This window comes from Gaetbulibacter sp. M235, assembly GCF_043876835.1.
In the GTDB taxonomy this organism is placed as follows: domain Bacteria; phylum Bacteroidota; class Bacteroidia; order Flavobacteriales; family Flavobacteriaceae; genus Yeosuana.
In genome coordinates this window covers 230128-345470 of sequence record NZ_JBAWJZ010000001.1, presented here as the reverse complement: position 1 = coordinate 345470, position 115343 = coordinate 230128, and the positions used below count along the sequence as shown (strand labels likewise).

At 32.2% G+C, this 115343-nt stretch carries 94 protein-coding genes and 1 tRNA gene (2 of these 95 only partly in view); 47 read left to right on the top strand and 48 right to left on the bottom strand.

The genetic code is table 11. From position 1 onward, the window contains the following. The 10 genes from V8G69_RS01565 to V8G69_RS01520 form a co-directional block, all read right to left on the bottom strand. Positions 1-2825, bottom strand: partial view of an AAA family ATPase gene (locus V8G69_RS01565; RefSeq protein WP_394879945.1) — the 5' portion only. It extends 361 nt beyond the left edge of the window; the window shows 2825 of its 3186 coding nt (coding positions 1-2825); the start codon lies at positions 2823-2825; the stop codon falls past the left edge of the window. A gap of 3 nt (positions 2826-2828) precedes the next feature. Beyond that, positions 2829-4436 (bottom strand): DUF2075 domain-containing protein, encoded by a 1608-nt coding sequence (locus V8G69_RS01560; RefSeq protein ID WP_394879944.1) that lies wholly within the window; start codon positions 4434-4436, stop codon positions 2829-2831. Positions 4437-4723: 287 nt separating this feature from the next. Continuing rightward, positions 4724-5062 carry a nucleotide pyrophosphohydrolase gene (locus V8G69_RS01555; protein ID WP_394879943.1) on the bottom strand — a complete coding sequence of 113 codons (339 nt, stop codon included), beginning with the start codon at positions 5060-5062 and terminating at the stop codon, positions 4724-4726. Between the two features lie 153 nt (positions 5063-5215). Continuing rightward, positions 5216-5494, bottom strand: coding sequence for a helix-turn-helix domain-containing protein (locus V8G69_RS01550; RefSeq protein ID WP_394879942.1), 279 nt, complete (start codon positions 5492-5494; stop codon positions 5216-5218). Between the two features lie 25 nt (positions 5495-5519). After that, entirely contained in the window at positions 5520-5963 is a 444-nt protein-coding gene (locus V8G69_RS01545) for a JAB domain-containing protein (RefSeq protein ID WP_394879941.1), read from the bottom strand. A gap of 341 nt (positions 5964-6304) precedes the next feature. Then, the gene (locus V8G69_RS01540) at positions 6305-7417 is read right to left on the bottom strand and encodes an AAA family ATPase (RefSeq protein WP_394879940.1); all 1113 of its coding nucleotides are present in this window, start codon (positions 7415-7417) and stop codon (positions 6305-6307) included. After that, entirely contained in the window at positions 7417-7689 is a 273-nt protein-coding gene (locus tag V8G69_RS01535; RefSeq protein WP_394879939.1) for a helix-turn-helix transcriptional regulator, read from the bottom strand. Before V8G69_RS01535 ends, V8G69_RS01540 begins: the two co-directional genes overlap by 1 nt. Positions 7690-7792: 103 nt before the next feature. Continuing rightward, positions 7793-8512, bottom strand: coding sequence for a hypothetical protein (locus V8G69_RS01530; protein ID WP_394879938.1), 720 nt, complete (start codon positions 8510-8512; stop codon positions 7793-7795). Between the two features lie 11 nt (positions 8513-8523). Beyond that, a complete protein-coding gene (locus V8G69_RS01525) occupies positions 8524-9846 on the bottom strand; it encodes a tyrosine-type recombinase/integrase (protein ID WP_394879937.1) in 1323 nt (440 codons plus the stop codon). Positions 9847-10233: 387 nt separating this feature from the next. Then, positions 10234-11001, bottom strand: coding sequence for a hypothetical protein (locus tag V8G69_RS01520; RefSeq protein WP_394879936.1), 768 nt, complete (start codon positions 10999-11001; stop codon positions 10234-10236). 413 nt (positions 11002-11414) lie between these two features. On the opposite strand from V8G69_RS01520, the gene V8G69_RS01515 reads away from it, so the two are divergent. Further along, the gene (locus tag V8G69_RS01515) at positions 11415-12101 is read left to right on the top strand and encodes a GNAT family N-acetyltransferase (protein ID WP_394879935.1); all 687 of its coding nucleotides are present in this window, start codon (positions 11415-11417) and stop codon (positions 12099-12101) included. 342 nt (positions 12102-12443) lie between these two features. Here the strand turns inward: V8G69_RS01515 and V8G69_RS01510 are convergent, their stop codons facing one another. The 6 genes from V8G69_RS01510 to V8G69_RS01485 all read right to left on the bottom strand — a co-directional run bounded on the left by V8G69_RS01510 (position 12444) and on the right by V8G69_RS01485 (position 19089). After that, entirely contained in the window at positions 12444-13544 is a 1101-nt protein-coding gene (locus tag V8G69_RS01510) for an aldose epimerase family protein (RefSeq protein WP_394879934.1), read from the bottom strand. Between the two features lie 83 nt (positions 13545-13627). Beyond that, the gene (gene fsa / locus V8G69_RS01505) at positions 13628-14281 is read right to left on the bottom strand and encodes a fructose-6-phosphate aldolase (protein ID WP_394879933.1); all 654 of its coding nucleotides are present in this window, start codon (positions 14279-14281) and stop codon (positions 13628-13630) included. A 9-nt stretch (positions 14282-14290) separates the two neighbouring features. Beyond that, on the bottom strand, positions 14291-16327 hold the full coding sequence (locus V8G69_RS01500; protein ID WP_394879932.1) for a transketolase family protein: 2037 nt from the start codon (positions 16325-16327) through the stop codon (positions 14291-14293). A 92-nt stretch (positions 16328-16419) separates the two neighbouring features. Further along, a tRNA-Arg gene (locus V8G69_RS01495) sits at positions 16420-16491 on the bottom strand. Between the two features lie 16 nt (positions 16492-16507). Further along, the gene (locus V8G69_RS01490; protein ID WP_394879931.1) at positions 16508-18619 is read right to left on the bottom strand and encodes a glycoside hydrolase family 97 protein; all 2112 of its coding nucleotides are present in this window, start codon (positions 18617-18619) and stop codon (positions 16508-16510) included. Positions 18620-18726: 107 nt separating this feature from the next. After that, positions 18727-19089: an arsenate reductase family protein gene (locus V8G69_RS01485; RefSeq protein WP_394879930.1), complete on the bottom strand. Its 363-nt coding sequence runs from the start codon at positions 19087-19089 to the stop codon at positions 18727-18729. Between the two features lie 22 nt (positions 19090-19111). On the opposite strand from V8G69_RS01485, the gene V8G69_RS01480 reads away from it, so the two are divergent. Beyond that, positions 19112-19627 carry a DinB family protein gene (locus V8G69_RS01480; protein WP_394879929.1) on the top strand — a complete coding sequence of 172 codons (516 nt, stop codon included), beginning with the start codon at positions 19112-19114 and terminating at the stop codon, positions 19625-19627. Here V8G69_RS01480 and V8G69_RS01475 read toward each other — a convergent pair. Then, positions 19610-20332, bottom strand: a complete 723-nt coding sequence (locus V8G69_RS01475; RefSeq protein ID WP_394879928.1) for a DUF3298 and DUF4163 domain-containing protein — start codon at positions 20330-20332, stop codon at positions 19610-19612. The two genes, V8G69_RS01480 and V8G69_RS01475, sit on opposite strands and share 18 nt — an antisense overlap. 84 nt (positions 20333-20416) lie before the next feature. Here V8G69_RS01475 and V8G69_RS01470 point away from each other — a divergent pair, with 84 nt between their 5' ends. Then, on the top strand, positions 20417-21556 hold the full coding sequence (locus V8G69_RS01470) for a cystathionine gamma-synthase (protein ID WP_394879927.1): 1140 nt from the start codon (positions 20417-20419) through the stop codon (positions 21554-21556). A gap of 9 nt (positions 21557-21565) precedes the next feature. Here V8G69_RS01470 and V8G69_RS01465 read toward each other — a convergent pair whose 3' ends face one another. Beyond that, positions 21566-22396, bottom strand: a complete 831-nt coding sequence (locus V8G69_RS01465) for a glutamate dehydrogenase (protein ID WP_394879926.1) — start codon at positions 22394-22396, stop codon at positions 21566-21568. Positions 22397-22596: 200 nt separating this feature from the next. On the opposite strand from V8G69_RS01465, the gene gdhA (V8G69_RS01460) reads away from it, so the two are divergent. The 6 genes from gdhA (V8G69_RS01460) (at position 22597) to V8G69_RS01435 (ending at position 34107) form a co-directional block, all read left to right on the top strand. Then, positions 22597-23940, top strand: coding sequence for an NADP-specific glutamate dehydrogenase (gdhA, locus tag V8G69_RS01460; RefSeq protein WP_394879925.1), 1344 nt, complete (start codon positions 22597-22599; stop codon positions 23938-23940). Between the two features lie 28 nt (positions 23941-23968). Continuing rightward, positions 23969-27001 (top strand): PEP/pyruvate-binding domain-containing protein, encoded by a 3033-nt coding sequence (locus V8G69_RS01455; RefSeq protein ID WP_394879924.1) that lies wholly within the window; start codon positions 23969-23971, stop codon positions 26999-27001. 180 nt (positions 27002-27181) lie between these two features. Then, positions 27182-28519, top strand: coding sequence for an NADP-specific glutamate dehydrogenase (gene gdhA, locus V8G69_RS01450; RefSeq protein WP_394879923.1), 1338 nt, complete (start codon positions 27182-27184; stop codon positions 28517-28519). Positions 28520-28637: 118 nt separating this feature from the next. Then, entirely contained in the window at positions 28638-30983 is a 2346-nt protein-coding gene (locus V8G69_RS01445; protein ID WP_394879922.1) for a two-component regulator propeller domain-containing protein, read from the top strand. Continuing rightward, positions 30983-31702 carry a DNA repair protein RecO gene (gene recO / locus V8G69_RS01440; protein WP_394879921.1) on the top strand — a complete coding sequence of 240 codons (720 nt, stop codon included), beginning with the start codon at positions 30983-30985 and terminating at the stop codon, positions 31700-31702. Before V8G69_RS01445 ends, recO begins: the two co-directional genes overlap by 1 nt. Continuing rightward, positions 31702-34107, top strand: coding sequence for a TonB-dependent receptor plug domain-containing protein (locus V8G69_RS01435; protein ID WP_394879920.1), 2406 nt, complete (start codon positions 31702-31704; stop codon positions 34105-34107). The genes recO and V8G69_RS01435 overlap by 1 nt, the downstream gene beginning before the upstream one ends. Positions 34108-34116: 9 nt before the next feature. Here the strand turns inward: V8G69_RS01435 and V8G69_RS01430 are convergent, their stop codons facing one another. Continuing rightward, complete coding sequence (locus V8G69_RS01430; protein ID WP_394879919.1) at positions 34117-39534, bottom strand: lamin tail domain-containing protein; 5418 nt, start codon at positions 39532-39534, stop codon at positions 34117-34119. A 65-nt stretch (positions 39535-39599) separates the two neighbouring features. Between V8G69_RS01430 and V8G69_RS01425 the strand changes: the two genes are divergently transcribed. Beyond that, the gene (locus tag V8G69_RS01425) at positions 39600-40073 is read left to right on the top strand and encodes a regulatory protein RecX (protein ID WP_394879918.1); all 474 of its coding nucleotides are present in this window, start codon (positions 39600-39602) and stop codon (positions 40071-40073) included. A gap of 12 nt (positions 40074-40085) precedes the next feature. Here the strand turns inward: V8G69_RS01425 and V8G69_RS01420 are convergent, their stop codons facing one another. From V8G69_RS01420 to V8G69_RS01395, 6 genes are all read right to left on the bottom strand, one after another. Then, complete coding sequence (locus tag V8G69_RS01420; RefSeq protein WP_394879917.1) at positions 40086-40958, bottom strand: cupin-like domain-containing protein; 873 nt, start codon at positions 40956-40958, stop codon at positions 40086-40088. A gap of 188 nt (positions 40959-41146) precedes the next feature. Continuing rightward, entirely contained in the window at positions 41147-42115 is a 969-nt protein-coding gene (locus V8G69_RS01415; RefSeq protein ID WP_394879916.1) for an alpha/beta fold hydrolase, read from the bottom strand. A 72-nt stretch (positions 42116-42187) separates the two neighbouring features. After that, positions 42188-43291, bottom strand: a complete 1104-nt coding sequence (locus V8G69_RS01410) for a serine hydrolase (protein WP_394879915.1) — start codon at positions 43289-43291, stop codon at positions 42188-42190. A gap of 87 nt (positions 43292-43378) precedes the next feature. Then, positions 43379-44812: a flotillin family protein gene (locus V8G69_RS01405; protein WP_394879914.1), complete on the bottom strand. Its 1434-nt coding sequence runs from the start codon at positions 44810-44812 to the stop codon at positions 43379-43381. Between the two features lie 3 nt (positions 44813-44815). Beyond that, positions 44816-45388, bottom strand: a complete 573-nt coding sequence (locus tag V8G69_RS01400; protein WP_394879913.1) for a hypothetical protein — start codon at positions 45386-45388, stop codon at positions 44816-44818. 118 nt (positions 45389-45506) lie between these two features. Then, on the bottom strand, positions 45507-47345 hold the full coding sequence (locus V8G69_RS01395) for a TonB-dependent receptor plug domain-containing protein (RefSeq protein WP_394879912.1): 1839 nt from the start codon (positions 47343-47345) through the stop codon (positions 45507-45509). A gap of 77 nt (positions 47346-47422) precedes the next feature. On the opposite strand from V8G69_RS01395, the gene V8G69_RS01390 reads away from it, so the two are divergent. The 14 genes from V8G69_RS01390 to V8G69_RS01325 all read left to right on the top strand — a co-directional run bounded on the left by V8G69_RS01390 (position 47423) and on the right by V8G69_RS01325 (position 59226). Beyond that, positions 47423-48919: a PLP-dependent aminotransferase family protein gene (locus V8G69_RS01390; RefSeq protein WP_394879910.1), complete on the top strand. Its 1497-nt coding sequence runs from the start codon at positions 47423-47425 to the stop codon at positions 48917-48919. A 91-nt stretch (positions 48920-49010) separates the two neighbouring features. Next, positions 49011-50795, top strand: a complete 1785-nt coding sequence (locus V8G69_RS01385; RefSeq protein ID WP_394879908.1) for a M61 family metallopeptidase — start codon at positions 49011-49013, stop codon at positions 50793-50795. A 61-nt stretch (positions 50796-50856) separates the two neighbouring features. Further along, a complete protein-coding gene (locus tag V8G69_RS01380; protein WP_394879907.1) occupies positions 50857-51270 on the top strand; it encodes a DUF3157 family protein in 414 nt (137 codons plus the stop codon). 126 nt (positions 51271-51396) lie between these two features. Then, a complete protein-coding gene (locus V8G69_RS01375) occupies positions 51397-51849 on the top strand; it encodes a DUF2231 domain-containing protein (RefSeq protein WP_394879906.1) in 453 nt (150 codons plus the stop codon). Between the two features lie 58 nt (positions 51850-51907). Then, positions 51908-52582, top strand: coding sequence for a response regulator transcription factor (locus V8G69_RS01370; RefSeq protein WP_394879905.1), 675 nt, complete (start codon positions 51908-51910; stop codon positions 52580-52582). Positions 52583-52589: 7 nt separating this feature from the next. Further along, entirely contained in the window at positions 52590-53960 is a 1371-nt protein-coding gene (locus V8G69_RS01365; protein WP_394879904.1) for a sensor histidine kinase, read from the top strand. A gap of 102 nt (positions 53961-54062) precedes the next feature. Continuing rightward, positions 54063-54755, top strand: coding sequence for a rubrerythrin family protein (locus V8G69_RS01360; RefSeq protein WP_394879902.1), 693 nt, complete (start codon positions 54063-54065; stop codon positions 54753-54755). Between the two features lie 95 nt (positions 54756-54850). After that, positions 54851-55360, top strand: coding sequence for a hypothetical protein (locus V8G69_RS01355; RefSeq protein WP_394879901.1), 510 nt, complete (start codon positions 54851-54853; stop codon positions 55358-55360). A gap of 31 nt (positions 55361-55391) precedes the next feature. Continuing rightward, entirely contained in the window at positions 55392-55964 is a 573-nt protein-coding gene (locus V8G69_RS01350) for a hypothetical protein (protein ID WP_394879900.1), read from the top strand. Beyond that, a complete protein-coding gene (locus tag V8G69_RS01345; RefSeq protein WP_394879899.1) occupies positions 55961-56875 on the top strand; it encodes a cytochrome c3 family protein in 915 nt (304 codons plus the stop codon). The genes V8G69_RS01350 and V8G69_RS01345 overlap by 4 nt, the downstream gene beginning before the upstream one ends. Positions 56876-56985: 110 nt before the next feature. Then, positions 56986-58245, top strand: a complete 1260-nt coding sequence (locus V8G69_RS01340; RefSeq protein WP_394879898.1) for a Y-family DNA polymerase — start codon at positions 56986-56988, stop codon at positions 58243-58245. After that, positions 58239-58679, top strand: a complete 441-nt coding sequence (locus V8G69_RS01335) for a LexA family protein (protein ID WP_394879897.1) — start codon at positions 58239-58241, stop codon at positions 58677-58679. The genes V8G69_RS01340 and V8G69_RS01335 overlap by 7 nt, the downstream gene beginning before the upstream one ends. Positions 58680-58684: 5 nt before the next feature. Further along, positions 58685-58888 (top strand): hypothetical protein, encoded by a 204-nt coding sequence (locus V8G69_RS01330; protein WP_394879896.1) that lies wholly within the window; start codon positions 58685-58687, stop codon positions 58886-58888. Next, entirely contained in the window at positions 58852-59226 is a 375-nt protein-coding gene (locus tag V8G69_RS01325) for a GNAT family N-acetyltransferase (RefSeq protein WP_394879894.1), read from the top strand. The genes V8G69_RS01330 and V8G69_RS01325 overlap by 37 nt, the downstream gene beginning before the upstream one ends. A 57-nt stretch (positions 59227-59283) precedes the next feature. Here V8G69_RS01325 and V8G69_RS01320 read toward each other — a convergent pair whose 3' ends face one another. The 7 genes from V8G69_RS01320 to V8G69_RS01290 form a co-directional block, all read right to left on the bottom strand. Beyond that, positions 59284-59562 (bottom strand): F0F1 ATP synthase subunit epsilon, encoded by a 279-nt coding sequence (locus V8G69_RS01320; RefSeq protein WP_394879892.1) that lies wholly within the window; start codon positions 59560-59562, stop codon positions 59284-59286. Between the two features lie 22 nt (positions 59563-59584). Continuing rightward, complete coding sequence (gene atpD, locus V8G69_RS01315) at positions 59585-61093, bottom strand: F0F1 ATP synthase subunit beta (protein ID WP_394879890.1); 1509 nt, start codon at positions 61091-61093, stop codon at positions 59585-59587. Positions 61094-61259: 166 nt separating this feature from the next. Further along, positions 61260-62915 carry a G-D-S-L family lipolytic protein gene (locus V8G69_RS01310; RefSeq protein WP_394879889.1) on the bottom strand — a complete coding sequence of 552 codons (1656 nt, stop codon included), beginning with the start codon at positions 62913-62915 and terminating at the stop codon, positions 61260-61262. A gap of 1 nt (position 62916) precedes the next feature. Further along, on the bottom strand, positions 62917-65667 hold the full coding sequence (locus tag V8G69_RS01305; RefSeq protein ID WP_394879888.1) for a TonB-dependent receptor: 2751 nt from the start codon (positions 65665-65667) through the stop codon (positions 62917-62919). Between the two features lie 212 nt (positions 65668-65879). Further along, positions 65880-67727 carry a glutamine--fructose-6-phosphate transaminase (isomerizing) gene (glmS, locus tag V8G69_RS01300; RefSeq protein ID WP_394879887.1) on the bottom strand — a complete coding sequence of 616 codons (1848 nt, stop codon included), beginning with the start codon at positions 67725-67727 and terminating at the stop codon, positions 65880-65882. A 163-nt stretch (positions 67728-67890) separates the two neighbouring features. After that, the gene (locus tag V8G69_RS01295; protein ID WP_394879885.1) at positions 67891-69600 is read right to left on the bottom strand and encodes a DUF4270 domain-containing protein; all 1710 of its coding nucleotides are present in this window, start codon (positions 69598-69600) and stop codon (positions 67891-67893) included. Between the two features lie 25 nt (positions 69601-69625). Then, positions 69626-70435, bottom strand: a complete 810-nt coding sequence (locus tag V8G69_RS01290) for a glycogen/starch synthase (protein ID WP_394879883.1) — start codon at positions 70433-70435, stop codon at positions 69626-69628. Between the two features lie 197 nt (positions 70436-70632). On the opposite strand from V8G69_RS01290, the gene panC reads away from it, so the two are divergent. The 9 genes from panC (at position 70633) to V8G69_RS01245 (ending at position 80573) form a co-directional block, all read left to right on the top strand. Then, the gene (gene panC / locus V8G69_RS01285) at positions 70633-71481 is read left to right on the top strand and encodes a pantoate--beta-alanine ligase (RefSeq protein ID WP_394879881.1); all 849 of its coding nucleotides are present in this window, start codon (positions 70633-70635) and stop codon (positions 71479-71481) included. Between the two features lie 12 nt (positions 71482-71493). After that, entirely contained in the window at positions 71494-71844 is a 351-nt protein-coding gene (gene panD / locus V8G69_RS01280; protein ID WP_394879880.1) for an aspartate 1-decarboxylase, read from the top strand. Between the two features lie 4 nt (positions 71845-71848). Further along, on the top strand, positions 71849-72808 hold the full coding sequence (locus tag V8G69_RS01275; RefSeq protein ID WP_394879879.1) for a YbhN family protein: 960 nt from the start codon (positions 71849-71851) through the stop codon (positions 72806-72808). A gap of 95 nt (positions 72809-72903) precedes the next feature. Further along, positions 72904-74052 (top strand): alpha/beta hydrolase, encoded by a 1149-nt coding sequence (locus tag V8G69_RS01270; protein ID WP_394879878.1) that lies wholly within the window; start codon positions 72904-72906, stop codon positions 74050-74052. Next, positions 74053-75411 (top strand): DNA repair protein RadA, encoded by a 1359-nt coding sequence (gene radA, locus V8G69_RS01265; RefSeq protein WP_394879877.1) that lies wholly within the window; start codon positions 74053-74055, stop codon positions 75409-75411. A 110-nt stretch (positions 75412-75521) separates the two neighbouring features. Beyond that, positions 75522-75986 (top strand): hypothetical protein, encoded by a 465-nt coding sequence (locus V8G69_RS01260; protein ID WP_394879876.1) that lies wholly within the window; start codon positions 75522-75524, stop codon positions 75984-75986. A gap of 102 nt (positions 75987-76088) precedes the next feature. Continuing rightward, a complete protein-coding gene (gene ileS, locus V8G69_RS01255; protein WP_394880176.1) occupies positions 76089-79493 on the top strand; it encodes an isoleucine--tRNA ligase in 3405 nt (1134 codons plus the stop codon). A gap of 4 nt (positions 79494-79497) precedes the next feature. Further along, a complete protein-coding gene (locus V8G69_RS01250; RefSeq protein WP_394879875.1) occupies positions 79498-79881 on the top strand; it encodes a TraR/DksA family transcriptional regulator in 384 nt (127 codons plus the stop codon). A gap of 71 nt (positions 79882-79952) precedes the next feature. Continuing rightward, positions 79953-80573 (top strand): lipoprotein signal peptidase, encoded by a 621-nt coding sequence (locus tag V8G69_RS01245; protein WP_394879874.1) that lies wholly within the window; start codon positions 79953-79955, stop codon positions 80571-80573. Between the two features lie 3 nt (positions 80574-80576). Here V8G69_RS01245 and V8G69_RS01240 read toward each other — a convergent pair whose 3' ends face one another. From V8G69_RS01240 to V8G69_RS01225, 4 genes are read right to left on the bottom strand one after another with little or no spacing between them, the layout of a single operon-like run. Next, positions 80577-81140, bottom strand: coding sequence for a 5-formyltetrahydrofolate cyclo-ligase (locus V8G69_RS01240; RefSeq protein WP_394879872.1), 564 nt, complete (start codon positions 81138-81140; stop codon positions 80577-80579). A 10-nt stretch (positions 81141-81150) separates the two neighbouring features. Then, on the bottom strand, positions 81151-82125 hold the full coding sequence (locus V8G69_RS01235) for a succinylglutamate desuccinylase/aspartoacylase family protein (protein WP_394879871.1): 975 nt from the start codon (positions 82123-82125) through the stop codon (positions 81151-81153). 8 nt (positions 82126-82133) lie between these two features. Further along, positions 82134-83006: a 30S ribosomal protein S6--L-glutamate ligase gene (gene rimK, locus V8G69_RS01230; RefSeq protein ID WP_394879870.1), complete on the bottom strand. Its 873-nt coding sequence runs from the start codon at positions 83004-83006 to the stop codon at positions 82134-82136. Beyond that, the gene (locus V8G69_RS01225; RefSeq protein WP_394879869.1) at positions 83006-83440 is read right to left on the bottom strand and encodes an ATP-dependent zinc protease; all 435 of its coding nucleotides are present in this window, start codon (positions 83438-83440) and stop codon (positions 83006-83008) included. Before V8G69_RS01225 ends, rimK begins: the two co-directional genes overlap by 1 nt. Before the next feature lie 108 nt (positions 83441-83548). On the opposite strand from V8G69_RS01225, the gene uvrC reads away from it, so the two are divergent. From uvrC to V8G69_RS01170, 11 genes are all read left to right on the top strand, one after another. Further along, positions 83549-85342 carry an excinuclease ABC subunit UvrC gene (gene uvrC, locus V8G69_RS01220; RefSeq protein ID WP_394879868.1) on the top strand — a complete coding sequence of 598 codons (1794 nt, stop codon included), beginning with the start codon at positions 83549-83551 and terminating at the stop codon, positions 85340-85342. Next, a complete protein-coding gene (locus V8G69_RS01215) occupies positions 85339-87567 on the top strand; it encodes a patatin-like phospholipase family protein (RefSeq protein ID WP_394879867.1) in 2229 nt (742 codons plus the stop codon). The genes uvrC and V8G69_RS01215 overlap by 4 nt, the downstream gene beginning before the upstream one ends. 180 nt (positions 87568-87747) lie before the next feature. Then, positions 87748-88794: a glycosyltransferase family 9 protein gene (locus V8G69_RS01210; protein WP_394879865.1), complete on the top strand. Its 1047-nt coding sequence runs from the start codon at positions 87748-87750 to the stop codon at positions 88792-88794. Positions 88795-88975: 181 nt separating this feature from the next. Then, a complete protein-coding gene (locus V8G69_RS01205) occupies positions 88976-90133 on the top strand; it encodes a homogentisate 1,2-dioxygenase (protein WP_394879863.1) in 1158 nt (385 codons plus the stop codon). Positions 90134-90226: 93 nt separating this feature from the next. After that, complete coding sequence (gene hppD / locus V8G69_RS01200; RefSeq protein ID WP_394879862.1) at positions 90227-91387, top strand: 4-hydroxyphenylpyruvate dioxygenase; 1161 nt, start codon at positions 90227-90229, stop codon at positions 91385-91387. Between the two features lie 145 nt (positions 91388-91532). Next, the gene (locus V8G69_RS01195; protein WP_394879861.1) at positions 91533-92315 is read left to right on the top strand and encodes a DUF3108 domain-containing protein; all 783 of its coding nucleotides are present in this window, start codon (positions 91533-91535) and stop codon (positions 92313-92315) included. A gap of 5 nt (positions 92316-92320) precedes the next feature. Beyond that, positions 92321-93238, top strand: coding sequence for a tryptophan 2,3-dioxygenase family protein (locus V8G69_RS01190; RefSeq protein ID WP_394879860.1), 918 nt, complete (start codon positions 92321-92323; stop codon positions 93236-93238). Continuing rightward, positions 93196-94509, top strand: coding sequence for a peptidoglycan DD-metalloendopeptidase family protein (locus tag V8G69_RS01185; RefSeq protein ID WP_394880175.1), 1314 nt, complete (start codon positions 93196-93198; stop codon positions 94507-94509). The genes V8G69_RS01190 and V8G69_RS01185 overlap by 43 nt, the downstream gene beginning before the upstream one ends. Continuing rightward, complete coding sequence (gene pgi, locus V8G69_RS01180; protein ID WP_394879859.1) at positions 94509-96128, top strand: glucose-6-phosphate isomerase; 1620 nt, start codon at positions 94509-94511, stop codon at positions 96126-96128. Before V8G69_RS01185 ends, pgi begins: the two co-directional genes overlap by 1 nt. A gap of 168 nt (positions 96129-96296) precedes the next feature. Then, positions 96297-99086 (top strand): TonB-dependent receptor, encoded by a 2790-nt coding sequence (locus V8G69_RS01175; RefSeq protein ID WP_394879858.1) that lies wholly within the window; start codon positions 96297-96299, stop codon positions 99084-99086. Between the two features lie 138 nt (positions 99087-99224). Beyond that, the gene (locus V8G69_RS01170; RefSeq protein ID WP_394879857.1) at positions 99225-99665 is read left to right on the top strand and encodes a hypothetical protein; all 441 of its coding nucleotides are present in this window, start codon (positions 99225-99227) and stop codon (positions 99663-99665) included. Between the two features lie 51 nt (positions 99666-99716). Here the strand turns inward: V8G69_RS01170 and V8G69_RS01165 are convergent, their stop codons facing one another. After that, entirely contained in the window at positions 99717-100772 is a 1056-nt protein-coding gene (locus V8G69_RS01165) for an endonuclease/exonuclease/phosphatase family protein (RefSeq protein WP_394879856.1), read from the bottom strand. 138 nt (positions 100773-100910) lie between these two features. Between V8G69_RS01165 and V8G69_RS01160 the strand changes: the two genes are divergently transcribed. Continuing rightward, on the top strand, positions 100911-103682 hold the full coding sequence (locus V8G69_RS01160) for a carboxypeptidase regulatory-like domain-containing protein (protein ID WP_394879855.1): 2772 nt from the start codon (positions 100911-100913) through the stop codon (positions 103680-103682). Between the two features lie 37 nt (positions 103683-103719). Then, complete coding sequence (locus V8G69_RS01155) at positions 103720-105135, top strand: DUF5689 domain-containing protein (RefSeq protein WP_394879854.1); 1416 nt, start codon at positions 103720-103722, stop codon at positions 105133-105135. 47 nt (positions 105136-105182) lie between these two features. Here the strand turns inward: V8G69_RS01155 and V8G69_RS01150 are convergent, their stop codons facing one another. Then, positions 105183-106157 (bottom strand): endonuclease, encoded by a 975-nt coding sequence (locus V8G69_RS01150; RefSeq protein WP_394879853.1) that lies wholly within the window; start codon positions 106155-106157, stop codon positions 105183-105185. A gap of 75 nt (positions 106158-106232) precedes the next feature. Between V8G69_RS01150 and hflX the strand changes: the two genes are divergently transcribed. Then, a complete protein-coding gene (gene hflX, locus V8G69_RS01145) occupies positions 106233-107447 on the top strand; it encodes a GTPase HflX (RefSeq protein WP_394879852.1) in 1215 nt (404 codons plus the stop codon). A gap of 45 nt (positions 107448-107492) precedes the next feature. Here the strand turns inward: hflX and V8G69_RS01140 are convergent, their stop codons facing one another. From V8G69_RS01140 to sufB, 10 genes are all read right to left on the bottom strand, one after another. Further along, a complete protein-coding gene (locus V8G69_RS01140; RefSeq protein ID WP_394879851.1) occupies positions 107493-108434 on the bottom strand; it encodes a DUF3078 domain-containing protein in 942 nt (313 codons plus the stop codon). 69 nt (positions 108435-108503) lie between these two features. Then, positions 108504-109010, bottom strand: a complete 507-nt coding sequence (locus V8G69_RS01135; protein ID WP_394879850.1) for a DUF2480 family protein — start codon at positions 109008-109010, stop codon at positions 108504-108506. A gap of 18 nt (positions 109011-109028) precedes the next feature. Beyond that, positions 109029-109355 carry a DUF59 domain-containing protein gene (locus V8G69_RS01130; protein ID WP_394879849.1) on the bottom strand — a complete coding sequence of 109 codons (327 nt, stop codon included), beginning with the start codon at positions 109353-109355 and terminating at the stop codon, positions 109029-109031. Between the two features lies 1 nt (position 109356). Next, positions 109357-109779, bottom strand: coding sequence for a SufE family protein (locus V8G69_RS01125; protein ID WP_394879848.1), 423 nt, complete (start codon positions 109777-109779; stop codon positions 109357-109359). Positions 109780-109811: 32 nt separating this feature from the next. Then, complete coding sequence (locus V8G69_RS01120) at positions 109812-110246, bottom strand: hypothetical protein (protein WP_394879847.1); 435 nt, start codon at positions 110244-110246, stop codon at positions 109812-109814. 78 nt (positions 110247-110324) lie between these two features. Further along, a complete protein-coding gene (locus V8G69_RS01115) occupies positions 110325-111395 on the bottom strand; it encodes a zinc metalloprotease (protein WP_394879846.1) in 1071 nt (356 codons plus the stop codon). 166 nt (positions 111396-111561) lie between these two features. After that, positions 111562-112776, bottom strand: coding sequence for an aminotransferase class V-fold PLP-dependent enzyme (locus tag V8G69_RS01110; protein ID WP_394879845.1), 1215 nt, complete (start codon positions 112774-112776; stop codon positions 111562-111564). A gap of 93 nt (positions 112777-112869) precedes the next feature. Beyond that, positions 112870-114183, bottom strand: coding sequence for a Fe-S cluster assembly protein SufD (sufD, locus tag V8G69_RS01105; RefSeq protein WP_394879844.1), 1314 nt, complete (start codon positions 114181-114183; stop codon positions 112870-112872). Between the two features lie 50 nt (positions 114184-114233). Next, positions 114234-114986 (bottom strand): Fe-S cluster assembly ATPase SufC, encoded by a 753-nt coding sequence (gene sufC / locus V8G69_RS01100; protein WP_394879842.1) that lies wholly within the window; start codon positions 114984-114986, stop codon positions 114234-114236. A gap of 40 nt (positions 114987-115026) precedes the next feature. Next, positions 115027-115343, bottom strand: the end of a protein-coding gene (gene sufB / locus V8G69_RS01095; RefSeq protein ID WP_394879841.1) for a Fe-S cluster assembly protein SufB. The gene runs 1132 nt beyond the window's last position; 317 of the gene's 1449 nt are visible here — the last part of the coding sequence; its start codon lies beyond the right edge, outside the window — the gene reads right to left on this strand; it ends in the stop codon at positions 115027-115029.

Genomic DNA, 115343 nt, shown 5'->3' with positions numbered 1-115343 from the left:
GTTTTTCCTGAATTTCCTTCAGTTTCTATTAATTCTGGTTTAGGAGGCATTTCCCTAAAATAAAAACGCCTTCTTAAAGCCGTATCTAAAGCTTCTATGCTTCTATCGGCGGTATTCATTGTTCCAACAATATAAACGTTGTGAGGTACCTTAAATGGTTCTTTGGAGTATGGTAATGTCACTTCCAATTCCTCTTGGCCACCAGCACGTTTGTCTTTTTCAATTAATGTGATAAGCTCTCCAAAAATTGAAGATACATTACCACGGTTAATCTCATCTATTATTAAAACATAATCCTTTACTTTTTTTGACCCTGGTCCTATTAGTTGGCCATGATTTACAAAAAAATCTTTTTTTAACCCTTGTTCATCCAATTTGTATATGGTTTGTTGACTAAATCCCCTGTTGTACATCTCTTCAACAGGTATATTTTCGTCTTTAAAAAGCCATTCTACTTTTCTAAAATGATTATATCTAATTGGAGCATTCGCATCAAATTCATATTCACCAGTTACTTTACCCAGAGCTCTAACAAATTTATTACCGTTACTTATTATTACGTAATTACCAACTTTAAGGTAGTGTTTAAAATAGTTTAAAGGTTGTGCATGACTTTCTCCCAGCTCTTCTGTATCTAAACAAAATTCCTTTATTTCGGTTTCGCTCATCCCCGTAAAGTCAAGCCCTCCACCAAAACCAATAGCTATGTAATTGTTATCCCTACAATACTCATAAATCTCTTTGTCCTCAGATTTATTTGAATCTCCTAGTGACAACTTGTAAAAACTCGCATTGTCAAATTTTTCCTCGCTCCAAGACAACTTACCTTCCTTTTTCATTTTGACAGCACTTATACTACTATCTGCCAATTGACATATTTTCTTAAACACACCTCCTTCAATCTCATAATAAACATCCTTTTTATCATTGATTTTTGGTTTTATTCCTTCGACAAAATCTTCATAACTAAAGGATTGATGAAAGGTGCAAAATGCTATTTGCCCATTGGTATTGTCCCAATTTTTGATAAGGAGTTCCTTAAATCTTTTATTTAAGGCATCTCGGTTTTTTTCGTTTTCAGCATAAAAATCAGGATCTACAATTTTTAAAGCCTCATTAACCGTATTAAATGTTTTCCCAGTTCCAGGTGGGCCAAATAGAATTTTATTTAATGGCGTTTTTGAATGTTTAGGTGTATTATTCATACGCTGATTTTTAATAAATTGTGATCTAAATTGCACGTCAAAGACTGCTTTTTCAAAAGTAGGGTTGTTATGCCTAAGAAATCCCGATTTTTCGGTTCTGCCTAATTCTGCCCTAAAAGCCCTTAAAGATGAATCATTCATCTCCTTAGAGATATAGGGATCTTTAAAACGTCTAAAAAAATGACTAAAACTTCCATCAAAAGCTTCATAATCCTCATCTAATTTATCTGCCGTCATGAGCAAAAATTTATTTTGCTTTTTTTGTTCAAGACGCCAAGCAAATCGTTGCCCAATGGTGAAATTTAAAAACAAACCATTACAGCTGTAAACAACCCTTTCATCTCCTGGCTTTAAGCCCAAATGGTTTACTATTTCATCCAAGTTATTAAAGTAAAATAATAGCTCTTCATTACTATAATGCTTAACAGATTCTAAAAAAGTATTATCATCACTTTTTTCCTCATCGCCTGTTTGCCTAGTATTTAAAAAATCGATAAATAACTTTACTGCAGCAGAATAAAAGCCACCTTTTCCATAGGATTCAGCTTCAGGGTAAACGTATTTCCCATTTGGGTCTTTTTGATGCAATTTTAGGTCTTCGTAAAGTTCATTTAAAATGTCAATATCTTCTTCTTCATAAATGGGAATATTGAAGTGGTAGGTTAGAATGCTTATTGCCCTCAGATAGGAACCTGTTTTACCACTGAGATTTTTGTTATCAGACTTTAACCATTGTTCAAAATTTTTGGCTATTTCTGGTCTTTTCCCATAGGAACTCCAAATCAACTTGGAGTATTCAAAGTAATCATCTTCCTCCTTTTTTTGGGATAGGATTAACTGATTTAATTCTGAGATAGGGGCACTTTCATTTAATTTCAATCCTAAGCCAAGAACAGCCCTTTTTAATGAGGATTTGTTAAAGATATTAATGACATTAAAATCGCCATAAAGGAAAGCTAATTTCCATTTATAGGCATCGCCTAAATCAAGACTATCAATATCTTTCAAATTCTGATTTATTGATGCTTCAGCAATTTTTAAGATTATGTTTTTTACATTAATGAAGGCGTCTTCTTTAGTTGACCCACCATACTTATTATACCAGGCATATTCTCCATCAGTAACTTTACTATTTTCTTCTTTTGGTTCGCCAATTGCACCACGTTTAAAAATTCCAAATTTATAGGAACTTCCTCCACCTATACCTCCTATATCTTTGGTTTTCTGCTCGACCCAATAGCAAAAGGAATTTTTATCTAAGTTAGTATATTCCTCTAGGGTCATTTTCTTTAGTCTTTCCAGTGGCCATTCTTCTAAAAACAATTTTTTTAGGTTGTAAAGTTCTTGATTATTCATATTTGTTTTTAGTTCAATTTTAAACTCCAAGGACTCTAATAACTTAAAGGCAGGTGTGTCTTTGCCTCCTGAAAAAGAATCTCTCGGTAATATTTTATTATTTGCAAATTTATTCGCTAGACTAATTACTAATTTTGGGGGGTACCTTTTGTTATTATAAACAATATCATAAGTTGAAGAATGAGCCCCTTTTTCAATGCCATTTTCATCAATTTCTTTTATAGCTTGAATAATATGTTCTTTTAATATGTTGTCTGGAATCATAATTTAATTTGAAATCATCCTTTTGAAATATTCTTTTGTGTTTTCATCTGTACAATATAAATAGCAACCCTTAATTCCGCGGGTCATTAATACTCGATAAATATTGCGGACATATTCATCAAAATTCTCTTTGCCTCTTTTTAATGTAGGGTCTTCTGTTGCATTTATATCCGTTTCAAGTTTTCCAGTTGTTGGGTTATATTTCAAATCATCGCCTATGATGACACCGATGTAATCAAATTCAAATCCTTGCGCTGTGTAAATGCAACCAATCTGTTTTACCCCTTCGTCTTTATATGCCCATTCATACCATTTTACATAACCTGCGGGAGGTTTTGTGATTTCTCCATGTGTCTCCCATGGCAATGCAAAATCACCAATTTTTACATCAGGGATTAAATTTCCATTTTCATCTAAATTTTTAGACCATGGCCAACAGAAACCTGCAACTAATCTAGAAGACATCTTTGGAGTGTTATTAACCTCGATAATAGCCTCATAAAGTCTAGATGGATTATCAAAGACCTTAACTTCATAAGAGTCATCCAATTTTACTTCGTTGCTATGCTCTTCTTGTAAAACCATTTCTAGCCAATCCAAGTAATTATCGGAGCCGTTACAACGAAATTGAGAAACTAATTCAACTTCCTCAACAGAACAATCATATTTGTTAGCAAAGGACTTGATTAAGTCTGTACTGCCAATTTCAGCACTTCTTATAACTTGTTGGTCATCTATAAAAAAAACAGAGGTTTTAGCTGCTCTAATAAGCGTTTCCGTTTGAGACAGATCAGTTCGGTCGATTGCCTTTGTAAATCTATGATTAGGCGTTTTACCTATGCGATGTGCTTCATCAATTATTAATACATCTATTGCGTCTTCATCAACTCGAGAAGGTATGAATTGGTCAAGATTAGAAAATAATAATTTGGCGTCATTTCTTCTACCTAGTTTATTTTTAATTCCTTCCAATAAAGGTTTTGATTTCGTAGAAAAAAAGACGCTTCTAGTGTGGTTGGCTGCTGCTATTTCTGCTAAGATATGCAGTGCAATTACTGTTTTTCCCGTTCCAGGACCTCCCTTAATTATGACTACACTTTTTTCATTTTTTTTCCGAGCATTTCTAATTTTTGATAAAATTGTATTTCTAGCAACTATTTGGTCATTCAATAATGTGAAATCTGAGGAATCCGCAACTATGTTACTTGCGTTTTCCAATAACTTCTTAGAAGGGTTTACTGGACTAAGCATAAACCTATTAAAAACATCATATCCCCCTCCTTTTTGTAAAAAGGATTTAAGTTTATCTGCTAGATCTTCAATTTCATTGCCTGCGTAAATAGGGTGCTCATTTCTAATGTTATCATAAATGGGATCATATAAACCTTCACCTTCTTTTCTTTGATAATTATGACAATATGCACATCCAAATAATCCTAATTCCCTCTCTTCAAATACTTGAACAAATCCTAATAAATAATCATTATAGCCTTTGACTTGTTGGGAGGGGTGTGGAACACGATTTCCTGGCCTCCCTGTATAGGTTTCAACAAAGTTCCCTTCAATATTGGTTGACTCAACACTATCCCATTGCTTTAGTTCTATGTGCACGACGTACCCAAAGTCCTGAGAATTTTTTCCATATAATAGACAGTCTATTCTTTTTTGTGTATATGGTACTTGGTATTCAAATGTTACGAAAGTATCCTTGATACCACTTAACTCAATCAGGTTCTTAATAGCTAAAGGAGAGTTCTGCCATGATCTAAATTCCGAATTGCCAACTGAATAATTACTGGCTTGTTCGGAAGCTTGTTTCATTTTTAATGCAACTCTGTTTTTTAATATGTCATCGAAAAATACTTCTTGTGATTCAGAATAGATGATGTTTCTATTTGTCATAATTCATTATACTTTTTGGAAGTACCTTTAGCCTTTTCTACAGGATATTTTTCTCCGTTCAGTTTGATTTTATCCAGAACTATATCCTTAATGTTAAGCTTATGTTTTTCGGCAAGTAGAAAGCAAAAGGAAAAAATGTCAGCAAGTTCATTTTTGATTTTTGTAATATCAACCTTTTCAGAATCTTCTACTGACTTCCATAAAAATAATTCATTTAATTCTGCAGCTTCTATGGATATTGCAGTTGCCAAATTTTTTGAATCATGAAATTGTTCCCAATCTCTGTCATTCCTAAATTTTATCAATGCCTTTGTGATCTCTTGTATTTCTGTCATATACGCTATTTTTAATTTGACATCATGGATAAATGAGAATATATACATCCTATGATTACCTCAGCCAATATCAATTTATAAGGAGATTTAAATATATGAAAAGAAGTTAAAACTATTCTTACACCAGATTAGTTTTTTAATTATTTACAATGATCATCTCTTGTATTTTAAAGACTTAACCTCCTTTAAAGCCTTATCCAGTTCAATTTTCCTAATGACAAACCGGCGACCAATTCTAGAAGCTGGTAATAATCCTTTCTTTATATAATTGTAAACTGTTAATTTCGAGCAACCAATTATTTTAGAAACTTCCTCTACAGTATAATTTTCTTGTTCATCTGCTCGATTTAATAAAGCGCTTATTTCAACTTTTAAATCTGCAAGAATCATTTCTTTCAATTCATTTGGAGTGATGTAGTGTAGCAATATCATTCTATCATTTTTCATTTTTATTAGTTTAAAAATCATTTTCATCCTGAAAGCTATAATATCCTTCAGGAGTAATGACTAAATTATCAAGGTAATTTAACTCATGAAATTCCGCAATTTTTTTCACTTTCTTATGAAGTACAACGTCAGGGTTGCTCGGTGCCAACTTCCCACTTGGATGGTTGTGGGCCGATATAAAACCAGTAGCGCCGCTCTTTAAAAGCACCCCAAAAAGTATTTTAAGGTCAACTGGAGCAAATGATTGACCCCCACGGCTTAAAGTATAAAGCCCTAAGGGTTGATTACCGTGATTTAGAAGTAAAACTTTAAACTCTTCCTGATATTCTAACGTTCCTTTATCCCAGTGCTCTAAAATCACTTCGTAAGCTTTTTGACTGTTAGTAATCCTTGTTATTGGTTTTAATTTTTCAGGAACATAGTTTAATTTGATCTCCGCAATTGTGTGTTTCATGATCTAAGAAATTAAAAAAAGGTAACACATTGCTGTATTACCCTTTGAGTTAATAAAATATTTTAGGAGGATTAAGCCATGTAAGCAAGGATTAAATTTATTATTATAATTACTTATGAGGTAAGATTTATATGGCTACATGACCAAAGGTTAAAAACCCTTTTGGCTTACGGGATTGATCATATACTAGTAGTGGCTAACATATGACCACAATATGACCAAAGTGTGACTAAGCATTGCAATTAATTTGGTTATATATTGGCCATACATTGGTCATATAAAATTTGTCAAAATTATTACGAAATATGGGCATTCGATACGTATTAGTCATATGGTTACATTTATTCAGTTTTTGGAGAATGCAATTTTATTTGATTCATTAATTGCTCCTGGTTCATTTTGGTGATATTTTTATAGACATCGTAATGCTTTTCTTTAAGAGCATTGGCTCTTTGTTTTAAAGTACTGTTGGATATATTAACTTCACTGGCCGCCTTATTAAACGACCCATAATATAATTGACTTGCCAAAGCATGAATCTTATCACCAAGGTTTTGTTCACTAATCTTGTAATCACTTAATGCTAAATCTTCATGACAAGTTTTGTAACAAAAGTGCCTTACAAATCCATTTTCAGCTTCTTTAATTTGGGTACAAATCACATTATTTTTCCCATATAATTTAGCATTGTTTCTTGTTTTAATTTGTTTAATGTAAACCATTCCTCCTTCTCTAGAGTTTACCTCATTAATTCCAATCAAAGCATCAGCTAGTTGGCCTAATTTACTTGACCCACCCAAGCTATCTGCCGTTATTGGAAATCTTTTATCCATTTTTGCTGTATGCGCAATTACCAAGATTGTGTAACCTTCATGCCTTGCTAAATCCCAAAGAGGAGACATGAATTTCTTGGCACTATCACCTTTTTCCAAATCGCTTCCAATTTTTGAAATATTGTCCACTATAATAAACCTGGCATTAACATCTTCTGCTTCTTGTCTCAACAATTTGAAAATATATTCAGGAGATCCTTCTAATATTTTACCTCTTTCTATTTTAGAAATGTATAGATTATCCGGCGGGACCAAATTGCCCATTCTCTCAATCAATTGTGAGTTGGAAAGTTCAAAATCAAAAAGAAGAGTATTGACCTTACCGACTTCATTTTCGAGTACAACTCCATTGCCAAGATTTAAATCTTCCCCCGTGCAAGCGCACAATGCAATTTGAAATGCCAATAGCGATTTACCTAAACCCGTTGGAGAAAACAACATTGTCTGTTCATGTAAATAGACTAATCCTCCAATAAGCTTTTTTGGTTTAGGCTGCGATTTACTATGTTCAATCAAATCACCGAGAGATTTCGTATTGAATGGAGATTCTAAACGAGGGGGAGGTGGTGGCTTTGGTGGAGCAATTATCTCAATAGAATTTAGATGTTCCTCTACAGCCATTATTTTATATTTAATGATTGTAAAGCCTTCTCAACTGCCTCTTCTTTATAAAAAACTCGATTTCCTATATAAACAGCTTCTATCTGTCCTAATTTTGTAAGCTTCCAAAGTGTGGATAAGGCAATGCGGAGGTATTCAGCCGTTTCCTTTCTAGTGAGTAATCTTGATCCCTGATTGGGGTTATTCCTTGTTAAGGATAAATTTTTAACCACTTCAGAAACTAAATCATTTTTAAATTCTTCCGGGTCGAAGGTGAATATTATACGTTTCATATTGAATTGATTTAATGTTTAATAACACTAAATAAAAAGGTTTAAAAATCAATTCAAATTTCAACATCATTGAAACAAATGGATATTTTGTAGATTTATGTATCTAAAAAATATCTGATACTTTTTTGTCGTATCTAACATAATTTGGATCAGAAATATCCTTATAAACCCACCCATTGAGATTCTTGTCATTAAGATATTCATAAACATTGCCTTCAAAGGTAGTTTTGTATGGTATTTTAGTAAAATCGCAGTAAGCTCTTAAAATATCTAAAAGGTCATTTGGTGGGTCAATAATCTTATTTTGAAAAAGGGCTGCTAGTGAAATGGAAATTTCACTAAGAGTTGAATATTTATCTATATTGGATGTGTATTGCTTTATTTGAAATTTTGTGAATCTGGGATAAAAATATTCCTCTAAACTCCTATATGGTTTAACAACAGGACAATCGGGAAGGGCTTTTTTTAAAATGTATAGAGCTTCTAGTTTTTCTTTAAAAAAAACTTCTTGATTATTGATTTTTAATGAAATTTCATGGGAAGATAAGCCAGCCCATTTACCAGGATTTGTACTTCTGCTAAGTCCACCTCTCTTTGGTATATAACCATGCTTTAATTCATATTCTATTAGTCTATTTTTATATTCTTCTTCGGAGAATTTAGAAAGAATTTTAGCTTCTTCTTTTGTAAGATATTTATTTAAGGCTTTAATTAAACGGTTAAGCTTTTTTTCAGTTAGTATTGGCTCAAATTTTTTGAGCAGTTTAATGACTTGGCCCTCATTGATTTTTTTTTCTTTTAATGAGGTAAAAAACTTAATCATTTCATAATGTTTCATACTTTTCTTAATGGTGTTTTACTCTTACTGATAAGATCAGTTTCTTTCATTTTTTCAAAATTCTCAGCAGCCTTGATGCTAAGGTAGCAATTATCTTTGTCAATATATTTGAGGAAGTTCTTTTCAGTTACATGCCCTGTTATTTCCATTATCATAGGAGTGGTCCACCCTTCTAATCCGTAAAAGTTACTAGCGAATGATCTTCTGCAAGTATGATTCTGGATTAATTTATATTTGGGATATATACCTATTTTGCCATTGAATCGACCACGAACTTTTTCATTAACTCCAGATTCCTCACATACTTTTTTCATCAGAGATGAAAGAATGCTCCGATTGCTTTGTTCATTATCTGAAAAGTTCGGTGGGAACATGTTTTCATATTTTTTCAAAATAGAAACAACTTTATAGTGGACCGGTATTAAAACATTCTTCTTGGTTTTGAATTGTTTAAGAGAGATGAATATATGACCGTTATATTCGGTAATCATTTTTTCATTCATTCTAAACAAGTCCGAAATTCTTTGCGCTGTAAAGCAGCCTATGATTAACCAGTCTTTTGCTCTTTCTAATCTTTCATTTGGCATTTTGGTTTTGATAATTTGGTCAATTTCCTGAAAGGTTAAGAAAGTAACAACAGTTTCATCTTCAAACCCTTTAATATGTTTATACTTAATATCAACTTTGAGACCTGCTAGTTCAGCTTCTTTGATTATAGTTTTAAGACGTTTGACATACCTTCCGCGAGTGTTAATGGATCTTTTTTGAACATCCATTAGATAATTTAAAAATGAGTTTGCAAATTGATCATTTACTGTGTTTATTCTTATAGGCACCTTCAAGTGATTCTGATAATTTTCTAAAACTTTGACAAAATTTAAATATTTGTTTATCGTGTTTTTTGAATATTTGATTCTAATTCCATTTCTGATATAACTTTTGTGATATAATGTTTGTGCATATGATTTAGCAAAAGGAATTAATAAGTCTGAATCACTAATTGGTGATTCATTAAAATAATCAAGAATTAATTTTCTAAGCCATTTACTACTAACATCATTTGTGGTTTCCGTTTTACTGTGTTCAATTTCAGATAATATTTGATCAATGTAATTCTCTAGATCAATAAGTTCTTTAAACAATAATTTATTTTGGTCGTTTGTCTTCTTTGGGTATCCAGATTTAGCATCCCATTTAGATGATTCCTGAATACTTAAAGGTGTGGATAATCTAAAATCATATCCACGTTTGATCGTTATACGAACGTATATTTTAGACTTACCTTTTTTCTGATATGGGTAAAATTTAATCGTTGCCATAGTATAAATATTTTATCCAACCGTTTATCCAACGGATTAAAATTTGTATAGTTTTTGGGAAATCTCCTTGAATCTCAAAATTATTGAAGGCTAGTGTTTATGGTGCATTTAGCTTCATTGAGATTCATGGAAGTTTTGTAGAAACACTGCAAGAGGGGGAGCTTAACAACAGAAAGCCTTACTAGAAATAGTAGGGTTTTTTTATGCAACAACTCTTCATAATAGTTGCGTTATATGCATTTAAATTTTAAAAATTAAGGTAGTTAGAGTAAAGTTTTATAGAAGAAAATTAGAATGTATAGTTTTAGTGGGAGTGCTGAGTATCAAAAAAAAATAAGACGAGTATATTACTCGCCTTATTTCATTAAAAGTTAAAATATTAACTGGTTAATCATCTAACAGGTTAACATATTCTTTTATTTTATTTCTAATGGCTTCTGCTAATGCATTATTTCCATCAGTATCTTCTGGGCTAATTTCAATTGTACCATCTTGATTTCCATCAGTAGCTAAAGTCAAGTCTACCCCATTAATACTATCTAAAATTTGGCCTAAATCAAAATCAATTACAATTCCTTGCCCATTTTGGGTAACAGAAATATCAAATTGTGCATCCTCAAAATCAACTTCCAATTCATCATCAAAATTGTGCCAGAAAATAAATGGAGTACCGTTAATGGTTCCTTGGATAAGGATTGATTTATCAAGCAAATCACTTGAAGGGTCAGTACTTACTTCAAACTTAAATTTCAATTCATCATAATTTCCTACAGGGACAGGAATATTTAAGAAACTGATTTGACCAGACATTAAGTCAAGTTCAAACGGTCCAATTAGTTCAATTTCATCTTCAAAGTCATAGTAGCCGTCATCATCCCATTGTTCATTTTGGTCGTCTTGGTAATTTTCATCCTCAAGGTCTAATTCTAGCTCAAATTTACTTAAGTTCATTCGGAAATCTTCAATGACTATATCTCCATTCGTCCCTTTAATACTTGAACTTTTACCTGTCACATTGGTAAAGGAGCTTTTTGCACTAATGTTAAGCTTCCCTACGTTAGAATCAGTTTCATTGTTGGAACAACTCGAGCTTAATATTAAGGCTAATGTAAACACAAGAATGGTGATTCTTTTTAAATTCATTTTGTTTTTCATAATTGATTTGGTTTAATTTAATATTGTGTGTATATAACAGGTGAGAGTTAAAATGTCCTACCCAAAGAGCAGTATTTGTTTCATTTTATTTTGGATATGTCATTAAATAACTGGTATTTAATGAATTAAAAAGATTAATATATGCTACTATATTTAATTTTAACTACAGTGTTTTTATATTATTTATTACTTTCTGCCATTTGGAATATAGTTAAAAATATTTACTGTAAATATCAGAAAATGAAGCAAACCTCTCCAATTCTTCATTAAATTGGTTCGACAAAACTATATTAGGGAGAGCTCAACAAGAAAAAGGCTTACATGAAAATGTAGGTCTTTTTTAGTTTAAAACAATGAATGCGACAACTCTTTTTTATTCTAAATTTGATAGTCTTGATTAAAAAATTTATTTAATGTACTCAGTTCTTGATAATCCCATTTGGAATGCCCTTAATACTACTGATAATGATAAAAACATTGGGCATAAAAACTTTGCTTTTTTTGATGCTGAAATAGCCCCTTTTATTGGCATGCCTCTTTGGGATGAGGCTAACCAAAAAGAATTATTTAAGCATGTTCCCAATAATCGTTCATGGTTTTTGCTAATAGGAAGTGAAGTTGATTTTATTAACGAAATAGACATTGTTTTTTCATTACCTCTTTATCAATTAATATGTTTTAACCCAAGTAAAGCACCATTACCTAAAAAAGAAATTGATATTGTTCCGTTAAATAAAAGCCATGTTGATGAAATGATTGCTCTAACACAACTAACTAAGCCAGGACCATTTACCAAACGAACTATTGAATTTGGAGGGTATTATGGTATGTTTGAAAAAGGTAAATTAGTTGCAATGGGTGGAGAAAGACTTCATGTTGATAGATATACTGAGATAAGTGCTATTTGCACGCATCCTGACTATCAAGGTTTGGGCTATGCTGCAAAAATTACACATTATTTAGCATCTAATGTTATTAGAAAAGGGCACACCCCATTTTTACATGTTCGAACAGATAACGTTAAGGCTATAGATGTTTACAAAAGATTAGGTTTTGAAATTAGAACTAAAATCTATTTTTATATTCTTAAGAAGCTATAATGCTAATTAAATAAGTATTCAGTTATTAAATGGTGTTTAGGTTTTTGCCTTACAAGAATTGTTTTAAATGCACTATTTTTATTTTTGTAAGATAAATGTATATAGCAATCCAACTAGATCTATAAAGAAAACTTTGATTTAAACAAAGATAAAGCACCTTTTATAGAGTACCGTATAATAACAAAACAGCACTTGAATCATCTATTCTTCCTAGAAAGGAATCTGCTGAATCATTTTGTTTTTGTAGGACTACCCATACGATGATTCCGATAAGTATAAAGCCAAATATCACGATTACTATCCAGTCTAAATTGCCTAATCCTTGTTGCAGTTAAATACTATTTATTTAGTTGAAAATTTAAAGGTTGTTTTGGTATGATAAGTTTCACCGGGGTTCAAAATTACACTAGGGAAATCTTTTTGGTTTGGAGAGTCTGGATAATGTTGAGTTTCTAAACAAAATCCTGTTCTATGGCCATAAGTTTCACCTTGTTTACTAGGTAAAGTTCCATTTAAAAAATTACTTGTGTAAAACTGTATACCTGGTTCATCTGAAAAAACTTCAAGTAGTCTACCACTTATTGGTTCATAGGCTGTTGCCGCCAATCTCATTCCTTGATTTTGATTATTTAAGACCCAACAATGATCATATCCAAACCCTCTTTTAAGTTGTACATTGTCTACTTCGATGTCCTTCCCAACGGTTTTAGCCATTCTAAAATCAAAGGGTGTATTTGTTACATCTTCTAATTCTCCTGTTGGAATCAATGTTGCATCAATAGGAATAAATTTATCGGCATTAATAGTAACCTCATGATCCAAAATAGGTTTTGAATAATCACCAGATAAATTAAAATATGAATGTTGTGTTAAGTTTACTATCGTTTTTTTATCAGTTGTCGCCTCATAATCTACTTCTAAAACATTATCATTATTTAGAGTGTAAGTTACTTTTGTGTTTAGATTTCCAGGATAACCTTCTTCCAAATCTTTGCTTAAATAAGTTAGAACTAACGAAGCCGACCTATTATCAGATTTTGTTTTTGTAACAGTCCAAACAACTTTATCAAAACCTTTTACGCCACCATGTAAATGATTAGGGCCATTATTGGTTGCAAGCTTAAATTCTTCACCATCTAATGAAAATTTACCCTTTGCTATTCTGTTACCATACCTTCCTATTAATGCTCCAAAGAAAGGGCAGTTTTTAGTATATTTAGGATTTGTATAAGCTTCTAATGAATCAAAACCTAGTACGACATCTTCAATAACATTATTTTTATTTGGAACTTTTAATGATGTAATGATACCGCCATAAGTCATAATGCACACTTCCATGCCTTTTTCATTTTTTAAAGTATAACGGTTTATTTTTGTACTATTATTCATAATTCCAAAAGTGTCTTCTGAAATTGTTGCTGAGTTTGATTTCTCTGTTGTCATATCTTTATAAGTTTGATCAAGAAAAATACAACGGAAAACAAGTAAACAACTTCTATTTAAAGTTGTAATATCTTCATGTCTCTTTAATTTCCTTTTTGATAATCTGCTAAAAACTGAGCTAATCCACTATCTGTCAATGGATGTTTCAATAATCCAGTAATAGACGATAAAGGGCCTGTCATAACATCACTGCCTATTTTAGCACAATCTATAACATGCATCGTGTGACGAATTGACGCTGCTAAAATTTGAGTATCAAAAGCGTAATTGTCATAAATCTGTCTTATTTCAGCAATAAGATGTAAACCGTCAGTTGAAATATCATCTAATCTTCCTAAGAAAGGCGATACGTAAGTTGCCCCAGCTTTAGCAGCTAATAAAGCTTGTCCTGCAGAAAAAACCAAGGTTACATTTGTTCTTATTCCTTTATCAGAAAAGTATTTACAAGCTTTTACTCCGTTTGCTATCATTGGTAACTTTACAACAATTTGAGGATGTAAAGCAGCTAGTTCTTCCCCTTCTTTAATCATGCCTTCTAAGTCGATTGAAATAACTTCTGCAGAAACATCACCATCAACAATATTGCAGATATCTACATAATGTTTTAAGATATTCTCTTTACCAGTAATACCTTCTTTTGCCATTAAAGATGGATTGGTTGTTACACCATCCAAAACCCCTAAAGCCTGTGCTTCTTTAATTTGATCTAAATTTGCTGTGTCAATGAAAAATTTCATGCTATATTTTTATACTGTTTTTAAATATTCTAATACTTGTTTGCTTACTTTTTCTCCAGTAAAGCCAAACTTATCGTCTAATACATTTGCAGGAGCAGAATAACCAAAATGGTCAAGTCCGAAAACTTTACCTTTTTCACCAACAAGTCCTTCTAAATTGACTGGTAATCCAGCTGTTAAACCAAATAATGGTTTGTTTTTAGGAATAATACTATCTTGATAAGCTTTAGATTGAAGTTTAAATAAGCCTTCAGAAATAACTGAAGCTATATTTACTTTTAATCCGTTTTCTGATTCTAAAATCTCAGCGGCCGCTACTAAAGTTGCTACTTCAGATCCGTTTGCGATTAAAACCACATCTGGGTTCTCAACTTCTTTCACTAAATATCCACCTTTTTCAGCTGCAAGGGCTTCTTGATATCTTGAAGTTCCCATTGCCGGGATGTCTTTGATATTTTGTCTAGAAAGAATTAAACCTGTGGGCGTATTTTTGTTTTCTAAAGCCATTTTCCAAGCTACTGAAGTTTCAGCAGAATCTGCAGGGCGCAACGCTAAGAAACTAGGTTTACCGCTGTGGTTTTTAAGTTTTTCCAATAAACGAATTTGTGCTTCTTGTTCAATTGGTTGATGTGTTGGTCCATCTTCTCCAACGCGGAAAGCATCATGTGACCAAACATATTTCACTGCTAATTCTTGAATACCGCTTAAACGAATAGCTGGTTTCATATAATCTGAAAACACAAAGAAGGTTGCTACTACCGGAATAATACCACCATGTAAAGCTAATCCGTTAGCGATACATGCCATAGTTAATTCTGCAACACCTGCTTGTAAAAACGATCCGCTAAAATCACCTTTTTTAAGAGCATGGGTTTTCTTTAAAAAGCCGTCAGTTTTATCACTATTAGATAAATCGGCAGAAGACACAATCATGTTTTCTACGTTCTCAGCTAAATAAGCTAATACATCAGCAGATGCTGCTCTTGAAGCTATTCCCGATTTGTGTTCGATAGATTCAAAATCTAAAACAGGAAGTTCTCCTGATAAAAACTTATCTAATTTATTAGATAGTTCTTGGTTTTCTTTTTTCCAAGCGTTTATTTTTGCTTTCTTTTCAGCAGCTTGAGCAACTTTTTGTTTTAATAAGTCTTTATAAAAAGCACCTACATCTTCGTAAATATCGAATGGGTTTTCAGGATCTGCTCCTAAATTTAATAATGTTTTTGTGTAGTCTGCACCCGTATGTCCTATTGGTTGACCATGTAATTCACAATGTCCTTCATATATACTTCCATCGGCAGTTACACAACCTTTACCCATTATGGTTTTACCAATAATTAAGGTTGGTCTTTCAGTTTCATTATTAGCTTGGGTTAAAGCTTTTCTAATTTCATCGTGATTATGGCCATCTATTGAGATTACTTTCCAACCCCAAGCTTCATATTTCATAGCCGTATTTTCAGAAGTCACTTCATCTGTAGAAGTTGACAACTGGATATCGTTTGAATCGTAAAACATAATAAAATTGTTCAAACCTAAATGTCCTGCAATTCTTCCAGCTCCTTGAGAAATTTCTTCTTGAACACCACCATCAGAAATAAAACCATATATTTTATGATTCATCCAATTTCCAAATCGTGCAGCCAAAAATTTAGCAGCAATGGCTGCACCAATTCCCATAGTGTGTCCTTGACCTAAAGGACCAGATGTATTTTCAATACCTCTTTTAACATCTGCTTCTGGGTGACCAGGTGTTATAGAGCCCCATTGTCTAAAATTAGCAACATCATTCTTCTCATAGTTACCTAAAAGATAATACTGTGCATACATTAAGGTAGATAAATGTCCAGCATCCATAAAAAAGCGGTCTCTAAAAGGCCATGCCATATCTGTTGGGTCGAAATTGAAGAACTCAGAGTATAAAACGTGCATGAAATCTGCACCACCCATTGGACCACCAGGATGTCCAGAATTTGCTTTTTCTACCATTGCTACAGCTAATGCTCTAATATTATCTGCTGCTTGTTGATCTAATTTGTTGTTCATTTAAGTTTGTTTATTTGATATATTAAATACTTATAAAGTTGAAAATGAAATTCATACAATTACAACCAAAATTTGAATATGTTTTAAGTTTGTGACTCCACCAGGATTCGAACCTGAATCTAAAGTTTAGGAAACTTTTGTTCTATCCCTTGAACTATGGAGCCAGAGTTTGATTACTATTTATTTTTCTATAATACTAACTGCATAACCACCACCTGGTGCTGAATATTGAGTTAATTTCGATTTATTTGTTACGGTTATTTTACGAATGGTATAAGCTTGAGGATTTGTTTTATAATGTGCACCCTTAGCGTCAGCGTAAATTGTAGCTTCGTATTTTTTTTCTTTTTCTAAAAAGTCAAAAGTAATATTTGAGGTACGTGAATTTACACCATTAACATTTCCAATAAACCAATTGTTTGTTCCTTTTGCTTTTCTGGTCACTGTAATGTATTGGCCAGGTTCTACTTCTAAATATTTACTATCATCCCAGTCTACAGCAACATCTTTAATGAATTGGAAAGCATCTGTAAAACGGTTATAATTTTCGGGTAAATCTGCTGCCATTTGTAAAGGGCTATACATTGTTACATACAAAGCCAATTGATTTGCAAGCGTACTATTTACATGAGAATCATTGGTTGGACTAAATTTACTGATATTCATTTCAAAAATTCCAGGCGTATAGTCCATTGGCCCACCAATTAAACGCGTGAAAGGAAGTATAGTAACATGATTTGGTTTCGACCCACCAAAAGCTTGAAATTCTGTTCCTCTAGCAGCCTCATTTCCTATTAAATTTGGATATGTTCTGCAAATTCCTGTAGGTCTAACTGCCTCGTGACCATTTATCATTATTTTATAATCAACAGCTTTTTCTAAAACATATTGATAATGATTATTTGTCCATTGACTGTAGTGATGCTCTCCAACAGGAACTATGTTTCCAACATATCCGGTTTTAACAGCATCATATCCATTATCTTTCATAAACTGAAAGGCTTTATCTAAATGACGTTCATAATTTCTAATAGAGGCAGATGTTTCATGATGCATAATCATTTTTACGCCTTTAGATTTTGCATACTCATGAATGCCTTTTACATCAAAATCTGGGTAAGGTGTTACAAAATCAAACACAAAATCTTTTTCATGGCCAAACCAATCTTCCCAACCTTCATTCCAGCCTTCAACTAAAACAGCATCAAAACCATTTTCAGCAGCAAAATCTATATATTCTTTTACATGTTTTGTGTTAGCTGCATGAGTTCCGTTTGGCTTAGCTTTTGAATAATCTGTAATTCCTAATTGAACAGAAGGGTAATCGTTAGTATAAGACCAGGTACTTTTATCTGTAATCATTTCCCACCAAACACCAACGTATTTAATAGGTTTTATCCATGAAGTATCATCTATTTTGCAAGGGTCGTTTAAGTTTAAAGTTATTTTTGAGGCCAATATATCACGAGCATCATCACTTACCATAATGGTTCTCCAAGGAGATTGGCAAGCTGCTTGCATATTGCCTTTATCACCATTTGAATTTGGTGTAAGGCAAGACTCAAAAACCATATTTTTATCATCTAAATTTAAATGCATACACGCATAATTAATTAAAGCAGCTTCATGTAAATTAATATAAAGACCATCATCTGTTTTCATCATTAGGGCAGTTTGTACGCCGGTTGGTGAAAACTGCATTTGTGAAGCGTTTGAAGATATAGCCTCTTTGCTTAAACCTCTTATTTCAGATAGTTTTGATGTGGTGTAATCATATTCTTGTGTATCGTAATCTCCGGCAATCCAATAAGCAGTATGGTCGCCAGCCATTGCAAATTGTGTTCTTTCTTCTTTTATGGTAAAGTAAGTGAGATTTTTTTGTAATGGGAATTCATATCTAAACCCAAGCCCATCATTAAATAAACGGAAACGAATTACTATAATTCTATCAGTTTCATTTTGATTTATTGTAATAGCTAATTCATTATAATGATTTCTAATAGTTGCAACTTCTCCCCAAACAGGTTTCCAAGTTTCATCAAAAGTGGATGTTTGCGAATCAATAACTGTAAAATCATTTAAAAGAGATTTTTTGTCGTTTTTTAATTCTAAACCAAGCTTACTAGGCTTAATAACATCTTTTCCTTTATAGGTTAAGCTATAAGTTGGAGTTCCATCATTTAACAAAGCAAAAGTCATTGTTAAATTTTCATCTGGCGATTTTAATTGTTGTGCAAACCCAGTATTTAAAAAGCATACCAACAAAAGACATGTAAAAAAATTAGTTTTCATTTTATAATGAGATATTAATTAGGCCTATTAGAATCTTATTCAATTCAATAGAAGATAGTTTAAAATTAATTTTTTGTAAAAGTAAGGTGATTTAAACAATTAAAAAATCACTTTCTACTATTATTAATAACGTTTTTTGCTCTTTCAACGACTTGTTTGGAATTTCCTATAAAAATGGTGTCATTTATTATTACTACAGGACGACTTAAAAAGGTATAATATTCAAGTATATATTGTTTGTAATCGCGTTCTTCTAAGGTTTGATTTTTTAAATCCATTTCCTTATAAAGTTTCGATTTTTTACTGAACAAAGCTTCATAACTTCCGGCAAGACTTTTCATGTGTTCCAATTGTTTTACCGTTATTTCTTCTGTTTTTATATCTTGTAAAACAAAGTCTGAAGGCAGGTTTAGTTCTTTTAAAATCCTAATGCACGTACTGCAGGTTTTTAAATAATATACTTTTTTCATTTAGTTAACCTTTAATAAAAATTTGGAACAAAATAAGGGAATTATAACATTTAAAAGTATATTTATTGAAAAAAATAACATGCATTTTACTTTAGAAGTACTTACTAATACAAGAAAATTTTTCATTAAGATTTTAGAGAAAACATCTTTAGAAGATTTAAATAAAATCCCAGAAGGATTTAGCAATAATATTATTTGGAATATTGGACACGTTTTGGTTACCCAACAATTATTAGCCTATAAATTGTGTGGATTACCCATGATGATGAGTGACACGTTAATAGCTAAGTATATGAAAGAAACAAAACCAGATGGATTTGTGTCTCAAGAAGAGGTTGATGAAATTAAAGGATTGTTATCTTCAACCATTGAAAAAACAAAAGAGGACTTTACAAATAAGGTTTTTACAAACTTTAAAGAATACACAGTTTCTACAACCGGAAACACATTGACCAATATAGACGATGCCTTTCAATTTATATTATTTCATGAAGGCATACACTTAGGTTATGTTATGGCCTTAAATAGAGCTATCTAAAACTAAAACAGAATCTACTTCTTTATAAGGGATTGTAAATTCAATTGTTCCTGTTGAGTAAGGCGCAATTTCATAGACGTTATATAGTAAAATAAGTCCTTCTTCAGTATATCCAATATTTGCGGGAAGTGTAAAATTATCAGGTTCAAAAAGGGTGTTTTTGTCTTCAACAGCATTATCGAAATGTGTTTTAGCAATACTCTTAAATGCTTCTAAATTATTAAACAAATCTTTGTTTTCTATAGGTTTTCCAGTAAGTGTATTGAAGTTTAAAAACGGAATTTGTAATATTCCATGAGCACCGCCAGTATTTATATAAAAGGTTAGCGAAATACTAATCACTTTTTCAGATTGATACATAACCTCACCATCAATCTGAGCTTCCCAAGGTTGTGTGCTTTCAGGAAAATCAGAAACAAAAGACCTGTATTCATTGTTAAAAGCAGTAACACTTTCTTCAATTGATTTTGAAGAACTTGTTTCAGAATCGCCAATGTTCAATCGAGAAATTATGAGTTTACTAATTTCGGAGTTTATATTGCTAGAAATCGTAGAATCACCAAATGCTCTGGGGATATTAATCTCAACTAAAATATTATTATCTGTAGTGATATTAACTTCTGAAAATGTTAACATTGAATCTTCTTTACAGGCAAAAAACAACACAAAAGAGCATATCAAAAAGGAATATTTATTCTTGAACATGAGTAAAATTTTATATATCTAAAGATAGTTATTGCATTTGAATACACCGAATTTAAAACTACATTTGTATAAAACCATTTTATAATGAAATTCAACACGAAAACCATTCATGGCGGACAAGAGCACGATAAAGCGTATGGTGCTGTAATGCCACCTATTTATCAAACCAGCACTTATGCGCAAACAACTCCTGGTGGACATAAAGGATATGAATATTCTAGAACCCACAACCCTACACGCCATGCTTTAGAAAAGGCTTTTGCAAGTTTGGAAAATGGAAATTTTGGATTGGCCTTTGGTTCTGGACTCGCCGCTATTGATGCTATTATGAAACTATTAAAACCTGGTGATGAGGTAATTTCAACCAATGATTTATATGGAGGTTCTTTTAGGTTATTCACTAAAATTTTTCAAAACTTTGGAATAAAATTCCAATTTGTTAGTATGCAAAATGCTGCGGATATTGAAGCATATATAAATAAAAGCACCAAGCTTATTTGGGTTGAAACACCGACCAATCCGATGATGAATATTATTGACATTAAAACTGTAGCAGAGATTTCAAAAAAGCATAAAATTCTTTTAGCGGTTGATAATACATTTGCATCTCCATATTTACAACAACCACTTGATTTAGGAGCCGATATTATAATGCATTCTGCCACAAAATATTTAGGAGGACATAGTGATGTTGTTATGGGAGCATTGGTAGTTAAAGATGAAGAATTGGCAAATAAACTATACTTTATTCAAAATGCCAGTGGCGCTATTTGTGGTCCACAAGATAGTTTTTTGGTATTACGTGGTGTTAAAACATTGCATGTTAGAATGCAACGTCATTGTGAAAATGGAAGAGAAGTCGCTATGTTTTTAAAGAAGCACCCAAAAATAGAAAATGTGTATTGGCCAGGATTTGAAGACCACCCCAATCATCTAATTGCAAAATCTCAAATGAAAGATTTTGGAGGAATGCTCTCTTTTACAACAAAAGGGAATAACTATTCAGAAGCTATCAAAATTATTGAAAAATTAAAGATTTTCACTTTGGCAGAATCTTTAGGAGGTGTTGAATCACTTTGTGGTCATCCAGCAAGTATGACACATGCCAGTATTCCAAAAGAAGAACGTGAAAAAACAGGAGTGGTAGATTCTCTTATTAGATTGAGTGTAGGAATAGAAGATATTGATGATTTATTGGCAGATTTAAAACAGGCTTTAGATTGATGTAATATTTTAATCTAAATAATATACATAACCAAAATTTAGCCAAATCAGCCAATCATTAAATTTATTATAACTTAATCTGTGATTAAATCCATCAATCCAATCACTAAAATAGTATTGCCATCTTAAGTCAAGCATCAAATCAGAAAGTTTGGTAAGCTTATAGCGAACACCTACACTAGTTACCAAAGACCAATTACTTTGCTGTTGTAAATTGATAGGATATTCCCTTTGTTGACCACTAGGAACAGGAGGAAGGTAAGAATCATCCTTATACCAAAAAGAATAAATGTTATCTGGATTATAAATATCACCATCGCCATAAGTAGTGCTGGCTTGAGGAGATGATGTTGTGTAATGTGCCCCAAGACTAACAAAAGGAGCAAATCTGAAAGCAAAATCTTGAAAGGCACGAATACTTAAAGGGAAATACTCTAATTGCATCCCAATATCAAAATTTTCTGCAACACCATGATGTGCCCTTAGCTTATCTGCATTCGCACTAACTTTATCAGGTTGTACCCAAAAACCATGATGGTCTAAATTTGTTCTGTTCCAAGATAGTTCACTTCTTAGTTTAAAATGATCATTAAAATAGGTATCTGTAGTATAGCAGCTGCAATCCGCACTGTATGCAAAACTTATATAATGGATAATTCCAATACCAATACCTGAATTACCAAGGTTTGTTCGTTCTTCATTACGGCCTCCAAAATCGGATCTAAATTCAACAGGACCTGCAATAACACCTATTTCATGAGAAAAACCTAACTGCGAATAAGCAGCTTGTGTTAAAACAAACAAGCAAAAAGTAGCAGCTAAATATTTCAAGTTAAGCATAATAAGGTTTGTTTTTTTGAGGCACTTACTAGACAAATATATAAAAACGGAATTTAGAAACAAACAAATATAAAAACGCATGAAACAATGAAAAATTATTAATTGCGAAATTCAAAAAAAAACCAATTATTTTTTAAGGATATCTTATCTTTGTCAGATAAAATTACATAATCTATAATTAGTAACATAAAATTATATAAATGAAAACTAATATTGAAGCGTTTTTAGACATTGTAAAAGAAAGAAACGGCCAAGAGCCTGAGTTTTTACAAGCAGTTCAGGAAGTTGCAGAAACAGTAATTCCATACATCGTTGAACACGATATTTATTATGGGAGAAATATTCTATTAAGAATGGTAGAACCAGAAAGAGCCTTAACTTTTAGGGTTTGCTGGGTAGATGATTCTGGTGAAATTCAAGTAAATAGGGGATATAGAATTCAAATGAATTCAGCTATTGGGCCATTTAAAGGTGGTTTACGTTTTCACCCAACTGTAAACATGAGTATTTTAAAGTTTTTAGCTTTTGAACAAGTTTTTAAAAATGCTTTGACTACGCTTCCAATGGGTGGTGGAAAAGGTGGAAGTGATTTTGATCCTAAAGGTAAGTCAGATGATGAAATTATGCGTTTTTGCCATTCCTTTATGAGTGAATTATTTAGACACATTGGTGCAAATACAGATGTTCCTGCAGGAGACATTGGTGTTGGAGCTAGAGAAATTGGATTCCTTTTTGGAATGTACAAAAAACTAAAAAATGAATTTACAGGTGTTTTAACAGGCAAAGGATTATCTTGGGGTGGTTCTCTAATACGACCAGAAGCTACAGGCTATGGAACTGTTTATTTTGCTGAAAATATGTTAAAAACCAAAGGGCAAGATTTAAAAGGTAAAAATATTGTGGTATCTGGATCTGGAAATGTAGCTCAATATGCTGTTGAAAAATCACTTCAATTAGGTGCCAAGGTATTGACTATGTCAGATTCTTCGGGATATATTTATGATTCCGAAGGTATTGATGCAAAAAAATTAGCTTACGTTATGGAGTTGAAAAATGTTAAGAGAGGCAGAATAAGTGAGTATACAGAAAAATATCCAAATGCTAAGTTTGTAAAAGGAGAAACACCTTGGGCTGTTAAGTGCGATATTGCCTTACCTTGTGCAACACAAAATGAACTTAATGAAGCAGACGCTAAAATGCTTTTAAGTAATGGATGTATTTGTGTTAGCGAAGGTGCCAATATGCCTTCAACTATTGAGGCAGTCCATACTTTTCAAAAAGCTAAAATTTTATATGCGCCAGGAAAAGCTTCAAATGCTGGTGGTGTAGCAACTTCAGGTTTAGAAATGACTCAAAACTCTTTACGTTTTAACTGGACAAGAGATGAAGTAGATTTGAAACTGAAAAGCATCATGTCTAATATTCATGATTCATGTATAGAGTTTGGTACTGAAGAAGATGGTTATATTAACTATGTAAAAGGCGCAAATATAGCAGGTTTTGTTAAAGTGGCAGATGCCATGTTAGCTCAAGGAATTGTTTAAAGAAAGATTTTCTTATATTTAAACAAAAATGCATAAAAAACCCTTACCAGATTTAAGAAACTACGAATTCGAAGAAGTTGCATTTGGTGAATTAATGCAAAACAGAATTAATAAAATTCTTATAGTCTGTTCTAACTATGATTATTATATGTTAGAAGAGGATGGTAGAATTGATGAACGGATTTTTAATGAATATACAGATTTAAATTTAAGGTTTCCCCCCAATTTTATACATGCAAATTCTGCAAAAAGAGCAGTAAAATTAATGACCGAAGTTAAAATTGATTTGGTCATAACATGGTTAGATATAGGTAATTATAATGCTTTTGAAACTTCAAAAGAAATAAAAGGAGCTTTTCCTGAGGTTCCAATAGCAGCTTTAAGTTTTTATTCTTCTGAACTAAGAAGTAAATTACAAAAGGGCAATAAAGGCATTATTGATTTTGTTTTTCATTGGAATGGAAATGTCGATATTTTTTTGGCAATAATTAAATTGACAGAAGATAGAATGAACGCCAAAAGAGACATTAATCAAATTGGTGTAAAAGCTATCTTAATGGTAGAAGATTCTTTAAAATTCTATTCAAGGTATTTGCCTTTAATTTATAAAATTCTATTAAAGCAAACCCATTCTTTTATGTCTGAAGGGTTAAATGAGCACAGAAGTATGATGCTCATGAGAGGGCGCCCAAAAATGCTTTTGGCAACTACTTACGAAGAGGGTTTAGAACTTTTTGAAAAATATAAAAGCAATTTACTAGGCGTAATTTCTGATGTGAATTATTTTAAAGATGGTAAAAGAGACCCACAAGCAGGTTTTGAATTTTTAAAATATGTGCGAAGTTCACAACGTTATTTTCCATTTTTAATTCAATCATCAGACAGTAATAATGAAGCTAGGGCGCTGGAATTAAAAGGAAAATTTTTATACAAACACTCTGAAACTTTAGGTACAGATTTAAAAAACTATATCAATAAATATTTTTCATTTGGCGATTTTGAGTTCTGGGACCCTGAACAAATGAAAGTCTTAGAGGTTGTTAAAAATCTAAGTGAATTGCAAAAGGCTTTAAAAACGGTTACAAAAGAATCCATAGCCTATCATGCCAAACGAAGTGAATATTCTAAGTGGTTAAAATCCAGGGCTTTATTTCCGTTGGCAAATTTGTTTAGTAATGTTGAGTATGATGATTTTGAAGATGTTGAACAAATCAGAGATTTCTTAATCGAAGCGATAAGGGTTTACAGTATTTATAGGTCTAGAGGAGTTATTGTAAAATTTGATAAGGATAAGTATGATGAGTACTTAGGTTTTGCAAGAATAGGAGAAGGTTCTCTTGGTGGAAAGGGACGTGGATTAGCTTTTATAGATTCATTTTTAAAACGCCATAAACTATTTAAAAAATATGCAGATGTTAACATTTCAATACCAAGAACAGTTGTTATAAGTACAGAAGTTTTCGATGAATTTATAGAACAACATGACTTAATTAGGTTTGCAGCCAGTTCAAATGATGATGAAGAAATATTAAATAAGTTTATTTCTTACCCTTTGCCAAAATGGGTTTTAGATGATGTACAGGCATTTTTAAATATTGTAAAAAGACCAATAGCAGTTCGGTCTTCAAGTGTTTTGGAAGATTCTCATTTTCAGCCTTTTGCGGGTGTGTTTGCAACTTATATGATTCCAAACACGAACAATAGCAACATGCTTGAAATGTTGTCAAATACTATTAAATCGGTTATGGCATCGGCTTTTTTTCAAGCAAGTAAAGCATATTTAAAGGCAACGGCCCATACCATAGAAGAAGATAAAATGGCTGTCATTCTTCAGGAATTAACAGGTAAAAAATATGACGATATTTATTATCCAAATATTTCTGGAGTAGCCAGGTCCATTAATTTTTATCCCATAGGAAATGAAAAGCCAAATGAGGGAATAGCTAATATTGCCTTAGGGTTAGGTGAAATTATAGTTGGTGGCGGACATAGTTTACGTTTTTCTCCATACCATCCTAAAAAAGTGTTGCAATTATCATCGCCAGACTCTACCCAACGAGATACTCAACAGTATTTTTATGGGTTGGATCTAGATCCTAAAAGCTATAAAGTTTCAACAAGTGAATCGGTAAACAAAAAGAAGGTTACCATAAGGCAAGCTAAAAACCATCCTTCTTTAAAGTTTGTAGCTTCAACTTACGATTTGCAAAATAATATTATCAGACCAGGTGTTTTGCATGACGGAATACGAGTTGTAACTTTTGATAATGTTTTAAAGTACGATACATTTCCGTTACCAGAAATTTTAAAGGATTTATTGCACATTGGACAACGTGAAATGCGTAACCCTATTGAGATAGAGTTTGCAGTAAACTTAGATGTTCCAAAAGGACAACCCAGAATATTCAGTTTTTTACAAATAAGACCAATTATAGAAAGTGTTGTTACAAATAATGAATTGCCCAAGGATTTTAACATTAATGAAACAATTATTTATTCAGAATCTGCTTTAGGTAACGGTACTTATGACCATATAAGAAATTTTGTTTATGTAAAACCAGAAACATTCAACCCTGCAAATACAAGAGAAATAGCTGCAGCAGTCGAGAAAATAAATAAAAAGTTTTCTGAACAAGATCAGCAATACATTTTAGTTGGCCCAGGACGATGGGGTTCAAGCGATCCTTGGTTGGGTATTCCTGTAATTTGGCCTCAAATTTCTTCAGCAAAAATAATTGTTGAAGCAGGTTTAAACGATTTTAGGATAGACCCAAGTCAAGGCACACATTTTTTTCAAAATCTGACCTCTTTTAAAGTGGGATATTTTACAATTAATCCTTTTATGGACGACGGTTTTTTTGATTTAAATTATTTAAATCAACAAGAAGCTATTTATGAAGATGAATATTTAAGGCATATTTGTTTTAAAGAGCCATTAACCATTATTATTGAAGGAAAAAGCAATAAAGCTGCTATCTATAAATCAGGAATTAAAATTAATAAACATCAAGAGTCATTAGAAGATTCTATAGATGATTTACCTCCAGAAGGTTTTATGTAATTTAATTTAAGTCAAGTTTAAACTTATTAATTATTTTAAAATTCCCATAAAAAAGCACTCATTCTAAAATCACATATTAATTTATTGAATTAACAAAAAATACGGATTTAAATTATGAATTATTGATTTTAATATTGGTATTTTTGCACTATATTTTAAACACTTTTATATTTAAAGATTATGAATGTAAAAAACATTTTGACAAACCTTGAAACCAAGCATCCTGGTGAAAAGGAATACTTACAAGCGGTACATGAAGTATTAGAATCAATTGAAAGTATTTATAATGAAAATCCACAATATGAATCAGCAAAAATCATTGAAAGATTAGTTGAGCCAGATCGTGTTTTAACATTTAGAGTTTCTTGGCTCGATGATGAAGGTCAAGTTCATGTTAACTTAGGTTACAGAATACAGTTTAACAACGCTATAGGTCCATACAAAGGAGGTATTAGATTACATCCAAGTGTAAATTTAAGCATTCTTAAATTTTTAGGTTTTGAACAAACTTTTAAAAATGCACTAACAACTTTACCTTTAGGAGGAGCCAAAGGAGGTTCAGATTTTAATCCTAAAGGAAAATCAGACACCGAAATTATGCGTTTTTGTCAAGCTTTTATGCTTGAATTATGGCGAGTAATTGGCCCAAATACTGATGTGCCAGCTGGAGATATTGGAACTGGTGGAAGAGAAATAGGATACATGTATGGAATGTTTAAAAAGCTTCAACAAGAAAATACAGGTGTGTTTACAGGAAAAGGACTTAATTGGGGAGGAAGTTTAGTTAGACCCGAAGCTACAGGTTTTGGAGCTACATATTTCACCAATGAAATGTTAGCCACTAATAATGACTCATTTGAAGGCAAAACAGTAACTGTTTCTGGGTTTGGTAATGTAGCTTGGGGAGTTGCTTTAAAAGTAACTGAATTAGGAGGCAAAGTGGTTACTATCTCTGGCCCTGATGGTTATATTTATGATGAAAAAGGATTAGATGCAGAAAAAATTGACTATTTGTTAGCTCTTAGAGCTACTAATAATGATATTGTTTCTCCATATGCTGAAGAGTTTCCTGAAGCTAAATTTATTGCAGGTAAAAAACCTTGGGAAGTAAAATGTGATATTGCTATGCCAAGCGCAACTCAAAATGAATTAAATGGCGAAGATGCTGCAAAATTAATAGCTAATGGTGTTAAATATGTTGCAGAAGTTTCTAATATGGGATGTACTCCAGAAGCTATAGAAGCCTTACATAAAGCAAAAATTCCTTTCGGACCAGGAAAAGCTGTTAATGCCGGTGGTGTTGGCGTTTCTGGTTTAGAGATGTCACAAAATGCAATGAAATTGAATTGGACTGCCGAAGAGGTTGATGCTAAACTACATCAAATGATGTCATCAATACATACAGCTTGTATTAAATTTGGTACACAAGATGACGGATATATAAACTATGTAAAAGGAGCTAATGTTGCTGGATTTATTAAAGTAGCAGACGCTATGTTAGATCAAGGAATAGTATAAGCTAAACTTTTAATAAAACAAAAAAGCCTTCTTTTTTAGAAGGCTTTTTTGTTTTATTTATATCATTTTTAATTAAAACTCGTTAGATATAAATATATTTGAAAGTTAAAAAAATTCTATGTTTAAGAGAATAATTGTATTAATCATTTTTCTTACACCTTTTGTTCAATATGCTCAAGACTATTCAGCATTATGGAAAGGCTATTTTTCATACAATAATATTAAAGATGTTGTAAAAGGGAACAATAAAATTTATGCTGCTTCAGAAAATGCTGTTTTTAGTTATGATATTTTAACTAACGAAATAAAAGAAATTACAACCATTAATGGACTTTCTGGAGAGCAAATTTCAACAATATATTATGATGAGTCTTATCAACTTTTAATGATTGGATATGAAAATGGACTTATTGAAATTGCTTTTGATAACGATGATAGTATACTTACCATAGTTGATATTTTAGATAAAACCACAATTCCTCCTACAAGCAAAAGAATCAATCATTTTAACCCTAATGGGAACCTTGTTTATGTCGCTACAAATTTTGGAATTTCGGTTTATAACCTTGACAAGTTAGAATTTGGTGACACCTATTTTATTGGAAATTCTGGAGTTCAAACCAAAGTTTTGCAAACAGCCATTTTTGGAGATTATATTTATGCAGCTTGTCAAGACGGAAGTGGTTTAAGAAAAGCACTTCTTTCCAATCCAAACCTAATAGATTTTCAAAATTGGCAGGTAGTTATATCAGGTGATTTTTTGGCAGTTGAAGCAGTTGAAAATAATCTGTATGCCGTTAGAACAAACAACCGGATTTATCAGGTAAATAACGATATATTGAGCGAGCTATTTTTATATAATAGCCCACCATTAGACGTTAAGTCTGTAGATGCCAATTTGGTAATTACAACAAGAAGTAATGTGTATGTGTATAATTCAAGTTTTGCGCTTTTGTCTCAAGTTTCAATGAATAGTGAGTTTAGTACAAATTATACTTCTGCAGTTGTAAATGGTGAATATATTTATATTGGAACTAAAGATTATGGCGTTTTAAAAACAGCAATAATGCCCACGTCATTATTTGAAGAAATTCACCCAATAGGACCACTTTTAAACAAACCATTTTCAATTAAAGCGAAACCAAACAACCTTTGGGTAACGTTTGGAGATTATACTTACGACTTCAATCCTTATCCATTAAATAGTTATGGGGTTAGTCATTTAAAAAATGAAGATTGGATAAATACACCATACAGTGACGTTTTAACAGCTAAATGTCTAAACACTATATCTATAAATCCTAGCAATATTAATCAAGTATTTATCAGTTCTTTTTTTAGTGGTTTGTTGGAAGTTAATGAAGAAGTTCCAACGGTTTTGTATAATCAAACAAATAGTGGTTTAGAATCTTTAGTTCTACCTACCGACCCAAATTATATAGATATTAGAGTTGGCCCATCAGCTTTTGATAACAATGGATTGTTATGGACAGTGTCCAGTTTGGTTGATAAACCTTTGAAATCTTATGATCCTAGTAATGGACAATGGAAATCCTATACTTTAACGGGCGTTATTTCTGATGGTTTTGATGATAATGGTTATGGAGAACTAGTAATTGGGGATGATAACACCAAATGGGGGGGAAGTTTTTCGCACGGTGTTATTGGGTTTAATGAAAGCAATGGAAATCCTCAAATAAAAAGCATAAATGGGGAAGATAAAAATATGCCTAATAATCATGTAACAGCTTTGGCTATAGATAAAAGAAATCAGCTATGGATTGGTACACAAAAAGGATTGAGAGTTTTATATAATACGTCTGGTGTTTTTAATGATGAAAATGTAAAAGCTGAAGAAGTCATAATACTTGAAGACGGAATCGCCAAAGAACTTCTTTATCAGCAGTATGTTTCTGCCATTGAAGTAGATGGTTCAAACAACAAATGGATTGGAACGGTAGGTTCTGGCGTTTTTTATGTTTCGTCAGACGGACAAAAAACCATTTATCATTTTACAAAAACAAATTCACCATTACCTTCTGATAATATTGTAGATATTTCTATTGATGATACTTCTGGGGTTGTTTACATGGCAACCGATAATGGTCTGGTATCTTTTCTCTCAGGAAGTTCTGGCCCGCAAGAAGATTTATTAAGTGCTTATATGTATCCAAACCCTGTAAGGCCAAATTTTAATATTGTTGAAGAAAAGGTAAAAATTAAAGACATTTCGGAAAATGTTAATATTAAAATTACAGATATTGAGGGAAATTTGGTTGCCGAAGCACAATCAAGAACCAATTTGCGATACAGAGGCTATAACCTTGAGATAGATGGAGGTACAGCTTATTGGAATGGCAAAAATCTTGCTAATAATGTGGTAGCATCTGGAGTTTATTTGGTCATGCTTTCAGATTTAGATACTTTTGAAACAAGGGTTTTAAAGTTAATGGTAGTCAGATAATGGTTGTTACCACCAATGCAATAGTACTTTCAAAAATAAGATACCGTGATAACGATTTAATTGTAAAGTGTTACACAAAGCAATTTGGAGTCTTAAGTTTTTTGTTACGAGGTGTTTTAAAAAGTAAAAAAGGGCTCACTAAAACAGCATATTTTCAGTTGCTTTCACAGTTACAATTGGTTATTGATTACAATCCGAACAGGTCTTTACACACTATAAAAGAATCTAGAATAAATCATTTATACAGTAGCTTACATTCCAATATTCTAAAAAGCTCTATTGTTATGTTTTTATCTGAAGTGCTTACCAATACCTTAAAAGAAGAAGAACAAAACGAAACACTTTTTAGCTATTTAGAAACCACACTGCTTTGGTTAGATTCAAATTCCGAATGTTCTAACTTTCATTTGCTATTTGTACTTAACCTAACAAAATACTTAGGTTTTTATCCAGAAAGAATTCATTTGGAACATGATTATTTCAATTTACAGGATGGAAAATTTGAATCTAATCTTCAAGGAATTTATGCCATTTCAGGAGAAAATATAATATTATTAAAACAGTTTTTAGGCATTAAATTTGATGAATTATCTAACATAAAAATATCATCAAAACAGAGGCAATCATTCTTAAATGTTTTGTTACTTTACTATGAATTGCATATGGGTGATTTTAAAAAACTAAAGTCATTACAAGTATTAAATCAAGTTTTTAGTTAATGAAATTAAATTACTTTCTTTTTTTTATTACAATAACACTAAATGCACAACAGGTTAAAGTGCTTAACGTAATTACAGATGAACCCATTTATGGGGTTGCAATTTATAATGCTGATAAAACAAAAAGCACCATTACTAATTTACGCGGAGAAGCCTTTTTAGATGAGTTTTCTTCTAATGAAATTATTTATTTTCAACATGTAGTTTATTTAGTTAAAAAACTTGAAAAATCCCAAATAGAAAAAACAAATGTTGTTTACCTAGATATTCAAACACAAGATCTGAATGAAATTGTTGTTTCTGCATCTAATTTTGAACAAAATAAAAAAGATATTCCACAAAAAATTGCAAGTATTAATTCAAATAATATACAGTTTGTAAACCCTCAAACCAGTGCAGATTTGCTTGAAAACGTAGGTCAAGTTTATATACAAAAAAGCCAGTTTGGTGGCGGAAGTCCAATGATTAGAGGCTTCTCAACAAACAGGTTGCTTATTACGGTAGATGGTGTACGTATGAATAACGCTATTTTTAGAGGCGGAAATTTACAAAATGTAATTTCTATCGATCCGTTTTCAGTGCAAAACACAGAGGTCACTTTAGGTTCAGGATCCATAATTTATGGTAGTGATGCCATTGGTGGTGTTATGAGTTTTTATACTCAAAAGCCAAAACTTTCATATACAGATTCTCTTCAAGTTAAATCCAATGCTATTGTAAGGTATGCAACAGCAAGCAATGAAAAAACGGGGCATTTAGATTTTAATATTGGTTCAAAAAGATGGGCGTTTTTAACCAATGTAAGCTATACTTCTTTTAATGACTTAAGAATGGGAAGTCATGGACCAAATGATTATCTAAGACCCAATTTTGTTGCCAGAATAAATAATGAAGATGTTATGGTACAGAACAGCAATCCTTTGGTACAAAGGCAATCTGGGTATAATCAATATAACATCATGCAAAAAGTAAGATTTGAACCGTATAATAGTTTAAGTTTTGATTTAGGCCTTTATTATACCACAACATCCAACATGCCGCGTTATGATAGATTGATACGTTACAAAGGCAATGATTTGCGTTCTGCAGAATGGTATTATGGTCCACAACAATGGTTTATGGCAAATGCTCAAATTACTAAATACAGTAGTCTTTCAAACTTATATGATAAAGTTAAATTAACTTTAGCGTATCAAAATTTTCAAGAAAGCAGAGTAGATAGAAACTTTCAATCTGATATAAGAAACATTCGTGATGAGGCTTTAGATGCTTACACATTTAATTTAGATTTAGAAAAAAGACTTAGTTCAAAAACACAGCTTTACTATGGTTTTGAATATGTTTTTAATAACGTGATGTCTCTTGGAGATGAAGAAAACATTGCCACAAATATGATAGAACCAACCGTATCAAGATATCCTAATGGAGCCAACTGGCAATCTGCCGCTGTGTATTCCAGTATAAAATATAAACCAAATACCAAGTTTGTGTTTCAATCTGGCTTACGCTTTAATCATATCATGTCCAAAGCAAATTTTAAAGAAAATAATGAGTATTTAAATTTACCGTTTGAATCTTCAAAAAACACTTCAGGAGCACTTACTGGAACTGCAGGGATACGTTGGTCACCAAACCCAATATTACAATGGAAACTAAATGCATCTTCAGCTTTTAGAGCACCTAATATTGATGATATAGGTAAGATATTTGACTCTGAACCTGGATCGGTTGTGGTTCCAAATGAAAACCTAAAACCAGAATATGCTTATGGTGGTGACTTGGGATTAAAACTTAATTTCAATGACACTTTTATTATTAATTTAAACACCTATTACACCTATTTAGACAATGCATTGGTTAGAAGAGATTATAATTTAAATGGATCTACAGAAATTATATATGATGGTGAATTAAGTAAAGTTCAAGCCATACAAAATGCCGCAAAAGCTTGGGTTTATGGATTTGAAGCAGGTTTAGAATTACGTTTCAGCAAACAAGTAAAACTTACTTCACAATATAATGTTATAGGCGGAACAGAAGAAGATGATAACGGAGCCGAAACAGCATTACGTCATGCAGCACCAAATTTTGGAAATGCACATTTAGTTTGGGATACAAATGCCTTTAAAATAGATGTGTTTACAAATTACAATAATGAATTATCTTACAATCAATTGGCCCCTTCTGAAATTGAAAAAGATTACATCTATGCATCTGATAAAAATGGAAATCCATATGCGCCATCTTGGGTTACTTTAAATTTAAGAACACAATATAAATTAACTAAAGATGCGACAATTACTGCTAGTTTAGAGAATATTACTGACCAACGTTATAAAACGTATTCGTCTGGTATTGCTGCTGCAGGCAGAAATTTTATTTTGGCGTTAAAATATAGTTTATAGAAACAAACTTTATATTCTTTTTAAAGTTTTTTTGGTAACAATTTGCCCGTTAGAAAGTTCAACCTTTGTAATATAGGTCGACTGACTTAAATTAGAAAGATTATATATTTCTGAAGAGTTAGATCCTTTTAATTGATAAAGCGTTCTTCCTAAAACATCAAAGATTTTAACCGTTTTAATAATTAAATTACTATTGGTTTTAAATTCAACACTCCCGTCATTAAGCTCAATAACCGTAAGCTTATTTGAATTTAGTTGAGCTTCTATGTCTAATAATGTTTCAGATTGAAAGACAATTTCAAAACGATCTCTAAACTCTCCAATTTCTGAAGTAAACGTATAATTTGATTCAGATAAATTATGAACAGTATTCATTAAATTATCTTTTAAATAAATGGCATTCGTATTAAAAAAGTCGCCTTTAAATTGGGCTATTGATAGGTTATATAATGTAGCCCCAGTAATAGCAGTATAAAATCCTAAAGGGATAACTTCACTAAGATTTAAACTGTTTGGATTTTTCCCTTGAATAACATATTTTGATTGATTATCTGATATTAAAGAATATAAAGCTGCTGCTGTTTTTGGAGTTAAATTTCTAGGAGCATCATAATACATCCCGTCAAAATCATTTGTAGCACCATTAACATAACCCACTAATATTTGATTAAACACCCCAATATCTGAGGTTAAATTTACCCACAATTTATTGTAATCTTCATTTGATTTTGAGTGTTTAGAATTGGATGCTTTAAAAAACTGGTTGTTATTTCCGGTTACCCGCATAGCATTATTAAATATAACTTCACCTGTTACGATGTCTCCATTAACAGCTAATGCCCCACCATAATTTGAATAGTTTACAAAAAACCCTTGACCAGAAGGAATAAACCGATTTGGTATTACCTTATCTCCTCCAGCTGTTCCATCAATACCATTTATCACAGCGTAATCTAGCTCAGAAAAATTTAAACCTTGGTTACCATTTGCCGTTGCAGAAGGTTGGGTATTTTGAGACCATAAATAAATTACACCTTCCAAAGCTCCATCAGGGTTTGAACTGAAATTATACACATTCAAATCAAAAAAATCATCAGCACTAATGGCAGAAGGATAAGGGTTTCCAATAAGGTTTGAGTTGTTGTCATTAAATTCTGAGTCATTTCTATAAACAGGGACTGTAATGATTCCATTGTTGAAAGGTCCATTAAATGTATATTCGATGCTACATGAAGTACCTGGACAACCAGGGGTGCTTCCAAAAATTATAGCATCATGTGTAGATGCATAACCAATGCCAGGTTTCATAACCGTAGCTCCATTTACCCATTGCCAATCATTTCCATCATCATCAATATTGTCTTGAAAACCAGGTATGCAATTATTATCATTATTTGATTCAGCACAATGATCTAAATAGTTTTGTGCATTAAAAATATAACGTCTGTTGGTTGTCGATTCAAATAAGCCATCAGCAATAGTTTCACCTTCAACAGGAGAACTCCAATATGTGTATTCGTACCAATTATTTGCTGGAGAGGCCGTGTTTTTATTAACCACTATTTTCGTTTTATCACTTAAAACAGCACCACCAACAACGCTATCATCATTATTTTGTACAAAAGAGCCTTTAGGTTGCACAATAATATTGCCATTAACGGTTAGATCATTTTCCACTTCTACAAAATTACCGTCTGCAATATTTAAAGTAAAACCGTTATTTACAGTTAAGCCACATGCGCTAAAATCACCATTTGATGTGGTATCATAATCGTCATTTAATGTAGCAATAGTTCCTATGGTTGGTGCGCCGTTAGACCATGTTGATCCATCCCAAGTGGTACTATAGACGTTGAGTCTCACCGCACTTGACGCTTTATAACAGGTTGCTGTATTTTCTCTAACTTGGCAATAATATTGGTAACCATTTAATCCTATTGTGCTAGAAATATCCAGCACATTTGTTGTTTCTCCACTGTAAGGGGAACTATTAGGTACTATTGTCCAACTTACATCTCCAGGTTTAGAATAATACCATTTATATGCTAGAGGATTATTCCCAACAAAACCTTCATCTGCTTCAACTGTTAATGTTGCAGTTAAATCGCAAGTTGATGAGGAAGCTATAGGTTGTGTAGTAATGGATGGTGGCGTTCCTGTTGAAAAATCGTAAACACTAATATCAGAATAGTCATTAGTCCCACAAGATGCTAAACCAGTTCCTATCCAATCTATAATATCCCAATCATTATCATCAAAAGGGTCAGAAAATGAAGTAGCCGTATTTTTTCGTTTGAAATCAAAACCTCTATCGCCTGAAACAGTTGTATGTAAAGTATCCATCCAATCTGAATCTCCAAAAACACCAAATTCATCAACAAGATTACCAGAATTTAATAATGCAATGTAATCATGTTTGTTCGCTTCTTTATTAATACCTCCAAGAGTTGTAGAATTAAAATTACTATATGAGCTATCGCCCCCTGGCTGTCCATCACAATTATAGCTTCCTGAATATCCGGTTGATATTACAAAGGTTTGTCCTGCCAGAATGGTTCCGCTTAAAGCTTGTGTTTTATATTTTCCGGTATCTAAAGGATCTGTATTGCCATTAATATAAATGTCAATGGAATAATTAGATAAGTCAATATCTCCATTACTAGGATTATACAACTCAATATATGATAGACCTCCATATGTTGCATCGGTGATTTCACTAATAAAAATCTCTGTTAGTGAAGAACCTCCTTCGCAACTACTTACTTGATTGTCAATTACCGTAAATGGGATAATACTTGTACAGGGCTGATCATCAATAATTTCTAGATTGCCAGTGACAGCTCCATTTGGAACAACAACCTCCATTTCGGTTGAAGAGATATGATTAACGGTAGCTGATAAACCATTAAATGAAGCTGAAGCAGAAGTCAAATTTGTTCCTGTTACAGTAACAATAGTTCCTTCTGGACCAGAACTTGGCGTGATGGTATTGCTTCCAGCTACACACAATCCGGTTCCTCTTATGTTAAATGTATATGGATTTTCATCAGAATCATTATTGTTGATTGTTATAATTGCATTTTTAACTCCAGGTGACAGTGGAACAAAAGTAATTTCCAATATAGTAGGGCTTCCATAAATTATGGGACTTATCGGATTTAGAGTAATTGAAAAGTCATTTGGATTTGTACCATTAATAGATATACTAGATATGGTCAAATCAAGACCACCTAAATTCTGAATTCTATATGATTTTGATTGTGAGGAACCAATGAATTGAGTTGAAAACAAGGTGTTGTTTGTTCCATTGGGGATATTGCTATTTGTATTGTCATCAGGTATATTAGGGAATGTCCCTAAATTGCCCTCAACATTTATTTCTACAACTGAAGGTAAACAACTAGGCAATAAAGAGTTTAAACCAGATGAACCACCATAAGCTACTTCCTGCCAGTTTGTTGCAGTATCTGAGTTATCTTGGGTTACATCTATAACATGTAAAGAACTGCCATTGCCATTGCCTCCGTCACTATTATTATAAGTTACAGTGTCTGATATAGCTCCATTAGATGCTTTTAATGTAATTGTACCACTAGTATTGCCCAAAGTTCCAGTTCCTAAACTATTTGAATAGTCAGCAGTAAAGGGACAATCGAAATTAAATTCTGGTCCACCTCCATCACCAAGATTTATAGTAACACATGAACCATTTGCAATGGTTGTACCACATGGAAATGTAAATCTAGGAGTTCCCTCAACACTAATAATATAATTACTAATATCTTGTGAGCTTCCCGATAAGTTACAAATCTCTATCCATTCATCATCGGTTCCTGAGGAATTATACATAATCTCGGTAATCACAACATTAGCCAAAGGAGGATCTGTAATGGTTAGAGTTCCACTATTAATTGTATTTAAAGTCCAAAAATTGCCAACATTATCAGAAGTTATTCCTCCATAACTATAATTACTTCCATTAAGCTGAAAGCGACTAGCGTAATAATAGATTCCTGCAGGCAATCCACATCCAATTTCTGCTACATATTGATCATTGGCTATTGGATTGCCAAAGTCGTTGGATTCATCAGACCCATAAGTTGCCTCTATCCATATCCATCCAGAAGTTTGCCAAGGTTCGTAATCTTCATTAATAGTATTGTAGCCAATCCAAGCTTGGATACCAGAGCCTTGTCCGGCACTATCTGTTATACCTGGTTCGTAGGCTTGGGCATAAATATTAAATGTACTTCCGGTGGTAATACTTGCTGTTTTCGGATAATCTAAATTGCAAAAATCAACTTGGTCGGCTTCAACCGTAAGTACTCCAGACACATAATTCGTACCATTCCAAAAATTACCTCCATTTAACATTGCAGGTGTTTTTCCACCATATGTGTAAGGACCTCCATTCAATTGAAATCTGCTCACATAGTAGTAAGCTCCAGAAGAAAGCAAAGAACCAATTTCGGCTTCATATTGGTCGTTATTTCCCTGTTGAGAATTGAATGTTGCATCAACCCAGGTCCAATCAGGAGAGATAAAATCTGCAATAGTAGAAGCGTCTGTTAAACTATAACCAATCCAAGCATTTAAGCCTATAGCTTGACCTACTGCTTCTGTAACACCAGGCTCATAAGCTTGTCCATAAACAATAAAATTCCCTCCATCTATAATAGTTCCGTTTTCTGGAAAATCTACACTACAAAAATCTACTTTGTCGGTTAACCCCATTGCGTAAATAGAAAAATCATCAATACCTAAGCCATCATCACTACTTGTTGCATTAAAATCATTCCATTTTAACCAGAATACTGAACCATCACCAATTGCTAAACCTGTTATTGTAAATGTCATAAAAGTTCTATTGGCTACCGTATTACCATCAAGCGCTCCAATCGTTCCTATAGTAGTTGGCGCTATAAAATCTAAATTGTCTTCATTTGTCCATGTACCAGTAGTTAATGAAGTTGCATTTGTACTATATTGAAAATCTAATCTATCAACTCTTCCTGTTGCACCTAGTCTCCATTGTTCACCTGTAAAAGAAATAGTTAACTCTGAGACAAAAGAACCAGTATTATTTGTAAAACTAACACCAATGGTTGGAATCAAAGATCCTGATAGTAAACCACCAAAACTTCTGTCACTACTTGAAGGTGACCCAAAGCTATATGTATCACCATCTGCTCCACTACCTGTTCCTGCTGTATAAGTAGTGTTAGAATTTGTACCTGATTCTGAAAAACTCCATCCAACAGGTAAAGTGTTGGAAGTTCCTGTATTTGCTAACGTATTAAAATTTTGTGTGTAAGTGTTGCCGGCACCTAACCCAGTAATATTAATCTGCCCAAACCCAAAATTTATAACTCCTAAAAGAGTAACTAAAAAACATAATATTTTTATTGAAGTAATTTTTTTATTCATAAGTTAAATCCAAACTTTGGGGTTAAACTATTATTCTTATTGTTTCAATTGTTATTTTTGGGTCTATGCAAACCAAAAAAACATATACGGTACAAGAAGCTACTAAAAAATTAGAGCATTTTTGTGCATACCAAGAACGATGTCATCAAGAAGTTAGACAAAAGCTTAAGCAAATGCATATGATTCCTGAGGCAATTGACGTAATTATTGTACACCTCTTGAAACATAACTTTCTAAATGAAGAACGTTTTGCCAAAGCATTTGTAAGGGGTAAGTTTAAATATAAATATTGGGGTAAAGCGCGTCTTTCTTTTGAACTGAAAAGTAAAGATATAAACAAAATCAACATAAACAACGCACTTTCAGAAATTTCTGATGATGAATACATTAGGGTTTTGAATGAGTTAGCCGAGAAAGTGATTTTTTCTATTAAAGAACCTAATGTATTAAAGAAAAAGAAGAAGTTTGTTGATTACTTTTTATACCGCGGATGGGAATCACATTTGGTGTACGATAAAGCCAATGAGCTTATTAAATAAAGTGCTATTGTTCTATACACTAATTCCGTTTCTTTTATGGGTTCGTATAATAGCTTGGTTGTTTTTCCAATCAATCCATTGTTGCCCTTGAAGTCTTCTCATAGCATTATCAAAATTGCGCATGATCAATAAATTATAAACGGCCCTGCTAAAATTTATCGGATTTCTGGCAATAGCTCGCAAACTCATTGAAAATCCCGGTGTTATATAACGCATGTAATGCCAATAACCTTCTGGCATATATAATACTTCTCCATGATTAAGTTCGGTTTTATAACCTTCTGCTTTGGCTAATAAAGGCCATTTTTCAAAATCAGGATTAGTAAAATCAATATCTTCTCTGGTAATTAAAGAATGTGGCACTTTATATAAATAATCATTTTGTTTTTGGTCGAACAAAATAATTTGTTTGGTGCCCTCAAAATGAAAATGAAAAATATTTGCTAAATCAATATCATAATGCATAAAAGTATATGAATCCTGACCACCGAAAAATAACATGGGTATGTCTTTCATAAGGCGTATTCCAAAATCGGGAAATGTAAAATCTTTTTGAAGTTCAGGGATTTCCTTTAATGCATTCCATAAAAAAATACGATATCTGGTAGGTTCGCGTTTAAGCAAATCTATATAATCGCTCATTTTCATTTTAGCATGAGGCTCATTAAAACCGTCTTTATAGTCAACAGGTCTATCGTCATATAATGGAACGGTGATATGACCTGCAACGGCTTTCATATACTCTAAATTCCATTTCTTGTAAGCAGGCCAGTCTTCAATTTGCTGTTCAATAACCACAGGTTTTTGTGGCTTAAAGTAATGCTCAATAAAAGTTTTTTTATCAAGTTTTTTTACTCTAGGAATATCTTGCAGGTTCAATGCCATTAACTCAGTTTTGGTATTTCAAAGTTAAGAAAACGTTATTAAATTTGGAATAGTATTTGGGCATTCCTTTTCAAGTCGCGCTTTTCACTAAATCTTTTTTAATTTCTGATAGCCTTATGCTAATATCAAAAATTTAAAAAGGATACCCGTTGCAATCGATAATGCAAAATTTATTAATCAAAAGCACTTTATTTAATACCAAAAAAAGTATCAAAAAGGGGAAAGAATTTTTCAGGTTCTTCTAAATAAGGATTGTGCCCACTTTGTTCAAACATCACAAATTGTGCTTGCGACATAAAGGTTTTATATTGAATATTAAATTCTGGTGTTGATACACCATCATATCTGCCAGCAACAATTAAGGTTTTAGCTTTTACATTTTTTAATTGTTGTCTGTAGTCTTGGTTAATCATACTGCCACTAACATCAAAATCGCCATCTCTTCCAATAATGGTCGTGTAAACATCATTGTTCCAAACGCGATAAGGTTCTTTAGGCGAATTTCCTATGATTGAGGTATTGTGATAATATACATATTTTGTTGGAATGTTTGCATATAATGATTTTAAAGGCTCTTGACTAGACACGTAACCTAAAGCTCTTAAAGAATCAACTTGTTTCCATTTTTCGGGGAAATGTGTTTTTGCATAATGGTTATAACTATCGCAATTGGCTTGCCACATTTCACCACTATGAAAACCACTAATCAGCAATAACTTGTCTAAATGTTCTGGATATTTTATAGCATAGGCCTGAGCAGGAACTGTACCGTAAGAATGCCCTACAACAGATATTTTATCGAATTTTAATATGATTCGAAGTTTTTCAATAAGGTCTGTATCGTTTTCAACTGAATACTCAGATTTGTCTTTGGCATCATCACTTTTTCCTCTTCCTAAAAAATCAAAAAAAACAACCGTGTTGGTTTTGTAATATTGGCCAAAATTAGCTTGCATATAATCATGTGAATTGCCAGGGCCACCAGGCAAAAAGAAAATAGGATCGCCACTTCCTTTCACTTCTACATTAATTTTGTAGCCATCTATTTCATAAAATTTAGATTCAAATTTGCTGAAAATATCTGGATCTATTTGTGAAAAGGCACTAGATGATATAAAAAATAAGGCTAAATAAATTGCTGAAATAACGAGTTTCATATGAGAAGAGTTTTTGTAAATATACTTATTTTGATAGTAACTCAGTTACGGTATTTCCACACAAAATAGATATTAATATTTAATCAATTGTCTTCCTAATTCGGCTAAAAAAGGGAATCCAACAGTATCATATTCATATGTATTGTCATTGAAAATCTGATTTTTATTTACATGAATCGTTGCTGTTATAATGTATTCCTTCTTAGTTTTTTCGTTAATTATATAAGCACAATCGGTTAAGTAACCATAGGCATCGCCTACTTTATTATATATTTTTATATGTTTTGGAAGTGGTTGCTTTGAATCGCCAAACACTAAAAACTTGACATAGCTTTCATAATATTCATCTGATGTGTAACCAGCTTCTTGTGGCAATATATTCATGGTTTTTATTAAAAAAGCTCTATCATCTGCTGATAAGTGAAATTGCTTTTCATACGGAAATAAATCAGGAAACATAAGCTGTTTCATTATTTGGTGCAGGGATGTTATTGGCAAATAATTTTTTAGAGAAAAATCCATAGGATTATTGACTAAACTATCATTTATCATATAACCTTTTCCTTTTAAAGTATTATGTAATTGTAAGGGATCAATGGGTTTGTTAACTATAGAGTCTGTTTTTAAAATAATGGTGTCATTACCATAAAAAATCAAAGATTTTGTAGTGGTTACATCAGAATTTGGAACCGATAATCTGTGTGAAATTCTGGCATTTATACCTTTTTCTAAAAGTTTTGAATTGATATAGTCTTTTCCTAAATATTCAAATAATCTGTTATATGCTTCATTATCACTTACTGCAAATATTTTTTTAATTTCATCAGAAATGGTTGTTTTAATACTATCGCCCTCAACATTAAAAAGTGTGTTTATGTTAATTAATGGATCGGTATTCATTTTTTCCAAAGCCAGAATAGCAATAGGAAATTTTACAGTGCTTGCAGGATAAAAATAATTGCTATCATTTACTTGATAGCTGTAATCTTTAAAGGAAGCGGAGTCACCAATTCTTTCTATTTCAGTAAACAGAATCTGTACTTCATGATTTTGAATGTGGTCAACAACGGTTTTAATTTTTGGGTTACTTGAAGAAAGTACTTCTAAAATAGGGTCTTCATTTTTATGGGCACAACTTAAGGTAAAAAGAAACGTTATTAAAACAAGAAATTTCATGGAAATTAGGTTCAATGTGTTTATGGAAAAATTGACTCTGATAAATTTAAATAAAAGAACCACCTTTTTGGTGGTTCTTTTATTTAATTAAGCATCTTTTGAGTCATCTGTTTTATCAGAAGATGGTTTTTCTTTGTCTGGAGTATTTTTTTCTCCAACAGTTTTACCCTTTAAATACTCTGGCAATTCCATACCAGCCATATTAAACATATCCTGTAAAGGAGGAACAGATTGGTACATGCCAGAAAGGAAATTAGCTGTTGAAGATTTTCCGTCTTTTCCAGCGCCATTTTCCCAAACAGTTATTTTATCAATTTTAATATTTTTAATAGCTTCAGCTTGTGTTTTAACTAATTCTGGTAATTTATCGGCAATTAACAACAGAACAGCATCTTTAGAATTATTACCAGCCGCTTTAACTATTTGCTCTAAACCAGCGGCTTGTTTGGTTAATACTTCATACAGACCTTGAGCTTCAGCTTGTGCTTTGAAAAGAATAGCATCTGCTTCTCCTTTTGCGCGTCTTCGAATACGTTCTGCTTCAGCTTCAGCATCAATTTCAACTTTCCTTTTATCAATTTCTGCAGGAACAATAATATCGGCCATTTGAGATGAGCGTTCTCTTTCAGCTCTAGCTGTTTCTGCTTCTTTTTCAGCAGCATAGGATTCTTCAAGCGCTTTTGCAGACTGAACTTTTTCTGCAGCTATGGCAACACGTTCAGCTTCAGCTTCTCTTTGTCGACGTAAAGAATCAGAATTTGCAACGGCAATTTTTGCGGTGTTTTCACCTTCAACAGCTTGTGCATTAGCTGCAGCAACTTGAGTTCTTTGATCTTGCACAGCATTAGCTTCACCAATTGATCCATCTCTATTTTTTTCTGCAACCGATTTACGAGCGGCATTTATAGCATGAGCAGCAGCTTCTTTTCCTAAAGCTTCTATATATCCTGATTCATCAACAATATCAGTAATGTTTACGTTGATGAGTTTTAAACCTACTTTTTTAAGTTCAGATTCTACACTTTGTGAAATATTAGTTAGGAATTTATCTCTATCTGAATTGATTTCTTCAATGTCCATAGAAGCAACCACTAAACGTAATTGACCAAAAATGATTTCTTTAGCTAATTCTTGAACGTCTTGTAAGCCTAAACCAAGTAAGCGTTCTGCAGCATTTTGCATTATACCTGGTTCTGTTGAAACCCCAATAGTAAAACGTGAAGGCACATTTACACGAATGTTTTGTCTACTTAAAGCACTAATTAAGTTAACTTCAATAGACATTGGTGTTAAATCTAAAAATTCATAATCTTGAAAAACAGGAATTATAAATGCAGCTCCACCATGAATACATTTAGCTGATTGACCTCCACCAACTTTTCCATAAACTACTAATATTCGGTCAGAAGGGCATCTTTTATATCTTCTTACAAGTATGATTAAAAATAAAAAGATAAAAAGAACAGCAAAAATTACTGTCATGGGTAATCCGAATTCAAAAGCTTGAAATAAAACAGGCATAGGTTATTTATTTAGTAGTTCAACAATTAATATTCCGTTTTCAGTAACGTTTTTTACTTTAATAACTGAACCTGATTTCAAATCGGTTTCAGAATCAGTTAGTGCTTCAAGCTCACGTAATGCTCCTTGAACTCTCACATGAGCTTTCCCTATTTTTGAGCGTTTAGCGCCAATGGTTAAATAAACTTCTCCAACAGCATTTATGGCATTTTTAAAATCTAAAGTTCCACTATCATTTAATTTTCTCATATAGTAAAACATAGCGGCCATAATTGTCATCATTATTAAACCACAAACAACAGAAATAATAATTGTAATAGGTTGAGAAAGTTGTGCATCAATACATGCAATGCCACTCCAACCGAATATTGTAAAAAATCCAACTAGGTTTTTAAAAGTGATAAACTGAAAGCCAACTCCTGTATCTGCATCAATTTCTGAATCGGTACTAAGATCATCTGAATCACTTCCAGCAAAGGTTAAAATCATTGAGATAATAAAAATCAATGATCCAATTATTGCTATACTCCAATATATTTTTGGGAATAATGCTAAGTTTGAAAACCACTCTGCCATAATAAAAGTTCTTTTAATAACTATTGTAAGATAAAACTTTAAAAACAGTTATACAATACTTAAAATATAATTTTATTATAGGTGTTATAAACCAATTTTTTGTTACATAAAACGGATATTATTTAAAATTATAAGTTAGTCCAAACAATAAATTACCTTTTGGCATAGGCACTAAATTGGTTTCAGTATATTCCGTATTAAAAATATTATTGGCTATTACTGAAATTTCAAAAGCTTTAAGATTTAAGTTTAGGCTTGCATCAACTACCGAGGAACTGTCTCCACTTGTTCTTTCGGCATATTTGTAAACAATACTTTGCGACACATTTTTAATAAAACTTGTGCTTAGTTTTGAGGTTACATGATGTTTTAGAGAGTTGATGGAATACCTTGAAAAGTTTACATTTATGCTTTTAATGTCATCTTCCAAAAAGGTGTACGACATGTTCAATGATTGATTGAGTTTCCCTAATTTAAAATTATAATTACTATTTAATTCTAGGCCTTTAGTATTTAATTCTACTATGTTAGTGGCTTGCCAACGGTCTTCTGTATTTTCTTTAACATAATCAATAAGTTTCTTGGCGTCTCTATTAAAAACAGCCAATGAAGCATTAAAATTTTTGGTAATGTATTTCAGTCCAAGTTCTTCGGCGATAGCTTCTTCAGGATCTAAATTTTCATCTCCAATGGAGGTTGGATCACTATAATACAAATCTGTATATGTTGGTATTCTGTATGTATAACCAATATTTCCGTAAATTTTTAAGGTGTTATTTAATTTATAACCTATATCAATGCCAGGAAAAGCATGAAATTTAAAATCTGAAAAATAGTTGACAGCAATGCCTGGTGTAATATCTAATTTTTCATCAGCAAGTTTAAATAAATGCTCTAAAAACAGGGTAGTCATAAAACGGTTTCGTTGGCCTAAATTGTTGCTTGATAAATATACTTTTGCTACATCAACACCAAATCCGGTAACTCCTAAACTAGAATTATATTCGGCATTAAATTCAGCACCAACCTTATTGGTTTGATGCAAATTCCTGTAAATGGAAGGGTCCTGACGCACGTAAATATATTCGTCTTGATTGCGTCTCCAATATAAACGTGGTTTTAAAGTGAGTTTTTCATTTTTAATTTCTGTTGAAACACCTATCAAACTTGTTTGAGTTTCCTCATATTGATTTATAGCACTTGGACTTGCATAAAAACCATTGGCTCCAAATTTACGCTCAGAAAATGAGGTAATCATTTCAATAGGTAACGCGTTTTTATTAAAAGTACTTTTTATAAAATAATTCTGATTGTCGTAATCGGTATTATATCTGTATCCGTCAGAAATATTTCTTGAAACATGAACCAGATGAGATGAATTTTCTAAAGAACTTGCTACTGTTACCGATGCATTTTTTTGCCCAAATGAACCGGCTCGTACACCTAAAGACACTAAGTTATCTTGACTTTTTTTAGTAACAATATTAATAGCACCGGTAAAAGCATTTTGTCCAAAAACTCTGGCTGCCGGACCTTTTATAATTTCGATACGTTCAATAACTTCAATAGGTAAAGCCATATTCATGGTATGGTGACCGGTTTGAGCATCGTCAACTTTAATGCCATCAATAAGTAAAAGTGTTTGGTCAAAACTACCACCACGAATGTATAAATCGGCTTGCATGCCAGCTGTTCCACGTCGTCTTATATCAACACCAGCAAACTGTTGTAATAAATCGGCAACATTTGTTGCGGCACTTTGTTTAATATCTTCAGAAGAAATAATGGTTATGGTTCTGGAGTTTTGAGAAAAAGGTAAATCAATTCTACTTGAAGTAATAATAATCTCTTTTAACTGTTGCTCTTGTAAAGTGTCTTGTTGTTTAACTTGTTCGTTTTGAGCATTTACAATTATAGAAACCAATATAGATAAAGCTAAAAAATAGTTGTTTTTCATAATAAGTAATTGAAAGTATTTTTGCGTTGTAAAATTCGTAACTTTCTGGACTAGTTAAGTAGTCCAGTTTTAAAATTATGAATAGTCCGGTTGATGAGCTTTTAAAGCAATTGATTTATCTTGAAAAATCGAATTCTACAGCGGTTTATATTCAAGCTGCGCAACAAATTATTAACGCTATTCAACGTGGCTACTTAATAGAAGGCACTTGGTTACCAGGCACTCGTACTTTTAGTCAATTATTTAATATCAATAGAAACACTGTTGTTGCTATTTACAATGAATTGGCTTCACAAGGTTGGGTTGAAATTATACCCAATAAAGGGACTTGTGTTTTGGTTCCAGAACAAAAAACAGCCGCGATTAAAGCTACTTCGCAACGAATTGACCAAGTGTACGAATATTCTAGGACAACAGGTTTTTCTTTTCAACCGTCTTTAAATTTGGCTCCTACACACGAGCATAATCAAAACAAATATAGTATTAATGATGGACAACCAGATTTAAGATTACACCCGACACATCAATTTTCGAAATGGTATAGTGCTTCCATGAAGCGAAAATCGTTAATTTCAAAATGGAATCAATCTGCGCTATCTTCTTATTCTGTTTTCGAAACCCAATTATGTAATTATTTGAATGCCACTCGTGGATTTCATATTAAGCCTCATAACTTAATGAGTACTAGAAGTACGGAAATGAGTCTTTATATCGTTTCCCAATTATTATTAAAACCTAACGATATTGTTTTAGTTGGCAATTTAAGCAACTATGCCGCCAATATGATTTTTCAACAATCGGGTGCAATCATTAAAACAATTCCAATAGATGATGATGGTATAGATATAGAATACATTAGGAAGCATTTCACAAAACATTCCATCCGTTGTATTTATGTGTGTGCTCATCGTCATTATCCAACTACTAAAACACTTAGTGCTGAACGGCGTTTACAACTAATGCAACTCGCTAAAGATTACCAGTTTGCAATTATTGAAGACGATTATGATTACGACTTTCAGTTTGATGGTTCTGCCATGTTGCCTATGGCAAGCTCAGACGCCAATGGTGTTATCATTTATTTAGGTAAGCTGGGTCAGTCGTTATTTCCAAGTTTTCAAACAGGATTTGTAATAGCACCAGAGAATTTAATTTCAGAAGCTAAAAACTATTTAAAACTATTGGACAGGCAAGGCGATTTAATTCAAGAACAAATGCTTTCAGAGCTTATTTATGAAGGAGAGATGCATCGATTAATTAAGAAAAATATAATAGTCTATAAACAACGGCGTGATTTTCTGTGTAAATGCCTTTCTGAAAATTTTAAGAAACATGTGTTTTGGGAGAAACCTTCTGGAGGTTTAGCGCTATGGTTGCGTTTTGAACCAAAAATATCCTTAGTCAAGCTAGCTGAACAAGCACAGAGAAATGATTTATTTCTTCCAAAAACAATTCTTTACCAAGACAAAAACACCTGTTCTATTCGTTTTGGATTTGGAGATTTGAACGAAGAAGAAATTGAAATTATAGTCAAGAAACTAAAAATGGCCTATGATTCAGTCTTAAATAGTTAAAATATTTTTGTTGAAAGGATAAGCTATTTTTGAACAACCTGAAGAATAGAAATTCATAGAAAGTAGTATCTTAGACACTTATTTTTTATTTATGAAAAGCTTCTTTTTATTTCTGCTAGTTGTGTGTATTAGCTTTACCGCAACCTCTCAAGTATCTTCTACTTATACCATTTCATTTGAAAACGCAGTGCATCATGAAGCTTTTGTTGAAGCCACATTTACAAATATTAAAACAAATGAGGTAGAATTTAGAATGAGCAGGACATCACCTGGGCGTTATGCCTTGCATGAGTTTATGAAAAATGTATATGCCGTAAAAGTTACAGACAGTAAAGGAAAAACTTTAGAGTTTTCCAGACCAGACCCATATTCATGGAAAGTAAAAGATCATGATGGCACTATTAAAGTGAGTTATATTTTGTTTGCAAACAGAGGCGGAGGTACCTATTCGCAAATTGACGAAACGCATGCGCATCTTAATATTCCTGCAACATTTATGTATGTACCAAGTTTAGAAAATGATGGTTTTGAAGTTACCTTTAACCCACGCGAAGATTTAAAATGGAAAGTAGCCACACAGCTAAAACCTATTTCAGGAAATACTTACTATGCCAAAAATCTTCAATATTTTATGGATAGCCCAACAGAAATAAGTAATTACAGTATGCGTTCTTTTGATGTAAAGGGGCAAACAATAAACTTTGTGTTGCACCATAACGGAACAGAAGAAGAATTGGATGCGTATTTTGAAAAAGTAAAAAAAATCGTGTTGCAGGAAGAAGCCATTTTTGGCGAGCTTCCCAAATATGATTATGGCACATATTCGTTTTTGGCTTGTTATGTCCCTAATGCATCAGGCGATGGTATGGAACACCGTAATTCAACCATAGTTACTTCAACTACCAGTTTAGCAAACGGCGGAATGGATAACAATATAGGTACTGTTGCTCATGAGTTTTTTCATTGCTGGAATGTAGAACGTATCCGCCCTAAAGCACTGGAACCTTTTAATTTTGAAAAAGCCAATATGAGCGGAGAATTGTGGTTTGCCGAAGGGTTTACAAGTTACTTTGATGATTTGGCTTTATGTAGAGTAGGATTAATCAGTCATGAAGCTTATGTTGATGGATTGATAGGAACCTTTAATTATGTTTGGAATTCTCCAGGAAGACAATTTTTTAATCCTATTGAAATGAGTTATCAAGCACCATTTGTTGATGCGGCACGTTCTGTTGATCCAGTAAATAGAAATAATACGTTTATTTCTTACTATTCATACGGAAGCGCACTCGGTTTGGCTTTAGATTTATCTTTAAGAGAAAAAGGTTTAAACTTAGATGATTTCATGAAATTAATGTGGACTGGCTTTGGAAAACAAGAAATACCATACACCGTCGAAGACATATACAATACGTTAAAGGCTTATGCAGGAGCAGATTTTGGAAATTATTTTTTCAACCATTATATCTATAAAAGCGAGATGCCAGATATGAAGCGTTTATTAAGTAATGTTGGCGTGTCTTTAACCCAAAACACTAGTAACATATCTTTTGGCGCAACTATCAGCAATGGCATTATTATAGAAAATGCTATGATGGGGTCATCTGCATATAAGGCTGGTTTAGAGAATGGTGATAAAATTGTTAAAGTCGGTGATTTACTAATAAGTGATTCCGTAGATGTTAATTCTATATTAAGAACTTACAAGCCAAATGATGAGGTCAATATTGTTTATGAACGTTTGGGTATCATAAGAAAAACTACCGCAACATTACAACCAAGCCAAACTTATAACCTTAGTTTATTTGAAGCTAATAACATGGCGTTAAGCTCTGACCAAAAAACCAATAGAGAGTCTTGGCTACAGCCTAAATAAATTTACCTTCTGTTTTGCATTAAAAAATGTATTTTTGAAATATTATAAATAGTCTATCATCATGAAAACTGCATCACTTCTTTTATTGTTTTTTATAACAAGCATTGGCTTTGCTCAAAATAATCATATTGTAAAAACAGATGATGGAAGACGTGTTTTACTTAAAGCCGATTTTACTTGGGAATATATAGATTTAGAAAAACCAGTTCCAGATAAAAGATGTCATGTAGCACAGGATTTTAAGGAACCTGTTTTAGATAACAACATCCAAATACAATTAAAAAAAGGACGAGCTACCATTGACCATATAAAGCAGAAAGTTGCCAAAGATTATAAATGTGATGTAGATGATGTTTTATTGCTTTCTGCTTCAGAAGAAAAAGAAAGAGGAACCTATAATTTTTGTGCTAATGGTACTAATATTACTTATAAGCGCAATGGCTTTACCATTATAAAAAGTAGAAAGCTTTTTTAACCTAGTTACACCTCAAACGATTACCATTTTAAGCAACCATGCATTCTTAAGCAAACTTTAAGAATCCCTTCATTAGTTTTAAATGATTCTTAAATGATATTTGTTAAATTAAAAATTTAACAGATTATGACTGCAACACATCTTCACGCCATGATTATCCATTTCCCTATTGCGTTATTAATGGTAGGGTTTCTTTCAGAAATAATTGGGTTATTTACCAAGAAAGACTTTTTTAAAACGGCTGCATTTTATTTGCTTATTTTGGGCACTTTAGGGGTAGTTACTGCGTATCTAACTGGCAGTTATGCTGGTGAAGGTATTGAAGAAGGGCCATTATTAGAGCCAATGAATTTACATGAGCAAGCTGCTTTTTTCACACTTTGGGGTTCAATTATTATTGTACTATTTAAGAGTGCCGTTTTCTATTTTAAATCCCATAATCCTTGGGTAAAACTTATTGGTTTTCTATTGTATATGCTGCTAGTTATTACTGTTGCCAGAACAGGATATTTAGGAGGACAATTAGTATTCAGTCATGGAGCTGGTGTTGAACTAGCATTACCTGATTTTAATAATTAAACAAGCAAACGTGAATTTCTATCAGTATCTTTGATTAAAGGTTAATAATAATAAAAAAATGAGAATTTTAATTGTTGATGATGAAATATCTATAGCAAATTTTATTAGTGACGGACTAAAAGAAGAAGGGTTTGCTGTTGATGTAGCTACTAATGGGAAAAAAGGATTAGAACTAGCATTGGATAATCTTTATGCGTATGATGTCATCTTGCTAGATTGGATGTTACCTGGACTTAGCGGCATAGAAATTTGCAGACATATAAGAAAGGTTAACCAACAAATCCCAATAATTATTTTATCTGCAAAAGATACTGTTGATGATGCCGTTTTTGGCTTAGATACAGGCGCAAATGACTACATAAGAAAACCATTTTCTTTTGAAGAACTACTTGCGCGCATCCGTGTTCTTATGCGTAAGAATGAAGCAGAACCAATTATTTTTAGTGCTGGAGATATAGAAATGAATGTTGAAAAGCACATAGTTACTAAAAAAGGAATCCCCATTGAATTCACCCAAAAGGAATTTGCATTATTAGAGTTTTTTTTGCGTAACAAGGGTAAAGTTTGCCGACGAACAAATATTATTGAAAAGGTATGGGATATTCATTTTGATTATAACAATTCCATTATTGATGTATATATAAATGGATTGAGAAAAAAAATTGATGAACCAAACAAGCCATCTTTTATTGAAACAGTTCGAGGAATAGGATATAAAATTGAAGAGGATTAATATGGCTATGAAGTTTAAAAACCGAGTGTCACTTTTTAATACAATAGCCGCTGCTATTATTACAGTTTTGGTTTTTATTGTAATTTACTTTGTCGTTAACAAAACAGCCTATTCCCATTTAGACGATGATATTTTACTAGAAAAAGAGGAGGTTTTTAAATACATAAAAGGGTTTAAAGATGAAATAATTATTCATAAAATACCAGAATGGGACGAAGTTGAGCACAAGACAGTTGAGGTAAATCCTATATTTTTACAAATTGTTGATGCCCAAGGTACTGTTATTTTTCATTCTGAAAATTTATTAAATGATCAGTTTCTATTTAGTCCAAACAACCAACAAGAAGAATTTTATAATAGTGAACTTTCTGGTCAAAAAATACGATTAGGGCAATTTCCAATTAAAAATGAAAATGAAAAAATAATAGGACAACTCACCATAGCCGTTTCACAAAAAGAATTGTTTGTTATTTTAAATAACTTACTATTAGTTTTGCTAATTTCTTTTCCAATAATGCTTATTGTTCAATATGTTGCGTCTTCTTTTGCTGCATCAAAAGCTATTAGGCCAGTACATCAACTTATTAAAACAGCATCGGGTATAGGTGAGTCAAACATGAATACAAGATTAACGCTACCTACAAGAAAAGATGAATTGTATGAACTTGCAAACACCATTAATGAGTTGGTTATTCGCATTGAAAAAAGCATGAAGCAGCAAAAGCAATTTACAGGTGATGCTTCGCATGAAATTAGAACACCACTTGCAGCTATACGCGGTACTTTAGAAGTATTAATTAGAAAACAGCGTGATCCTGAATTCTATGAAGATAAAATCCGTGATATTATAAACCAAGTAGATAGAGTAGACAAGTTACTTGACCAACTTTTGCATTTGGCCAGAATTGAATCTGGAGTCATTTTCGCAAATAAAGAAAGCATACAACTTCTACCGCTAATAACACCATTAAATGAAAAATGGATTCATGTTGCCAATTTAAAGAATATAAAAATACACGTAGAAATACCAAATGAGGCTTTTGTTTTTGGTGACAAAATATTTTTAGAATTAATTCTTGATAACTTGGTAGCAAATGCCATTAAATATGGAAACTTTAGCGGTCATATTTTTATTATCTGGGATGCCACTTTAAAAATGCTTTCTGTAAAAGATGATGGTATTGGTATTTCTGATGAAGACTTACCTAATATTTTTGATAATTTTTATAGAACTGATGAATCCAGAAGCTCGACAATACAAGGTAATGGTCTAGGACTTTCCATAGTTAAAAAACTAGCTGAATTACAACGTATTAAAATTACTGTAAAAAGCCAATTAGGAAAAGGGAGCATTTTTACATTACAGTTTACAATCTAATTTTTATTAAGTGAATCTTAAGAATAGTCAAAGGATTTTTAAATAATGATCAAAGTACATTTGGCTTATAAACAAAATCATATAATTCTTAAAATAAACAAAATGAAAAAATTAGTAATTATGCTTACCACTGTTGTCATAACAGGAGCTTTATTCAATTCTTGTAAAAACGAATCCAATAAAGAAAATACGCTACAAAAACCTGTTGCACAAGTTGAAGAAATGTCTGTTGTAGACGCTACGACTTCAACTATTAATAATATGCAAGCTGCATTTAAAGGAGAAACTACTGCCAGTGCTAAATATGAAGCTTACAGTAAAAGAGCTGAAGAAGAAGGGCATCATGAAATTGCAATGCTATTTCATGCAGCGTCATTGGCAGAAAATATTCACGCAAACAACCATAAAGTTGTTTTAGAAGAAGCTGGACAAACAGTTCCTGAAATTTCACCTGAGTTTACGGTAAAATCAACTAAAGAAAACCTGGAAGATGCCGTTACAGGTGAAAGTTATGAGTCAAATACCATGTACCCAGGATTTATGGTAACTGCCAAAGCTGCCAAAAATGAAATGGCTGGGATAAGTTTAAATTATGCCTATAGAACAGAGTTAAAGCATCTTGAAATGTATAAAGAAGCTTTAGCTGCTTTAGGTGACAATAATGATACATCTTTGCCATCGGTTTATTACATATGCCCAACATGTGGAAATACATATCAAACAACAACACCAAAAAGATGCGGCATCTCTATGACAAGTGCTGAAAAATTAATAAAAATAACTTCACTTAATTAAGAAGTTAGATTTGTTGGTTGGTTGATGAAAGTCCAGATATTTAACTGGGCTTTCGTTTTAAAAAAACACAAACACCTCAATTTAAAACAATAATTATGGACGCAACACATATTCATTTACTATTAACACATTTTCCAATTGTTGGAACCATCTATGGAATTATAATTCTCATATATGGTCTTTACTCAAAAAATGAATCCATAATAAAAGTATCATTAGGCACTTTTGTTGCCATGGCACTTTTAACAATTCCCGTTTTTCTTACAGGAGAAGGAGCTGCTGAAACTGTAGAAAATATCTCTGGAGTTTTAGAGAATACCATTGAAGAGCATGAAGAACTTGCCGAAAAGGCCATTTGGCTAATGGGCCTTCTAGGTGTATTATCCTTAATTAACTTATATGTAATTTTCAAAAAAGCACCATTTTCTAAAACAATCACAGTGCTAACGTTATTGGTTTCTTTAGCAACATTTGGGTTGTTTGCACAAGTTGGAAATTTAGGAGGTCAAATTAGACATTCTGAAATTAGAAATACAAATGCAACAATTCAAGGAGAAAACAATAATGCCAGTGAAACTAGAGCTAATGATGGCGATGACGATTAAAATTTATTAGTATCATTTTTATTCTTAAACAATGAAACAATCTATTTTTATTAAGCATGCTTTGCCATTTATTCAATGGTATGCTTTAATGATTTTCATAACGATTGTAATTGATTATTTGCTTCACAAATTTCAATTGGTTTTAAATGGAAGTTATCTTGGTTTTGGAGGAACTTTCTTTATTATGGTGTCATTTTTATATTCATTAAGAAAACGGAAAATAATAAAGTCTGGATCACCAAAAAGATTGTTGATGTTTCACGAATATCTTGCTTGGATAGGATCAATAATGCTTCTTGTACATGCAGGTATTCATTTCAATTCCCTTATACCTTGGCTTGCAATTTTAATGTTATTAATAACTGTTGCTAGTGGATTGGTAGCTAAATTTTTATTAAAAAAATCAAATGAAAATTTAAAACAAAAAAGACAGTTTATGATTGCTGAAGGAATTGATAAAGAAGATGTTGATAGGAAACTTTTTCTTGATTCAATTACTGTGGATTGGATGAAGAAGTGGAGGCTATTCCATATGCCTATAACACTGCTTTTAGTGATTTTTTCTTTAATTCATATTATAACAATTATAATATTTATCGTATGAAAAAGGCAATCTTTTTTGTGGTAATAATTGGAGCCATCACGATTACCTATTTTTATCCGAAGACTATGATTAATCCTGGACAATTGGTTGATGCACATCAAAATTTAAGTAATAATTGTACTGCTTGTCACCAACCTTTTGGAGGGATTTCTAATGATAAATGTATTGCTTGCCATACATTATCAGAAATTGGAAAAGAAACGTCAACATTAATGCTAACGGATTCAATTAATAACGGAAAGAAGGTTTTATTTCATCAAAATTTAACAAATCAAAATTGTATTGCTTGCCATACAGATCATAAAGGAATATTGCCAACAATAGCATTAAGTAAGTTTGAACATTCATTACTAAGAAAAGGCGTTGTAAATAAATGCATCAGTTGCCATGAAACTCCAATAAATGATCTCCATAAACAACTTTCAACAGATTGTATAAAGTGTCATAATACCAATGAATGGAAATTTACTGCAAGATTTAATCATGATATGATTATTGCCGCAGATAAAAATAATTGTATTTCTTGTCACCAATCTCCTAAAGACTCATTTCATGACATGTCAGGAACAAACTGTAATGAGTGTCATAGTAATAATAAATGGTTGCCTTCAACATTTAATCATACTTCCTATTTTGCGTTTGACAAACATCATAGCACTAATTGTAGCACGTGTCATGTAAATAATGATTTTAAAACATATACCTGTTATGGTTGTCATGAACATTCAGAAGCAAATATAAGAGGAGAGCATGTGGAAGAAGGTATACAGAACTTTCAGGATTGTGTTACGTGTCATAAAAGTGGTAACGAACATGACATTATAAGGCCTAATGGAATTAATAATAAATTAAAAGATAGAAGAACTATTAATAGTAAGGATAATGGGGAACATGATGATGACGATGATTAACCTATAATTATTCAGTTAGTATCTTTAACAGAGTATACCTGCGCGTATTTACTCATTGTGCATATTAAAAACATGTAACAAATGTGTGGAAATCTTGTATCTTTACTTTCATGTATGCCTTAGTAGATTGTAACAATTTTTATGCGTCTTGCGAACGCGTTTTTAACCCCAATTTACGCAATCAGCCTATTGCTATTTTGAGCAATAATGATGGCTGTGTCATTTCACGAAGTGATGAAGCTAAAGCAATTGGTTTGCCAATGGGAGCGCCTATTTTTAAATGGGAAGCGTTCTGCAAAGAAAAAAATATTCAGGTATTGTCTTCAAATTACCCATTATATGGTGATATGAGTAGCCGTGTGATGAAGATTTTAGAACAATTTACGCCAGATACAGAAGTGTATAGTATAGACGAAGCATTTTTGCAGTTTAAAGGATTTGAAAATTATAATTTTGAAGATTATGGTAATCAAATAAGAACGCGTATTTTAAAATGGACAGCTATTCCAACATGTGTTGGAATAGCGCCCACAAAAGCATTAAGTAAAGTAGCAAATAAAATTGCCAGAAAGTTTCCAGAGAAAACAAAAGGTGTTTATGTGATAGATACTGAAGAGAAACGTCTTAAAGCTTTAAAATGGATAAAAATTGAAGATGTTTGGGGCATTGGCCGAAGATTGAGCAAACGTTTAAAACTTAAAAATTGTCATACAGCTTTTGATTTTATACAACTTTCAGACGAATGGATTTTAAGAAATTTTTCTATTACTGAATGGAAATTAAAAAAAGATTTAGAAGGCATTCCTACGTTGAAATTAGATGAAATAAAAAATAAACATGCCATTGCTACTACGCGCAGTTTTGAGTATACGTTTTCCGATTTAGATAATATTAAGGAACGTATTTCAACCTTTGCAACAAGTTGCGCCGAAAAGCTAAGAAAGCAACAATCTAGTTGCCACATGATCATTGTTTTACTGAGTAGTGATAGACATAAGAAGGACTTAGAACAACATAAGGCAAGTGCTATTGAAACCTTGCCATATGCAACAAGTTCGTCGTTAATTATAAGTAAATGTGCTGTTCAGGCCGTGACTTCTATTTTCAAACCAGGAATAAAATATAAGCGTGCGGGAGTTATTGTAACGGGTATCGTGCCAACAAACAATCATCAACTGGATTTGTTTCTGCATGAAAACCCAAAGCACCAACCATTAATGCAGGTTATAGACAACTTAAACAGAAAGTATAAAGATTATAAAATAAAACTGGGAAACCAAGATTTAAAGCGTACCTGGAAAATGCGTCAGGAACGATTATCGCCAAGATACACTACAGATATTAACGATATTATAAAAATAAAATGTTAGTAAGAGAAAATTTAAGTTTAACGTTTTTCACTCCCGATTTATCACAAAATTCTGGAGCAATTTATTTTGAAACTGGCATTTCAGCTGGATTCCCATCACCTGCAGACGATTTTAAACAAGAACGGCTATCATTAGACGGCATTCTTGTTAAAAATAAACTCGCTACATTTTATGCACGCGTTAGTGGACAATCAATGATTGGTGCTGGATTAGATGATAATGATTTGTTGGTTATTGACAGAAGTTTAGAACCGGCACACAATAAAATAGCCGTTTGTTTTCTTGATGGAGAATTTACAGTAAAAAGATTAAAGGTACAAGCTGATGGCGTATGGTTACAACCTGAAAATCCTAATTATAAGCCTATTAAAATTACTGAAGAAAATAATTTTGTTATTTGGGGAATTGTGACTAACGTGATTAAAAAGGTATAGTTTGAATGCCAAACATTATTTATAAATCAGCAGAAACTGAAGAAGAGCTCCATCAAATTTTAGAGCTTCAAAGAGTTAATATATTTTCTGTAATATCTAAAGAAGAAAAACTAAGCCAAGGATTTGTTACGGTAGAGCATACTTTTGAAATTTTAAAAGCTATGAACGATTTATGCCCACATACCATTGCAAAAGATGGGGAAAGATAGTGGGTTATGCTTTAAGTATGGTAGAGGATTTTAAAGATGAGATTGGAGTTTTAAAACCCATGTTTGACAAAATTGATGATAATTTGCATTCAGATATTTCATATATCGTTATGGGTCAAATCTGTGTTGATAAAGCCTTTAGGAAACAAGGGATTTTCAGAGGACTCTATACATTTATGAAACAACAAATGCAGGGTAAATTTGATATGATAGTTACCGAAGTAGATAAATTAAATACTAGATCTACAGAAGCGCACTTTGCGGTTGGATTCAAAGCGCTTGCTTCATATAAATCTGATAATCAAGATTGGATTATTATATATCTGGATTTAAATTGATTGCATAAAAAAACGCGAAGCATTTGCTTCGCGTTTTTTGTTATTTTGAATATAAAGTTAATCTGCTAATACAATAACTTTATTGTCTTTCATTTCAATAGTTCCAGAAGTTATCTTTAATAAAGTAGTATTTTTTTCACCTTTAGTAAATTTATCCTGAACCTCTTCATCTAAAGATATGTTTCCAGAAATTTTAACAAATCCTTCTTTTAATAAAGACACAATAGGCGCGTGATCTTTAAGCATTTCAAAGTCTCCATTAACACCTGGAACAGCAACAGAATCTACTTCTCCACTAAATAAAGTTGCTTCTGGTGATACAATTTCTAAATGCATAGTTTTTTAATTATTAATTGAATTAAGCGTCAGCTAACATTTTGTCTCCAGCTTCTATAGCTTCTTCAATAGTTCCTTTAAGGTTAAAAGCAGCTTCTGGTAGGTGATCTAATTCACCGTCCATAATCATGTTAAATCCTTTGATTGTTTCTTTAATGTCAACTAATACTCCAGGAATACCTGTAAACTGCTCAGCAACATGGAATGGTTGAGATAAGAAACGTTGTACACGTCTTGCTCTAGATACAGCTAATTTATCTTCTTCAGATAATTCTTCCATACCAAGAATCGCAATGATATCTTGAAGTTGCTTATATTTTTGTAACAACTCTTTTACACGTTGTGCACAATCATAATGTTCTTTTCCTAAAATATCAGCAGTTAAAATACGTGATGTAGAATCTAACGGATCAACCGCAGGATAAATACCTAACTCAGCAATTTTACGAGATAATACTGTTGTAGCATCCAAGTGGGCAAAAGTTGTAGCAGGCGCAGGATCTGTTAAGTCATCCGCAGGTACGTAAACCGCTTGTACAGATGTAATAGAACCTCTTTTAGTTGACGTAATACGCTCTTGCATAGCACCCATTTCTGTTGCTAATGTTGGTTGGTAACCTACTGCAGAAGGCATACGACCTAATAAAGCAGATACCTCTGAACCAGCTTGTGTAAAACGGAAGATATTGTCTACGAAGAAAAGTACGTCTTTTCCTTGCCCTTCACCAGCACCATCACGGAAATATTCAGCAATAGTTAAACCAGATAACGCCACACGAGCACGGGCTCCAGGAGGTTCGTTCATTTGTCCAAATACGAAAGTTGCTTTAGATTCTTTCATTCCAGCTTTATCTACTTTAGATAAATCCCATCCGCCTTCTTCCATAGAATGCATAAAGTCTTTACCATATTTAATAATACCAGACTCAAGCATCTCTCTTAAAAGGTCATTTCCTTCACGAGTTCTTTCACCTACACCAGCAAATACTGATAAACCACCGTGACCTTTAGCAATGTTGTTAATCAACTCTTGAATTAATACTGTTTTACCAACACCAGCACCACCAAATAAACCAATTTTACCACCTTTTGCATAAGGCTCAATAAGATCAATTACTTTAATACCAGTAAATAAAACTTCTGTAGAAGTTGATAAATCTTCAAATTTAGGTGCTTGACGGTGAATTGGTAACCCAGCGTTTCCAGCTTTAGGTAAATTACCAAGACCATCAATAGCATCTCCAATTACATTAAATAAACGACCATAAACATCTTCTCCAATCGGCATTTGTATTGGAGCTCCAGTTGCAGTAACTTCAGTTCCTCTACTTAAACCATCAGACGAATCCATTGCTATAGTACGAACAGTATCTTCACCAATGTGAGATTGTACTTCTAATACCAATAAAGAGCCATCAGGTCTTTTAATTTCTAACGAATCATAAATTTTTGGAAGTTCTGAACCTGCTCCGAATTCAACATCGATAACCGGACCTACGATTTGTGCAACTTTACCTGTAACTTTAGCCATTACTTATGTGTTTAATATTATGCGATTTAATTGATTGAAAACGCATTAGGTTTTCGCGTGCAAAGATAGATTTTTTAATTTAAAATAAAAGTGGTTTTTTTTCTTTTTTAGCCATAAAAAAACGCCTTTAATTTAAAGGCGTTTTTTAACTATATTTTTATTTAAATTATGGTAATAAAGGAGAATAATTAGTTGGATAATCCCCTGCATTGGCAAAATTTCCTGATGCTTCAAAATTAGAACCATAAGTAGCATCAATAGCTTTTAAAAACTCATTAGCCATTAAAGCATAACCTCTAGATGTAAGATGGACTCCATCTAAGCCTATAAGACCACCAGTAACTAATTTAGTGGTTAATATAAAATTTCCAGTTTGATATCCGCTTGTAGTGGCTTCTGTTAATATTCCATTTAAGTCAACTAAAGCTAAACCTTTAGAGCTGGCTACACTAGAAATAGTAGCATTATAAGTATCTGTAGCTGCTTTAATTTCATCTTGCTCACTTGGTAACAATACCCATTTGTCAGCTAAAGGATTGGTAACACCTTCAACTGAAAACTGTCCTGCTAAATTAGCTGGTAATCCTTGATTTAATAGGTAAGAATAAGTAGTTGTATTAACTGTACCAATTATAGAACTGCTAGATAAAACAAGTAAATCTTCTGTTGTTGCTTGTCTTGTTTGACCATAAAAACCACCTAGCAAATTAGCAACAAGTGGTGCTGCTTGAACAGGTAAACCAAAACTTTGTACAAATGCAGGAAATGTTGGACTTGCCACTAATACCCCCGCAATTTGAGCTGATATGTCTGTTAATGTTTCATCTTTTATAACTACGGCACTAGCTGCAGAAGTAGAAAAAACAATGGAACGTTCGGCGGCATTATTAATTGCACTTACTGATTGTAAATAAGCATAAACTTGATTTAATTGACCAAAAACACCATTTAAAGTAGGGATTAATGGTCCGAAACTTGGATTTGCTGGACTTAATGGAGCAAAGGGAACAGTTGTAAAATGTGGTAAATCTTTAACATAAGGAACATTAGTAACAACGCCTTTGGCTCCGCCAGAAGTTAAAGTATTAACAATGGTTTCAAAAGCAAAATCAAATGTAGCAGAAGGAGTTATTTGGTCTATAGTGATATCTCCTCCAGCAAGTGCATATCCTAATACATCATTTCCTCCAATTTCTGATAACGTAAAAAACGTTGGGTTTTTAGCCATAGCATCGCCAAGCATAGTTGCTGATGGGCTTGATGCCATTCGTACAAAGTAAGGATTAGCTGTTTTTGTTGCTAGGTTTGCAATATTACCATAACCGTCAAACAACAAGTGGTAACTTTTTGCTCCAGGGACTCCCATATTATTAAACGGACCTGTAGGATTATTAAGAACAATGTCGGTTCCTACAGTTACAGGACCTACCAATGATTCTAATGAGACTGGTCCTGCACCACCAAAAACCAATCTTGGATTAAATCCTGGTAATCTTGAACCTCCCGCAGCTAAACCCCCATAATTGTCGCTAGTAAGAGGTTGTGTGAATGTACCGCCTCCAACTAACGCAAATTTTTGAGATAAAATATTTGGAAATGAATTTTCTTGAGATGCTTTAAATAGCGCACCATCTGTATATCCAGCAGTAAAAGATGCTCCAACAGAAACATATTTAGAAAAATCTGCAGTCCCAGAAGTTAAAGCAGGTATTTCTGCTACAGGATCAATTTTATCAACATCTTCTATGGTGTTACAAGCTGTAAATCCTAAAAGAATTATTAACAGCCATATATATTTTGTATTCATAATTTTCTTTTTCATTTTATAAGTTATTTATTACCCAAGACACATAATACATAGATCCTATAAATCCTGTACCAAAAGCTGTAGTGTATTCTTTACCCGTAAGATTTGTGCCACCCACTTTAAAGATAGATTTCATACTAGGAACTACTAAGTTAATTTGAGCATCCAAAACATGATATTCTGGCACAACTCCATCACCAAATGTAGCTTCCCAGAAATAATCATCACTAAATCTGTACGACACATTAAAGCCAAAGTTTTTGAACAACTCAGTATTACCAAAAGATGCTTTAAACTTATGTTCTGGAGTATTAAAATTGGTTACAAAGCTTGGATATTTAGCTTGGTCAAAGTCAAGTTTTGCATAGGTATAACTTCCACTTAAATCAAAATTACCTAATATTTTTGTAGACAAACCAATAGAAGCGCCATAAGATTTAACATCAGCCTCAGCGTTTGTATAAGAACCATAGATTTGATAATCTCTATTTTTTATTGCTTCAAAAGATAAAGTACCGTCGCCAACCGTACCATATAATGGAGAAATAACGCGTCCTTGAGATATGAAATCTTTATACTTGTTATAATAAGCACTAAAATCTACAATTAAGTTGCTGTATTTACCTCTATAACCAACTTCGGCAGTACTAATCTGCTCAGGTTTTATTAAACCAGGATTAGCAACTTGTAAAAGAGCAGCATTTCCTGTTGCAGCAGCTGCAAGTGCTGAAGTTGCAGTATATGAATTAGTATAACCAGCACCACCAGTCTGTGTAATAGTTGCTGGCTGGCCTAATAACTGACCTGATGCACTAACATTATAAGATCTGGAAAAGCGGTCTAAATTGTCAGATGCCGAACCTACCAAGACATAGGCGCCAGTATCTAAGCCGATGAATAAATCTTGAGTAGTTGGATTTCTAAATCCAGTTTGTACAGAAGCTCTGAAATTATGATTTTTGTTTACTGTTAAACCAGCTGATATTCTAGGAGAAAAGAAACCGTCAAAGTATTCTGATTTATCATAACGGATAGAGCCTGTAAGTTTTAAGTCTAAGGCATCACTTAGTTCTAGATTTTTCTGAATTTGAGTATATATCCCATATTCTGAATAATTAATAGGACCATCACTATCAGTATAAATAGTGCCAGAAGAGTTTAAACTGTATTTTCTATAGGAACCACCAATTTGAATTTCTGCAAAATCTGTTAAGTGGCTAAAGTTATAATTTCCATCTGCATGATAGTATTTTGAAGCATCTTGAAATTTAGAACCAGTGATTAAATTTGGGTCATTTATACTTTTATTATAGGCTGCAATAAATCCTGGACTGCCAGGCTCAAAACGACCTGTTTCGGCTGCTGCTCTAGCTGCAGCATGAGCTTGCTCTTCTGTAGCTCCTGCAAAAGTAGCGCCAACATAGGTGTTAATATAATCTCCAAACCATTGCGTATCACTTTTCCAAGCTCGGTTAATTTGAATAGCTGTAGCTTCCATATCGTAAGATTTTCCAGCTTTATCACCAACAACATAACCTCTTAAAAAGAAGTTTTTATTTTTTATCTCCAGTTTATGTTGTTCTTGAAAAAATCCATCAATATGATATCTGTTGGTTCCTTGGTAAATTGTGGAACCTGTACCCACCTTACCAACGTAAGATATTTCAAAGTCATTTTCAAAAGGTCTGTAGTATAATCCCCAATCTGCTTTAACGCTTTCTGCGTTAAAATCTGTTAAATCACTTTCGTTATAGCCAGTTCTACTTACATTTACATTAGGCACGACGCCCAATCCACCTGCAGCAGCTCTAATATTGGTAAAAACAATATCTCCATAAACGTTAACACCGTTATAATTAACGTTGGTTGCTCTAGTTCCGCCGGGCATATTTTTATCTACTTCACTATTAGCAGCCCAGTCTGTACCTTTTAAATAACCAAAGTTCACTTTAGCAGCAAATTTATTTGTAAACTTGTGCGCTGCACTAAAACTAACATCGGTATAAGCATTGTCTCCAGCGGCTTCTTGAGAAGTAATCCCACGTTTAATTGAAGCACGAATTCCTGGGTAATCAAAAGGGTTTTTACTTTGCATAAATAAAATACCGTTAAATGCATTCGCACCGTATAATGCCGAAGAGGCTCCTGGCAAAAGTTCAACACTTAAAACATCTGTTTCAACCATTCCTACTAAATTTCCTATTGGAAAATTTAAGGCTGGAGTTGAGTTGTCCATTCCATCAACCAACTGCATAAAACGGTTGTTTGCAAAGGTTGCAAAACCTCTAGTATTAACAGATTTAAAAGTTAAACTGTTTGTGTTTACATCTACACCTTTAAGATTTTCAAGACTATCATAAAAATCAACTGATGCAGTACTTTTAATTTCTTTCAGACCCAAACGTTCAACTGTAACAGGCGATTCAAAAATGCGTTCGGGTGTTCTTGATGCAGAAATAACAACTTCGTCTAAAGAAGTACCTTCTTTAAGTACAAAATTAATTACTTGAATGTTTTTAGTGATTTGCTCTGTTACTGTTTCAAATCCTACACTACTTGCTTGTAATGCAAAAGGAGGATTCGAATTTACTTTAATGGTGAAACCACCATCAAAATCAGTAATAGTTCCTGTTGAAGTACCAATGACTAAAATATTAGCTCCTGGTATTGGTTGACCGCTGTCATCAACAACAGTTCCGGAAATGGTTGTTTGAGCGTAGGAAATACTACAAAGAAACAACATTAAAAATGGGAGAATTGTTTTCATTTACAAGAATTAGTTTAGTTTTTAGAATGACAATATAGAAAAAATTATATGTTAGTTTTACACATACGTCAAAAAATTATGCATGCATAGTATATTTTGTGAAAAAAATCACAAAATATTTACTTTATAAGTAAAAATAAGTAGATTTATTGAGAATTTCGCACAATTATATATAAATATAAAAATAAGAGGACAAAATAGTATTCTATTAGTTACTCAACCGTCACAGATTTTGCTAAATTTCTTGGTTGGTCTACGTTTTTTCCTAACAAAACAGCTATATGATAGGACAATAATTGTAAAGGGATAGTAGTTAAAAGAGGAGATAGGGCTTCCAAAGTTTCAGGAACTTCTATAACATGATCGGCTAATTCTCTAACATCAACATCTCCTTCAGTTACTATTCCAATGATTTTACCCTTTCGGGATTTTATTTCTTGAATGTTACTAACAACTTTTTCATAATGGCCTTTTTTAGTTGCAATAACAACTATTGGCATGTTTTCATCTATTAAAGCAATAGGACCATGTTTCATTTCTGCAGCAGGATAACCTTCTGCATGGATATAAGATATTTCTTTAAGTTTTAAAGCACCTTCTAGCGCAACAGGGAAATTATAACCTCTTCCTAAGTATAAACAATTACGTGAGTTTTTATAGATATCAGCAATCATTTTAATATGTTCGTCAGATTCTAAAGCTTTTTCTACTTTTTTAGGAATCATTTCCAGTTCAAGTAAATGATGACGGAAATCTGAACTTGAAATTGTGCCTTTTGCTCTAGCTAAACGTAAAGCAATAAGTGTTAAAACAGTAATTTGTGTAGTAAAGGCTTTAGTTGAAGCAACACCAATTTCTGGACCAGCGTGTGTGTAAGCTCCCGCATGAGTTTCTCTTGCTATTGAAGATCCTACAACATTACAAACACCAAAAACAAAAGCCCCTTTAGATTTAGCTAATTTAATAGCTGCAAGAGTATCTGCAGTTTCTCCAGATTGTGAGATGGCAATAATAACATCTTTTTCTGTAATTATAGGATTTCGATACCTAAATTCAGAAGCGTATTCGACCTCAACGGGTATTCTGGCTAAATCTTCAAAGATATATTCAGCTACCAATCCTGCATGCCATGAAGTTCCACAAGCCACAATAATGATACGATCCGCAGCAAGAAACTTTTTCATATTGTCTTCAACACTAGACATTTTTATGATAGCTTCTTCCCTATTAAGTCTTCCTCTATAAGTATCTGAAATTGCTTTAGGTTGCTCGTATATTTCTTTTAACATAAAATGATCAAAACCACCTTTTTCAATTTGATCCAAATTCATTTTTAATGCTTGAACATAAGGGTCAACCGTTGAATCATCTTTTATTTTTCTAACTTTAATATCTTTATTTAACCTAATGATAGCCATTTCTTCATCTTCTAAATAAATAGCGTTTTTTGTATATTCTATAAAAGGCGATGCATCACTGGCTATGAAATATTCATTTTTACCGACTCCAATAGCTAAAGGACTTCCTAAACGTGCTATAACAATTTCATCTGGGTGGGTTTTATCAAAAACGGCAATAGCATAGGCTCCAATAATCTGATTTAGAGCTATTTGTACTGCTTTTCCCAATTTTACGTTTTCTTTATTTTTCACATCTTCTATCAGGTTTACTAGAACTTCAGTATCTGTATCTGATTTAAAAGTATATCCTCTAGAAGATAGTTCTTTTTTTAGAGTGTCATAATTTTCAATAATTCCATTATGGATAATTACTAAATTTCCAGAATTAGAGTAATGAGGATGCGAGTTAACATCGTTTGGTACTCCATGAGTTGCCCATCTGGTATGACCAATCCCTAAGTGACCTGTATTTGAAATTTCTTTTTGTGACTTATTTTCAAGATCAATAACTTTCCCTTTGGTTTTACAAACTTTGAGGTCATTACCATCAAATAAAGCAATACCTGCACTGTCATAACCACGATATTCAAGTCTTTTAAGGCCTTCAATAATAATGGGATAAGCTTCTCTAGGGCCAATATATCCTACGATTCCGCACATAAGTTATTAATTTTGATTTGGTTAAAATAGTTCGACAAATATGTGAAATAAATATCAATTAATAATTTATTATTATATAAACTCAATGATTTTTACGATGAAATTCACTTAAAAGAAATGGAAACCAAGTGAGTAATCATATAAAAAGGCCTACATAATTTTTTTAATTTTCTGTGTTCTCTTTAGTAAAATAAATTTCTAATGACATTCTTTTACTTTCGGGGACGTTTTCATTATTGCCATACAATACAGTTCCTCTAGGAGTAATAATAGCTGCAGATGGCACTTGAGTAACAGCATCACCACTATTTAAAATTGGTGAATTGGAAACATAATTTACATTAGTAGACAATACCAAACCTATTTTTGTATTTGTAGAATCTTTAAGTAAAATACTATTAAGATATTCTGTTATACGAATTTTATATTTAGCGTTTTCTCCGTTATTATCTGTAATTCGTTGTCCTAAATGAACATATCTTGAATTATAGGGATCGGTTGAATTACTCGTAGGATCAAAACTGTAGTCTATCAATGGGGTGTTGTTTTTTAAGTCGTAGGCATAAATTCTGTCATACTTGTGGTAGTCTTTTGGGTCTGGATATTTATCAGATGGCTCAGTAGGTAAGGCAATGTTTTCATCTTCATAAATAACTAATTGTGCTTCGTTAATTAGTTTTTTAAGAACATAACTTCCGTTTTTTATTATGTACTCTCCATTTTTGTCAACTGCTCGATACGCTTTTTTGAAGCAATTTAAAGCGGTTTCTGTTGTTCCATCACAATCTACCATTCCACTTAGAATGTCAACCACCGCCATGGAGCCTTCAGTTCCTTTTAAGTATAGTTTTTCGTCGCCATTTGTAGAGTCGCCGTTTTCTAAAGACACTAAATTGTAATTATTTATAAATGTATTTAATCTATTTCCTGTGAAATTAAGTACATAGCTGTCAGTTAGCCTGTCTGCTCCTTCAACAGATGAGTCATATGAATAATATATGGTTATGTTAGATCCTGTTCCACCAAAATCTAATAAAATCATGCTGCCATCATTATTTTTTGCTTCAGCTTTAAAGTATAAACCTCTAAAATAATTGTAAAAATTATTTGCATTGCTTAATACAGCATCGTCTTGTTTATCAATAATTAATGCTTTCCAAAAGGCCGGATTTAAAGTGTCTCTTAAGGCAGGAGTTTTTCTTTCAAATGCTTCAGTGCCATCGGTAGCTATTGTTTTTAAAATAATAGCATTACTACTAAAAACTAGACTATCGTTTTCATAAACAAGAGGCCCTTTTTGAGTGTCAAAATTTATGGCACCACCTTCTGTAATAGCAAAATTATCGGTAGCATTAATTGTTCCACTTGCGTTGGAATAATAATTCTGAGTAACGTTTAAATCTTCATTAGGGTTGAAATCCCTTAAGAAGTAATTATTTTGATATATAGATAATTTAATTGGAGCACTTCCGTATAATGAGTCTTGAATTGTATAAACAGGGTTGTTATTATCGGTACCCGTAATTCTGTTAAAATAAGGAATGGTCAAAACAACCGAATCTATAATAGGGTTGGTGCCAAATTTTGGGCTATATTCAGATGGAGTTAATTGCGTAATTATACTTGCTGTAGTTTGACCATAAGCGGGGTCATTAAAAACACCTAAAAGGGAAGAGTTTAAATTATTAATTTTTAGAGAATCAAGTTTTTTATTATAGGAAATAATAGGAATTTGATTGTTATCTGTAGTGAAACTTTTTAAACCAATTACATCACTTTCAATAGAGTTGTAATCTTTGTCGCAAGCAATAATAGCTACTATAGCGAATAGTAAAAAACCAATAAATTTAAGGGTCTTAAATGTTTTTTTCATATATTTTTTTTGGAAGGAAAAGAGTTTAAATTAACGCTTTAGAATTTAAAAATTCTGTATATGCTTCACCAAACTCATCTTTATATTTATAATCTAGTACAGGTTTATTTGAATCTTTTAAATACGTTTCTAAATCTTCAGGAATACTTTCAGATCCAACAATTAACGCATCAGAATGGTTAATGGCAATTTTCATTAAGTTTACATAAGAAGGTACTTCAAGCACATTAATTATATTTTCTTCAATATTATCAAACTTTATCTTCTCAAACATGTCCTTGTTTAAGGTTTCATCAAAACTTTGACTGTATATTGAGGTAACAATTTTACTGTCGCTAAACAATGGTTCATCTTTATAATATTCTTTTAAGTATAGCGGCAATAATGATGCCAACCAACCGTGAACATGTATAACGTCTGGTGACCAATTTAATTTTTTAACAGTTTCAATAACGCCTTTGGCAAAGAAAATAGCACGCTCATCGTTGTCTGGAAATAAATTTCCACTTTCATCTGTTAATGTTGCTTTTCTTTTAAAATATTCATCATTATCTATAAAATAAACTTGAATTCTTTCTTTTGGAATAGAAGCTACTTTAATAATAAGAGGCATATCTAAATCATTAATCACCAAATTTATCCCCGACAGCCTTATAACTTCATGTAATTGATGTCTTCTCTCATTAATATTACCATATCTTGGCATGAAAATTCTTATTTGCCCACCGTGTTGATTTACTAATCTGGGTGCTTCAAACGACATTGAAGAAATTTCAGTTTCAGGTAAATAGGGCACTACTTCAGATGATACATATAATATCCTCTTATCTTTCATATGTTTGTTTTTGCTGTTTTTTAATGCTCATATGTTACATAATAATTCAATTTATTTTTGTCAAAAAATTGAAATTATCCTGTTGCATAATTGGGTTCTTTTTGAAAATTCAAAATAAAAAACACGCAAAAGTACAAAAATTTATGCAGATTGATTGTAAAATCTTAAGTTTGCACCCGTTAATTTTTTATTAAAAAATGGAAGTTTTTTCAGATAAAGAGCAAATTACACGTGTAATAGACGCTTTTAAAGCCCAACAATTAACCATTGGGTTTGTGCCTACTATGGGAGCATTACATGATGGGCATTTGGCTTTAGTGGAAAAAGCTTTAGAGAATAATGACAAAGTTTTTGTGAGTGTTTTTGTAAATCCAACACAATTTAATAATCTTGATGATCTTAAAAAATATCCAAGAACGTTGGAAAAAGATATTATGCTTTTAGAGACAATTTCTAAAGATATTTTAGTTTTTGCTCCTTCGGTGGATGTAATTTATGAAGGAAAAACAGTTTCGCAAAACTTTAATTTTGATGGTCTTGAGCATGAAATGGAAGGTAAATTTAGACCCGGACATTTTAATGGTGTGGGTACGGTTGTAAAAAGATTGTTTGAAATTGTAAAAGCAGATAATGCTTATTTTGGCGAAAAAGATTTTCAGCAGTTACAAATCATTAAAAAGCTTGTTAAAAATTATTCTATTCCGGTGAATGTTATAGGATGTGAAATTCATCGCGAAAAAAACGGTTTGGCAATGAGTTCTAGAAATACAAGGCTAACCGAAATCGAAAAACTAGAAGCTCCATTTATTTATAAAACATTAAAAACTGCCAAAAAGTTTTTTGGCACAAAAAGTGCAGATTGGGTTTCTAAATGGGTTGAAAAGCAATTTGAAAGCAATGAAGTTTTAAAACTGGAATATTTTATAATAGCCGATATAGACTCATTAAAGCAAATTAAAAAAAAATCAAAAAACAAAAAATATAGAGCGTTTATTGCAGTTTATGCAGGAGATATTCGACTAATAGACAATATCGCTTTAAATTAATTATCTTTGCATATGCAAGTTCAAGTAGTAAAATCAAAGATTCACAGGGTAAAATGTACTGGTGCAGACCTTAACTACATTGGTAGTATCACTATTGATGAAGATTTAATGGAGGCTGCAAACATTATACAAGGCGAAAAAGTTCAAATTGTTAATAATGACAATGGTGAACGATTAGATACTTATGTAATTCCTGGTCCTAGAAATAGCGGGGAAATTACACTTAATGGGGCAGCTGCCAGAAAAGTTGCAGTTGGAGACACATTAATATTGATTACTTATGCTTTTATGGATATTGAAGAAGCCAAAACATTTAAGCCTTCTTTAGTATTTCCAGATGAGGCTACCAACTTATTAAAATAATCACTTGGCTAAAAACATAAAAAGATCCTTAAAAATTATACTCCCATTAATACTGGGAGTTTTTTTGGTTTGGTTCGCACTATCAAAAGTATCTTTAGATGAGTTATATGTGTATTTAAAAAAAGCAGATTATAAATGGATTTTTATAGGATTGTTTTTAGGATTGTTAAGTCATTTGTCTAGAGCGTATCGTTGGTTGTTTATGTTAGAACCTTTAGGTTACAAAATTAAACTAGGCAATAGTATAATGGCTGTTTTTGCAGCCTATTTAATTAACTATTCTATTCCAAGAGCTGGAGAAGTGGCCAGAGCCACTATTGTAAATAATTATGAAAAGGTGCCTTTTGAGAAAGGATTTGGAACCATTGTTTCTGAGCGAATTGCTGATTTAATAGTCATGATGAGCATTATTTTAATAACACTTTTCATACAGTTTGATTTTATCTATGGTTATTTAATAGCAAAATTTAATCTTCCAAAAATTATAATAGCATTTGCAGTTTTGCTGATCGCAACACTAATAGGATTTAAAATAATAAAAGGGAATAATTCTGTGCTAGCTAAAAAAATTAAAACATTTTTAAAAGGATTGATTGAAGGGGTTTTAAGTATTTTCAAAATGAAAAAAAAGTGGGCTTTTATTTTCCACACTATTTTTATTTGGGTTATGTATGTGCTCATGTTTTATGTAACATCTTTTTCTGTTACAGAGTTACATGGCATTTCGTTGGGAACAGTTTTAATTGGTTTTATTGCTGCTAGTTTTAGTATAGCTGCTACAAATGGAGGTATTGGTTCTTATCCTCTTGCTATTTTTGCAGCTTTTTCAATTTTTGGAATTGCCAAGGAACCTAGTTTAGCTTTTGGTTGGATTATTTGGTCTTCACAAACATTAATGATAATTATCTTAGGAGGACTATCATTAATTTATTTACCTATTTACAACAGAAAAGCACAAGTTTAGCAACTTTAATTTAAGCTCTAAGGTTTCAAAAACTTTGCTTTTAATCTTTCGCTTTATTTGTTACCTTGCCATGTATTAATTCTCAAATGAAACATATGAAATCTGTTTTTTGTTTTTTATTATTTGTCTTTTCATTCAATATTTTTGAAGCTCAAGTAGTTTATGAACCCTTTCATTCTAATAAATTAGGAGAATCACGCGAAATTAAAATTCAACTTCCAAGAGGATATAATAATGATGTTAAAAAAACATATCCATTATTTGTGGTTCTTGATGGCGATTATATGTTTGAAGCTGTTGCGGGAAATGTAGATTACTTTTCATATTGGGAAGATATGCCAGAGGCTATTATTGTTGGGGTTAATCAGTCAGAAAATAGAGAACAAGATTGTCTGTATTCTGAACAAAATTCACTTCCTATTGAATCTGGAGCTAATTTTTTCGAATTTATTGGAGATGAATTAATTCCATATATGCAAAATAAATATAGAGTTGGTAATTTTAAAGTAGCTGTTGGACATGGAGAAACAGCAAATTTTATTAATTATTATTTGCTTAAACAACAACCCATATTTCAAGGATATATAGTAATAAGTCCAGAATTAGCGCCAAAAATGAATGCGTTTGTAACTGACAGATTGCAAAAATTTGAAAGCAAAACATTTTATTATTTAGCCACTACTACCAATGATATTTCTACTATAATAAAAGGTACTGAAGACTTAAACAAAAACCTTTCAGCAATAGATAATAAAAATCTTTTCTATTATTACGATAATTTTGAAAGAGCTTCTCATTATTCTGTTCCAACCCATGCAATACCAAAAGCGTTAGAAGATATATTCTCTGTATTTCATCCTATAAGTAAAGACGAATACAAAGATAAAATCTTAAAATTAGAAACTTCTCCAGTTGAATATCTGGTAGAAAAATATCAGACCATAAATGATTTATTTGGGATAGAAAAGCAAATTTTAATCAATGATTTTAAAGCTATTGAAGCTGCTATTGAGAAAAAAGAAGAATTTCAATATTTCGAAGATTTAGGCAAATTGGCAAGAGATGAATATCCAAATACGCTTTTAGGAAATTATTACTTAGCTCGTTTTTACGAAGAGAATGGTGAACCTAAAAAAGCTATGAGAACCTATCAATCTGGGTATTCTTTTGAAGAAATTGGAGGCATTACCAAAGACTTAATGTTAGAAAAGGCTGATGCTATTAAAGCAGATTTCGGATATTAAATGGCTAAACTAAAAACTACTTTTTTTTGTCAGAATTGTGGAAGTCAATATGCCAAATGGCAAGGGCAATGTACAGCTTGTAAAGAATGGAACTCCATTATTGAAGAAGTTATTCAAAAGGAAGAAAAAAGTGATTGGAAATCACCAAATTCATCTGTAAAACGTGTTTCTAAACCTTTATTAATTCAAGATATTGACACGTCTCAAGAATCAAGATTAGATACTTTTGATGCCGAATTTAATCGGGTTTTAGGCGGTGGTATTGTTCCAGGCTCATTAATTTTACTTGGAGGTGAGCCAGGTATTGGTAAAAGCACACTGTTGCTTCAAGTATCTTTAAAATTACCTTATAAAACATTGTATGTTTCTGGTGAAGAAAGCCAAAAGCAAATTAAAATGCGTGCAGAACGTATTTACCCTGGAAACACAAACTGTTATATTTTAACCGAAACCAAAACACAAAACATATTCAAACAAATTGAAGCATTAGCACCAGATATTGTGGTTATCGATTCTATTCAAACGCTCCATAGTGATTACATTGAATCATCTTCAGGAAGTATTTCACAAATTAAAGAATGCACAACAGAGTTGATTAAATTTGCTAAAGAAACCGCAACACCTGTTATTTTAATTGGACATATTACTAAAGATGGAAATATAGCAGGACCAAAAATTCTGGAGCATATGGTAGATACTGTGTTGCAATTTGAAGGAGACAGAAACCATGTTTTTAGAATTCTACGAGCCAATAAAAACAGATTTGGGTCAACCAACGAACTTGGAATTTATGAAATGATGGGTTCCGGATTAAGAGAAGTTTCCAATCCATCAGAAATTTTAATTTCAAAGAAAGACGAAGAGTTATCTGGTAACGCGGTGGCTGCTACTTTAGAAGGCATGCGCCCGTTAATGATTGAAGTTCAAGCCTTGGTAAGTACAGCGGTTTATGGCACACCACAACGTAGTGCTACAGGTTTTAATGCAAAACGACTGAATATGCTTTTGGCTGTTTTAGAAAAGCGAGCAGGCTTTCGATTAGGAGCAAAAGACGTATTTTTAAACATAACTGGAGGTATCAATGTTGACGATCCTGCTATAGATCTTGCTGTTGTTGCAGCTATTTTATCATCAAATGAAGACGTTTCCTTAGAGAAAAATATTTGTTTTGCTGCAGAGGTTGGTTTGTCTGGAGAAATTCGTCCCGTTCAACGTGTTGAGCAACGTATTATTGAAGCCGAAAAATTAGGATTTTCAACCATATTTGTATCAAAATACAATAAGATTTCTTTAAAAAATACGGCGATAAAAATCCAGATGATTTCTAAGATTGAAGATTTGGTTGGATTTGTAGTTTAAATGTTGTAGATAAAATGCTCGAAAATAGAAATGTCAGTATTCATTTAATTACTTAAAGAGTCGTAAAAGCTAAAAATAATTATTTTGGCTTTTTTAAGTACATTTGTAATATGAGAAAATGTAATTTATATCTGGTATTTATTATTGTTTTGGTTGCATGTGGACCAAAGATTTATAAAAATACTGAAAGTGTCATAAAAGAGGTTGATATTTATTCACAAAAAATAGATACAGATAAAGGTATAAAAACCGAAATTACCAAAGGTGCCCTTACAGATAATGAAGGTTTTAAAGATATTGGAAAATTTAAGTACACCGTATTTTTTAATAATGAAACACATGAATTATTAAAAATTGAAAATATAGAAACAACAGATAAAACTATTACAGAGAACTATTATTTTAAGAACAATAAGCTTACCTATTTTGAATCTTCTTCTAAAAATTCAAAGGCAAAAAAAATATACCTCTTCAACGGAAAAGTGGTTTCCACAGAAAATTTAAGTTCCGAAGAACAAAAACTTTTCATCACTAAAGTCAAACGTTTTCAAAAAGAATTTAATAAAAGTCATTAATTCCATTTTTCATCCTTTTTGTTAATATTAGTTTTTAGCACTTAAAGGCTTCTATTTTATCAAAATTCCTTAATTTCGCACCTCGAAATGAAATTTGATAAAATGAGTGCTAAATTTCCTGAGTATAAAGGACTTGACTTACCAAAAGTTGCAGACGAAATTCTTAACTATTGGCAAGAAAATAATGTTTTTGAAAAAAGTATCACCACACGTGAAGGCAATGAGCCGTTTGTGTTTTTTGAAGGGCCACCTTCTGCAAATGGTTTGCCTGGTGTTCACCACGTTTTAGCACGTGCTATTAAAGATATTTTTCCTCGTTATAAAACCATGAAAGGATTCCAAGTGAAACGTAAAGCCGGTTGGGATACGCATGGGTTGCCTATAGAACTTGGTGTAGAAAAAGAACTCGGAATTACTAAAGAAGATATTGGTAAAACCATTTCTGTTGAAGATTATAATGATGCGTGTAGAAAAGCAGTAATGCGTTATACAGATGTTTGGAACGACCTGACTCAAAAAATGGGTTATTGGGTAGATATGGATGACCCATATATTACTTACGAACCTAAATACATGGAAAGCGTTTGGTGGTTGTTAAAGCAAATTTATAACAAGAATTTATTATACAAAGGCTACACAATTCAACCATATTCGCCAAAGGCTGGAACTGGGTTAAGTTCACACGAGTTAAACCAACCAGGAACGTATCAAGATGTAACAGATACCACAATAGTTGCTCAATTTAAAGCCAAAACAGAATCACTTCCAGATTTTCTACAAAATGAAGGAACTATTTACTTTTTAGCTTGGACAACAACACCTTGGACACTTCCAAGCAATACAGCTTTAACTGTTGGTCCAAAAATAGACTATGTGTTGGTAGAGACTTTTAATCAATACACATTTGAACCAATAAAAGTGATTCTTGCTAAAAAATTAGTGAGCTATCAATTTGCAGGAAAATTTAATCAAGTTGAAGATAAATCAGAATTAACATCTTATAAGCCAGATGATAAAAAGATTCCGTTTTATGTTATAAAAGAATTTGTTGGAAAAGACTTAGTAGGTATTACTTATGAGCAATTAATGCCTTATGCCTTGCCAAATGATAATCCGGAAAATGCTTTTAGGGTAATTGCAGGTGATTTTGTGACTACTGAAGACGGAACAGGAATTGTACACACAGCACCAACGTTTGGTGCAGATGATGCGATGGTTGCTAAACAAGCAACACCAGAAGTTCCACCAATGTTGGTAAAAGACGAAAATGGTAATTTAGTACCTTTGGTAGATTTACAAGGTAAATTCAGACCAGAAATGGCTGAATATGCTGGTAAATATGTAAAAAATGAATATTACAATGATGGTGAAGCACCAGAACGTTCTGTTGATGTTGAAATTGCCATTCAATTAAAAGAAGAAAATAAAGCCTTTAAGGTTGAAAAATATAAACACAGTTATCCTAATTGTTGGAGAACCGATAAGCCAATTCTTTACTATCCTTTAGATTCATGGTTTATAAAAGTGACCGATGTTAAGGATAGAATGTTCGAGCTTAATGAAACCATTAACTGGAAACCAAAAGCAACAGGAACAGGGCGTTTTGGAAACTGGTTGGCCAATGCTAACGATTGGAACTTATCGCGTTCACGTTACTGGGGAATTCCGTTGCCAATTTGGAGAACCGAAGATGGTAAGGAAGAAATCTGTATAGGATCGGTTGAAGAATTGAAAAACGAAATGCAAAAAGCGGTTTTGGCAGGTGTGCTTTCAAAAGATATTTTTGAAAATTTTGAGGTTGGAAACAATTCTGAAGAAAATTATGCACAAATCGATTTGCATAAAAACATAGTGGATGCCATTATTCTTGTTTCTCCTTCAGGAAAACCTATGAAGCGTGAAAGTGACTTGATAGATGTTTGGTTCGATTCTGGTTCTATGCCATATGCACAATGGCATTATCCTTTTGAAAATAAAGAATTAATCGATGACCATAAATCATACCCAGCCGATTTTATTGCCGAAGGTGTAGATCAAACACGTGGATGGTTTTATACACTACATGCGATTGCGACGATGGTGTTTGATTCTGTAGCCTATAAAAACGTAGTGTCTAACGGATTAGTGTTAGACAAGAACGGACAAAAAATGTCTAAACGTTTAGGAAACGCAATCGACCCATTTGAAACCCTATCAACTTATGGAGCCGATGCGACCCGTTGGTATATGATAAGCAATGCAAATCCGTGGGATAACTTAAAGTTTGATTTAGAAGGCATTGAAGAGGTGAAACGTAAATTCTTCGGAACACTTTATAATACCTATTCGTTCTTTGCATTATATTCAAATCTTGATAAATTCAACTATTCTGAAGCTGAAATTCCATTAGCAGAGCGACCAGAAATTGATAGATGGATCCTTTCAGAATTAAATACATTAATTCAAAAAGTTAATGAATATTATGCTGAATATGAGCCTACAAAAGCAGCTAGAGCCATTTCAGATTTCACACAGGATTTTTTAAGTAACTGGTATGTGCGCTTAAGCAGAAGACGTTTTTGGAAAGGTGATTATCAAACGGATAAAATTTCGGCATATCAAACACTTTATACATGTTTGCTAACGATTGCTAAGTTAGGAGCACCAATTGCACCTTTCTTCATGGATAAATTGTATATGGATTTGAATTCAGTTACCAATAAAGAAGCTTTTGAAAGTATACATTTAGCAGATTTTCCAGTATTTGATTCTAATTATGTTGATAAGTCTTTAGAGCGTAAAATGGAAAGCGCACAAACAATATCGTCTTTAGTTTTATCGTTAAGAGCTAAGGAAAAAATCAAGGTTCGCCAACCGCTACAAAAAATAATGATTCCTATTGATAATCAAACACAAAAGGAAGAGATTTTAGCGGTTTCAGACCTAATAAAGCACGAAGTAAATATTAAAGAAATTGAACTGTTAGAAGACGCTTCTGACATCCTTGTAAAACAAATAAAACCTAATTTTAAAACCTTAGGACCACGTTTTGGAAAGGATATGAAAGCCATTGCTAACGCAGTAATTAACTTTACTTCAGAAGATATTAACAAAATGGAACAAAATGGCAATTTAGAAGTTGACATTAATGGAAAAAATATTACTTTAGAACGCACAGATGTAGAAATAACATCGCAAGACATTGAAGGATGGTTAGTTGCAAATGAAGGGTCTTTAACAGTAGCTTTAGATGTTACAATCACTGAAGATTTGTTAAAAGAAGGTATAGCTCGTGAGTTGGTAAACAGAATTCAAAACTTGCGTAAAGACTCTGGATTTGAAGTAACAGATAGAATTGATGTATTGCTTCAAAAAGATGATAAAATTGTTAATGCTGTAGAAACTAATATAAAGTATATTAAAGCTGAAACATTAACTGAAAAACTAGAAATTATTGAACAAATTGACAATGGTATAGAAATTGCCTTTGATGAGGTAAATACCAAATTGTTTATTAAAAAACATTAAAAACATGAATTTAGAGACAAACGTTAGATATTCAGATAAAGACTTAGCAGAGTTTAAAGAATTAATCAAAGATAAAATACAAAAAGCTCAAAACGATTTAGAGCTTATTAAAAGTGCGTATATGAATGACCACAACAATGGTACTGAAGATACATCGCCAACATTTAAAGCTTTTGATGAAGGAAGTGAGGTTATGAGTAAAGAATCTAACTCACAATTGGCTATTAGACAAGAAAAGTTTATTCGTGATTTAAAAAACGCTTTAATACGTATTGAAAATAAAACTTACGGTATTTGTAGAGTTACAGGTAAACTTATCAATAAAGAACGTTTGAAACTTGTACCTCATGCAACGTTAAGTATTGAAGCCAAAAATATGCAGCAATAAAATATTTTAATGATATATTTGAACGTCTCAGTTTTTGGGACGTTTTTTATTTTTATTAAGTACCAGATTACATGTCTTTAAAAAAATCTATCGTCATCATCATTTTAATCTTGCTTATTGATCAGATAAGTAAAATATACATCAAAACTCATTTTGCATTAGGAGATGAATACCATGTATTTCAATGGTTTCGTATTTATTTTGTAGAAAATGATGGTATGGCTTGGGGAACAAAAATTAGCGATTTTGTGTCCTTTATTTCTGAAAGAACTGCTAAAATATCGTTAACTGTTTTTAGAATTGTGGCCATTATTGGTATTGGTTATTGGCTATTTGAAGTTACTAGAAAAAAGAACCCTAAAGTGTTAATTTTAGCAATTGCTTTAATTTTTGCTGGTGCTCTGGGTAACATTATAGACTCTGTATTATATGGAGTCCTTTTTAATGATAGTCACGGACAAATTGCAACCTTTTTATCAAGTGAGGGTGGTTATGATGGATTGCTTCACGGCAAAGTTGTTGATATGCTTTATTTTCCAATTTGGAAAGGCTATTTGCCAGAATGGATACCGTTTTATGGAGGCAAATTTTTTACGTTTTTCGAACCTGTTTTTAATGTGGCAGATATGGCTATAAGCACTGGTTTTATAATGCTTTTAGTGTTTAATAAAAAGGCATTTCCTAAGAAATAAGTTTTAAAAACTATAAATTTTGTTAGGAGTTACGCAATAATCCAGTTTTACATCACTTTCAAAAACGTCTGTAATTTTGGTTTCTGCTTCAAAAAAACTTAATCCTATTTTAATGGTTTCAGGGTTGCATTCAGAAAGAAATTTATCATAAAAACCTTTTCCATAACCAACTCTATTTCCTGTTTTATCAAACGCTAAAAGCGGAATAAAAACTACTTCCAATTTTTTTGAATCAATTTCAATACCATCGATAGGTTCAGGAATATTATAACTGTTCTTTTTAATAATAGTGTTGTCTGTCAATAAAAAGTGAGTCATGGTTCCTGACTCAAAATCACTTTTTGAAATCACTATATGTTTGTCTTTCCCAGAAAGAATATTCAAAATGTAGTCTGTATTAACCTCTTTCTGTTCTTCAATAGCTAGAAAAATATGAAAAAAGCTATAATCCCAAATAGGTAGTTTTAATAACTGATTTGCTATTGCTATACTTAAGTCATCAACTTCTGAAATTGACAAAGCATCACGAAGCATTTTATATTTTTTTCGTAATTCTGATTTTGTCATGACCTTAAAGTTAATTTTTAAGTTTGGTGGTTATATGAAACAAGGCATCACCTTGATATACTAAAGAGGCTTCATTAACATTAATTATATAACCTTCAATAGTAGATTTAACATTGTAATGGATTTTTCCATAAGGGTCTGTAATTTGACCCAAAACATCATTAACATACACTTTTGTATGCATAGCAACTTTAGATTTAAACATGCCAGAGTGTTTTGCTCTTATCCATTTGCTTTCATCAACAAATACTGTTACCTCTTTTGGTGGGCTTGTTTTTTTATTCACGTTCAGCATATCAAAATAATTTAAAATACGCTTAACGCCTTTAACCCCAATTTTTGAGATAGCATCATCTACAAAAAATGACTTCCCACCTTCAAATAACAAAATGGGTTTCCCTAATTGATGACAGGCATTTCTAAATGATTTACCAATATTACTTGAATATAATGTAAAGGGAGCTCCAAAAACTGATGCTAAAGTTTCAAGTTGAGGGTCATCTTTTATTATTCTAATTTGAGCTGCATTAAACCGACTTGCTCCTCCAGTATGAAAGTCTATAATTAAGTCAACATCTGGAATAATTTCAGTCATTAATCTATTGGCAACTCGACTGGCTAAAGAGCCATTTGGCGATCCTGGAAATACTCTATTTAAATCACGTCCATCGGGAAAGCTTCTGGAGCTGTTTAAAAACCCAAAAACATTTAAAATAGGCATGCAAATAATGGTGCCTTTTTTCGGTTTGTTTATTTTTTTTGAAATTATTTGACGCACAATATCAACCCCATTAATTTCATCACCATGAATACCAGCTGTAAATAAAATGGTTGGCCCAGGTTTTTTTGCACGTTCAATAATCACTGGAACTTCAATAATGGTTGCCGTATGAAGTTTGGCAATATTAAAATTGATTTCTTTTGAAGTGCCTAATGGGATATCATGACCTAAAATTGAAATATTACGTTTAAAATTCTTAGTCATAAATCAAATTACACATTGCGTTCAATATATCTAATAATGCTTTTTGCAATATCTTTTTTAGTTGCAAATTCAATACCTTCAAGTCCTGGAGAAGAATTCACTTCTAAAATTAACGGTCCTCGGGCAGATTGTAACATGTCAACTCCACAAATACCCAAGCCTAATGCTTTAGCAGCTTTTAATGCAGCATTTTCTTCATCTTCACTTAATTGAATAATAGAAGCAGTTCCACCTCTATGCAAATTAGATCTGAATTCACCATCTTTACCTTGACGTTTCATAGCGCCAATTACTGTTCCATCAACAACAAAAGCTCGTATATCTGCTCCTTTCGATTCTTTGATAAATTCTTGTACAATAACTCGTGCCTGTAAACCATTAAATGCTTCTAAAACTGATTCTGCAGCATTGTTAGTTTCTGCTAAAACAACACCTAACCCTTGTGTTCCTTCTAATAATTTAATTACTAAAGGGGCGCCTCCAACATAGTTTATTACTTCGGTAACATCTTTTGTATAGTTTGAAAATACCGTTTTTGGCATGCCTAAGCCAGCACGTGATAACACTTGTAGGCTTCTTAATTTGTCACGCGATCTTACTAAGGCTTGAGATTCAACCGTTGAAAAGACTTTCATCATTTCAAACTGTCTTACAACAGCGGTTCCATAAAACGTAACAGATGCTCCAATTCTAGGAATTATAGCATCAATATGTTCTAAATGTTTTCCTTTATATATAACGGCAGGATTCTTTTTTTCAATAATTATTTCGCACATTAAAGGATCAATTACCTCAACATGGTGTTTGCGTTGTGTTGCGGCTTCAACCAGTCTTTTGGTTGAATATAATTTAGGATTTCTAGATAAAATTACAATATTCATTAGGTAATTGTTTGGTCTTTAATATCAAAAGATAAGTTTTTTAAATGAACATCCACAATAAACTTATTGTTTAAAAAGCGTCTGCCAATTAAAATAGGATATTTCATGTCGCTTCTAGTGCTTAAGGTTAAGTTTATTTTATATTTTTTATTGAATAACAACATGGTTGTTTTAACCTTATAGCGTTCTTGTACTATACCGTTACTACTTTTTACTTTAGTAATGGAATAGTTTTTAAAAACAATTTCTTTGCCATTGTAAAGTGGGTGACCTTTGTCATAAAACTTGCATTTTAGCCCGCCTTCTTCAACCTTTACTTTATGGCAATGGATTGAAGAGGTATAAGCACCTGTGTCAATTTTTATATCAATATCAAATAAACCAAGCAGAGGGAAATCGGCTTTATCTATTCTTCCTATAACTTTTTTAGGCATTGTTAAATTTAAAATAGTGATGCAAGGTAACAAAAAATTGTATGTTAAATTATATTCAAATGGCTCATAACATTGAAATGTTTTTGGATATGTATTATCTTTGGTTTTATGAGTAAACCCGCTTTAGAACTTCAACTTCAAACCTTACCACATCAGCCAGGTGTTTATCAGTATTTTGATGCTCAAGGAACTCTTATTTATGTTGGGAAAGCAAAAGATTTAAAGAAACGCGTAAGTTCATATTTCACTAAAACGCATGATAATGGAAAAACCCGAGTTTTAGTTAAAAAAATTGAAACCATTAAACACATTGTAGTTGATACGGAAACAGATGCCTTACTATTAGAAAACAATTTAATTAAAAAGTATCAGCCACGTTATAATGTAATGCTGAAAGATGACAAATCATATCCTTGGATTTGCATTAAAAATGAACGGTTCTCCAGAGTATTTTCAACAAGACGAGTTGTTAAAGATGGAAGTGAGTATTTTGGACCTTACACCAGCATGAAAACAGTCACCACTTTGCTTGATTTAATAAAAGGGCTGTATCATTTGCGTAATTGCAATTATGATTTGTCACAAGAAAAAATCGAAAATGGAAAGTATTCGGTGTGTTTAGAATATCATTTAGGGAACTGTAAAGGAGCTTGTGAAGGTTATGAAACTGAAATAGAATACAATGAAAACATAAAAGCAATCAAGGAAATTTTAAAGGGCAATTTTAAAGATTCATTATCGCAATTTAAAATCCAAATGAAGCAATGTGCAGAAGATATGCACTTTGAGGAAGCCCAAAAAATAAAAGAAAAAATTGAAGTCCTTGAAAATTACCAAGCAAAATCTACCATTGTAAACCCAAAGATTAGTAATGTAGATGTGTTTTCAATAATGAGTGATGAAAGTTATGGGTATGTAAACTTTTTGCAATTGTCCTATGGTTCAATCATTCGTTCGCATACTCTTGAAATTAAAAAGAAATTAGACGAAACAGACCAAGAGTTATTAGAATTGGCCATAACAGAAATCAGGCAGAGATTTCATTCAAATTCAAAGGAAATTTACGTTCCATTTCAAGTAGATTTGGGTGAAGATGTTAAGGTAACAATACCTAAATTAGGCGATAAAAAGCACATTTTAGAATTGTCGCTTCGAAATGCGAAATACTACAGAATGGAACGCTTTAAACAAATAAAAATAACGGATCCTGATAGACATGTCAACAGGATTATGGCACAGATGAAAACAGATTTGCGTTTGTCTGTAGAACCTAGACATATTGAGTGTTTCGATAATTCAAATATTCAAGGAACCAATCCGGTAGCAGCTTGTGTGGTTTTTAAAAATGGAAAACCAAGTAAAAAAGATTATCGGCATTTTAATATAAAAACCGTTGAAGGGCCAAACGATTTTGCATCCATGGAAGAAGTGGTTTACAGACGATACAAACGTTTGTTAGATGAAAAACAAGAATTGCCGCAATTAATTATTATTGATGGAGGAAAAGGGCAATTATCATCTGCTTTAAAAATTTTAGACGACTTAAAATTAAGAGGAAAAATAGCCATTATTGGAATTGCAAAACGTTTAGAAGAATTATTCTATCCAAATGATCCAATTCCCTTATATTTAGATAAGAAAAGTGAAACGCTAAAAATCATACAACAATTACGAAATGAAGCGCATCGTTTTGGAATAGAACATCACCGAAACAGGCGCAGTAATAATGCTTTAAACACAGAATTGGAAACTATTCCAGGGATAGGTGAAAAAACAGTAGTCGATTTATTAAAACAATTTAAGTCGGCAAAACGTGTGGCAAATGCAAAATTAGATGAATTGGAATCTGTTGTTGGTGTTTCAAGAGCAGAAAAAATATATAATTATTACCATAATCAATGAAACAGTACTTTATAATTTTTGCATTTTTAGTTTGTTTTCATGGGTTTTCTCAAGACTTAAAAAAAGATGATATTAAGGTTGGACTTGTTTTAAGTGGTGGTGGTGCCAAAGGGCTTGCTCATATAGGGGTTCTTAAAGTGTTAGACAGTTTAGGCGTTAGGGTTGATTATGTTGCAGGAACCAGTATGGGAGCCATTATTGGATCATTATATGCTTCTGGATATTCAGGAAAAGAACTGGATTCTGTTTTTAGAGCTTTAGATTTTAATATTCTTATAAGTGATAATTTACCCAGAGCATCAAAAGCGTTTTACGAAAGGAATAATTCAGAGCGTTATGCAATAACCTTACCTTTCGATAATTTTAAAATTAAATTGCCTTCTGCACTTTCAAGAGGTCAAAACGTTTATGGGTTAATTTCGAAACTAACATTGAATGTGAGTGATATTGATGATTTCAGTAAGCTGCCAATTCCATTTTTCTGCATTGCTACAGATGCTGAAACAGGTAAAGAAGTCATACTTGACAAAGGCATTTTAGCCCAATCGGTTATGGCAAGTGGATCATTGCCCACATTATTTCAGCCTGTTATGATTAACAACGAAATGCTAATTGATGGTGGTGTTGTAAACAATTATCCTATTGATGAACTAAGAGAAAAAGGTGTTGATGTTATAATTGGTGTCGATGTTCAAGATGGACTGGCAAATCGAGAAGAGTTAACATCTGCTCCTGATGTTTTAATGCAAATAAATAACTTTAGGACGATTAACGATATGAAGGCCAAGGTTAAAAAGACCGATATTTATATCAAGCCAAACATTAAAGACTTTAATGTGGTTTCTTTTAGTGAAGGAGACGAAATTATTAGAAAAGGAATTGAAGCAGCACTTTCCAATAAAAACGCTTTAGAAAATTTGGTTTCCAAACAAATGCAAAAACCAAGAGGGGTTATAAAAAAACCAATACATGATAGTATAAATATTAACACGATTATTATTAAAGGAAATAATAAATACTCTAGAGCATATATTTTAGGAAAATTAAAACTTAAAGAAAACGAAACGGTAAGTTATAAGAAATTTAATGAAGGCGTAAACAATTTAATAGCCACAAACAACTTTGATTATTTTCAATATGAATTTAAAAACACAGAAGATAAAGAAGGATATAATCTAATAGCTCAACTAACCGAAACAGAAATTAATTCATATTTAAAATTAGGAATACACTACGACAAGTTATACAAAAGTGCCGCTCTTGTAAACTTTACTAAAAAGAGATTATTTTTCAATAATGATATTGCTTCATTAGACTTTATTTTAGGCGATAATGTAAGATATAATTTTGAGTATTTTATTGATAAAGGATTCTATTGGAGCATCGGGGTTAAATCCAGATTTAATCAATTTAATAAAAGCGTCAGTGCGCAATTACTTTTGAATGAAGATATAAATGTCTCAGGATTAAATAAAGCGGAAGCTAAGATTCAAGATCAAACCAATCAAATTTATTTACAAACTTTATTTAGAAAAGATTTCGCATTAAGTCTTGGATTAGAACACAAACGTTTAGAAATATCATCGGAGACTTTTAGTTTAAATTCGTCTACAGATGAGTTTATTTTTGAAAAAACAGATTATTTAAGTACTTTTGGAAATTTAAAATTAGACACTTACGATAACAAATATTTCCCCAAAAGAGGTGTTTATTTCAACGGAGATCTTCAAACATATTTTTATGCTTCAAGTTTTAATAAAGATTTCAAAAATTTCTCGATGGCAAAAGCAGATTTGGGTTATGCTTTTAGTGTTTCAGATAAATTGGCTTTTAATCTACAAACAAGTGGAGGGTTTAAAATGGGTGATAATTCAACTAACACTATGGATTTTGCTTTAGGTGGTTATGGAAATAATTTAATAAACAATTTTATTCCATTTTTAGGGTATGATTTTATTTCACTTGTTGGGAATAGTTTTGTTAAAGCTTCTTTAAGCGCTGATTATGAAATTTTCAAAAAAAACCACATTACTTTAGAAGGAAACTGGGCTAATATTGACGATAATATTTTTGAAACCGGTGAATGGCTTACGTTACCAGATTACAGAGGTTATGCATTAGGTTACGCCATTGATACATTTATTGGGCCAATACAAGTAAAATATAGCTATTCGCCAGAACAAAGTACAAGTATTTGGTTTTTTAATGTTGGTTTTTGGTTCTAACAAATAAAATGTAATCATTTAAAATAGTGTTAGGCTAAAAACTGGTAATAATATACTTTTGTTGTTGCAAAAAAGTTTTAATTCTTAGAATGAAACATACAAACTTAAACTTTAAAACTACAGAATTATGTCTGTTAAGTATGTTTCATAGAGCCACACAAAAGCAAATATTATAGACACATGAAAGTATCTAGAAGAATAAATGAAATTAGGATGCGTATAATGCATCAGCTAACAAAAAACATTGGAAAATCCCATTTAAAAACTAACTTAAATTCGGGTGAAATACCTGAAATAAAAAGAATATTAATTTCAAGACCTAATCACAGACTTGGAAACCAGTTATTGTTAACGCCACTTGTACAAGAAGTTATAGAAACCTTTCCAGGTTGTAAAATAGACTTATTTGTAAAAGGAGGTGTTGCCCATGCAGTTTTTGAGAATTATGAAAATGTACAAAACATCATTCAGCTTCCAAGAGAGCCTTTTAAAAATTTAATTAAATATATTTTTTGCTGGTCTAAGTTGAAAAAGCATGAGTATGATTTAGTTATTAATGGTGACCAAAAATCATCTTCTGGAAGATTGTCAACGCAATTTGCAAAGGCTAAATATAAAATGTTCGGAGAATCTATAGATGAGATTAAAGAAAAGTATGATGATTACGATCATATATCAAAATACCCGATTTATAATTTACGATATTATTTAACAAGAATAGGATTTCCAGAAAACAACAAGCCAATTCCAACGTTAAATATCAAATTAAGTAAGGCTGAAATAGACAAAGGAAATTCAATTTTAAAAAATATAGTCAATAATGATAAGCCTACAATTTGTATTTATACCAATGCTACGGGAAATAAAATTTACGATGAAAACTGGTGGGCAATTTTATACGAACGATTAAAAAATGATTTCCCAAATCATAATATTATTGAATTATTGCCAATAGAAAATATTTCAAAAATCAATTTTAAGGCACCTACACTTTACAGTAAAGATGTGCGTGAAATGTGTGCGCTTTTGGCTAATACAAGCATTTTTATTGCGCCAGACAATGGCGTGATGCATTTGGCAAGTGCAGCTCAAATTCCTGTTGTAGGGTTTTTTAAAGTGACCAAGATTGAAAAATATCAGCCTTATGGCAATGGCAGTATTGCCTACAATACCAATGAAACTTCAATAGAAGATTGGTTAAAAGGAATTAGTAATATACTTAGTTAGCAAATTTTTACGATATTTGTTAACATATGAACCTTTTTTGGCAAGATTTAATACAGTTTCTACACTATCTCATCAAGAGAAATCCTGAATGAGAAGGCTTTTATCATAATTTTACGTATCTTTTTAAGGTTTAAGGACTTACATTTTAAACTTTAATTTCTAATCTTAAAATTTAAAAGAAATGCCATTTTATCACAAACTAGGAAACATTCCTCCAAAGCGACATACTCAATTCAGAAAACCTGATGGTAGTTTATATTATGAACAATTATTTGGAACCATAGGTTTTGACGGTATGTCAACAAATAGTTATCATGAGCAACGTCCAACTCAGGTTAAAGAAATTAAGAAACAATACAATGTTGCACCAAAAATTGCTAAAGCAAATCATATTCAATCTTATAGGTTTCTTGGATTTCAGGTTAAACCAGAAAATGATTATTTAGAAAGCCGAAAAACGGTGTTGACCAACAGTGATTGCTCTATAATATTGGCCGCACCAAAACATTCTACAAAAGATTATTTTTATAAGAATACTGATGCAGATGAATTAATTTTCATCCATAAAGGAACAGGTAAACTAAGAACACATTTAGGGAATCTCGATTTTAAATACGGAGACTATTTGTTAATCCCAAGAGGTGTCATTTATAAGATAGATTTTGATACTGAAGATAACAGATTGTTTATTGTAGAATCGCATAGGCCAATTTATACGCCAAAACGTTACAGAAATTGGTTTGGGCAATTATTAGAACATTCACCGTTTTGTGAACGCGATATTCGCCAACCTTACGAGCTTGAAACCTACAATGAGTCAGGAGATTTTTTAATCAAAGTTAAAAAGCAAAGCGATATTTTTGAAATGGTGTATGCCTCACATCCTTTTGATGTAGTAGGATATGACGGCTATAATTATCCTTATGCTTTTTCAATTCATGATTTTGAACCTATAACTGGTCGTATTCACCAGCCACCACCGGTACATCAAACCTTTGAAACTGATGCTTTTGTGGTGTGTAGTTTTGTGCCAAGGTTGTATGATTATCATCCCCAATCCATTCCGGCTCCTTACAATCACAGCAATATAGATAGTGATGAGGTGTTATATTATGTAGATGGAGATTTTATGAGCAGAAATGATATTGCAGCTGGCCACATATCTTTGCATCCAGCAGGCATACCTCATGGTCCACATCCAGGAGCTGCCGAAAGAAGTATTGGAAAAACAAAAACAGATGAATTGGCGGTCATGGTAGATACCTTTAAGCCACTGCAAATCACAGAAGAAGCTATGAAAATAGCCGATGAAAATTATCATAAATCTTGGTTAGAATAATTTAATTTGAAGCTAATTCCTGCTTTTAGCTGTATCTTTTTTTAGGAAAATAAAAAAGGATGCCGCTGCAATCAGGGCTAAAATATTATTAAAATGAGTAAAGAAATAAAATCAGTAAACTACGGTTTAGAAAAAATATTTGAAGGAGCACAAGACTTTTTGCCACTGTTAGGAACCGACTATGTAGAGTTTTATGTGGGTAATGCCAAACAGTCAGCTCACTTTTATAAAACCGCTTTCGGGTTTCAGTCACATGCATATAAAGGACTGGAAACAGGTTCAAAAGATGCTGTAAGCTATGTGTTAATCCAAGACAAAATCAAGTTGGTATTAACAACACCTTTAAACAGCAAATCACCGATTAATAATCATATTGTAAAACATGGTGATGGTGTAAAAGTAGTTGCACTTTGGGTTGAAGATGCCAGAAGTGCTTATGAAGAAACCACTAAAAGAGGGGCAAAATCATACATGGAACCCATTGTTGAAAAGGATGAACATGGAGAAGTTGTTAGAGCAGGAATTTATACCTATGGCGAAACAGTCCATATGTTTGTTGAACGTAAAAATTATAATGGAACATTTTTACCAGGTTTCAGAAAGTGGGAGTCAGATTACAATCCAACTTCTGTAGGACTTAAATATATCGATCATATGGTTGGCAATGTAGGTTGGGGACAAATGAACACTTGGGTAAAATGGTATGAAGATGTGATGGGGTTTGAGAATTTTTTATCCTTTGATGATAAACAAATTCATACAGAATATTCAGCCTTAATGAGTAAAGTAATGAGTAATGGCAATGGGCGGATCAAGTTTCCAATAAACGAACCGGCCAAAGGGAAAAAACGCTCTCAAATTGAAGAGTATTTAGATTTTTATGAAGATTCTGGTGTACAACACATCGCAGTAGCAACCGATGATATAATTGCAACTGTTTCACAACTAAAAGCAAGAGGCGTTGAATTTTTACCACCACCACCTCAGGCCTATTATGATGATATTCCACGAAGGTTAGGGAAGCATAAAAGCATGATGAAAGAAGATATGAACGAACTCCAAAAATTGTCTATTATGGTCGATGCAGACGAGGAAGGCTATTTATTGCAAATTTTCACAAAACCAGTTGAAGACAGACCTACATTGTTTTTTGAAATTATTCAGCGCATGGGAGCAAAAGGTTTCGGTGCTGGTAACTTTAAAGCGCTCTTTGAGTCAATAGAAAGAGAACAGGCAAATAGAGGAACCCTTTAACACAGATTTAATATTAGAACGAAAAACTTCATCATTAATTTTTGATGGAGTTTTTTTGTTTTAATATTTTTGGAACAGTAATTGTATTTTCTTGTATATTGAACCCACTTTTACAGATTAAGATAAAAGTACAATTACCCAATAGATGAAGAAGAAACTACTTATATGTATTACCATACTTGCTGTACAACTTTCTGTTGCTCAAAATAATTCCTCCTTTGGCGATGGAGAGTGGTTTAAGTTCAGAATGAGCTATAGTGGTTGGTTAAAAGCTGGAAATGCCACACTATCTGTCAACGAAACAAAACTAGAAGGGAGAGATGTTTATCATGTTACTGGAAAAGGCTGGACATCAGGAATGATAAAATGGTTTTTCAAAGTAAAAGACAGGTATGAAAGTTATTTTGACACAAAAACATTATTGCCTTATAAGTTTATAAGAGATATAGATGAAGGTGGTCATACCAAAAATTTAGAAATAAAATTTGACCAAGCCAATCAGAAAGCCTATATAAATGATAAAAAGAATAATGTCAACAAAGTATATGATACGTCTCCAAATATTCAAGACATGGTATCGACCTACTATTATTTAAGAAATAAATTGGACGTTGATAAGCTAAAGGTTGGTGATGAAGTAAGAGTAGATATGTTTTTTGACGAAGAAAATTATGGATTTAAACTACAATATCTTGGAGAAGAAACCATAAACACTGATTTTGGTGATATTGAAACTTTAAAATTCAGACCATATGTTATGGCTGGACGTGTTTTTAAAGAAGAAGAAAGTTTGACACTTTGGGTTACAAAAGATAAAAATAAATTACCTTTGCGCATCAAGGCCGATTTAAGAGTTGGTTCGTTAAGAGCTGACCTTGAGGCTTTTAAAGGATTAAAACATCCGTTTAGAATTGTTGTAAAAAATTAATATCGTTGGGAACAGAAACAACAAATCAACTCAAAGAGAAATATCAAAAATTAGGACAAGATTTAGATGTTCATTTAGAAGGGTTATTGTACAGTAAACCAATAACCTATTGGGACTACATTCATACAGATTCTTTATTAAATCTTCAAATACCTAGAACAAATTTGCCAGACGAGATGGTATTTATCATGTATCATCAAATCAATGAATTATTGTTTAAAATGATCCTTGGAGAAATTGAGCAAGTTGCTACCACCGAAAATGTTGATGCTGCAATGTTTTCATCAAAACTGATGCGAATAAGCAGATATTTTGACATGTTAACGTCTTCTTTCAGTATAATGAAAGATGGAATGGATGTTGACCAATACAACAAATTCAGAACCTCATTAACACCTGCAAGTGGTTTTCAAAGCGCGCAATACCGAAAAATCGAATTTGCTTCTACAGAGCTTATTAATTTAATTGACAAACGATTTAGGGAAACAATAGACAGAAATTCATCGTATGAGAATGCCTTTGAACATTTATATTGGCAGGCAGCAGGGAAAGATTATAAAACTGGCAAAAAAAGTTACACATTAACAGTTTTTGAGGAGAAATACAAAGATGAATTTATTAGATTTACGCAATTTTATAACACACACAATTTGTGGACAAAATTTAAAGCTTTGCCACAAGTTGAAAAGGAGAATAAAGAATTAATAAATGCCATGCGCCATTATGATTACACGGTAAACATAAAATGGGTTATGGCACATTATAACACAGCAAATCATTATTTAAACATTGGTGGTAAAACCACCGAAGCAACAGGAGGAAGTGAATGGGTAAAATACATGCATCCAAAATATCAGAGAAGAATATTTTTTCCAGATTTATGGACAGAAGAGGAATTACAAAATTGGGGAACAGAGGTTTAATACTCTTTTTATTGGCACTAAGTTTAGTAGCTTGTAAGAATAATGAAGAGACAAATTTAGACGAATCGTTTCAAGATATTGCAGTTGTAACACCAGATGTTTATGAATTTGGTTTTAATTTAAATGATTACGTTGTTAAGAGAGACACAATACGTAAAGGAGATAGTTTTGGTTTAATTTTAGAAAAAAATAAAATTGACTATACAAAGATTTTTAATATAGCTCAAAAAGCAAAAGATACATTTGATATTAGAAAACTTCAGGTTGGGAAACCTTATACATTATTGTGCTCTAAAGATTCTTTAGAAATTCCTAGATGCTTTATTTATCAACCTAACATTGAAGAGTATGTGGTTGTTAATTTTCAAGATTCCATTCATGCTTACACAAGCAGAAAGCCAATTAAATATGTTGAAAGAGTAGCAACAGGTGTAGTTACTACCAATATTTCAAATGCTTTTGTAGATCAAGGGTTAAGTGTTTTATTAGCTTATAAAATGGCTGATGAAATTTATGCTTGGACCATTGATTTCAACAGACTTCAAAAAGGTGACAGATTTAAAGTTATTTATACCGATAAATATATTGATGATACTATTTATGCAGGTATTCAAAATGTGAAAGCTGCCTATATGGAATATAATAAAGAACCTTTTTATGCCTTTAAATTTGAAACGGATTCTGTTAGAAAATTTACTGATTTTTTCAATGAGGAAGCAAAAAACTTACGACGTGCTTTTTTAAAAGCACCAGTTCAGTTTAGTAGAATATCTTCAAGATACAATTTAAACAGAAGAATTGCCTACTATGGTTTCGCTTTAAGACCTCATAAAGGGACTGATTTTGCTGCTGCAATTGGAACTCCAATTATGGCAACTGCTAACGGAACTGTAATAGAATCTCAATATAAAGGAGGTAATGGTAATTATGTGAAAATAAGACATAATGGAACCTATGAAACACAATATCTTCACATGCAAAAACGAAAAGTTAAGGTTGGTCAGTTCGTTAAGCAAGGTGATGTAATAGGTTGGGTTGGAATGACAGGTAATACTGGTGGGCCACATGTGTGTTATCGTTTCTGGAAAAACAAAAAACAAGTAGATCCATTAAAAGAAAAATTACCAGAATCAGAACCAATCTCAGAAAATCTTAAAGCAAAATACTTTGAATTTATTAAACCTATAAAAGCAAAGTTGGATAGCATTCCTGTTAAAGAAGAAAAGGAAAAAGAAACAATTCAGAATAATTTAATTTCTCAAGTAAAATAATGACACTCCCTAACATAAATCCTACAAAAATCAGTTCATGGAAGCAGCTTCAAGAACATTTTAATACATTACAAAATGTGCACATGAAAGATTTATTTGCTCAAGACAAAGAGAGAGCGAATAAATTAACCATTCAATGGGAAGATTTTTATGTGGATTTTTCAAAAAACAGAATCACTGAAGAAACATTAAAATACTTACTTCAATTAGCTGAAGAAGTTAAGCTAAAAGAAGCTATTGAATGCCAATTTTCTGGAGAAATCATTAATCAAACGGAAGGAAGAGCGGTTCTACATACTGCATTGCGTGCTCCAAAATCGGCTACTTTTATAGTTGATGGTGTAAATGTTATGCCAGAAGTTTATGCAGTTAAACAAAAAATAGAAGCGTTTACTAATGAAGTTGTTAATGGGGTTAGAAAAGGTTTTACAGGTAAAGCATTTACTGATGTTGTAAATATAGGTATTGGTGGTTCCGATTTAGGACCAGCAATGGTAGTTGAAGCATTACAGTTTTATAAAAATCACTTAACCACACATTTCGTAAGTAATGTAGATGGTGATCATGTAAATGAAGTGATTAAAAAGTTAAATCCAGAGACCACGCTTTTTGTAATAGTTTCAAAAACATTTACTACACAAGAAACACTTTCAAATGCCAATACTATTAAAGAGTGGTTTTTAAAATCAGCTTCTGAAGATGCTATTGCTAAACATTTTGTTGCGGTATCTACAAATATTGAAACCGTAAAGAATTTTGGTATAGATGGTTCTAATATTTTCCCAATGTGGGATTGGGTTGGAGGACGATTCTCTCTTTGGAGTGCCGTTGGTTTATCAATAAGTTTAGCTGTTGGATATAAAAATTTTGATAGTTTATTACAAGGAGCTCATAAAATGGACACCCATTTTAAAAATGAAGACTTCAAAAGTAATATTCCAGTAATTTTAGCTTTAATAAGTGTATGGTATAATAACTTTTTTAATGCTGAAAGTGAAGCCATCATTCCATATTCTCAATACCTAAGTCAGTTTGCTACTTACTTACAGCAAGGTATTATGGAAAGCAACGGAAAAAGTGTTGACAGAAATGGGAATACTATAGATTATCAAACAGGAACAATTATTTGGGGAGAACCAGGAACCAATTCTCAACATGCATTTTTCCAATTGATTCATCAAGGTACAAAATTAATACCAGCCGATTTTATTGGTTTTGTTAAGTCGTTACATGGTAATCAAGACCATCAAGACAAATTAATTTCTAACTTTTTAGCACAAACCGAAGCCTTATTAAATGGTAAAACAAAGGAAGAAGTAATTGCAGAAGGAGCCAATGAAACGCTTGTGCCATTTAAAGTATTTTCTGGAAATAAGCCTACTAATACCATTTTTATTAACAAATTGACTCCAGAAAGTTTAGGAAAACTAATAGCTATGTATGAACATAAAATATTTGTTCAAGGCATTATTTGGAATATTTTTAGCTATGACCAATTTGGTGTTGAGTTAGGAAAACAATTAGCTAGTAAAATTTTAAAAGAGTTTAAATCTAATACAATTAATAATCACGATTCTTCAACATCCAATCTTTTAGAATACTACAAAAAATTAACATAGTTTTTATTGATTTCTCAAGAATATTCTTTTTTATAAGATTTTAGTAAAGAACCCATAAGAAAGTGTTGATGATTAGCATGAAATTTGTTAACAATAAGTTAATAAACTATATAATTTTATGCTTATTTTTGCTACACTAATTCAAGTAATTTAATCTTTATTAAAATTATGAAAAAAACTACTCAATTTTTTTTACTGACTGTAGCCCTCATTTTCTCTACAGTTGCAATGGCACAAAGCACTATTACAGGAACGGTAATGGATGCAGATTTAAACGCACCTCTACCTGGTGCAAATATTATTGAAAAAGGAACTACTAATGGAGTATCTACAGACTTCGATGGAAAGTTTTCTTTAACAACACAAGCTACTTCTGGACAAATAGTGGTGTCTTATGTTGGGTATGGAACTGTAACATTATCTTTTAATGGCAGTAAAGATTTTGGTAAAATAACTTTAACTTCTGACAATTCTTTAGATGAAATAGTGGTTGTAGGAGTTGTGGATTTTGCAAAGGATAGAGAAACACCAGTGGCTGTTTCAACTATTAAAGCTGCTGAGATTCAAGAAAAGTTAGGTAGCCAAGAATTACCGGAAATTTTAAATTCTACTCCGTCAATTTACGCAACAAAAACAGGAGGAGGCTTTGGAGATGCAAGAATTAATGTTCGTGGTTTTGACCAAACCAATGTAGCTGTTATGATTAATGGTGTACCCGTTAATGACATGGAAAATGGTGCCGTGTTTTGGTCTAATTGGGCAGGCTTAAGTGATGTGGCTACAGGAATTCAGGTTCAAAGAGGTCTAGGGTCTTCTAAATTAGCAATTTCTTCTGTAGGAGGAACAATAAATGTTGTTACTAAAACTACCGATAGGAAAGAAGGAGGTTCAATTGGTTTTACAACAGGTAATGATAATTACCTTAAAACAGTTGCTTCATATTCAACAGGGAAAATGGAAAACGGTTTTGCAACCTCTATAATTTTGAGTAGAACGGCAGGAGACGGGTATATTCAAGGAACTGAATTTGCTGGATATAATTATTTTTTAGGGTTTGGATACGATAAAGGAAACCATAATTTACAATTAACAGTTACAGGAGCACCTCAAACCCATAATCAAAGAACAGGTAGTTTTTTTAACAGAGCTACTCTTGCCCAATATTTACAATTTGGGATCAAATATAATTACAACCATGGTTATTTAAATGGTAAAGAATTTAATTCAACTAAGAATTTTTATCATAAACCAATTGCCTCTTTAAACTGGGATTATAAAATAAGTGATAGATCTTCATTATCAACTGTATTATATGCTTCTGTAGGTAGAGGAGGAGGAACAGGTGATATCGGTCGATTAGGAGGTAAATTTTTATCTGATTTAGCTTTTAGAGACAGTAACGGATTGGTTATGTGGGATAAGATAGTTGCATCTAACTCAGGTACTGTAACAACATTCTCTAATGGATTCACATATGGTAACACGGTAGATCCTTATACAGGTACTTTCATAGTAAATGATGACAGTATTACACCTACAGGAACAGGAAGCGAATCTTTACCTGGTGTAGCAAGAAGAAACGGTATCATTCGTAGAGCATCAATGAACTCACATAACTGGTTTGGAACCGTTATTAATTTTAACACCGAATTAGATGAAACTTTAACTTTGGATTTTGGTGTGGATTTACGTTCTTATAAGGGAATTCATTACAGAAGAGCAGATAATTTCTTAGGGGCTGATGGATATAGGGATAATGATAATATAAACAATCCTTTCAATGTTATAACACAAGCAAATAGTTCAGATTTAAATGGGTTATGGAATGTTTTCAAAAGTATAGATAATGATGAAAAACTGGACTATTATAATGATGGGAAAGTAAGATGGCTTGGAGCTTTTACACAATTGGAATACAAAAAGGATAAAGTTTCGGCATTTGTTCAAGCCGCCATATCTCAACAAGGGTTCAAAAGGGTTGAGTACTTTTTAGAGACACCTGGTAATCAAGAAACTGATTGGGAAAATATTATTGGAGGTAATGTAAAAGGAGGTTTAAACTATAATTTTGATGATTCTAATAATGTGTTTTTTAATGCGGGGTATTATTCAAAACAACCAAATTTTGACGCCGTTTATATAAACTTCCAAAACTTGTTAAACGATGATTTAAGAAATGAGAAAATATTAGGTTTAGAGTTAGGGTATGGTTTCCGTTCAGAGAACTTTAGAGCAAATATAAACTTGTACAGAACTTCCTGGAAAGATAGATTCATTAATGTTTCTAGTAGTTTTGATGTTAATAACACTCCATCAAACAGGAACGATGATGTACCTGGTAGCGCTAATCTTTTTGGTGTAGAACAAGTACATATGGGTGTTGAAGTTGAGACTGATTTTAAAGTTAATGATTACCTAAGTTTTAATGGAATGCTTTCAGTTGGTAATTGGGAATACAATGGAAATGTAACCGCAGCTTATTTTGATGACAGTAATTCTCCTATAGTTGTAGGAGGTGTAGAGCAAAAAGAAACTTTATATTTAGATGGTGTAAAAGTTGGTGATGCAGCTCAATTTACTTCACAAATAGGTGTAGTTGTTAAACCAGCTAAAGGGTTGACTTTTGATGCCGATTGGAGAAGAGCAGATAATTTATATGCAGATATTAATCCTGTAGATTTTGATTTTGAAGATCATCAAGGATCTCTAAAATTGCCTTCTTATAATTTGGTAGATGCTGGATTATCATATAAAATGATGGTAGGTGCTAATAAAACGAACAGTGTAAATTTAAGATTTAACATGAATAATGTTTTTGATGAAGAGTACATTGCAGAATCAGCTACTAATACATTTGCCAACCCAGGAGATGATACCTATAAAGGAATAAACACTAGTAATAAGGTTTTCTTCGGTTTTGGTAGAACTTGGAATTTTGGAATACGTTATAATTTCTAATATAAATTATTAGTATATAAAAAAAACCGCTTCATTAGAGCGGTTTTTTTATGCTTGAATTTTACGTGTTATTTTAAATGAAGGTATATTTATTTAATTACTACATTTGTAACTTATATTAAAAATAAAAATTACTATATGTATAATACAGTTAAAATTGTTCACTCTTATTGGGCGTACCTTGTCCTAATTGTGTTGATAATAGCAGCAGTAAATGCTATTATTAAAAGTGTTTCAGGAAAAGAATACGAAGCAAAAGATTTTAGAATTTCATTGTTTACCTTAATAGTATCGCACATTCAATTACTTTTAGGTTTATTATTGTATTTTGTTTCTCCAAGGCTAGAATTGTTTAGCGAGTTAGGCATGGGAGGCGTTATGAAAGATGCTGTAAACAGGTTATATTTGGTTGAGCATCCATTAATTAATATTATTGCAGTGGCTTTAATAACTATTGGTTACTCTAAACACAAAAAGAAGCTTACATCAAAATCTAAACTAAAATTGATTGCTATTTTTTATACCATAGCTCTAGTTTTGTTTTTATCAAGAATTCCATGGGCTGTTTGGCCTAATTAAATAAAAAAGGCGACCAATTTGGTCGCCTTTTTTATTTATATAACAGTTTTGTTAATTGTTTATTTCTTTTATTAAGTAAACATATACTGGGAAGTGGTCACTAAACCCATCTGTGAATCCACCATAGCCCCAACTTCTGTAAGGATATCCTTTATATTGTCCGGTTTTTTGAATTAAATAGTTTTCATTAAAAATTCCAGCTTTATAAAATCTGTATGATGAAAAATCTTTATCAAGTAATGGTTTAGTAATCATTATTTGATCAAATAAACTCCATGCATCTCTGTATGCGGTAGTTCCTAAGCCGCTTTTAAAAAAACCTTCAAAAGGATTATATATACCTTTAAATTCTACTTTATCCCTGTCTTTTTGAGCTTTTAAAGCATCTTTTATACTTGCATTGGTTGGGTCATCATTCAAATCTCCCATTATAAAAACTTTAGCATAAGGGTCATTTATCTGAAGGGAATCAACCAAATGTTTACATAATTTAGCAGCAGCTACACGTTTTGGTCTGCTTCTTGCTTCCCCACCACTTCTTGAAGGCCAATGGTTTACAATAACATGAATAAGTTCTCCATCTAAATTACCACTAACTAATAATTGATCTCTTGTGTAAACGCGCTTATTGGTGAGGTCATCAAAAATTTTCAATTCGTGACTGCTTGTTGAAATTGGAGAAAAAAGCTTTTTTTGATAAAGTAACGCAACATCAATACCTCTGGCATCAGGTGATTGGTAATGAATGATTCCGTAATCTTTAGAAATTAAAGAAGAATCATTAACAACATCTTCAAGAACTTCTCGGTTTTCTACTTCAGAAACTCCAATGATTGCAGGTGAATTATGGGCGACATTAGAACCAATATCAGCAATTACACGAGCCATGTTTTTTACTTTCTTTTTGTAAATAGCTGACCTATTGGTTTTTAATTCCATCATAGGGCTTGCTTCATCAAATTTAGTAGGGTCATTTATAGTGTCAAATAAATTTTCTAAATTATAAAACGCTACAGTATGTATTTTATAGGTCTTTTTTTCCTGTGCATTTGCATAAGATAATAAACATAAAAACAATATAAAGAAATGGTGCTTTAATTTTTTCATTAAAAATAAGTTACGTTAACGTTATTTCGATTACAAATCTTATTTCAAAAGTAGATATTTATTATAAATAATGTAAATTTGTGTAGGTTAAATAATTATTATTTATCCAATTTTATTCTTATAAACATGAATTCAAGTATGAAAAAAAGTTTACTTATTTTTTTATTCGGAATTGTTTCAATTTTCACAACCTATGCTCAGCAAACTACCATTAAGGGTAGTGTTAAACAGGCTGTTACTTATGAACCAATTCCAGATGTTACCATTACTATTGAAGAAACAAATCAAACCACTAAAACTAATGCTTTAGGGGAATTTAAATTTTCTAATAATGTTCCCTTAGGAGAACAAGTATTAAAAATATTTAAAGATGGATATGCTGTAAAAAGATATCCTATAATAGTTAATGAAGGTCAAACTGTAAATATTATGGATATGACTTTAGAGTTTGATGTTAAAAGTTCTGCCGATTTATTCACCATTACTTTATCAGACGATGAACTTAATGATGACACTAGTGGTGGATCAGATAACATTTCTGGTTTATTATCATCATCATTAGATGTTTTTCAGCGTACAGCAGCTTTCGAATTTAGCTCTTCATTTTTTAGAGTTAGAGGTTTGGATTCTGAAAACGGTTCGGTTTTAATTAATGGAATTGAAATGAACAAGGTTTATGATGGTCGTCCTCAATGGAGTAATTGGGGAGGTTTAAATGATGTTGTTAGAAATCAAGAATTAACATCTGGACTAACACCTTCTGCTTATAATTTTGGAGGAGTTTTAGGAACAACTAATATGAATACAAGAGCATCAATCTTCCGTGAAGGTGGTCAAGTAACATATTCATCATCTAATAGAAGTTATACTAATCGAGCCATGTTTAGCTATGCTACAGGTTTAATGAAAGATGGTTGGTCTATGGCATTTATGCTATCAAGACGCTGGGGGAATGAAGGCTATCAAGATGCTACGTTTTATGATTCGAATTCCTTTTTTGCTTCTTTAGAGAAAAAATTTGGGAAAAAGCATAGTTTGAATTTTACTTCTATTTATAGTCCCAACAGAAGGGGTAAATCATCATCAAACACCCAAGAAGTTTATGATTTAAAAGGTATAAAGTATAATGAATATTGGGGTTGGCAAGATGGTGATAAACGAAATTCTCGTGTAAAAGAGGTAGAAGAACCTATTTTAATGTTAAATCATTACTGGGATATTTCTAGCAAAACAAGCTTAAATACAAACATAGGGTACCAATTTGGTAAAATTGGCAATAGTCGTTTAGATTATTCAGGAGGAGGAAACCCAAGTCCAGCATATTATCAAAACTTACCTAGTTATTTTTTAGCTGATAGTAATGGACCTGATTACGCAGGTGCCTATCAAGCTGAACAAAACTTTTTAAATGATGGACAAATTGGTTGGGATAGAATTTATGACGCAAATATTACAAACAATATAAATGGTATAACAGCAGCTTATGCATTATATGAGGATAGAAGCGATGATAAACAATGGACATTTAATACTATTTTAAATTCAGAATTAAATGATAATATTATTTTAAATGCCTCAGTTAATTACAAAAAATTAAATTCTGAAAATTTTGGTGAAATTATAGATGTATTAGGTTCAAATGTAGGTGTTTTAAATGTAGATTCGTTTGATAATTATCAATATGATAGTCAAAACCCAGATAGAGTTTTAAGCAAAGGCGATAAATACAGATACAACTATAATTTATATGCTAATATTGTTTCAGGATATGCCCAAGCCCAATTTAAATATAACAAAATAGACTTTTATCTTTCGGGTAGTTTAACAAACACTCAATATCAAAGAGAAGGTTTATGGGAGCATAGTAGGTTTCCTGGTGACTTATCTTATGGAAAAGGTAAAGAACTAACATTTACAGGTGTTGGTGGTAAAGCCGGATTTACTTATAAAATAACAGGAAAACATTTAATTGATGTGAATGCTGGTTACATAACAAGAGCACCTTCTTTACGTAACACGTATTCAAACTCAAGAGAAAATCAAAGTTTTGTAAAAAATATTAGTGAAGAAAAAGTAAGTGCCATTGATGCAAGTTATATTTTCCGTTCCACTCTAGTAAAAGCTAAATTAACTGGCTATTATTCTAAAGTAGAAGATGCCAACGAAGTTGGTTTTTATTATGCAGACGGTTTAAGTGGAGATGATATTGCAGATAACGACACCTCTGCTTTTGTTCAAGAAGTTTTACAAGGAATTAATAAAAAAAATATAGGAGCAGAATTAGGTATTGAAGCACAAGTAACTCCAACTATTAAATTAAAAGGAGCAGCATCTGTGGGTCAATTTACTTATGATAATAATCCAGATTTGTATTTAACTTCATCAAGTTTTACATCACAAAATGGTTCAATATCTTATGGAAAAGCTAATTTAAAAGATTACAAAATAGCGGGTGGCCCACAAAGGGCTTACTCTGTAGGTTTTGAGTATCGCGATCCAGATTACTGGTGGTTTGCAGCAACGGCAAACTTTTTCTCTAATGCCTATTTAGATATGAATGCTTTAACAAGAACTAAAAACTTTTATTTAGATGCAGACGGATTGCCATTTAATGATTATGATGAAACCATTGCCAAAGATTTATTAAAACAAGAAAAATTTGACGATTATATGGTTGTTAACCTTGTTGGAGGGAAATCTTGGAAAATTGGAGACAAATATGTAGGGTTTATTGCGAGTATTGGAAATCTTTTTGATAAAGAATACAAAACAGGAGGATACGAGCAAGGTAGAAACGCAAACTATAGAGAGTTATTACAAGATGTAAATAGCCCTATACGAAGATTTGGTTCAAAATATTGGTATGGACGTGGAGCAAATTATTTTGTAAATGTTTACCTAAGATTTTAAAAAAAAGAAATTAAGAAAAATATAAAAACATAGTATTATGAAAAATATAAAAAGAATTTTAATGTTAATGGTTGCCGTAGTAGCTAGTTTTACTATCGCATCATGTGTTCAAGATGATGATTTTGTTGTACCAAGTAGTTTGGGAATCGAAGAGAATTCAAGACTAAAAACGTTATTAGATGGTGCAACAGAAGTATCAATGGCTGATGTTAAGGCCATGTATCAAGAAGGTGATTTTATTGAAGCTATTGATACAGATATATATGTAAAAGGGTATGTATCTTCATCAGATCAAGCAGGTAATTTTTTCAAAGAATTTTTCATTCAAGATAGTCCTACAAATCCAACAATTGCTTTAAAAGTAATATTAAATCAAGTTGATACATACAATCAATTCAATTTAGGAAGAGAAGTCTATATAAGCCTAAAAGGATTATATATTGGGGAAGAAAGAGTAGGGAATGGTGTGACTACTATTGGAGGAGGAACAGAAACAGACCAATACGGTACTACTGTTACAAGTTTAAGCCTGAATCAAATTAAATTAAGTGTTTTAAGGTCTGAAAATACAATGGAAATAACACCATTGGTTGTAACGTTTTCTGAAATTACCAAAGCGTATGTTGGTTTGTTGATATCTGTAGAAAATGTTGAGTTTGCCGATAATTTAGCAGGCAAACGCTATTTTGATCCAACTCAAGATTATGATACTCAAAGAACTTTACAAGCATGTGGAGGCTTTAACTATACACAATTTAGTTTAGAAACAAGTGCCTTTGCAAGTTTTCAAAATGAACTATTGCCAACAGGAAATGGAACTATTACGGCAGTTGTTAGTAAAACTTTTGATGGAAGCAGCTTAATATTAGCCTTAAACACAACAGATGATGTAAATTTTACAAACTCTCGTTGCTCATTACTTGATCCTAATGATTTCACAACTCTTTTTGAAGAAGATTTTCAATCTGCAACCAACAACACAAATTTAAATTTTGTTGGATGGACTAATTTTGCAGAAGCGGGTTCGTGGGTTTGGAGAGAAAAAGTATTTTCAGGAAATGGTTATACAGAATTTAGTACATTTAATTCAGGAAGCCCTTCAAACATTGCTTGGTTGGTAACACCTGGATTTGATATGGATGCTCAAGACAATGAATTTTTAAACTTTAAGACGGCTCAACATCATTTAGAATCTCCAGATAATACTCTAGAAATATTTGTTTCAACTGATTATGACGGAACAAATGTTTTAGCTGCCACTTGGGAACCAATTTCCGCTACTCTTGCTTCGCAAAGCAATAGTTGGTATGAGTTTATTGATTCTGGTTTAATTGATTTATCATCTTACACAGGAACTTTATATGTAGCCTTTAAAGTGGTTGGTTCTGGTACCGATACCACACTTGATGGTGCATACCAAGTAGATGATTTTAGTATTATTGCTTCAAACTAAGCTTGTTAAATTTATACCCATAAAAACCCACCAATTTGGTGGGTTTTTTAGTAATTCTTTTGTAAAGTGGCATACACAGGAAAATGGTCACTATAACCTCCTTGATATTTTTTTCCTATATAAGTCCTGAAAGGTTTCCCTTTGTATTTACCATTAAAAAGCTTTAAAAAATCGTCATCAAAAATGTTGGCTTCTGCATAACTAAAGGTGTTAGGTATTGTTTCAAAAAAGTTCTTGGTGAACATAATTTGGTCAAATAAATTCCATTTATAATCATGTGATGTAGAACCTCTTGAATATGAAAATAATGATAGCATAGGATTAAATAAATCTTGATTTTTAATTAAATGCTGAATACTTTCATTTGTAGGATCGTCATTAAAATCACCAATTACAATAATTTTTGAATTTGCATTTTCAGATTTTAGGGCATTAATAATTTCAATAACTTTATTAGAAGCAGCTAAACGTTTAGCCTCTGTTTCATTAGCGCCTTCGCGTCTTGATGACCAATGATTCACAATGACATGAATTTCTTCTTCTTCAAGCAAACCTGTTACCAAAAGAATATCTCTTGTATAATCTGGCAAGCCTTCTTCATTATATAGTTGAACAGAAAAAGTCTCAGAATGGGTTACTTTAAAACAAGTAGTGTCATACAACAAAGCAACATCTATTCCACGTTCATCTAAGGAATCATAATGCACAAAACCATAATGGCATTCACTTAAATGTTTTGAAGCTATAAGGTCTTTTATAACGGTATCATTTTCTACTTCAGCCAAACCAATAATAGCCGGATGCTTATCAGTTTCTTTAAAGCCTATACTCGAAATAGCAAAACCTAATTTTCTTAGTTTATTTTGATAACGTTTATAAGTCCATTTTTTTGTAGTAATAGGTAAAAAATCATTGTCATTTGTTTTCGGATCATCTTTGATGTCAAACAGGTTTTCAAGATTGTAAAATGCAATGGTATGTGTATTATGTTTTAATATGTTATTGTCAAAAGAATCATCCATAAACTCAAAATTATCGTTAAAAATATAAAAATTAAAATGGTTGCAATTATGTAACTTTGTGCATTATTTTATTTTATGTTAGAATCAAAAGAAATAAGCTTAGAAAAGGCTGTATTAATAGGTATTGTTACAAAAGACCAAGATGAAATTAAATCTAAAGAGTATTTAGATGAATTGGAATTTTTAACATATACAGCTGGAGGAGAAGTTGTAAAACGATTTACTCAGAAAATGGATATGCCTAATTCCAGAACATTTTTAGGAACAGGTAAAATTGAAGAAGTTGAGCGTTTTATTAAAGATAATGACATAGGAACAGCAATTTTTGATGATGAACTTTCAGCAGCTCAAGAACGAAATATTAGTAAAATTCTTAATTGCAAGGTGTTAGACCGAACCAATTTAATCCTAGATATTTTTGCACAACGTGCTCAAACAAGCTATGCCAGAACACAAGTCGAGTTAGCCCAATGTGAATATTTATTGCCAAGGTTGCGAGGTATGTGGACGCATCTTGAACGTCAAAAAGGGGGTATTGGTATGCGTGGTCCTGGTGAGACAGAAATTGAAACAGACCGACGTATTGTGCGTGATAAAATAGCGTTGCTTAAGGAGCGTATTAAAATTATTGATAAACAAATGTCTGTTCAACGTGGTAATCGCGGAGCCATGGTACGTGTAGCACTTGTGGGTTATACCAATGTTGGAAAATCTACCTTAATGAATGTAATAAGCAAAAGCGAGGTGTTTGCCGAAAACAAACTATTTGCAACGTTAGATACTACGGTCAGAAAAGTGGTCATTCAAAACTTGCCTTTTTTGCTTTCAGATACGGTAGGATTTATAAGGAAGCTGCCCACACAATTGGTTGAAAGTTTTAAAAGTACTTTAGATGAGGTAAGAGAAGCCGATTTATTACTTCACGTTGTTGACATTTCACATCCTAATTTTGAACAGCACATTGATTCTGTGCATAAAATTTTAGGAGAAATTAAAAGTGCAGATAAGCCAACTATTATGGTATTTAATAAAATTGATGCTTATAAGCCAGAACCGTTAAGTGAAGATGATTTAGAAACAGAACGCACGAAAATGCATTATTCTTTAGATGAATGGAAAAAGACCTGGATGAGTAAAATAGGTAACAATGCTCTATTTATTTCAGCTTTAAATAAGGAGAATTTAGAAGACTTCAAGAAAAGAGTTTATGAAGAAGTAAGGCAAATTCACATCACTCGTTTTCCTTATAATCATTTTTTGTATCCAGATTATGATGAGAATCAAGCATAAAAAAAGAGCTTCTAATTTAGAAGCTCTTTTTATTTTATAATCTTATTAAAACTTATAGTTTAATCCAACAACCCAATAGGTTTGAAGTTTGTTATTAATATTTTCAAAGGTTGGTTCAGGATCACCACTTGTAGCATCAAAATTAATTGCATAATACTTTAAGGCTTCCTGCTTATTACTTCTTAATCCAAAGTCAAATCCAACACCTATCATTTTCCATAAAGTATATCCAAAAGAGTTGTTCCATGTCCAGTTTGATAAATCAGAACTCTTGTAACTTTGAAACATTGACAAGTTTGTTTTAAAGCTTACAGCTTGGATTTGTCTGGTATAATCTACAAGTATTTTTGTTCCATACGACGATTGAAAAATAGCATCTGTTTTACTGAAAACTAAGTTGTAGTTTAATGGATGCACAACAACAACTAAATCTTTAATCGGTGTCCAAGTTCCACCAATACCAGCATCTAAATATCCAGGATTATTAAAATTATTCAAGATGGTTGTTCTGTACTCTGCTAATCCAGAAAAAGCAAAAAATTCACTTAATTTTTGACCATATAAAGAGGTTATGTTGAATACATCTGTTGCTTCTCTCCATCTATTGTTGTCGTTAGGGTTGTCTTTATCATCAAACTTCACCCATGATAAATTCATATTACCAGCATTTCTCCAAAAGAAGGATTTTGTATCAAGATTTGCAAAGGCATTGATTGTAAAACCAATGTTTCCAGATTTATTATTTGGGGCCTTTTGTGCATACCAGTTATTAAAATTAGAAACGCTTCCTCCTACAGTTCCAAAAGCTCCTTTTTTCCAACCAGGAAAGGCATCAATTTTACCTTGCGTTGTATTAACACGATCTTGAGCCACTTTAAGTGAATCTTTTTGAATTGCAAGTGTTGCTTTAAGTTCTTCTAAAGTTTGAGAATAACTAAATGAGATGCTTAAGATGACTGCTTGAGTTAAAAGTAATACCTTTTTCATTTTATGAGAAATAAATATTTAAGTTCGCAAAGATAATATATATCAAATTATTTGCAAGTTGAGAATCTTTTATTTGCTTTTGAACAGAGGGACAGAAGAACAAGCTTCTCCATACATAATAGATTGAGCAAAAGGTTTAAGTTTATTGGCTAGCATAATGTAAGCGTTTTGAGGAACGGGTTTTTTTGAACACCCTTTTATTATGATTGGTTTGTTGGCAAACTCTGAAACATCTAATATGTTTAAAACATCCTGAAAAATGGAAGTTTCTAACAACTCAAGATTTCCTATAACTATTTTTTTTGCAAAGGGCTCTAAATGAAGACTAATTAGAATAAATGCCCAAGCAGGAATTATAGCATCACTACTACAAGTTAAAGCAACATAGGCATCTTTATATTGGGACCAATCAAATAGCTTTACTTGTTCTCTAAAATCTTTTTCGCGCAATACAAATCCTTCAAAAAGCCATTCTTTAATATCAAACAAAACACGCTTTCCTTGAGGATAATAATCTTCAAGGTTTATGGTTATTAATTTGCTATTCGCTACGCGATTGATTATTTCGTCCTGCATTTAAGAAAACAAAAATATTTAAAGCATTCCAAGTTCTAATTTCGCTTCTTCGCTCATCAAATCGTGTGTCCAAGGTGGATCAAAAGTTATTTCAACTTCGGCACTTTTCACAGCATCAAGTGATTTGATTTTCTCTTCTACCTCTAAAGGTAAAGTTTCAGCAACAGGACAGTTTGGAGTTGTTAATGTCATTAATATTTTTACATCATAGTCTTCGTTAACAAATACGTCATAAATTAACCCAAGTTCGTAAATATCTACAGGTATTTCTGGATCATAAATTGTTTTCAAAACGCCAACTATTTTCTCTCCTAATTTTGTGGTGTCAATTTTTATATCGCTCATATTATTTTAATTGTGTTTGATATGCTATTGCATACATTTTTAACTGTTTTATCATACTTACCAAACCATTCGCTCTGGTTGGAGATAAATGCTCTTTTAAACCAATTTTTTCAATAAAATCTGTATTAGCTTCAATGATATCTTTTGGTTTTTGATTTGAGAAAACTCTGATTAGAATAGCAATAATTCCTTTAGTAATAATGGCATCACTATCGGCGGTAAAGCATACTTTATCATCTTTTAATTCGGCGTGAACCCAAACTTTACTTTGACAACCTTTTATAATATTGCTATCAGTTTTGTATTGGTCGTCTATTAAAGGTAAATCCTTACCCAAATCAATCATATATTGATAACGTTCTTCCCAATCATCAAACATTGAGAACTCTTCAATTATTTCATCTTGTATGTCAGTAATACTCACAACTTTTATTTTTAACAAAAATACAATAAGAATTATTGTTTTTCAATGTTTTCTGAAACAGATAAAATTTCTTTAACAATAAGCTCAATTTCTTTAGGTGGATTGCCATGGTCAAAACTAGCTGACTCATAGTCGGTTCCATTATATGTTATTGTAAGATTTGCAATAGCTGCTCCGTCATATAATCTTTTTTGAGTTGGAGCTTCAAGTTTCGATATGTTTTCTAAATCGATATTCTTAACTAAATCCATAATTGTATGCCAATACTTTTCATTACATTCTTTAATTATAGGTTTGGCATTTCGTTTATTGATAATAGAAATAGTTTTTTTGTTAAGAATGATTAGCTTATAACTACCTCTAGACATGGCAGAATATTCTATGGAAAGATTGTCCTGATCAATTTTAGAATTAATACAACCTTGATCAAAAATTAATAAAGATAAAACGATAAATAAAACTTTCATAGTTTAGGTTTTATTATAATAATACAAAAAAGACGCCAAAGTTGGCGTCTTTTCAAAATTTAATAAGCCTTTTATATTTTAATTTCCAGCCATTGCAGCTCTTGGGCCACCTGTAGCAAAAATAGGTCTTAATCTATTTCTTTGGCCATCTGTAAACATATACATACAAGCATCATCTGTATAATCCATATAGTTCATGGTCATATCTGTAGTGCTACAATTAATTGTTGGATAATTTGGGCATCCGTAATTTGGGCCATCGGAACTTGGAGTGTCTTCAACAAAATCATCTTGTCTGCATCTTCCATCACCCCAAATGTGGCGTAAATTTAAATAATGACCAACTTCATGAGTTGCTGTTCTTCCTAAATTATATGGGGCAGCAGAACCACCTGGTAAACTAGAATATAATAACACCACACCATCTGTAGCGGAATTGCCTCCTGGGAACTGGGCATATCCTAATATGCCGCCACCAATATTACATACCCAGATATTTAAATGAGTATCTGGAGTAATTGGAGGATAAGCAGCTTTTACTGAATCATTTGTTCCCCAAGATGAAGTGTTATTATTATATCTAAAGGTTCCTGCCAGAGTAAAACTTACATTTGTTATTGTTGCATCGTTAACAAAATTTGTTGCTCCAGATGGGAGCAAGTTTGTATTAGTGCTATTAAAATCGTCATTTAACACATTTATTTGCGATGTAACTTGTGCGTTTGAAACATCATTTGCATTAGGTAAAACAATATGCACGTAAACAGGAATATTTATTGTTCCTAAACCATCATTAATTGGTAAAACATCAACATCTGTCTCTCCACTGGTTCCACCACCTGGTTTTCCTTTATTTGCGCTACCGCTTTTTGAAGCTATATATTTTCTTGTTTGGTATTCAATATCAAACATTTTCTTTTCTAAACTCGGGTTTTCACGAAGTTGTCGGTTAAGAACTTCCATGGAATAACATGGATTATAAAATTCTTTGGAGTTAGCAGATTTAGAGCTTAAATCGTCAGCAGAATCAGTATAAACATAAAAATCACTCATGTCAATTTGCTGTTCTTGTGATACTTCTTTAGAATCATCATTACATGCTGTGAATAAAAGTCCAACAGCGGCCATACTTAAAAAAATTTTTTTCATTTAATTATATTTTTGAATTAGTCGTTGCTGAAAATAAAATATTTTTTAAAAATATTTGCGAATTGTTAATAAGTTTTGTTAAATATTCGACAAAAAACACAATTGTTATGTAGTTGATGGTGTTTTATCTACAAAATTATTGAATGATAACTCTGGATAGAAAAATTTAAGATAACATCAACTGGGCCTTTTTAACTGCATTGGCTAAAACGTCAATTTCTTCTAAAGTATTATAGAATGAGAATGAGGCTCTTACAGTTCCAGGTATTTTGTAAAAGTCCATAATTGGTTGAGCGCAATGATGACCTGTACGAACGGCAATTCCCATTTTATCTAAAATAGTTCCTACATCATACGGATGGATGCCTTCAAGATTAAAAGAAATGACTGATGTTTTATGTTTTGATATACCGTAGATTTTTAAACCTTCTATTTCAAGAAGTTTTTTTGTGGCGTATTCTAAAAGTTCATGCTCGTAAGATGAAATGTTATCAAAACCAATAGAATTCATATAATCTATAGCTGCCCCAAAAGCAATACCACCACAAATATTTGGTGTACCTGCTTCAAATTTATGAGGCAAATCTGCATACGTTGTTTTTTCAAAAGTAACTTCAGCTATCATTTCTCCTCCACCTTGATATGGAGGTAATTTTTTTAGCCAGGATTCTTTTCCGTATAGCATTCCAACTCCTGTTGGTCCACACATTTTATGAGCAGAAGCTACATAAAAATCAACATCCAAAGCTTGAACATCTGGTTTTATATGAGGGCAAGATTGTGCACCATCAATTAAAACAGCGGCACCGACTTGGTGAGCTTTTTTAATAATATATTCAATAGGATTTACAGTTCCTAAGGCATTTGAAACGTGATTTACAAAAACTAGTTTGGTTTTGTTTGAAAGTAGTTGGTCATAATCACTTATGATTAATTCTCCATCTAAGTTCATTGGAATCACTTTTAAAATGGCCCCAGTACGTTCGCATAACATTTGCCAAGGCACAATATTGCTATGGTGTTCTAAGGCAGATACAATGATTTCATCACCCTTTTTTAAGATAGAAGAAAAGCCGTTTGCAACTAAATTAATGCTGTGTGTTGTTCCTGATGTGAATATAATTTCATGAGCAAATTTGGCATTAAAATGCTTTTGAATTTTGTGTCTGGCTTGTTCGTATTTATCTGTTGCTTCTTGACTTAAACTATGTACACCACGATGAATATTGGCATTGTAATTTGAATAATAATCTACAATAACATCAATAACCTGTTGAGGTGTTTGTGAGGTTGCTGCATTATCAAAATACACTAAAGGTTTGCCGTTTACTTTGCGAGAAAGTATTGGAAAGTCTTTACGAATGTTTTCAACATTGAACATAGTTGTTTTTTTAATAGCCCCGATAGAAGCGACATCCTTTTGTTTTAAAAGAAATAAAAGATATAGCGAATAGCGGGAAAAAGCTTTAATATTTTACAAATCAAAACCAAGGTTAACACCTAATTTGTTAGCGATAATTTTATTGATGCGATGTTTTATTTCTGGAATTCGAACCGAGTTTAAAACGTTATTGCTAAAAGCATACATTAGTAATGCTTTGGCCTCTTTTTCTGGAATACCTCTTGAACGCAAATAAAACAAGGCACTTTCGTCTAACTGACCAATGGTACAACCGTGAGAACACTTTACGTCATCAGCAAATATTTCTAGCTGAGGTTTTGTGTTTATGGTTGCTTTATCACTGATTAAAATGTTTTTGTTTGATTGAAACGCATTGGTTTTTTGAGCTTCTTTATCAACAATTATCTTTCCATTAAAAACACCAGTAGAGTTTTCTCCAAAAACACCTTTATAATCTTGATGGCTTTCGCAATTTGGTTCTTTATGATGTACCAACGTATTATGATCGACATGTTGTTTATCACCAATAATTGTAACTCCTTTTAAAGTAGAATTAATGCGTTCACCATGTTGGAAGAAATTGAGATTGTTACGTGTTAATTTTCCACCAAAAGAAAAGGTGTGCACAGAACAAATGCTTTCTTGTTTTTGATTGATATATGAATTGTCAATTAAAGAAGCGTTTAAACTATCATTTTGAACCTTATAATAATCTACAATGGCACGTTTGTTTATGAAAACTTCTGTAACACTGTTTGTTAAAACGGCATTGTCTGTTAAACTTTGATGACGTTCAATAATTTGCACATGCGAATTCTCATCAACTACAATCAAGTTGCGCGGTTGCAACATAATTGCAGATTCATTTCCTGTTGAAAAATGAATGATTTGGATTGGCTTTGCGACCATTTTATTTTTAGGAATATGAATGTAAGCTCCTTCACTAGAAAACGCTGTATTTAACGAGGTTAAACTGTCGTTTTTAGCAATTGTATTGAAATAGTTTTCTATAAGAATGCGGTATTTTGGTTTTGATAATGCTGATGACATTAAGCAAATATCCATACCTTCATGAGTGGTTTGTGATAGATGTGAAGAATATTTCCCATCAATAAACACAATTTTATAGGTATCAATATCATGAATGAAATATTTTTTCACATCATTATATTCGATAGTATTTTCAAGTTTTGGAAAAACACTGTAGTCGTTTTTTAAAATACTGTTTAAAGAGGTGTATTTCCAAGCCTCTTCTTTTTTTGTTGGAAACCCTTTGTCTTCAAATGATTTTATAGCTTCAGTTCTTATTTTATGCAAATAAGCGTCATCGTCTTGATGGTTTTCAAATGCCCAAAAGGATGATATGAGTTTTTCTTTTAAATCCATTTTTTAATTGTTAGTGTAAGTGATTTGTAATCACCTTAACTGAGAATTAATTATGCGTTAACTTCTTCTTTAATCCAGTCGTATCCTTTGTCTTCAAGCTCGTGTGCTAGTTCTTTGGTTCCGGATTTTACAATTCTTCCTTTATACAATACATGTACAAAATCTGGAACGATATAATCTAGCAAACGTTGGTAATGTGTAATAACCAATACAGCATTATCTTTACTTTTAAGTTTGTTTACACCATTGGCAACAATACGAAGTGCATCAATATCAAGACCTGAATCTGTTTCGTCAAGGATAGCTAATTTTGGTTCTAGCATTGCCATTTGGAAGATTTCATTACGCTTTTTTTCACCACCAGAAAATCCTTCATTTAATGAGCGCGATAAAAACTTTCTATCAATTTCCAGTAATTCTGCTTTTTCACGAATTAGCTTTAACATGTCTTTAGCAGGCATATCTTCAAGTCCTTTTGCCTTACGGGTTTCATTTATGGCAGTTTTCATAAAGTTGGTTACAGAAACTCCTGGGATTTCAACAGGGTATTGAAATGATAAGAAAATGCCTTTATGAGCACGTTCTTCAGCAGCTAAATCATTGATGTCTTCTCCTTCAAAGAAAATGTCTCCATCTGTAACTTCATAATCTTCTTTTCCTGCAATAACAGAAGCCAACGTACTTTTACCAGAACCATTAGGTCCCATAATTGCATGAACTTCTCCTGGTTTAATTTCAAGATTAATACCTTTTAAAATTGATTTATCTTCAACGCTTGCGTGTAAATTCTTAATTTTTAACATAATTATTTAAAATCGCGACTATTTGTCTTTATTCTTTTTATTATCCAACTGATCCTTCTAAACTTATCTCTAGTAATTTTTGGGCTTCAACAGCAAACTCCATAGGAAGTTTATTTAATACATCTTTACTAAATCCGTTCACAATTAATGCTATAGCTTTTTCTGTTGCAATTCCACGTTGATTACAATAAAAAATTTGGTCTTCACCAATTTTACTTGTTGTGGCTTCGTGTTCTATGCGTGCCGTTTTGTTTTTTGCTTCAATATAAGGAAAGGTATGCGCGCCACAATCATTTCCCATAAGTAAACTATCGCATTGTGAAAAATTACGAGCATTGTCTGCGTTAGGGCTTATTT

Excerpts from the sequence above, each read along its gene's own strand:
- V8G69_RS01555 (WP_394879943.1), bottom strand. The coding sequence starts at position 5,062 with ATGACAGAAATACAAGAGATCACAAAGGCATTGATAAAATTTAGGAAT.
- V8G69_RS01550 (WP_394879942.1), bottom strand. The coding sequence starts at position 5,494 with ATGATATTGCTACACTACATCACTCCAAATGAATTGAAAGAAATGATT.
- V8G69_RS01545 (WP_394879941.1), bottom strand. The coding sequence starts at position 5,963 with ATGAAACACACAATTGCGGAGATCAAATTAAACTATGTTCCTGAAAAA.
- V8G69_RS01540 (WP_394879940.1), bottom strand. The coding sequence starts at position 7,417 with ATGGCTGTAGAGGAACATCTAAATTCTATTGAGATAATTGCTCCACCA.
- V8G69_RS01535 (WP_394879939.1), bottom strand. The coding sequence starts at position 7,689 with ATGAAACGTATAATATTCACCTTCGACCCGGAAGAATTTAAAAATGAT.
- V8G69_RS01530 (WP_394879938.1), bottom strand. The coding sequence starts at position 8,512 with ATGATTAAGTTTTTTACCTCATTAAAAGAAAAAAAAATCAATGAGGGC.
- V8G69_RS01525 (WP_394879937.1), bottom strand. The coding sequence starts at position 9,846 with ATGGCAACGATTAAATTTTACCCATATCAGAAAAAAGGTAAGTCTAAA.
- V8G69_RS01520 (WP_394879936.1), bottom strand. The coding sequence starts at position 11,001 with ATGAAAAACAAAATGAATTTAAAAAGAATCACCATTCTTGTGTTTACA.
- V8G69_RS01515 (WP_394879935.1), top strand. The coding sequence starts at position 11,415 with ATGTACTCAGTTCTTGATAATCCCATTTGGAATGCCCTTAATACTACT.
- V8G69_RS01510 (WP_394879934.1), bottom strand. The coding sequence starts at position 13,544 with ATGACAACAGAGAAATCAAACTCAGCAACAATTTCAGAAGACACTTTT.
- fsa (WP_394879933.1), bottom strand. The coding sequence starts at position 14,281 with ATGAAATTTTTCATTGACACAGCAAATTTAGATCAAATTAAAGAAGCA.
- V8G69_RS01500 (WP_394879932.1), bottom strand. The coding sequence starts at position 16,327 with ATGAACAACAAATTAGATCAACAAGCAGCAGATAATATTAGAGCATTA.
- V8G69_RS01490 (WP_394879931.1), bottom strand. The coding sequence starts at position 18,619 with ATGAAAACTAATTTTTTTACATGTCTTTTGTTGGTATGCTTTTTAAAT.
- V8G69_RS01485 (WP_394879930.1), bottom strand. The coding sequence starts at position 19,089 with ATGAAAAAAGTATATTATTTAAAAACCTGCAGTACGTGCATTAGGATT.
- V8G69_RS01475 (WP_394879928.1), bottom strand. The coding sequence starts at position 20,332 with ATGTTCAAGAATAAATATTCCTTTTTGATATGCTCTTTTGTGTTGTTT.
- V8G69_RS01470 (WP_394879927.1), top strand. The coding sequence starts at position 20,417 with ATGAAATTCAACACGAAAACCATTCATGGCGGACAAGAGCACGATAAA.
- V8G69_RS01465 (WP_394879926.1), bottom strand. The coding sequence starts at position 22,396 with ATGCTTAACTTGAAATATTTAGCTGCTACTTTTTGCTTGTTTGTTTTA.
- gdhA (WP_394879925.1), top strand. The coding sequence starts at position 22,597 with ATGAAAACTAATATTGAAGCGTTTTTAGACATTGTAAAAGAAAGAAAC.
- V8G69_RS01455 (WP_394879924.1), top strand. The coding sequence starts at position 23,969 with ATGCATAAAAAACCCTTACCAGATTTAAGAAACTACGAATTCGAAGAA.
- gdhA (WP_394879923.1), top strand. The coding sequence starts at position 27,182 with ATGAATGTAAAAAACATTTTGACAAACCTTGAAACCAAGCATCCTGGT.
- V8G69_RS01445 (WP_394879922.1), top strand. The coding sequence starts at position 28,638 with ATGTTTAAGAGAATAATTGTATTAATCATTTTTCTTACACCTTTTGTT.
- recO (WP_394879921.1), top strand. The coding sequence starts at position 30,983 with ATGGTTGTTACCACCAATGCAATAGTACTTTCAAAAATAAGATACCGT.
- V8G69_RS01435 (WP_394879920.1), top strand. The coding sequence starts at position 31,702 with ATGAAATTAAATTACTTTCTTTTTTTTATTACAATAACACTAAATGCA.
- V8G69_RS01430 (WP_394879919.1), bottom strand. The coding sequence starts at position 39,534 with ATGAATAAAAAAATTACTTCAATAAAAATATTATGTTTTTTAGTTACT.
- V8G69_RS01425 (WP_394879918.1), top strand. The coding sequence starts at position 39,600 with ATGCAAACCAAAAAAACATATACGGTACAAGAAGCTACTAAAAAATTA.
- V8G69_RS01420 (WP_394879917.1), bottom strand. The coding sequence starts at position 40,958 with ATGGCATTGAACCTGCAAGATATTCCTAGAGTAAAAAAACTTGATAAA.
- V8G69_RS01415 (WP_394879916.1), bottom strand. The coding sequence starts at position 42,115 with ATGAAACTCGTTATTTCAGCAATTTATTTAGCCTTATTTTTTATATCA.
- V8G69_RS01410 (WP_394879915.1), bottom strand. The coding sequence starts at position 43,291 with ATGAAATTTCTTGTTTTAATAACGTTTCTTTTTACCTTAAGTTGTGCC.
- V8G69_RS01405 (WP_394879914.1), bottom strand. The coding sequence starts at position 44,812 with ATGCCTGTTTTATTTCAAGCTTTTGAATTCGGATTACCCATGACAGTA.
- V8G69_RS01400 (WP_394879913.1), bottom strand. The coding sequence starts at position 45,388 with ATGGCAGAGTGGTTTTCAAACTTAGCATTATTCCCAAAAATATATTGG.
- V8G69_RS01395 (WP_394879912.1), bottom strand. The coding sequence starts at position 47,345 with ATGAAAAACAACTATTTTTTAGCTTTATCTATATTGGTTTCTATAATT.
- V8G69_RS01390 (WP_394879910.1), top strand. The coding sequence starts at position 47,423 with ATGAATAGTCCGGTTGATGAGCTTTTAAAGCAATTGATTTATCTTGAA.
- V8G69_RS01385 (WP_394879908.1), top strand. The coding sequence starts at position 49,011 with ATGAAAAGCTTCTTTTTATTTCTGCTAGTTGTGTGTATTAGCTTTACC.
- V8G69_RS01380 (WP_394879907.1), top strand. The coding sequence starts at position 50,857 with ATGAAAACTGCATCACTTCTTTTATTGTTTTTTATAACAAGCATTGGC.
- V8G69_RS01375 (WP_394879906.1), top strand. The coding sequence starts at position 51,397 with ATGACTGCAACACATCTTCACGCCATGATTATCCATTTCCCTATTGCG.
- V8G69_RS01370 (WP_394879905.1), top strand. The coding sequence starts at position 51,908 with ATGAGAATTTTAATTGTTGATGATGAAATATCTATAGCAAATTTTATT.
- V8G69_RS01365 (WP_394879904.1), top strand. The coding sequence starts at position 52,590 with ATGAAGTTTAAAAACCGAGTGTCACTTTTTAATACAATAGCCGCTGCT.
- V8G69_RS01360 (WP_394879902.1), top strand. The coding sequence starts at position 54,063 with ATGAAAAAATTAGTAATTATGCTTACCACTGTTGTCATAACAGGAGCT.
- V8G69_RS01355 (WP_394879901.1), top strand. The coding sequence starts at position 54,851 with ATGGACGCAACACATATTCATTTACTATTAACACATTTTCCAATTGTT.
- V8G69_RS01350 (WP_394879900.1), top strand. The coding sequence starts at position 55,392 with ATGAAACAATCTATTTTTATTAAGCATGCTTTGCCATTTATTCAATGG.
- V8G69_RS01345 (WP_394879899.1), top strand. The coding sequence starts at position 55,961 with ATGAAAAAGGCAATCTTTTTTGTGGTAATAATTGGAGCCATCACGATT.
- V8G69_RS01340 (WP_394879898.1), top strand. The coding sequence starts at position 56,986 with ATGTATGCCTTAGTAGATTGTAACAATTTTTATGCGTCTTGCGAACGC.
- V8G69_RS01335 (WP_394879897.1), top strand. The coding sequence starts at position 58,239 with ATGTTAGTAAGAGAAAATTTAAGTTTAACGTTTTTCACTCCCGATTTA.
- V8G69_RS01330 (WP_394879896.1), top strand. The coding sequence starts at position 58,685 with ATGCCAAACATTATTTATAAATCAGCAGAAACTGAAGAAGAGCTCCAT.
- V8G69_RS01325 (WP_394879894.1), top strand. The coding sequence starts at position 58,852 with ATGCCCACATACCATTGCAAAAGATGGGGAAAGATAGTGGGTTATGCT.
- V8G69_RS01320 (WP_394879892.1), bottom strand. The coding sequence starts at position 59,562 with ATGCATTTAGAAATTGTATCACCAGAAGCAACTTTATTTAGTGGAGAA.
- atpD (WP_394879890.1), bottom strand. The coding sequence starts at position 61,093 with ATGGCTAAAGTTACAGGTAAAGTTGCACAAATCGTAGGTCCGGTTATC.
- V8G69_RS01310 (WP_394879889.1), bottom strand. The coding sequence starts at position 62,915 with ATGAAAAAGAAAATTATGAATACAAAATATATATGGCTGTTAATAATT.
- V8G69_RS01305 (WP_394879888.1), bottom strand. The coding sequence starts at position 65,667 with ATGAAAACAATTCTCCCATTTTTAATGTTGTTTCTTTGTAGTATTTCC.
- glmS (WP_394879887.1), bottom strand. The coding sequence starts at position 67,727 with ATGTGCGGAATCGTAGGATATATTGGCCCTAGAGAAGCTTATCCCATT.
- V8G69_RS01295 (WP_394879885.1), bottom strand. The coding sequence starts at position 69,600 with ATGAAAAAAACATTTAAGACCCTTAAATTTATTGGTTTTTTACTATTC.
- V8G69_RS01290 (WP_394879883.1), bottom strand. The coding sequence starts at position 70,435 with ATGAAAGATAAGAGGATATTATATGTATCATCTGAAGTAGTGCCCTAT.
- panC (WP_394879881.1), top strand. The coding sequence starts at position 70,633 with ATGGAAGTTTTTTCAGATAAAGAGCAAATTACACGTGTAATAGACGCT.
- panD (WP_394879880.1), top strand. The coding sequence starts at position 71,494 with ATGCAAGTTCAAGTAGTAAAATCAAAGATTCACAGGGTAAAATGTACT.
- V8G69_RS01270 (WP_394879878.1), top strand. The coding sequence starts at position 72,904 with ATGAAATCTGTTTTTTGTTTTTTATTATTTGTCTTTTCATTCAATATT.
- radA (WP_394879877.1), top strand. The coding sequence starts at position 74,053 with ATGGCTAAACTAAAAACTACTTTTTTTTGTCAGAATTGTGGAAGTCAA.
- V8G69_RS01260 (WP_394879876.1), top strand. The coding sequence starts at position 75,522 with ATGAGAAAATGTAATTTATATCTGGTATTTATTATTGTTTTGGTTGCA.
- ileS (WP_394880176.1), top strand. The coding sequence starts at position 76,089 with ATGAGTGCTAAATTTCCTGAGTATAAAGGACTTGACTTACCAAAAGTT.
- V8G69_RS01250 (WP_394879875.1), top strand. The coding sequence starts at position 79,498 with ATGAATTTAGAGACAAACGTTAGATATTCAGATAAAGACTTAGCAGAG.
- V8G69_RS01245 (WP_394879874.1), top strand. The coding sequence starts at position 79,953 with ATGTCTTTAAAAAAATCTATCGTCATCATCATTTTAATCTTGCTTATT.
- V8G69_RS01240 (WP_394879872.1), bottom strand. The coding sequence starts at position 81,140 with ATGACAAAATCAGAATTACGAAAAAAATATAAAATGCTTCGTGATGCT.
- V8G69_RS01235 (WP_394879871.1), bottom strand. The coding sequence starts at position 82,125 with ATGACTAAGAATTTTAAACGTAATATTTCAATTTTAGGTCATGATATC.
- rimK (WP_394879870.1), bottom strand. The coding sequence starts at position 83,006 with ATGAATATTGTAATTTTATCTAGAAATCCTAAATTATATTCAACCAAA.
- V8G69_RS01225 (WP_394879869.1), bottom strand. The coding sequence starts at position 83,440 with ATGCCTAAAAAAGTTATAGGAAGAATAGATAAAGCCGATTTCCCTCTG.
- uvrC (WP_394879868.1), top strand. The coding sequence starts at position 83,549 with ATGAGTAAACCCGCTTTAGAACTTCAACTTCAAACCTTACCACATCAG.
- V8G69_RS01215 (WP_394879867.1), top strand. The coding sequence starts at position 85,339 with ATGAAACAGTACTTTATAATTTTTGCATTTTTAGTTTGTTTTCATGGG.
- V8G69_RS01210 (WP_394879865.1), top strand. The coding sequence starts at position 87,748 with ATGAAAGTATCTAGAAGAATAAATGAAATTAGGATGCGTATAATGCAT.
- V8G69_RS01205 (WP_394879863.1), top strand. The coding sequence starts at position 88,976 with ATGCCATTTTATCACAAACTAGGAAACATTCCTCCAAAGCGACATACT.
- hppD (WP_394879862.1), top strand. The coding sequence starts at position 90,227 with ATGAGTAAAGAAATAAAATCAGTAAACTACGGTTTAGAAAAAATATTT.
- V8G69_RS01195 (WP_394879861.1), top strand. The coding sequence starts at position 91,533 with ATGAAGAAGAAACTACTTATATGTATTACCATACTTGCTGTACAACTT.
- V8G69_RS01185 (WP_394880175.1), top strand. The coding sequence starts at position 93,196 with ATGGACAGAAGAGGAATTACAAAATTGGGGAACAGAGGTTTAATACTC.
- pgi (WP_394879859.1), top strand. The coding sequence starts at position 94,509 with ATGACACTCCCTAACATAAATCCTACAAAAATCAGTTCATGGAAGCAG.
- V8G69_RS01175 (WP_394879858.1), top strand. The coding sequence starts at position 96,297 with ATGAAAAAAACTACTCAATTTTTTTTACTGACTGTAGCCCTCATTTTC.
- V8G69_RS01170 (WP_394879857.1), top strand. The coding sequence starts at position 99,225 with ATGTATAATACAGTTAAAATTGTTCACTCTTATTGGGCGTACCTTGTC.
- V8G69_RS01165 (WP_394879856.1), bottom strand. The coding sequence starts at position 100,772 with ATGAAAAAATTAAAGCACCATTTCTTTATATTGTTTTTATGTTTATTA.
- V8G69_RS01160 (WP_394879855.1), top strand. The coding sequence starts at position 100,911 with ATGAAAAAAAGTTTACTTATTTTTTTATTCGGAATTGTTTCAATTTTC.
- V8G69_RS01155 (WP_394879854.1), top strand. The coding sequence starts at position 103,720 with ATGAAAAATATAAAAAGAATTTTAATGTTAATGGTTGCCGTAGTAGCT.
- V8G69_RS01150 (WP_394879853.1), bottom strand. The coding sequence starts at position 106,157 with ATGGATGATTCTTTTGACAATAACATATTAAAACATAATACACATACC.
- hflX (WP_394879852.1), top strand. The coding sequence starts at position 106,233 with ATGTTAGAATCAAAAGAAATAAGCTTAGAAAAGGCTGTATTAATAGGT.
- V8G69_RS01140 (WP_394879851.1), bottom strand. The coding sequence starts at position 108,434 with ATGAAAAAGGTATTACTTTTAACTCAAGCAGTCATCTTAAGCATCTCA.
- V8G69_RS01135 (WP_394879850.1), bottom strand. The coding sequence starts at position 109,010 with ATGCAGGACGAAATAATCAATCGCGTAGCGAATAGCAAATTAATAACC.
- V8G69_RS01130 (WP_394879849.1), bottom strand. The coding sequence starts at position 109,355 with ATGAGCGATATAAAAATTGACACCACAAAATTAGGAGAGAAAATAGTT.
- V8G69_RS01120 (WP_394879847.1), bottom strand. The coding sequence starts at position 110,246 with ATGAAAGTTTTATTTATCGTTTTATCTTTATTAATTTTTGATCAAGGT.
- V8G69_RS01115 (WP_394879846.1), bottom strand. The coding sequence starts at position 111,395 with ATGAAAAAAATTTTTTTAAGTATGGCCGCTGTTGGACTTTTATTCACA.
- V8G69_RS01110 (WP_394879845.1), bottom strand. The coding sequence starts at position 112,776 with ATGTTCAATGTTGAAAACATTCGTAAAGACTTTCCAATACTTTCTCGC.
- sufD (WP_394879844.1), bottom strand. The coding sequence starts at position 114,183 with ATGGATTTAAAAGAAAAACTCATATCATCCTTTTGGGCATTTGAAAAC.
- sufC (WP_394879842.1), bottom strand. The coding sequence starts at position 114,986 with ATGTTAAAAATTAAGAATTTACACGCAAGCGTTGAAGATAAATCAATT.